The 115,343-nt window shown below is 63.3% G+C and carries 99 protein-coding genes (1 of these 99 running past the window's edge); 64 read left to right on the top strand and 35 right to left on the bottom strand.

Going from position 1 to position 115,343, the window contains the following annotated elements:
- A partial coding sequence (locus tag CSQ95_RS14445) for an integrase core domain-containing protein (protein WP_143449976.1) occupies positions 1 to 181 on the top strand: 181 nt, incomplete at its 5' end.
- 117 nt (positions 182 to 298) lie between these two features.
- On the opposite strand, the gene CSQ95_RS14450 is transcribed toward CSQ95_RS14445, so the two are convergent.
- Both CSQ95_RS14450 and CSQ95_RS14455 read right to left on the bottom strand, forming a co-directional pair.
- The gene (locus CSQ95_RS14450) at positions 299 to 553 is read right to left on the bottom strand and encodes a hypothetical protein (RefSeq protein WP_071650198.1); all 255 of its coding nucleotides are present in this window, start codon (positions 551 to 553) and stop codon (positions 299 to 301) included.
- 353 nt (positions 554 to 906) lie between these two features.
- Complete coding sequence (locus CSQ95_RS14455) at positions 907 to 2,028, bottom strand: cupin domain-containing protein (RefSeq protein WP_099410007.1); 1,122 nt, start codon at positions 2,026 to 2,028, stop codon at positions 907 to 909.
- 93 nt (positions 2,029 to 2,121) lie between these two features.
- On the opposite strand from CSQ95_RS14455, the gene CSQ95_RS14460 reads away from it, so the two are divergent.
- Positions 2,122 to 2,667 (top strand): peptidylprolyl isomerase, encoded by a 546-nt coding sequence (locus CSQ95_RS14460; RefSeq protein WP_070221423.1) that lies wholly within the window; start codon positions 2,122 to 2,124, stop codon positions 2,665 to 2,667.
- A gap of 339 nt (positions 2,668 to 3,006) precedes the next feature.
- Here the strand turns inward: CSQ95_RS14460 and CSQ95_RS14465 are convergent, their stop codons facing one another.
- The 10 genes from CSQ95_RS14465 to cphA (CSQ95_RS14510) all read right to left on the bottom strand — a co-directional run bounded on the left by CSQ95_RS14465 (position 3,007) and on the right by cphA (CSQ95_RS14510) (position 20,534).
- Positions 3,007 to 4,044 carry a hypothetical protein gene (locus tag CSQ95_RS14465; RefSeq protein WP_099410008.1) on the bottom strand — a complete coding sequence of 346 codons (1,038 nt, stop codon included), beginning with the start codon at positions 4,042 to 4,044 and terminating at the stop codon, positions 3,007 to 3,009.
- Complete coding sequence (gene mutS / locus CSQ95_RS14470; protein WP_099410009.1) at positions 4,041 to 6,731, bottom strand: DNA mismatch repair protein MutS; 2,691 nt, start codon at positions 6,729 to 6,731, stop codon at positions 4,041 to 4,043. The genes CSQ95_RS14465 and mutS overlap by 4 nt, the downstream gene beginning before the upstream one ends.
- 246 nt (positions 6,732 to 6,977) lie before the next feature.
- Entirely contained in the window at positions 6,978 to 7,514 is a 537-nt protein-coding gene (locus CSQ95_RS14475) for a hypothetical protein (protein WP_143449977.1), read from the bottom strand.
- A gap of 17 nt (positions 7,515 to 7,531) precedes the next feature.
- Positions 7,532 to 9,772, bottom strand: coding sequence for a serine/threonine-protein kinase (locus CSQ95_RS14480; protein WP_099410011.1), 2,241 nt, complete (start codon positions 9,770 to 9,772; stop codon positions 7,532 to 7,534).
- 200 nt (positions 9,773 to 9,972) lie between these two features.
- A complete protein-coding gene (locus tag CSQ95_RS14485; RefSeq protein WP_099410012.1) occupies positions 9,973 to 11,295 on the bottom strand; it encodes an aspartate aminotransferase family protein in 1,323 nt (440 codons plus the stop codon).
- Between the two features lie 106 nt (positions 11,296 to 11,401).
- A complete protein-coding gene (locus CSQ95_RS14490) occupies positions 11,402 to 12,277 on the bottom strand; it encodes a MurR/RpiR family transcriptional regulator (protein WP_099410013.1) in 876 nt (291 codons plus the stop codon).
- A gap of 44 nt (positions 12,278 to 12,321) precedes the next feature.
- Entirely contained in the window at positions 12,322 to 12,606 is a 285-nt protein-coding gene (locus CSQ95_RS14495; protein ID WP_099410014.1) for a hypothetical protein, read from the bottom strand.
- 176 nt (positions 12,607 to 12,782) lie between these two features.
- The gene (locus CSQ95_RS14500) at positions 12,783 to 15,446 is read right to left on the bottom strand and encodes a TonB-dependent receptor (protein WP_257218053.1); all 2,664 of its coding nucleotides are present in this window, start codon (positions 15,444 to 15,446) and stop codon (positions 12,783 to 12,785) included.
- A 282-nt stretch (positions 15,447 to 15,728) separates the two neighbouring features.
- Positions 15,729 to 18,299: a cyanophycin synthetase gene (cphA, locus tag CSQ95_RS14505; protein ID WP_099410015.1), complete on the bottom strand. Its 2,571-nt coding sequence runs from the start codon at positions 18,297 to 18,299 to the stop codon at positions 15,729 to 15,731.
- Between the two features lie 57 nt (positions 18,300 to 18,356).
- Positions 18,357 to 20,534, bottom strand: a complete 2,178-nt coding sequence (cphA, locus tag CSQ95_RS14510; protein WP_099410016.1) for a cyanophycin synthetase — start codon at positions 20,532 to 20,534, stop codon at positions 18,357 to 18,359.
- Between the two features lie 467 nt (positions 20,535 to 21,001).
- On the opposite strand from cphA (CSQ95_RS14510), the gene CSQ95_RS14515 reads away from it, so the two are divergent.
- The 3 genes from CSQ95_RS14515 to CSQ95_RS14525 all read left to right on the top strand — a co-directional run bounded on the left by CSQ95_RS14515 (position 21,002) and on the right by CSQ95_RS14525 (position 25,196).
- Positions 21,002 to 23,272: an ABC transporter ATP-binding protein gene (locus CSQ95_RS14515; RefSeq protein WP_083286938.1), complete on the top strand. Its 2,271-nt coding sequence runs from the start codon at positions 21,002 to 21,004 to the stop codon at positions 23,270 to 23,272.
- A gap of 2 nt (positions 23,273 to 23,274) precedes the next feature.
- A complete protein-coding gene (locus tag CSQ95_RS14520; RefSeq protein ID WP_099410017.1) occupies positions 23,275 to 23,745 on the top strand; it encodes a DUF1854 domain-containing protein in 471 nt (156 codons plus the stop codon).
- Positions 23,746 to 24,209: 464 nt separating this feature from the next.
- Positions 24,210 to 25,196, top strand: a complete 987-nt coding sequence (locus CSQ95_RS14525) for a hypothetical protein (protein ID WP_099410018.1) — start codon at positions 24,210 to 24,212, stop codon at positions 25,194 to 25,196.
- A gap of 78 nt (positions 25,197 to 25,274) precedes the next feature.
- Here CSQ95_RS14525 and CSQ95_RS14530 read toward each other — a convergent pair whose 3' ends face one another.
- Complete coding sequence (locus CSQ95_RS14530; RefSeq protein WP_070221052.1) at positions 25,275 to 26,789, bottom strand: AMP nucleosidase; 1,515 nt, start codon at positions 26,787 to 26,789, stop codon at positions 25,275 to 25,277.
- 113 nt (positions 26,790 to 26,902) lie between these two features.
- Between CSQ95_RS14530 and CSQ95_RS14535 the strand changes: the two genes are divergently transcribed.
- From CSQ95_RS14535 to CSQ95_RS14550, 4 genes are read left to right on the top strand one after another with little or no spacing between them, the layout of a single operon-like run.
- Positions 26,903 to 27,502 (top strand): TetR/AcrR family transcriptional regulator, encoded by a 600-nt coding sequence (locus CSQ95_RS14535; RefSeq protein WP_070291842.1) that lies wholly within the window; start codon positions 26,903 to 26,905, stop codon positions 27,500 to 27,502.
- Positions 27,503 to 27,519: 17 nt separating this feature from the next.
- A complete protein-coding gene (map, locus tag CSQ95_RS14540; protein ID WP_070291841.1) occupies positions 27,520 to 28,323 on the top strand; it encodes a type I methionyl aminopeptidase in 804 nt (267 codons plus the stop codon).
- Positions 28,324 to 28,325: 2 nt separating this feature from the next.
- Positions 28,326 to 28,730, top strand: coding sequence for a hypothetical protein (locus CSQ95_RS14545; RefSeq protein WP_099410019.1), 405 nt, complete (start codon positions 28,326 to 28,328; stop codon positions 28,728 to 28,730).
- Positions 28,731 to 28,786: 56 nt separating this feature from the next.
- Positions 28,787 to 29,434 carry an FABP family protein gene (locus CSQ95_RS14550; RefSeq protein ID WP_099410020.1) on the top strand — a complete coding sequence of 216 codons (648 nt, stop codon included), beginning with the start codon at positions 28,787 to 28,789 and terminating at the stop codon, positions 29,432 to 29,434.
- On the opposite strand, the gene CSQ95_RS14555 is transcribed toward CSQ95_RS14550, so the two are convergent.
- Together CSQ95_RS14555 and CSQ95_RS14560 are read right to left on the bottom strand one after the other, a co-directional pair.
- Entirely contained in the window at positions 29,431 to 31,893 is a 2,463-nt protein-coding gene (locus CSQ95_RS14555; RefSeq protein WP_099410021.1) for a tetratricopeptide repeat protein, read from the bottom strand. The genes CSQ95_RS14550 and CSQ95_RS14555 overlap by 4 nt on opposite strands.
- A gap of 81 nt (positions 31,894 to 31,974) precedes the next feature.
- Positions 31,975 to 32,754 carry a helix-turn-helix transcriptional regulator gene (locus tag CSQ95_RS14560; RefSeq protein ID WP_099410022.1) on the bottom strand — a complete coding sequence of 260 codons (780 nt, stop codon included), beginning with the start codon at positions 32,752 to 32,754 and terminating at the stop codon, positions 31,975 to 31,977.
- Between the two features lie 101 nt (positions 32,755 to 32,855).
- On the opposite strand from CSQ95_RS14560, the gene CSQ95_RS14565 reads away from it, so the two are divergent.
- Positions 32,856 to 33,746 carry a DMT family transporter gene (locus CSQ95_RS14565; protein ID WP_099410023.1) on the top strand — a complete coding sequence of 297 codons (891 nt, stop codon included), beginning with the start codon at positions 32,856 to 32,858 and terminating at the stop codon, positions 33,744 to 33,746.
- Positions 33,747 to 33,784: 38 nt separating this feature from the next.
- Complete coding sequence (locus CSQ95_RS14570; protein ID WP_099410024.1) at positions 33,785 to 34,372, top strand: O-methyltransferase; 588 nt, start codon at positions 33,785 to 33,787, stop codon at positions 34,370 to 34,372.
- On the opposite strand, the gene CSQ95_RS14575 is transcribed toward CSQ95_RS14570, so the two are convergent.
- Positions 34,373 to 34,882: a GAF domain-containing protein gene (locus tag CSQ95_RS14575; RefSeq protein ID WP_099410114.1), complete on the bottom strand. Its 510-nt coding sequence runs from the start codon at positions 34,880 to 34,882 to the stop codon at positions 34,373 to 34,375.
- A 67-nt stretch (positions 34,883 to 34,949) separates the two neighbouring features.
- Positions 34,950 to 35,840 (bottom strand): LysR family transcriptional regulator, encoded by an 891-nt coding sequence (locus CSQ95_RS14580; protein WP_257218054.1) that lies wholly within the window; start codon positions 35,838 to 35,840, stop codon positions 34,950 to 34,952.
- A gap of 89 nt (positions 35,841 to 35,929) precedes the next feature.
- Here CSQ95_RS14580 and CSQ95_RS14585 point away from each other — a divergent pair, with 89 nt between their 5' ends.
- The 13 genes from CSQ95_RS14585 to CSQ95_RS14645 all read left to right on the top strand — a co-directional run bounded on the left by CSQ95_RS14585 (position 35,930) and on the right by CSQ95_RS14645 (position 52,312).
- Positions 35,930 to 36,916: an aldo/keto reductase gene (locus CSQ95_RS14585; protein WP_099410025.1), complete on the top strand. Its 987-nt coding sequence runs from the start codon at positions 35,930 to 35,932 to the stop codon at positions 36,914 to 36,916.
- A gap of 141 nt (positions 36,917 to 37,057) precedes the next feature.
- Positions 37,058 to 37,882 (top strand): protein-glutamate O-methyltransferase CheR, encoded by an 825-nt coding sequence (locus tag CSQ95_RS14590; protein ID WP_200899269.1) that lies wholly within the window; start codon positions 37,058 to 37,060, stop codon positions 37,880 to 37,882.
- A gap of 1 nt (position 37,883) precedes the next feature.
- Positions 37,884 to 38,492 (top strand): chemotaxis protein CheB, encoded by a 609-nt coding sequence (locus tag CSQ95_RS14595; protein WP_070312853.1) that lies wholly within the window; start codon positions 37,884 to 37,886, stop codon positions 38,490 to 38,492.
- A 106-nt stretch (positions 38,493 to 38,598) separates the two neighbouring features.
- Positions 38,599 to 39,723: a hybrid sensor histidine kinase/response regulator gene (locus CSQ95_RS14600; protein ID WP_099410116.1), complete on the top strand. Its 1,125-nt coding sequence runs from the start codon at positions 38,599 to 38,601 to the stop codon at positions 39,721 to 39,723.
- A complete protein-coding gene (locus CSQ95_RS14605; protein WP_099410026.1) occupies positions 39,720 to 43,118 on the top strand; it encodes a response regulator in 3,399 nt (1,132 codons plus the stop codon). The genes CSQ95_RS14600 and CSQ95_RS14605 overlap by 4 nt, the downstream gene beginning before the upstream one ends.
- 48 nt (positions 43,119 to 43,166) lie before the next feature.
- Complete coding sequence (locus tag CSQ95_RS14610; RefSeq protein WP_099410027.1) at positions 43,167 to 43,565, top strand: MAPEG family protein; 399 nt, start codon at positions 43,167 to 43,169, stop codon at positions 43,563 to 43,565.
- A 106-nt stretch (positions 43,566 to 43,671) separates the two neighbouring features.
- On the top strand, positions 43,672 to 45,363 hold the full coding sequence (locus tag CSQ95_RS14615) for an ATP-dependent DNA helicase RecQ (protein WP_099410028.1): 1,692 nt from the start codon (positions 43,672 to 43,674) through the stop codon (positions 45,361 to 45,363).
- A gap of 87 nt (positions 45,364 to 45,450) precedes the next feature.
- Positions 45,451 to 46,491 (top strand): ligase-associated DNA damage response exonuclease, encoded by a 1,041-nt coding sequence (locus tag CSQ95_RS14620; protein WP_099410029.1) that lies wholly within the window; start codon positions 45,451 to 45,453, stop codon positions 46,489 to 46,491.
- A complete protein-coding gene (locus CSQ95_RS14625; RefSeq protein ID WP_099410030.1) occupies positions 46,484 to 48,124 on the top strand; it encodes an ATP-dependent DNA ligase in 1,641 nt (546 codons plus the stop codon). The genes CSQ95_RS14620 and CSQ95_RS14625 overlap by 8 nt, the downstream gene beginning before the upstream one ends.
- Before the next feature lie 7 nt (positions 48,125 to 48,131).
- Positions 48,132 to 50,591 (top strand): ligase-associated DNA damage response DEXH box helicase, encoded by a 2,460-nt coding sequence (locus tag CSQ95_RS14630; RefSeq protein WP_099410031.1) that lies wholly within the window; start codon positions 48,132 to 48,134, stop codon positions 50,589 to 50,591.
- A complete protein-coding gene (gene pdeM, locus CSQ95_RS14635; RefSeq protein WP_099410032.1) occupies positions 50,588 to 51,277 on the top strand; it encodes a ligase-associated DNA damage response endonuclease PdeM in 690 nt (229 codons plus the stop codon). The genes CSQ95_RS14630 and pdeM overlap by 4 nt, the downstream gene beginning before the upstream one ends.
- Before the next feature lie 193 nt (positions 51,278 to 51,470).
- Positions 51,471 to 51,851, top strand: coding sequence for a KGG domain-containing protein (locus CSQ95_RS14640; protein ID WP_099410033.1), 381 nt, complete (start codon positions 51,471 to 51,473; stop codon positions 51,849 to 51,851).
- A gap of 194 nt (positions 51,852 to 52,045) precedes the next feature.
- Positions 52,046 to 52,312, top strand: coding sequence for a hypothetical protein (locus CSQ95_RS14645; RefSeq protein WP_070300427.1), 267 nt, complete (start codon positions 52,046 to 52,048; stop codon positions 52,310 to 52,312).
- Between the two features lie 9 nt (positions 52,313 to 52,321).
- On the opposite strand, the gene CSQ95_RS14650 is transcribed toward CSQ95_RS14645, so the two are convergent.
- Both CSQ95_RS14650 and CSQ95_RS14655 read right to left on the bottom strand, forming a co-directional pair.
- Positions 52,322 to 52,930 (bottom strand): DUF2239 family protein, encoded by a 609-nt coding sequence (locus CSQ95_RS14650; protein ID WP_070221097.1) that lies wholly within the window; start codon positions 52,928 to 52,930, stop codon positions 52,322 to 52,324.
- Positions 52,931 to 53,014: 84 nt separating this feature from the next.
- Positions 53,015 to 53,512: a pyridoxamine 5'-phosphate oxidase family protein gene (locus CSQ95_RS14655; RefSeq protein WP_099410035.1), complete on the bottom strand. Its 498-nt coding sequence runs from the start codon at positions 53,510 to 53,512 to the stop codon at positions 53,015 to 53,017.
- 263 nt (positions 53,513 to 53,775) lie between these two features.
- On the opposite strand from CSQ95_RS14655, the gene CSQ95_RS14660 reads away from it, so the two are divergent.
- Genes CSQ95_RS14660 through CSQ95_RS14680 form a run of 5 tightly spaced genes read left to right on the top strand, consistent with a single transcriptional unit; the run spans position 53,776 to position 58,246 of the window.
- Positions 53,776 to 54,429, top strand: coding sequence for a PepSY-associated TM helix domain-containing protein (locus CSQ95_RS14660; protein WP_099410036.1), 654 nt, complete (start codon positions 53,776 to 53,778; stop codon positions 54,427 to 54,429).
- A gap of 31 nt (positions 54,430 to 54,460) precedes the next feature.
- On the top strand, positions 54,461 to 54,976 hold the full coding sequence (locus tag CSQ95_RS14665; RefSeq protein ID WP_070221103.1) for a DUF2271 domain-containing protein: 516 nt from the start codon (positions 54,461 to 54,463) through the stop codon (positions 54,974 to 54,976).
- Between the two features lie 12 nt (positions 54,977 to 54,988).
- The gene (locus tag CSQ95_RS14670; protein ID WP_099410037.1) at positions 54,989 to 55,813 is read left to right on the top strand and encodes a DUF4198 domain-containing protein; all 825 of its coding nucleotides are present in this window, start codon (positions 54,989 to 54,991) and stop codon (positions 55,811 to 55,813) included.
- A 26-nt stretch (positions 55,814 to 55,839) separates the two neighbouring features.
- Positions 55,840 to 56,868 carry an FAD:protein FMN transferase gene (locus CSQ95_RS14675; RefSeq protein WP_099410038.1) on the top strand — a complete coding sequence of 343 codons (1,029 nt, stop codon included), beginning with the start codon at positions 55,840 to 55,842 and terminating at the stop codon, positions 56,866 to 56,868.
- A 13-nt stretch (positions 56,869 to 56,881) separates the two neighbouring features.
- Positions 56,882 to 58,246, top strand: a complete 1,365-nt coding sequence (locus CSQ95_RS14680) for a sulfite reductase subunit alpha (protein ID WP_099410039.1) — start codon at positions 56,882 to 56,884, stop codon at positions 58,244 to 58,246.
- 15 nt (positions 58,247 to 58,261) lie between these two features.
- Here CSQ95_RS14680 and CSQ95_RS14685 read toward each other — a convergent pair whose 3' ends face one another.
- From CSQ95_RS14685 to CSQ95_RS14710, 6 genes are all read right to left on the bottom strand, one after another.
- Positions 58,262 to 59,491 carry a DUF2325 domain-containing protein gene (locus tag CSQ95_RS14685; protein ID WP_099410040.1) on the bottom strand — a complete coding sequence of 410 codons (1,230 nt, stop codon included), beginning with the start codon at positions 59,489 to 59,491 and terminating at the stop codon, positions 58,262 to 58,264.
- Between the two features lie 48 nt (positions 59,492 to 59,539).
- Positions 59,540 to 59,866, bottom strand: a complete 327-nt coding sequence (locus CSQ95_RS14690; protein ID WP_099410041.1) for a hypothetical protein — start codon at positions 59,864 to 59,866, stop codon at positions 59,540 to 59,542.
- An 85-nt stretch (positions 59,867 to 59,951) separates the two neighbouring features.
- Positions 59,952 to 60,149 carry a hemin uptake protein HemP gene (gene hemP, locus CSQ95_RS14695; RefSeq protein ID WP_034750559.1) on the bottom strand — a complete coding sequence of 66 codons (198 nt, stop codon included), beginning with the start codon at positions 60,147 to 60,149 and terminating at the stop codon, positions 59,952 to 59,954.
- 251 nt (positions 60,150 to 60,400) lie between these two features.
- Complete coding sequence (locus CSQ95_RS14700) at positions 60,401 to 61,207, bottom strand: Crp/Fnr family transcriptional regulator (protein WP_070221155.1); 807 nt, start codon at positions 61,205 to 61,207, stop codon at positions 60,401 to 60,403.
- 337 nt (positions 61,208 to 61,544) lie between these two features.
- Entirely contained in the window at positions 61,545 to 62,189 is a 645-nt protein-coding gene (locus tag CSQ95_RS14705) for a response regulator transcription factor (RefSeq protein WP_070221113.1), read from the bottom strand.
- A 154-nt stretch (positions 62,190 to 62,343) separates the two neighbouring features.
- Positions 62,344 to 62,811: a universal stress protein gene (locus CSQ95_RS14710; RefSeq protein ID WP_099410042.1), complete on the bottom strand. Its 468-nt coding sequence runs from the start codon at positions 62,809 to 62,811 to the stop codon at positions 62,344 to 62,346.
- Positions 62,812 to 63,277: 466 nt separating this feature from the next.
- Between CSQ95_RS14710 and CSQ95_RS14715 the strand changes: the two genes are divergently transcribed.
- Together CSQ95_RS14715 and CSQ95_RS14720 are read left to right on the top strand one after the other, a co-directional pair.
- A complete protein-coding gene (locus CSQ95_RS14715) occupies positions 63,278 to 64,132 on the top strand; it encodes a protein phosphatase CheZ (protein WP_070291820.1) in 855 nt (284 codons plus the stop codon).
- Positions 64,132 to 66,030 (top strand): chemotaxis protein CheA, encoded by a 1,899-nt coding sequence (locus tag CSQ95_RS14720; protein WP_099410043.1) that lies wholly within the window; start codon positions 64,132 to 64,134, stop codon positions 66,028 to 66,030. Before CSQ95_RS14715 ends, CSQ95_RS14720 begins: the two co-directional genes overlap by 1 nt.
- Positions 66,031 to 66,094: 64 nt before the next feature.
- On the opposite strand, the gene CSQ95_RS14725 is transcribed toward CSQ95_RS14720, so the two are convergent.
- Positions 66,095 to 67,231 carry a S41 family peptidase gene (locus tag CSQ95_RS14725; protein WP_099410044.1) on the bottom strand — a complete coding sequence of 379 codons (1,137 nt, stop codon included), beginning with the start codon at positions 67,229 to 67,231 and terminating at the stop codon, positions 66,095 to 66,097.
- Positions 67,232 to 67,543: 312 nt separating this feature from the next.
- Between CSQ95_RS14725 and leuC the strand changes: the two genes are divergently transcribed.
- From leuC to CSQ95_RS14805, 16 genes are all read left to right on the top strand, one after another.
- On the top strand, positions 67,544 to 68,947 hold the full coding sequence (leuC, locus tag CSQ95_RS14730; RefSeq protein WP_070221120.1) for a 3-isopropylmalate dehydratase large subunit: 1,404 nt from the start codon (positions 67,544 to 67,546) through the stop codon (positions 68,945 to 68,947).
- A 68-nt stretch (positions 68,948 to 69,015) separates the two neighbouring features.
- A complete protein-coding gene (locus tag CSQ95_RS14735) occupies positions 69,016 to 69,138 on the top strand; it encodes a lipoprotein (protein ID WP_010400408.1) in 123 nt (40 codons plus the stop codon).
- A gap of 51 nt (positions 69,139 to 69,189) precedes the next feature.
- Positions 69,190 to 69,837, top strand: coding sequence for a 3-isopropylmalate dehydratase small subunit (gene leuD / locus CSQ95_RS14740; protein ID WP_099410045.1), 648 nt, complete (start codon positions 69,190 to 69,192; stop codon positions 69,835 to 69,837).
- A gap of 11 nt (positions 69,838 to 69,848) precedes the next feature.
- Positions 69,849 to 70,919, top strand: a complete 1,071-nt coding sequence (gene leuB, locus CSQ95_RS14745; protein ID WP_099410046.1) for a 3-isopropylmalate dehydrogenase — start codon at positions 69,849 to 69,851, stop codon at positions 70,917 to 70,919.
- 45 nt (positions 70,920 to 70,964) lie between these two features.
- A complete protein-coding gene (gene asd, locus CSQ95_RS14750; protein WP_071650193.1) occupies positions 70,965 to 72,092 on the top strand; it encodes an aspartate-semialdehyde dehydrogenase in 1,128 nt (375 codons plus the stop codon).
- 255 nt (positions 72,093 to 72,347) lie between these two features.
- Positions 72,348 to 74,816, top strand: coding sequence for a FimV/HubP family polar landmark protein (locus CSQ95_RS14755; RefSeq protein WP_306532476.1), 2,469 nt, complete (start codon positions 72,348 to 72,350; stop codon positions 74,814 to 74,816).
- A 250-nt stretch (positions 74,817 to 75,066) separates the two neighbouring features.
- Positions 75,067 to 75,897, top strand: a complete 831-nt coding sequence (truA, locus tag CSQ95_RS14760) for a tRNA pseudouridine(38-40) synthase TruA (protein WP_180279059.1) — start codon at positions 75,067 to 75,069, stop codon at positions 75,895 to 75,897.
- 22 nt (positions 75,898 to 75,919) lie between these two features.
- Positions 75,920 to 76,603: a phosphoribosylanthranilate isomerase gene (locus tag CSQ95_RS14765; protein ID WP_099410049.1), complete on the top strand. Its 684-nt coding sequence runs from the start codon at positions 75,920 to 75,922 to the stop codon at positions 76,601 to 76,603.
- Complete coding sequence (gene trpB, locus CSQ95_RS14770) at positions 76,596 to 77,846, top strand: tryptophan synthase subunit beta (RefSeq protein WP_099410050.1); 1,251 nt, start codon at positions 76,596 to 76,598, stop codon at positions 77,844 to 77,846. Before CSQ95_RS14765 ends, trpB begins: the two co-directional genes overlap by 8 nt.
- 85 nt (positions 77,847 to 77,931) lie before the next feature.
- Positions 77,932 to 78,729, top strand: a complete 798-nt coding sequence (gene trpA / locus CSQ95_RS14775) for a tryptophan synthase subunit alpha (RefSeq protein ID WP_099410051.1) — start codon at positions 77,932 to 77,934, stop codon at positions 78,727 to 78,729.
- Positions 78,730 to 78,926: 197 nt separating this feature from the next.
- Positions 78,927 to 79,799 carry an acetyl-CoA carboxylase, carboxyltransferase subunit beta gene (gene accD, locus CSQ95_RS14780; RefSeq protein WP_010400390.1) on the top strand — a complete coding sequence of 291 codons (873 nt, stop codon included), beginning with the start codon at positions 78,927 to 78,929 and terminating at the stop codon, positions 79,797 to 79,799.
- 108 nt (positions 79,800 to 79,907) lie between these two features.
- The gene (folC, locus tag CSQ95_RS14785; protein ID WP_099410052.1) at positions 79,908 to 81,206 is read left to right on the top strand and encodes a bifunctional tetrahydrofolate synthase/dihydrofolate synthase; all 1,299 of its coding nucleotides are present in this window, start codon (positions 79,908 to 79,910) and stop codon (positions 81,204 to 81,206) included.
- Positions 81,207 to 81,230: 24 nt separating this feature from the next.
- Positions 81,231 to 82,211: an SPOR domain-containing protein gene (locus tag CSQ95_RS14790; protein WP_099410053.1), complete on the top strand. Its 981-nt coding sequence runs from the start codon at positions 81,231 to 81,233 to the stop codon at positions 82,209 to 82,211.
- Positions 82,212 to 82,231: 20 nt separating this feature from the next.
- A complete protein-coding gene (locus tag CSQ95_RS14795; RefSeq protein ID WP_070221159.1) occupies positions 82,232 to 82,720 on the top strand; it encodes a CvpA family protein in 489 nt (162 codons plus the stop codon).
- A 38-nt stretch (positions 82,721 to 82,758) separates the two neighbouring features.
- Positions 82,759 to 84,282, top strand: a complete 1,524-nt coding sequence (gene purF, locus CSQ95_RS14800; RefSeq protein ID WP_034750508.1) for an amidophosphoribosyltransferase — start codon at positions 82,759 to 82,761, stop codon at positions 84,280 to 84,282.
- A gap of 43 nt (positions 84,283 to 84,325) precedes the next feature.
- Positions 84,326 to 85,567, top strand: a complete 1,242-nt coding sequence (locus CSQ95_RS14805) for a cystathionine gamma-synthase family protein (RefSeq protein ID WP_099410054.1) — start codon at positions 84,326 to 84,328, stop codon at positions 85,565 to 85,567.
- A gap of 203 nt (positions 85,568 to 85,770) precedes the next feature.
- Here CSQ95_RS14805 and lexA read toward each other — a convergent pair whose 3' ends face one another.
- Positions 85,771 to 86,406 carry a transcriptional repressor LexA gene (lexA, locus tag CSQ95_RS14810; protein WP_034750502.1) on the bottom strand — a complete coding sequence of 212 codons (636 nt, stop codon included), beginning with the start codon at positions 86,404 to 86,406 and terminating at the stop codon, positions 85,771 to 85,773.
- Positions 86,407 to 86,438: 32 nt separating this feature from the next.
- Here lexA and CSQ95_RS29140 point away from each other — a divergent pair, with 32 nt between their 5' ends.
- From CSQ95_RS29140 to CSQ95_RS14845, 8 genes are all read left to right on the top strand, one after another.
- Complete coding sequence (locus CSQ95_RS29140) at positions 86,439 to 86,639, top strand: hypothetical protein (RefSeq protein ID WP_143449978.1); 201 nt, start codon at positions 86,439 to 86,441, stop codon at positions 86,637 to 86,639.
- Between the two features lie 42 nt (positions 86,640 to 86,681).
- On the top strand, positions 86,682 to 87,071 hold the full coding sequence (gene rpsF, locus CSQ95_RS14815; protein ID WP_034750499.1) for a 30S ribosomal protein S6: 390 nt from the start codon (positions 86,682 to 86,684) through the stop codon (positions 87,069 to 87,071).
- Between the two features lie 20 nt (positions 87,072 to 87,091).
- The gene (gene priB, locus CSQ95_RS14820) at positions 87,092 to 87,391 is read left to right on the top strand and encodes a primosomal replication protein N (RefSeq protein WP_099410055.1); all 300 of its coding nucleotides are present in this window, start codon (positions 87,092 to 87,094) and stop codon (positions 87,389 to 87,391) included.
- 25 nt (positions 87,392 to 87,416) lie between these two features.
- The gene (gene rpsR, locus CSQ95_RS14825) at positions 87,417 to 87,707 is read left to right on the top strand and encodes a 30S ribosomal protein S18 (RefSeq protein WP_010400024.1); all 291 of its coding nucleotides are present in this window, start codon (positions 87,417 to 87,419) and stop codon (positions 87,705 to 87,707) included.
- Between the two features lie 27 nt (positions 87,708 to 87,734).
- Complete coding sequence (gene rplI, locus CSQ95_RS14830; protein WP_034783456.1) at positions 87,735 to 88,190, top strand: 50S ribosomal protein L9; 456 nt, start codon at positions 87,735 to 87,737, stop codon at positions 88,188 to 88,190.
- A 135-nt stretch (positions 88,191 to 88,325) separates the two neighbouring features.
- The gene (locus CSQ95_RS14835) at positions 88,326 to 89,711 is read left to right on the top strand and encodes a replicative DNA helicase (RefSeq protein WP_034750488.1); all 1,386 of its coding nucleotides are present in this window, start codon (positions 88,326 to 88,328) and stop codon (positions 89,709 to 89,711) included.
- Positions 89,712 to 89,804: 93 nt separating this feature from the next.
- Entirely contained in the window at positions 89,805 to 90,431 is a 627-nt protein-coding gene (locus CSQ95_RS14840) for a DUF47 domain-containing protein (protein ID WP_010400015.1), read from the top strand.
- A 39-nt stretch (positions 90,432 to 90,470) separates the two neighbouring features.
- Positions 90,471 to 91,484 carry an inorganic phosphate transporter gene (locus tag CSQ95_RS14845; protein WP_099410056.1) on the top strand — a complete coding sequence of 338 codons (1,014 nt, stop codon included), beginning with the start codon at positions 90,471 to 90,473 and terminating at the stop codon, positions 91,482 to 91,484.
- Positions 91,485 to 91,541: 57 nt separating this feature from the next.
- Here CSQ95_RS14845 and CSQ95_RS14850 read toward each other — a convergent pair whose 3' ends face one another.
- Positions 91,542 to 92,438 carry an MBL fold metallo-hydrolase gene (locus CSQ95_RS14850; protein WP_099410057.1) on the bottom strand — a complete coding sequence of 299 codons (897 nt, stop codon included), beginning with the start codon at positions 92,436 to 92,438 and terminating at the stop codon, positions 91,542 to 91,544.
- Positions 92,439 to 92,636: 198 nt separating this feature from the next.
- Here CSQ95_RS14850 and CSQ95_RS14855 point away from each other — a divergent pair, with 198 nt between their 5' ends.
- From CSQ95_RS14855 to CSQ95_RS14890, 8 genes are all read left to right on the top strand, one after another.
- Positions 92,637 to 94,259, top strand: coding sequence for an HD family phosphohydrolase (locus CSQ95_RS14855; RefSeq protein ID WP_099410117.1), 1,623 nt, complete (start codon positions 92,637 to 92,639; stop codon positions 94,257 to 94,259).
- Positions 94,256 to 96,511 carry a CHASE2 domain-containing protein gene (locus CSQ95_RS14860; protein WP_099410058.1) on the top strand — a complete coding sequence of 752 codons (2,256 nt, stop codon included), beginning with the start codon at positions 94,256 to 94,258 and terminating at the stop codon, positions 96,509 to 96,511. Before CSQ95_RS14855 ends, CSQ95_RS14860 begins: the two co-directional genes overlap by 4 nt.
- Positions 96,512 to 96,720: 209 nt before the next feature.
- Positions 96,721 to 98,331: a ShlB/FhaC/HecB family hemolysin secretion/activation protein gene (locus tag CSQ95_RS14865; RefSeq protein ID WP_099410059.1), complete on the top strand. Its 1,611-nt coding sequence runs from the start codon at positions 96,721 to 96,723 to the stop codon at positions 98,329 to 98,331.
- Positions 98,332 to 98,347: 16 nt separating this feature from the next.
- The gene (locus tag CSQ95_RS14870) at positions 98,348 to 103,447 is read left to right on the top strand and encodes an S-layer family protein (protein WP_099410118.1); all 5,100 of its coding nucleotides are present in this window, start codon (positions 98,348 to 98,350) and stop codon (positions 103,445 to 103,447) included.
- 7 nt (positions 103,448 to 103,454) lie between these two features.
- Positions 103,455 to 104,174, top strand: a complete 720-nt coding sequence (locus tag CSQ95_RS14875; protein WP_257218055.1) for a FecR domain-containing protein — start codon at positions 103,455 to 103,457, stop codon at positions 104,172 to 104,174.
- Positions 104,175 to 104,277: 103 nt separating this feature from the next.
- Entirely contained in the window at positions 104,278 to 106,719 is a 2,442-nt protein-coding gene (locus CSQ95_RS14880; RefSeq protein ID WP_099410060.1) for a heavy metal translocating P-type ATPase, read from the top strand.
- Position 106,720: 1 nt separating this feature from the next.
- A complete protein-coding gene (gene cueR / locus CSQ95_RS14885; protein WP_070311137.1) occupies positions 106,721 to 107,140 on the top strand; it encodes a Cu(I)-responsive transcriptional regulator in 420 nt (139 codons plus the stop codon).
- Between the two features lie 21 nt (positions 107,141 to 107,161).
- Entirely contained in the window at positions 107,162 to 107,890 is a 729-nt protein-coding gene (locus CSQ95_RS14890) for a glutathione S-transferase (RefSeq protein WP_180279060.1), read from the top strand.
- Positions 107,891 to 107,937: 47 nt separating this feature from the next.
- Here the strand turns inward: CSQ95_RS14890 and CSQ95_RS14895 are convergent, their stop codons facing one another.
- The 3 genes from CSQ95_RS14895 to yidD form a co-directional block, all read right to left on the bottom strand.
- Complete coding sequence (locus tag CSQ95_RS14895) at positions 107,938 to 108,138, bottom strand: heavy-metal-associated domain-containing protein (protein WP_099410062.1); 201 nt, start codon at positions 108,136 to 108,138, stop codon at positions 107,938 to 107,940.
- An 82-nt stretch (positions 108,139 to 108,220) separates the two neighbouring features.
- Complete coding sequence (locus CSQ95_RS14900) at positions 108,221 to 109,162, bottom strand: bestrophin family protein (RefSeq protein WP_070311131.1); 942 nt, start codon at positions 109,160 to 109,162, stop codon at positions 108,221 to 108,223.
- Between the two features lie 255 nt (positions 109,163 to 109,417).
- Positions 109,418 to 110,098, bottom strand: a complete 681-nt coding sequence (gene yidD / locus CSQ95_RS14905) for a membrane protein insertion efficiency factor YidD (RefSeq protein ID WP_099410063.1) — start codon at positions 110,096 to 110,098, stop codon at positions 109,418 to 109,420.
- 51 nt (positions 110,099 to 110,149) lie between these two features.
- Between yidD and CSQ95_RS14910 the strand changes: the two genes are divergently transcribed.
- Positions 110,150 to 111,517: an NAD-dependent succinate-semialdehyde dehydrogenase gene (locus CSQ95_RS14910; RefSeq protein ID WP_099410064.1), complete on the top strand. Its 1,368-nt coding sequence runs from the start codon at positions 110,150 to 110,152 to the stop codon at positions 111,515 to 111,517.
- 23 nt (positions 111,518 to 111,540) lie between these two features.
- On the opposite strand, the gene CSQ95_RS14915 is transcribed toward CSQ95_RS14910, so the two are convergent.
- From CSQ95_RS14915 to CSQ95_RS14930, 4 genes are all read right to left on the bottom strand, one after another.
- Positions 111,541 to 112,215, bottom strand: a complete 675-nt coding sequence (locus tag CSQ95_RS14915; protein WP_099410065.1) for a site-2 protease family protein — start codon at positions 112,213 to 112,215, stop codon at positions 111,541 to 111,543.
- A gap of 139 nt (positions 112,216 to 112,354) precedes the next feature.
- Positions 112,355 to 114,166 carry a PhoH family protein gene (locus CSQ95_RS14920; protein ID WP_099410066.1) on the bottom strand — a complete coding sequence of 604 codons (1,812 nt, stop codon included), beginning with the start codon at positions 114,164 to 114,166 and terminating at the stop codon, positions 112,355 to 112,357.
- A gap of 289 nt (positions 114,167 to 114,455) precedes the next feature.
- The gene (locus CSQ95_RS14925) at positions 114,456 to 114,926 is read right to left on the bottom strand and encodes a peroxiredoxin (protein WP_034750445.1); all 471 of its coding nucleotides are present in this window, start codon (positions 114,924 to 114,926) and stop codon (positions 114,456 to 114,458) included.
- A 75-nt stretch (positions 114,927 to 115,001) separates the two neighbouring features.
- Positions 115,002 to 115,343, bottom strand: partial view of a polysaccharide deacetylase family protein gene (locus tag CSQ95_RS14930; RefSeq protein ID WP_099410067.1) — the end only. 618 nt of this gene lie beyond the right edge of the window; 342 of the gene's 960 nt are visible here — the last part of the coding sequence; the start codon falls outside the window, past its right edge; the stop codon is at positions 115,002 to 115,004.

The following is a 115,343-nucleotide window of genomic DNA, read 5'->3' on the forward strand; positions in this document are numbered from 1 at the left end:
GCTGGCCGAACGTATCAACGGCATTCTGAAAGGCGAGTTCTTGCTGAATCGACCTGCAGACCTGAAACAGGCGAGCAAAATGGTGGCGCAATCGGTGCGGATATACAACCAGGAACGACCACATACGACCTTGAAGTACAAAACGCCCGATGCGGTGCATCGGGCGTTTGTGCAGCAATAAATACTGTCAACCTATTTTAGGACTGGACACCTGCATCCGGCGTTTTATCCTGCGGATAAAACGCCGGACGCAAAAAAGCCGGCCCGAAGGCCGGCTTTCTCTAGTGCTGGGTGCTAATTACTTAGCAGCCGATGCAGCAGCCGAAGCGGCAGCAGCAGCGTCCGAAGCGGCCGAAGCAGCGCTCGAAGCAGCAGCAGCAGCGTCGGTAGCGGCCGAAGCAGCAGCGTCAGCAGCAGCAGCTGGAGCAGCTTCAACTGCTGGTGCTGGTGCTGGGGTTTCAACTACTGGTGCTGGTGCAGGAGCTTCTTCTTTTTTGCTGCAAGCAGCCAGAGCAACAACCATCAGGGAGGCGATCAGCAGGGATTTTTTCATTTGTTTTCCTTAATTATTTCAAAAAATAAATCAATATTGTTGCGATGAATAATTACCGGTAATTATCGCTCGTTAGGTCGTCTTCGAAGGCTTTTCGTACCAGGTGGTGCCTGCCAGACAACGGAAACTTCCTAACCGAATATTATAGCGATTTTTGGTGCGTCGCAATAGGAGCAAGAGGCAAATTCGCAACTATTTTGTGATATCGCAATATTTGCCGAAGCAAATTGCAAGCAAGTGTAAGCGATTTGCGAAAGCGCGACAAAACGATATAAAAATAATATGTTTCATTGCGCTGGCGCAGAAGCTGTTATTTTACCTACTGTAATACCACTTTGCTACGACACGCTCATTCAAGCCAGTTCGATCCAGCCATCCTGATACCAGGTATACAAAGCATCCATCACGTCATCGGACGCCTGGGCCACGGCGGCGCCATCGAGGGCGCGTTCGTTGGCCAAGGTTTCCAGGGCCGTTTTGTCGGCCTTGCCAATGGCAAACGATTCGCCATTGATGAAGACATTCTTGCCACGATACAGCATCAGCGTCTTGCGCGACAACACGACACCCTTTTTCTGTGCGGCGTCCGCGAAGCGGCCCACCGTCAGCGGCTTGGACAGCGGCGTGAAAAACACGTTGTGCTTCGGTTCCGACAGGTGTTCGCCCAGGAAAATGGTCACGTCTTCTTCCGTGAAGCGCACCTTGTTCATTTCTTCCGCGATGGTGCTGAGCATTTCACGGGGGATTTCCGCCGGCTTGCCCGACGCTTTCAGGTCGGGATCGCTGTAAATGCCCGGCAAGTCGATCGAATCGGCCATGAATTGCAGGAACGCTTCGCCCAGTTCCTGGAACGTGGGCGAGCGGAAACCGATCGAATACGTCTGGCAGTCGCCGATGGCCACGCCGTCGTGCGCGTAGTGGGGCGGCAGATACAGCATGTCGCCCGGTTCCAGCGTGAATTCTTCGTCGGGCGTGAAGTTGCTGAGGATTTTCAGCGGCAAGCCGTCGATGAGGCTCAGGTCCTTCTGCGCGCCGATGCGCCAGTGGCGCTTGCCCTGGCCTTGCAGCAGGAACACGTCGTAGGAATCGAAATGCGGGCCCACGCCGCCGCCATCGGTGGCGAAGCTGACCATCAGGTCGTCCAGGCGCGCGTCGGGCAGGAAGCGGAACTGGCGCAGCAGGGCATCTGCCTTGGCGCTGTGCAAGTTGGCGCCCTGCACCAGCAAGGTCCATTCCTTCTGTTTCAGCGAGGGCAGGCTGGTCAGCGGACCTTGCTGCATGTTCCAGTGTCCATCCGCATGGCTGACCAGACGCGATTCGACGTGGTCAAGGGCAGCCAGCTCGGTCAGGGCCTTGACATCGAACAGCGCCTTGAAGCCAGGCACGGCTTGACGGATCAACAAGGGTTTTTTATGCCAGTAGTCGCGCAGGAATTGCGCCGGCGTGATATCGCCGAGGAGAGTTAATTTTTTCATGCGCCCATTATAACAACCGGAAATGCAGGAATGCGCCTGCCGTTGGCGGCGTGAAGGTATAATTTGCCAGCTTATACAATGAAAGGAAGCATAATGAAGATTGCCAAAAATACGGTCGTGACTGTCAACTACAAACTGTCAGACGCGCAAGACAATCTGATCGAAGACGGCCGTCAGCCGATGGTCTACCTGCACGGTGATTATGAAAACACCCTGCCGAAGATCGAAGAAGAGCTCGACGGCAAGGAAGTTGGCTATTCCAACACGATCCAGATCGAACCGGATGATGCTTTCGGTGAATACGATCCCGCCCTGGTCAAGGTCGAGCCACGCAATCGCCTGCCTGAGCCGCTGGAAGTGGGCATGCAGTTCGAAGGCATGCCGGAAAGCGATTCGCCGGACGAAGAAGCGATGATCTTCACCGTGACCGATATCGCCGACGACAAAGTCGTGCTGGACGGCAACCATCCACTGGCCGGCATCGCGCTGCGCTTCTCGCTGACCGTCGCTGACGTGCGCGAAGCCACCGAAGAAGAAATCGCCCATGGCCACGTGCATGGCGCACACGGCCACGACCATGGCGATGAAGATGATGAAGGCGAAGAGGGCGATCACTTTCGCACCCACCCGATCCACTGAGGACTCCTGACCAAACCTACTGCGCGCAGCGGGGCACGGCCGGCGATGCTCACCGTACTTTAAGTACGGTTGCGCTTCTCGGCCACGCCGCGCAGCTGCTCGCGACGGTTTTGTCAGGCATCGTAACGCTGGTGGGTAACACCCGACCAAACCTGCTGCGCGGCGCGCTTTGCGGCGGGCGATGCTCACCGTACTAGAGTACGGTTGCGCTTCTCGGCCACAAATCACTGCCGCTCGCTACGGTTTTGTCAGGCGTCGTGACGTTTGTTGGTCGTAACGCCTGTTGTTTGTTAGATAAAGGCTGGCTGCGTGCCGGCCTTTATCTATTGCGGCGCACGTTTATCGGCGCACAGTCGACGCCCTGGCGCGCGCTTGCGCCGATGGGCGGGTGGCACGTTGACGTACCTCAAAGAATGGCGTCTTGCCGGGCCGTACGGCGATGGCGGACCAGTCGTTGTCGATGCTGACGTGGCCCAGGTTGCCTTTCCAGCTGATTTTTGGCGCGTCCGTCCTGGTCGCAGCCTTTTTGTTTTTGCCTTCCTTGCCGTCCGCTTCGGCTTCGCGCTGCGTATCGATCAATAACACCTTGCCGCTGAACTTCTTCGCCAGGGTGCGCACCTGCTTGCGCGGTCCGGCAAAACCATCCTGTTTAGAACTAAAGCTGGGCAGCAGCGAATTGTCGTCTTCATCGAGCACGCCCATGTCGCCATCGGAAAACAGCACGATGCCGTCGAGTTTCTTGCGTTGTGCCATGGCGAACAGGCGCTGCAGCCAGGAACGGTTGGCGACCAGCCGGTCTTCGAATTCGCTGTTGCGGCCGGCTTCTGGCAGGAAATGGTTGTTATTCGCGGGCAGGTTGATGGTGGCAAACAGCACGCCGCCGTACTCCCAGTGGGCATTTTCCGCATAGCTGCGGAATTTCGCCGTCGATGACAATCGCGACAGGGTCAGCTTGCGCTGGCCCAGGCTCTGGTCGTCGGCGAAATACACGTCGCGCAGGCGGTTCAGGCGCTCGATGGCGTTGATGCGGCCGCGCGAATTGCGGCAGTTGGCCCAGTCGCTGGCCGACAGCGAGACGATCAGCGGCGGACCGCTGGCGTCCAGCAAGTCCTTGCGTTGGCTGTACAGCTTGTCGCTGCACGATTCGCTGGCGGCCTTGATGCCGGTGGCCACGACGAAGGACGCGTTGAAAGCGCTGGTGTCCGCGATGGCTTTTTTCAGGGGGCCATCGTCGGGCCCCGCGTTGAAGGAATGGCCCAGCACGGCAAACTCGAAGCCGGCCTGGTCGCCCGGGCCGGCCAGCGCCGCTTGCCATGGCAGGCTGACGGCCAGCAAGCCGGCGGCCAGCAGGCGGATCGTGCCGCGCCGGATCGTCATGCGGCGGCCAGCCGTTTCAACTGATACAGCTGCTCCAGCGCATCGCGCGGCGTGAGCGCGTCGGGATCGAGGTCGGCGATGGCGTCGAGCAGGGCTTGCTGTGCCGCGTTCAGCGCCGCCAGCGGCGCCGTTGCCTCTTCTTCTTCCTGCGCATACGGATCGGCGGCCGGGGCGGCGAACAGGTCGCGCTGCGGCGTGGCGTCGAGCGCCTGCGCTTCCAGGCGCGCCAGGTGCTTGCGCGCCGCCTTGATCACGGGCTGCGGCACGCCGGCCAGCTGCGCCACCTGCAAGCCGTAGCTTTGCGAGGCGGGACCGGCTTGCACGGCGTGCAGGAAGACGATGCTGTCCTTGTGCTCGACGGCGGACAGATGCACGTTGGCTGCGCTCGGATGGCTGTCCGGCAATTGCGTCAGCTCAAAGTAATGCGTGGCGAACAGAGTGAAACTGCGGCTGCTGTCGATCAGATGGCGCGCGATGGCCCAGGCCAGGGCCAGGCCGTCGAAGGTCGAAGTACCGCGGCCCACTTCATCCATCAGCACCAGCGAATGCTCGGTGGCGCCGTTCAAAATCGCTGCCGATTCCGTCATTTCCACCATGAAGGTCGAGCGTCCGCCGGCCAGGTCGTCGGTGGCGCCGATACGCGTGAAGATGCGGTCGATGGGGCCGATGGTGGCGGACGCTGCCGGCACGTAGCTGCCCACGTAGGCCAGCAGGGTGATCAATGCCACCTGGCGCATGAAGGTCGATTTACCGCCCATGTTCGGGCCGGTAATCAGCAGCAGGCGGCGTTCGTTGACGAGGCGGCAATCGTTGGCGATGAAGCGTTCGATCTGCTTTTCCACCACGGGGTGGCGGCCTTCGACGATGTTGATGCACGGCTCGTCGACCAGTTGCGGCGCGGCCCAGTTGTGCTGCTGCGCATGTTCCGTCAGCGCGTTCAGGGTGTCGAGCTGGGCCAGGCCCTGCGAAATCGTCTGCAAGGTGCCGATGTGCGGCGCCAGGTCGGCCAGCAGCAGGTCGTACAGCAGCTTTTCGCGCACGAGGGCCTTGTCTTGCGCCGACAGGGCCTTGTCTTCGAACACTTTGAGTTCCGGCGTGATGTAGCGCTCGGCGTTTTTCAGGGTCTGGCGGCGGCGGTAGTCGTCCGGCACCTTGTCCGTCTGGCCGTGCGTGACTTCGATATAGAAGCCGTGCACCTTGTTGTATTCGACGCGCAGGTTGGCGATGCCCGTGCGGGCCCGTTCGCGCGTTTCCAGGTCGAGCAGGAACTGGCCCGCGTTTTCCGACAGCGCGCGCAGTTCATCGAGTTCCGCATCGAAGCCGGTGGCGAACACGCCGCCGTCGCGCACCATGGCGGCAGGTTCCTGCGCCACGGCGCGCACCAGCAAGTCCAGACAGGCGGCCGGCGTGGCCAGGGCTCCGTGGATGGCGGCCAGCAAACCACTTTCGCCGCCTTGGCCAGGACCATAACAACGGACCACGTCGCCGCGCAGGGCCGGCAGTTGCAGCAGGCCGTCGCGCAGGGCGGCCAGGTCGCGCGGACGCGCCGACAGCAGGGCGATGCGTGTGGTGATGCGTTCGATATCGGGTACTTGCGCCAGCGTGGCGGCGAGCGGACCGGCCGCTTCGCTTTGCGCCAGCGCGGCAATCGCTTCATGGCGCGCGCGCGCCACGTTCTGGTCGCGCCGCGCATGGTGCAGCCAGTGGCGCAGCATGCGCGAACCCATGGCCGTGCGGCAATGATCCAGCAGAGAGAACAAGGTCGGCGATTCCTGCCCGCGGATGGTTTCCGTCAATTCCAGGTTGCGGCGCGTGGCCGCGTCCAGGCCGATGAATTCGCTTTCCGTTTCCGTCGTCAAGGAGCGCACGTGCTGCAAGCCCCGCCCTTGCGTCGATTGCGCATAGCGCAGCAGCGCGCCGGCCGCGCCGAACGCGGCGCCGAGGCCATCGGCGCCAAAGCCCGTCAGGGTCGCCACGCCCAATTGATCGAGCAGCGCCTTGTGGCCGCCCACCACGTCGAAATGCCAGTCCGGCACGCGGTTGATGTGGGTGCCCGCATAGTCGTCGAACAGGTTGCCGTTGTCGCCGCTGAGAATTTCAGCGGGCACGATGCGTTCCAATTCCTGCTGCAGGCGCGCCGCCACGGTGGCGCTGTCGCCGGAAAACTCCATCAGTTTCAAGGCGCCGCTGGCCAGCGACAGCCAGGCCAGACCCGTCGTCACTGTCTTGCGCTGCGTGATGCTGCACATGGCCAGCAGCGGGCGTTCGGCCTTTTCGGGCAGCAAGTCCGCATCCGTCAGGGTGCCGGGCGTGACCACGCGCATGACCTTGCGTTCGACGGGCCCCTTGCTGGTGGCCGGATCGCCGATCTGTTCGCAAATGGCCACCGACTCGCCCAGCTTGACCAGCTTGGCCAGATAGCCGTCGAGCGAGTGAAACGGCACGCCGCACATCTTGATGGGGTTGCCGCTGGCCACGCCGCGCGCCGTCAGGGTGATGCCCAGCAGGCGTGAGGCTTTCTCCGCATCCTCGAAGAACAGCTCGTAGAAATCGCCCATGCGGTAGAAGACCAACATCGTCGGGTGGTTTTCCTTGATGCCTAAATATTGTTGCATCATGGGCGTGAGCTTTTCAGCCGAATTCTTCTTTGCCGCGGCGGCGTTGATTTCTTTTGGGACGGTGGTCATGTGTTCTTTGTCGTTGGTCCGGCGGCAGGAAAACGCATGCCTGCCGGGCTGTGTGTGGTGCTGTTGTGCGTGCCAGGCCGCGCCAGTGGAGCGGAGCTTGGGTTCAAGGCCGTCATTTTACCGCTTTCGGCGGGCGGGGCGGGGTATTGCGTGCGGATGTGAAAAAGCCGCGCTCGTGGAGGCGCGGCTTGTATATCCGGTAGCACTTACTGTTGTTCGAAAAGTGTCCGTCGGTGGCTGTACGGATTACGTATCGGTGTGGCCACCGATCGATGCTTCCGGATCAAAACTGAAGACGCGCAGTTCCGGGAGGTCTTGCTCGCCTCGCATGATGCGTACGGTCAGTACGAACGAGAGTTCCCAGCGACCCTTGCTCTGACCCACGTCAAGGTTGTGTTTCCATTCCTGGCGGATGCGGCGCAGATCGGGCACGGCAGGGTCTGGCGGCAGCAAATGGGAATCGAAATCGAGGGGCAGCTGATAGGTGGCGCCAGCGGCTTGCAGGAATGGCGACGGCAGCGAATAGCGGGTGGGGACGTCGGGGCCGATCTGGGTGAGCTGAGGTACGCTGATCAGGCAGCAATCGACGATTTGGAAGGAAGTGAAACCACTGTCTTTGCTGCCACAGCAATTGACTTCCAGGTAGACGTGCTGGCCCTGCTGGAAGTGTACGCCACCCATGTAGGGACCGTGGCGCGGGTCGGCGCTGCCGTCGCAGGACGTAAATGCATAGTCGAGTTGGTTTGTGATCTGGTCTGCATCAAAGTGGACCGATAACTTCATCCAGGGTTTTTCATACGTCATGTTTTCCGGTTTCTTTCCATATTAATAAGTAATTTCTGATAGCGAGCATCTCGCCGTAGTGTCAACAGATCGGGAGCAGATTCGATCAGGTTGAGAGGGTAGCCGCGTTCTATGGCCTGCTGCAACGCCGCCATCGCTTCATTGCGCTTGCCTATCAGTTCATAGGTCAGTGCGGCCCTAAAATGGATGTCTGGCAATGTGGGAGCAAGCTGGACAGCTTGTGTTACGTGCTTCAGCGCATCGTCTTGCGAGCCCGCATAGGCTGAATATAGTGCCAGCCGCGAATTGATTTTTGGGTCGTCTGGCGAGCGGCGTAGCATCACTTGAATCAGCGTAATTGCGCGCCGGTAAGAGTCTCGTGATAACTCAATCTGTCCGGGCACCCACCGCTGGGCATCCGCCAAGTTCGCCCATAGCAGGTAGTTGCCGGGACTGCCTTTAGTTTCTGAGACGGCATTTTTAAATGCCTGCACTGCTCCCAGATAGTCGCCTCGATTAAACAGGGCATTGCCAAGGTTGGTATACAGTTCCCAGTCGGGATGCACCTGCAATCCTTGCTGCAGAACCTGCAGGGCTTCGTCATTGCGATTCAGACGGTCAAGTGTGCCGCTGAGTTGGGCATAGGAATTGGCCACATGCGGGTCCATCTGTATGGCTGTCCGAAAGAGCTTTTCAGCCTCCGTGTAATTGCCAAGGTTATAGTGCAGCTTGCCCAGGATGGAAATGAAAGGGCGATCACGGGGATACAGCGCGATGGCCTTGCCAAGTATTTCCTGAGCCAGGTCAAATTTTTGTGCATGGATGAGTAGGCGCGCCTTACCATACATGCCCAGCAGATTGTTTGGTTCAAGGTTCAAGGCTGCCGTGATTTCCTGCATCGCTTGCGGGCGTTTGCCTTGATATTCCAGAACCCAGGCCTGTGCCACATGAGCAAGCGCCAGCTGATCGTCGGCTACCAATGCCTGTTTTGCCGCGATGTCCGCGCGTTGCAGCCAGGTTTCATCGCGGCCACCACCAATATAGCGCAACGTGAAAGCCAGTGACAGGCCGGCATTTGCAGCAGCATGCTCTGGATTGTGTTTAAGGATGGCACTGAAATGCTCAATGGCCAATGTCTTACTGCTATCCTGATCAAGCATGCGCAACGCTTCCATCCCCGCTGCCATACTGGCCATTTCCGAATACGGCGCGGGCGCTTTTTCGCCCGTGACGAACGACTTGACGGCAGGAATGATATTGGGCAGCTGCCATCCCGCCACTACCGCCAGCAGCGCCACGCCCGCGCCCCATTTAAGCGTGCGCTTGCGGGGCAGGGGCAGGCGGATAGAGACGCTGGTGGGCGGTTCTTCCTTCGCGGGCGTTTCGTCAGCAAGGGGCGTGGCTGATGTAGCCGGCTCGCCGCGCTGCCCGCCTATCGCCTCGCGCACATCGCGCATGGTGCGTGGCCGTTCGGCCGGATCGTGCGCCGTCATCGCGCGCACGAGGGCGTTGATGGCGGGCGGGACGGAGTCCGGCAGGTCGGGCCACGGCTCCGTCGCCTGCATGTGGGCGGCGGCCAGGGCCAGGCCGTTCAGGTGGGCGAAGTGGCGCTGGCCGGCCAGCATTTCGTACAGCATGGCGCCCAAGGCATACACGTCGCCGCGCGTGTCGGGCAGGCGGCCCATCAGGCGCTCGGGCGCCATGTAGGCGATCGTGCCCTGCAGGTCGCACAGAGTGGTCGTTTGCGTGGCTTGCGGGTCGATGTGGCGCGCCAGGCCGAAGTCGAGGATGCGCACCTTGCCGTTTTCTTCCAGCATCAGGTTCGATGGTTTCAGGTCGCCATGGACCAAGTCCATCGCATGCGCCTCGTCCATGGCGTCGGCGATTTGGTAGGCGATGTCGAGCGCCGACTGCAGGTCAGCCTTGCCGCTGTGCATGAACTGCCCCAGGGTCTGGCCTTCGACCAGTTCCATGACGATGGACTGGCTCGTGCCCTGGCCCTCGATGGCGAAAATGCGTACGAAGGCTGCGTGCCTGAGCGAGGCGGCCAGGCGCGCTTCATTGATGAGTTTTTCGGGATGCAGCACATCGGCTTGCGGTTTCAGCTGCTTCAGCGCCACGCTACGGCACAGCTTGGCATCCCACGCTTCGAATACATGGCCGAAACCGCCTTCGCCCAGCAAGCGGCGCACTTCGTAGTGCCCGCTGATCGTGTCGTCTTGCGACGGGGTCTGACGCAGGGAGTCGAGCAGTTCCATATACCTTGGCTTCAGAGTGCATCAAGGTGCGCAGCAGGCATCGGGAAGGGAATTGCGATGGCTGTGTGCGCAAAATGATTGATTTTGAGTAACTTCCTGATTTAAAACGATTGTTTCGAATAAGTCAATTAGTATTGACAAGGAGTGAATAAAAGCTGCTGGCAGTCGCCTTTGCGCGCTTCCGCTGCAGGCAGGCGCGGCTACGCTACGCAGGCATCAATGGCCATGCCCAGCTTGTCGACGATTTCCTCGACGTGGCTGGCGTCGATGATGTAGGGCGGCGCCAGCAGGATGTGGTCGCCGTGCAGGCCGTCGATGGTGCCGCCCATGGGGTAGCACATCAGTCCGTTTTGCATGGCTTGCGCCTTGATGCGCGCGTGCAGGCGGCAGGCCGGGTCGAACGGCTGCTTGCCGGCGCGGTCCTGCACCAGTTCCAGCCCCAGGAACAGGCCGCGGCCGCGGATGTCGCCCACGTGCGGGTGCTCGTCGAAACGCTGGCGCAGCCGCTCCTGCAGCAAGCCGCCCATGGCGCGCACGTTGGCCAATAAATCGCGCTCCTCGATCTGTTGCTGCACGGCCAGCGCGGCGGCGCACGCGGTGGCATGGCCGATATACGTGTGGCCGTGCTGGAAGAAGCCCGTGCCGGCGCGGATGGTCTCGCGAATATCCTGGGACACCATCACGGCGCCGATGGGCTGGTAGCCGGCGCCCAGGCCCTTGGCGATGCAGATCAGGTCGGCCGTGATGGCTTCCTGCTCGCAGGCGAACAGGCTGCCCGTGCGCCCCATGCCGCACATGACTTCGTCGAGGATCAGCAGGATGCCGTGTCGCTGGCAGATGGCGCGCATGCGCGCAAAATAGCCGGCCACGGCGGGCAGGGCGCCGGCCGTGGCGCCGACGACGGGTTCGGCGATGAAGGCCATGACGTTCTCCGCGCCCAGTGCGGCGATATTGTCTTCCAGCTCCTGGCTCAGGCGCGCCACGTAGTCGCCATCCGTTTCATGCGCCTGCTGGTCGCGCCAGGCATAGCAGGGTGATACGTGGGTCACGCCAATCAGCAGCGGTTCGAACTGCTGGCGCCGCCAGGCGTTGCCGCCCGTGGCCAGCGCGCCCAGGGTGTTGCCGTGATAGCTCTGGCGGCGCGCGATGACGTGGCGGCGCTGCGGCTGGCCCCGCTCGACGAAATACTGGCGCGCCATTTTCAGCGCGCTTTCCACCGCTTCCGAGCCGCCCGAGACAAAATACACGCTGTCGATGCCGGCAGGCGCCCGCGCGACGAGGAAATCGGCCAGCTGCTCCATCGGTGCGCTGGTGAAAAACGCGCTGTGCGCGTACGCCATCGTGGCAATCTGCCGCTGCACGGCGGCGGTCACGGCCGCATCCGAATGGCCGAGGCAGGAGACGGCCGCGCCGCCGCAGGCGTCCAGGTAGCGCTTGCCGTCGGCATCGATCAGGTAGGGACCGTCGCCGCCCGTGGCGACAGGGTAGGTGGCGGTCAGGCTGCGGTGGAAGACATGGCTCATGGCATCGCTTTCTTATCGGCAAAGGGGGGGAATGGCCGATTATAGGAGGCGTTGCGCCGCATTGCAACGATTGATGTATTTTGTTTTAATTTACATCATTCGATGTTTAGGCATAGGCGCCCAGCGCCCGCAGCTGGCTTTCCGCCGCGCCGATGGCCGTGACGGCATCCGGTCCCGCGCGCGCCACCAGCAATTCCACCAGGCTTTCCACGGCCGCGATGCCGGCCACGATGGAAGGGAAGAACGAGGGGCTGTCGACGGCGATGACGATGCTGGCGTCGGCCTGCAGGGCCAGCGGCGACATGGCGCTGTCGCTGATGGCGATGAGTTGGCAGCCCGCCTGGCGCGCCGTCTGCGCCACCAGCAGCGCTTCGCTCGAATACGGCGCGAAGCTGACGATGACGACGGCTTCGCCCGCCTGCAGGGCGCGCAAGTCCATTTCCAGCGTGCCGCCCTGGCCGCTCAGCAGCTGCACGCTGGGGCGCAGCAGCCGGTACAGGTAGTGCAGGGTGTAGGCGATCGGATGGGCGGCGCGAAAGCCGGCCACGTGCACGCGGGGCGCCGCCTGCAGCAGGCTGGCGGCCGCGTCCAGGGCGGCGTGGTTGGCGCTTTCCGTGGCGGCCAGGTTGCGCTGCTGCGCCGTGAACACTTCCGTGACCAGGTCGCGCTCTTTCCCCTCTTTGCCGGCCAGCGCGCCCGCCTTTGCCGCATAGCCGGCCTGGCCCGCGCGCAGGCGTTCGACGAAGATGGCTTTCAGTTCGGGCCAGCCGGCAAAGCCCAGCTGCTGCGCCAGGCGCACGAGGGCGGCCGACTGCACCTGCGCGCGCGCGGCGATGCTGCGCATCGATGAGACGGCCACTTCGTCCGGATGGTCGGCCAGGTAGCGGGCACCGGCCTGGAATTGCGGGCTCAGTTCCGCATGGCGCGCCTTGATCAGGTCCATCAGTGCCGCATAGGAGTCGGGGGGTGTCGCTGCCTGCATCGCCGTGCCTCATGTAGTAGGTTGCGGCGATGGTACAGGATTCGTCAGCGCGCCGGTAGCGGCGCGCCTTGCACCCGGGCGGCCGTGCGCGGACGCAGGCGTGCAAACAGGTGCGGCCCGGCCGGCTGGCGACGCAGTCCCGTCGTCAGCACGCGCAAGGCGGTGGGCAGCGGCACGTCGTGGCAATGCAAAAACAGGGCGGCGGCGCCCGTGCCGGCCATTTCCTGCAAGTCCAGCGCATGTTCGACCAGCGCCGCCGTGCGCATGTCGAGCCGTACCGGGATGTCGGGTTGAAATAACTGTATATCGACGTGCCGTGCATCGCGCATGCTGTCCCCCGCCGGGTTCGCTGGTCAAGCTGCCAGCATAAAAGCGCCCGGGCGCCACCACTTTGCGCCAGATCAATTCCTATGGCGGATAGATTCCACAAAGCAAAAAAAACGCCAACCGTTGCCGGCTGGCGCTGAAAACCCTCGCAAGGAAGAAAGGGGGGGGGGGATATGAGTTAGTAGCTCCAGCGGACGGACAAGCCGACGACCTTGTCATAGCGCCGCACATCGCGCACATAGTCGGGCGTGTCGTGGTAGTCGCGGTAGGTCGAGTCGAGCAGGTTGTTCGCGTCCAGCGTCACCGTGGTGTTCGGATTGAGCTTGTACGAGACCGATGCGTCCAGGGTCTTGGTCGGGGCCACGGTCAGGTGGATGCCCTTGCCGCGGTAGTTGTAGTCGTCGACATATTTGTCGCGCCAGCTGTAGGCCAGGCGCGCCGACCACGGTCCCTGTTCGTACAGGCCGACGATATTGGCCGACCACTTCGACATGCCCGTGAACGGGTGCACGCTGCCATTCAACTCTTCCAGTTCGCCCGTCATGTAGGTGGCGTTCGCCTGCAGACCCAGGCCGCTCATCCAGCCGGGCAGCTTGTCGTAGAACTGCTGGTAAGCCATTTCCAGACCTTGCAGATGGCCCTTCGAGGTGTTGCGCGGACGCGTGATGTCGTACTCGATGCCGCCGTACGTTTCCTTGGCCGAGCCGGAGAGGATGTAGTTCTTGAAGTTGTGGCGGAACACGGTGGCCGTGACGGAACCCGTTTGGGCGAAATACCATTCCAGCGCTGCATCGAGGTTCTTGCCTTCCACGGGTTTGAGGTCGGGATTGCCGCCGCTGCCAGTCGGGCGCACCATTTCCAGGCTCTGGCCCAGGCTCACGCCGGGGTTGAAGTCGGCGAAGTTCGGGCGCTGCACGGCTTTGCCGGCGGTCAGGCGGGCGACCAGGTCCTGGCGCAGCAGGGCTTTCAGGGTCAGGCTGGGCAGCACGTCCGTATCCGACGTCTTCACGCGCACGGGCGTGACGATGCCGTTTTGCGAGGAATTGCCTTGCAAGTCCTGCTTGGTCTGCACCACGCGCACGCCCAGCGTGCCATCGACCGGTACCTGCGCCAGGTCAAAGCCGATGCGCGCCTTGCCGTAGACGGCATTGGTTTTTTCCACATCCTTGTAGTGGGTCATCGGATCGTCCGGGCTGCGTTCGCTGCTGCCCGTAAACAGCTGGCGCAGCGCGGCCGTGTTGTTGAGCATGAAGTCGCGGCAGGGCGTGAGCCAGCTTTGCAGGCCGAAGTTACCCGTGTTCTCGTGCGAGGCGCAAGCCAGGCCGGGAATCGCGTCCGCAGTCATAATCGACGTCAACCCGCCCTGGCCATTTTTTTCGCGGATCGATTCGGCCTTGCGCTTGGCCAGGCGCACGCCGCCCGAAAATTCGCGGAAAAAGCCCGTGCTGTCCATGTCGTAGGTAAGGTCGCCGCGCCAGTCGGTCGAGCTGCCTTCGTCGTGGCTGTGGTTATCGTAGAAGCCGAGCAGCGTGTAGTTCTTCGGGTCCAGCATGTTGTAGCCGGGGTAGCTGATCTGCGCGCCGCCGTTGACGTTCGTGCTGCCGATCACGCTGGTCGGGTGGGCGAGGAAGTCGAGGATGGGAAATTCGCGCTCGAAGTTGCTCACCGTGCGCGCCAGTTCCGTCGTGGCGCGCAGCTGCGGCGTGATGTCCCAGCGCGCGCCGATGGCGCCTTGCGAACCGATCGAGCGGTCGCGCCGCGCCTGGGTCGAACCCAGGGTAAACGGCGACCACGGGCCGTCGATCTTGCCTACCGTGGCCGCCTGGCTGGTACCGGGGATCAGGGTGATGTCCGGGTTCTGGCCCCAGGGCAGAGAACCGACGAAGAACTGGCTGTCGAACGCATGCTTGATCAGGGTCGACATGCCTTCCGCATACACTTCCACCTGCGAGTTCGGGCGCCACTGGAAAGCGGCGTTGGCCGCGTAGCGCTTGCGGTCGCCCACGGTCGGGATCATGCCGACGGAATCGGGGCCCGTGATATTGCCCGCTTCGGGGCGCTTGACGGGTTCGGCGTTCCAGATCGTCTCGTCATAGTATCTGCCGCGCTGGTAGGACAGGCCGAGCAGGGCGCCGAATTCGCCGTACGGGGTCTTCCAGCGGTTCGAGACCATGCCGCTGACGTTCGGGTCCGTCGAGCCGGCCTTGTCGCGGTGTTCGGCGCGCACATTGCCCGATGCCGTAAAGCCCTTGAAGTCGAACGGGCGGTTGGTGCGCACGTCGATCACGCCGGCCGTGCCGCCTTCGACCATGTCGGCGCCCTGCGATTTGTACACGTCCACGCGCTGCAGCATGGCCGTCGGAATGTCGGCCAGGTACAGGCTGCGGCCCACCGAGGTGAACATCTCGCGGCCGTTGAGCAGGGTCACCACGCCGGGCAAGCCGCGGATGATCACGGTGCCCGCCTCGCCGCTTTCGCGGCGGATCTGCACGCCCGTCACGCGGCCGAGGATTTCGGCCACGTTCTTGTCGGGGAATTTGCCGATTTCATCGGCGACGATGGAGTCGACCACCTGGTCGTTGTTTTTCTTGATCGTCTGCGCGCTCTGTGCCGCCCTGCGCACGCCCGTAACGGCGACGACGGCGATGCCGCTGTCGGCTGCCACCGCCGGTGCTGTTTCTGCTACTTCTGCCGCTGGTGTTTCTGCGGCGGGCGCCTGTTGCGCCCAGACGGACGCGCTGCTCAGCAGGCCGGCGCCGGCCAGCGCGGCCACCGTGGCCTTCAAGGTCAGACGTGTGTTGTGCCGGGACGTGCGGGTGCCCGTTGCCATCGATTGCTTCATCTTGTCTCCACCTGTATTTTAGTTATGTTGAGAACGCTGCGGCAGTCGCCGCCAGAGCTGGAACCTGCTCAAGAAACATGGTAGGTGGGAATGACTTTGCCCCACAAATGACTTCTTTTGCGAAGTCAATATCAATTCCGGTATCCCTGCTGCATTCATGCGCCCTGGCGGCGCACCCAGGCATCGCTGTTCGCTGCCGATGAAATGCGCGCCGGTGCGCCGGCCGCGCAGGGGCGAAAAAAAAGGCGGCCCGCAGGCCGCCCTTGTGCGCAGTTGGCGCGCTTACGCTTCGGCGACGCGCATGGCGATGTGCGCCAGCGCTTCTTCCACCTGGTCGATCAGGATCAGGCACAGATCGCCTTCGTTCAAACGCGCCAGGGCCTTGTCGATGGCGACGAATTCGCCGTTGATTTCATCGATATGGCTGGTGCGCTTGGCGCCGTCCAGGCCCTGGCGCAGCAATGCCACCACTTCGCCGTCGGCGCGGCCGCGCTGGCACTGGTCCTGGTACAGCAGCACGTCGTCGAAGGCGGCGCCGAGGATTTCCGTCTGCTGACGGATGTCTTCGTCGCGACGGTCGCCTGCGCCGCTGATGACCACCGAGCGGCGCTTGGCCGGCATGCTTTCGACGGCCTGCACCAGCGCCAGGATGGCGTCCGGATTGTGGCCGTAGTCGGCGATCAGGGTGGCGCCACGATAGTCGAACACGTTGAAGCGGCCCGGCGCGTTGTCGGCTTCATTGGCAAAGGTTTTCAGGCCCAGCGCGATGGTTTTCCAGTCCAGGCCCACGGCCCAGGCGGCGGCTAGCGACGCCATGACGTTGTCTACCTGGAAGCCGATGGCGCCGTTGCGCGTGATGGGCACCTGCGACAGGGCGATTTCGTGGCGTTCCTTGCCTTGCGCCGCGACCAGCTTGCCGTCTTCCACGTACACGACGCGGTTGCCCTGCGCGCGGTGCGTGGCCATCACGGGATGCGTCTTGTCGGCGGCGAAGAAGGTCACCGTGCCGCTGCAATTCTTGGCCATGCGGGCCACGGCCGGGTCGGTGGCGTTCAGCACGGCCACGCCGCTGTCGGCCACGTTCTGCACGATCACGCGCTTCAATACCGCCAGGTCTTCCACGGTGGTGATGTAGTTCAGGCCCAGGTGGTCGCCCGCGCCGATGTTGGTCACTACAGCGACCTGGCAGCGGTCGAAGGCCAGGCCTTCGCGCAGCATGCCGCCGCGCGCCGTCTCGAACACGGCCGCGTCCACGTCCGGGTGCAGCAGCACGTTGCGCGCGCTGCGCGGGCCGCTGCAGTCGCCGCTGTCGATCTGGCGTCCTTCGATGTACACGCCATCCGTGTTCGTCATGCCGGTGCGCAGGCCGGAGGTGGTCAGCAGGTGGGCGATCAGGCGCACGGTGGTGGTCTTGCCGTTGGTGCCGGTGACGGCGACGACGGGAATGCGGCCATCGTCGCCTTCGGCGAACATGGCGGCGATGATGGCTTCGCCGACGGGACGCGGCTTGCCGAACGACGGCGCCAGGTGCATGCGCAAACCCGGTGCTGCGTTGACTTCGACAATGCCGGCGTTCTGCTCTTCCAGCGGTTTCAGAATGCTGTCGGAAACGACGTCCACACCGCAGATATCGAGGCCCACCATGTGCGCGGCCGCGACGGCGCGCGCCGCCACTTCCGGATGCACGTCGACGGTGACGTCGGTGGCCGAGCCGCCCGTCGACAGGTTGGCGTTATTGCGCAAGATCACGCGCTGGCCCACGGGCGGCACGGAGTCGGCCACGTAGCCCTGCTTGGCCAGGCTGGCCAGGGCGATGTCGTCGAAGCGGATTTTCGTCAGCGAGGTGGCGTGGCCGCTGCCGCGGCGCGGGTCCAGGTTGACCTGATCGACCAGTTCGCGCACCGTGTGCTGGCCGTCGCCCACGACTTGCGGCGGGTCGCGGCGGGCCGCTGCCACCATCTTGTTGCCGATGACGAGCAAGCGGAAATCGTGGCCCGGCAGATAGCGTTCGACGAGGATGTCGTCGCGGAATTCCTGCGCCGCGAGGAAGCCGGCCGTCAGTTGCTCGCGCGTGGTGACATTGACGGTAACGCCTTTGCCCTGGTTGCCATCCTTCGGTTTCACGACGACGGGCAGGCCGATCTCGCAGGCGGCGGCCCAGGCGTCGTCCGCGTCGACGGCGACACGGCCTTGCGGCACGGGCACGCCGGCCGAATCGAGCAATTTCTTCGTCAGTTCCTTGTCCTGCGCGATGGCTTCGGCGATGGCGCTGGTGCCGTCCATTTCGGCGGCCTGGATCTTGCGCTGCTTGCTGCCCCAGCCGAACGTCACCAGGCTGCCTTCGGTCAGGCGGCGGAACGGGATGTTGCGGGCCACGGCGGCGTTGACGATGGCGCCCGTCGAAGGACCCAGGCGCACGTCTTCATCGAGTTCCTGCAGCTGGTGCAGGGCGCCGGCCAGGTCGAACGGCGCGTCGTCGAGCGCGGCGCGGCACAGCTGCTGCGCCAGTTCCAGGGCCAGGCGGCCGACGGCTTCTTCCGAGTATTCGACGACGACCTGGAAGATGCCCGTTTCCAGGGTCGGCGTGGTGCGGCTGAAGGTGACGGGACAGCCGGCTTGCGCCTGCAGGCCCAGCGCCGCCAGTTCCAGCACCTGCGCCATCGGCGCGGCGTTGTAATTGCCCAGCGGTTGCAGCGGGCTCAGTTGCGGAAAGAGTGCGCGCAGGCGGGCTTCGAAGCCGGGCAGCTGGGCGATGTCGAGTTCCTGCGTGGTGCAGGAAACAATGGCTTCCACGGCGGTGTCGTGGCTCCAGAGGTTAGGGCCCCGCAAGGCCCGTACGCGAGATACTTCCATAATTAAACCGTAATCCTGTTGTGTTCTTGTGGGCCCGGCCGTAGCCGGGCTTGAGTCTTAATTCCCGATGCAGCCGGGGGCCGCGTCGAAGGTGCGCAGGCCCGCGCAAATCAGGTCGACGGGCAGGTTCAGGGCCCAGGCGGCGGCCGCGACGGCCAGTACGCTGTCGACATTGCCGGCCGTGGCCGGTTTCAGCAGGTCCAGGCACAGCAGGACCGTTTCGATGCCGCCTTCGGCCAGCACGATGTGGTTGCCGCGCACGAATACGGCGCGCTGGCCGGCGGCCAGTTGCGCCGCGATGGCGGGCAAGCTGCCATCCTGCGCATACAGGGTCACCGTGCCGTCGCACAGTTCGGCCAGTTCCAGCACGTGCGCGTTGGCGGCGTTGAGCACGGCCACGCCCGTCGGCACGACCACGTCGACTTGGCTGCGCACGGCCTTGTACAGGCCCGCTTCGTCCAGCACGTCGAAATCCTTGACGCTATCGAGGCTGCCCATGTCCGTGACGACGCCGATCTGGCACTTGTCGTAGGCCAGGCCTTCGGCCAGGATCATGCGCGGATTGCTCTCGAACAGGGCCGTCTGCACGGTGCGGTTGAGCAGCAGGCGCTGGCCCGCGTCCCAGTTCACGCAATCGCTGCTGACGACGCGGCGCTGGTCCAGATACATGCCTTCGCTGCAGACGGCGCCCGTGTGCAGGCCCGACAGATTGAGCAGTTTGCACAGCATGCGCACGATCAGGCTGGTGCCGCGCGTGCCCGTCACGCCAATCAGCGGAATGCGGCCCGTTTCCTCGGCCGCGAACAGGTGGTCGACGATGGCCGCGCCGACAGGGCGGGGCTGGCCCACGCCTGGCTTGATGTGCGCCAGCAGGCCGGGACTGGCATTGACTTCGATGATGGCGCCGCGCTGCTCTTCCAGCGGACGCGTGATGTCGGTGGTGACCAGGTCGATGCCGGCGATATCGAGGCCGACCACGCGCGCGGCCAGCAGGGCTGCATGTACGACGGACGGGTGCACGTCGTCCGTGACGTCGATGGCCACGTTGCCGTTCGGCTGGATCAGCACTTTCTGGCCGGCCTGCGGCACGGACAGGGCGGTCATGCCCTGGCGCTGCAGTTCGAGGATGATCTCGCCCGATTCATGCGGCTTGACGGTGCCCAGCGGGAAATCCTCGCCTTCGCCGCGGCGCGGATCGATATTGATCTGCGTATTGACCAGTTCCAGCACGCTGGAAGTGCCATCGCCGTCGACCCACAAGGATTCGCCCTTGGCGGCCGCGATCAGCTTGTTGCCGACGACGAGCAGACGGTGTTCGTCGCCCGTGATGAAGCTTTCCACCAGCACGGCCGAGCTGTCGCCCTTGCGCGCGGCCAGTTCATAGGCGGCCTTGACGTCCGCTTCCGTCATCAGGTTCAGCGACACGCCGCGGCCATGGTTGCCGTCATACGGCTTGACGACGACGGGCACGCCGATGTCCTGCGCTTCTTCCCAGGCCGCTTCGGCGCTGCGCACCAGGCTGCCTTCGGGCACGCGCACGCCGCACGATTTGAGCAGGAATTTGGTCAGATCCTTGTCGCTGGCGATGCCTTCGGCAATCGCGCTGGTGCGGTCCGTTTCGGCCGTCCAGATGCGGCGCTGCGCGGCGCCGTGGCCCAGCTGCACCAGGTTGCCGTCGTTCAGGCGCAAGGAAGGGATGCGGCGCTCGGTGGCGGCATCGACGATGCTCGCCGTGCTCGGGCCCAGGCAGCGCGAGTCGACCATGTCGCGCAGCGGCGCCAGGGCCGCTTCCAGGTCGTAGGCTTCATCATTGATGGCGGCCATCAGCAGTTCGCGCGCGGTCGCCAGGGCGGCGCGGCCCACGTGCTCTTCGCGCGTGCGGAAGGCCATCTTGTAGACGCCGCGCTGGCTGGTCGAGCGCGTCTGGCCGAAGCCCGTGCGCATGCCGGCCAGGTTTTGCAGTTCCAGCACCACGTGTTCGAGGATGTGGGCCGACCATGTGCCTTCGCGCAGGCGCTCGAAAAAGCCGCCCCGTTCGCCCACGCCGCAGCGGTGCTCGATCATGCCGGGCAGCCATGCCACCAGGCGCTCGTACAGGCCGGGCAGGGTGTTCGATGGGTAATCTTCCAGTTCGCCGATGTCGACCCAGGCTTCAATCACCGGGCGGTAAGTCCAGATGTTGGGGCCGCGCAAGTGGGTGACGCGGACGAATTCGATGTTCTTCTTCTTGATCATGTAAGTGGTTTCTTGATAACAAGCCAGGCGTCTGGGCGCCAGATACTTTATGTTGGCTTTACAGAGTCTTTTCAGGCTCGTGCTTGGTTCTTTATCCCGGGTATGCGCAGTGTGCCACTTTTAGCGGCCTCTTGTCGCGTTTGCTTCTCGTATTCTGCTGGTGTTGTCATTCTAATTGTTACTAATTGTTGCCATACTTGTTATAAAGTTACCGACTCCGGGCTAAGCTGGAGCATTTGCGCAACAGCGGGCTGTTGTATACTTGCCCCTGTACGATGGCCGCGCATTTTTTTGCTCCGTTTTGCCATCATTCATTACCTGCAGGCATCCATTCGATACAATACAGGAAATTGCCACTGGTGCATCTACCTCGCCATCGCGCAATACACAAACATTGATCGGGCGTCTGCCCCATCCCCCAAATCCCGCCCTGAAGGGCTTGGCCTCGAGCCGGAGTATGCTTTACGATGACAACTGAACTGAGTGTTCCTGCAACAACTATTCCCCTTACCTCGCTGCCGGAACACTGGCTGGCGGAAGTGGAAAGCAAGCTTTCTCCAGGGGAGAACGTTTTAAGTAGCGTTGAGGTTGACCTCGATGCGCGATTACGTTTCACAAAAGGCATAATTGTTGTCACAGAGAAGCGTTTACTGGCCCGTTCCCCGGGCGATACCACCTGGAAAAGTTGGTCTTTCCGCCATGGACTGCGCCTGACGCACCATGACCACGCCGGCGTCGGCCACCTGGAATTGTTCGACGACCACGGCCGCCTGGCGTCGTGGCGTTTTACCCTGGGCCAGAATCTGCATGCGATCCGCGTGCTGGAACAGTTCGTTGAGCGCCTCGACAGCCACCTGACGGGCCAGCCCGTGCTGGAAGCGGAGCAGGAAGTGTGTCCAAGCTGCAAGGCGCCTCTGGAGCCGGAGCAGGAAGAATGTCCGATCTGCGCCAAGGTGCTGCATACGCCGCCATCGACCTGGACCCTGTTCCGCCTGTGGCGCTTCGCGCACCCTTACCGTGGCCAGCTGGCCCTGGGCTTCATGCTGATGCTGCTGAGCACCGCCGCGCACATGATTCCGCCCTACCTGACGGCGCCGCTGATGGACAATGTGCTGATTCCGTATCAGAACGGCAAGCATATCGATCCGTGGCTGGTGGTGTACTACATGAGCGGCTTGCTCGGTTCGGCCCTGCTGGCCTGGCTGCTGGGCTGGGGCAAGACCTATGTGCTGGCCCTGGTGTCCGAACGCATGGGCGCCGACTTGCGCTCGGCCACGTATGAACACCTGATGAAGCTGTCGCTGGAATTTTTCGGCGGCAAGCGCACGGGCGACCTGATGGCGCGCATCGGCAGCGGCAGCGACCGCATCTGCGTCTTCCTCTCGCTGCACTTGCTCGATTTCGCTTCCGACGTGCTGATGATCATCATGACGGGCGTGATCTTGTGGTCGATGAATCCGTGGCTGGCCATCATGACCCTGGCGCCGCTGCCGTTCATCGCGTGGATGATCCACCTGGTGCGCGACCGCTTGCGCACGGGCTTTGAAAAGATCGACCGCGTGTGGAGCGAAGTGACCAACGTGCTGGCCGATACCATCCCTGGCATCCGCGTGGTGAAGGCGTTTGCGCAGGAAAAACGCGAAGCGGCCCGCTTCCGCGACGCCAATGCGCACAACCTGGCCGTCAACGACAAACTCAATAAAGTCTGGTCGCTGTTCTCGCCCACTGTTTCCTTCCTGACGGAGATGGGCTTGCTGGTCATCTGGTGCTTCGGCATCTGGCAACTGTCGCGCGGCGAAATTACCGTCGGCGTGCTGACCGCCTTCATCGCCTACAGCACGCGTTTCTATGGCCGCCTCGATTCGATGAGTCGCATCGTCTCCGTGACGCAGAAATCGGCGTCCGCCGCCAAGCGCATCTTCGACATCCTCGACCACGTGTCGAGCGTGCCGGAACCGGCGCAACCGGTCAAACTGGAGAAGATCGAAGGCCGCATCGACCTGCGCGAAGTCGGTTTCCGTTATGGCAACCGCGCCGTCAACCGCGGCATCACCCTGAACATCAAGGCGGGTGAGATGATCGGCCTGGTGGGCCACAGCGGTTCGGGCAAGAGCACGCTGGTCAACCTGATCTGCCGTTTCTACGACGTGTCGGAAGGGGCGATCTTGCTCGACGGCGTCGACATCCGTTCGTTCGCCGTGTCCGATTACCGCCGCAATATCGGCCTGGTGCTGCAGGAACCGTTCCTGTTCTTCGGCACCATCGCGGAAAATATCGCCTACGGCAAGCCGCATGCGACGCGCCAGGAAATCATCGCCGCCGCGCGCGCCGCGCATGCGCACGAATTCATCCTGCGCCTGCCGCAAGGCTACGATTCGATGGTGGGCGAGCGTGGCCAGGGCTTGTCCGGCGGCGAACGCCAGCGCATCTCGATCGCCCGCGCCCTGCTGATCGACCCGCGCATCCTGATCATGGATGAAGCGACATCGTCGGTCGATTCGGAAACGGAAAAAGAGATCCAGAAGGCGCTCGACAATCTGGTGCAGGGCCGCACGACGATCGCCATCGCGCACAGGCTGTCGACCCTGCACCGGGCCGACCGTCTGGTGGTGCTGGACCGTGGCCAGGTCGTCGAAGTGGGCAGTCACGATGAACTGATGGCGAAAGAGGGCGCCTATTTCCGCCTCTACGAAGCACAGGCGCGCAACAACGAACTCGCCCTGGATGACAAGGAATAAGCATGGCCAGCACAACTTTTACATTACACCGCGACCCCTTCGGCAAGCTGGTGATGACGGACGCGGACGGCCAGGTCTTTGAAGGCGTGGCGCCCGTGCGCGCCTTCCCTATCCAGTCGCCGGACGAAGGCATTTCTCTGGTGCTGGGCAACGGCAAGGAAGTGGCGTGGATCGACCGCCTCGACGCCTTGCCGGAGCCGGCGCGCAGCCTGCTGCGGGAGGAGCTGGAAGGACGCGAATTCATGCCCGAGATCGCGAGGGTGAAAAGCGTCTCCAGCTTCGCCACGCCATGCACCTGGCATGTCGACACGGACCGGGGCGAGACGCAATTCGTGCTGAAAGGCGAAGAAGACATCCGCCGCATCGGCGCCGCGTCGCTCTTGATCGCCGACAACCACGGCATCCACTTTTTGATACGCGACATGTTTAATATTGACAAGACGACGCGCAAGATACTCGACCGCTTCCTGTAACACCGGCATGGAGCGTCTGCGAAAAAGCATCAATCGGTATATGGCGATTGGTGCTTTTTCTTCTTCAGGCTATTGCAGTGCATGATTTGTTCGTGCTATTCAAGGCGTGCATACTGTAAAACGACAAACTTCTTGATGCGCTAAAATTCCTTTATTCTACTTTCTCGAAATAATGGGGCCGGGGCTGCTTGTGCAGAACTCGGCTTTTTATTTTTTGAGTTGTCTAGTGCGGAAATTGGTCGTTCATTGAAATTTCATTAAATAGGATGTTTGAGGAAGGGAAAGAGTTTATTTTCATGATACATTTCTATTTTTGAATTAGATGTTAATTCATTAAAATTTCGTGCGACTTATCCTGTCAGGCGATGTAGTGCAAGCCGCTCTTGTTGCTATCGGAGACTGTGTGGCTATGAAGATTGCGGCTGCGACCTGAATTCATGAATTTTTCACATTGAGGAAATTGAATGAAGAAATATGCTTTGTTATCTTGCCTGTTAATTGCCGGCAGTGCGCATGCGGCGTGGGTGCCACGGGTAACGGCCGTGACGTACATCGTCACTGTCCATTATGCAGGTGGCAGTGTCGCCTATTCAGAGAAGCGGATAGACCAAGGGCCGGTAACCAGGTTTGCGGATCAGATTATCAATGGTCCCTATAGCTTGGAAAAAACGCTGAATACTTTTCTGAAGCAGCAGGCGACCAATAATGGTGTGCAGTTCTACTCCGGGAAAGTGACAGGCAGCTTGCTGTTTACGCTGGCACCTGCGGCAGATGGTACTGTTGGTATTACAGTGCAAGCACCACGCTATCAAACTCTGATGGGATATTCAGGCAAGAAATATGGCATCAGTTTTCGCTGCACTAATAGTGCAGCCATCGATAATTTCACCATCAATGCACAGATGGGATCTCCGCAAGGCTCGGGCCAGATATTGCCAGGCATGGGAGTTTCAGGAAATCCTTCGTCGTCGACCGATTGCGACTCCAATCTCGGATGGATATTGCCAGTGATCGGAGACTATATTGTAAATCTTGGTAGCTCCAAGATCGATGATGCCATCGTCGCTGGCTTGAATCAGACCATCGCCGGTGTCGCGACCCCATTTTTCAAGCGCGATCAGAATTATCTGACGGCACTCAATAATCTGATACCGCGAGATAAATCGGTATCCCTGCCCGGCGGAGGAAGTTTTCCTATCGGCCAATACGTTCAGGATAATCTGGCTTATTTGCTGGCGAATAGTAAAATCACCATGCAGATAGACAAGGGCGTCATCTTGTCTGATTTGACTGATGAGACCAAGTGGTCCGCTACCGCCAATATCGTGAAGTTGACGCTGACTTCGCCAGCCATTTCATTTTCTGTCGATTTGCAGGAACAAGACGATTTGCAGTGGATTTGGGACAAGAAGTGCGGGGGAAGATATGGAACCGACTGTAACATTCCGTGACCGTAACTGAGTCAAGCTGCTCCCGGATCGCGCCATGCCTAGTCATGATGCGAACCGGATGAGGGGTGGTGCTGACAGTTACTGAAACGCCACCTCCGCAAAACTGCGCAATTTTCGGCTGTGCAGCCGGTCCACGCCCTGGCGGCGCAGCAGTTCCACGGCGCGGATGCCGATGCGCAGGTGCTGGTCGACCCGTTCACGGTAAAAATGATTGGCCATACCGGGCAGCTTGATTTCGCCGTGCAGCGGTTTGTCGCTCACGCACAGCAATGTGCCGTACGGCACGCGGAAGCGGAAACCGTTGGCGGCGATCGTCGCGCTTTCCATGTCCAGCGCGATGGCACGGCTCTGGCTGAAGCGGCGCTCCGGCGTGCGCTGCGGCAACAGTTCCCAGTTGCGGTTGTCGGTGCTGGCCACGGTCCCCGTGCGCATGATGTGTTTCAGGTCGTGTCCCGTGAGCTGGGTGATTTCCGCCACGGCCGTTTGCAGCGCCTGCTGGATTTCCGCCAGCGGCGGGATCGGCACCCACAGCGGCAAGTCTTCGTCGAGCACGTGGTCTTCGCGCACATACGCGTGCGCCAGCACGTAATCGCCCAGGCTTTGCGTGGTGCGCAGGCCCGCGCAATGACCGAGCATCAGCCAGGCGTGCGGGCGCAGCACGGCGATATGGTCGGTGATGGTCTTCGCGTTGGCCGGTCCCACGCCGATATTGACCATGGTGATGCCGCTGCCGTCCGCGCGCAGCAGGTGATACGCGGGCATCTGCGGCAGGCGCGGCGGGGCGGCGCCCAGCGCATCCTCGCTCTCGACCGTCTGGCCCACACGGCGCGTGACCACGTTGCCCGGTTCGACGAAGGCGACGTAGCCATCGTCGTCCGATGGCGCGGCCGCATCGGGCGCGCGGTCCATCATGGCGTGGCCCAGGCGGATAAATTCGTCGATGTAGAACTGGTAATTGGTAAACAGGACGAAGTTCTGGAAATGCTGCGGCGAGGTGCCGCTGTAGTGGCGCAGGCGCTGCAGCGAGTAGTCGACGCGCGGTCCCGTAAACAGCGACAGGGGCTGCGCTTCGCCGTGCGCCGGTTCGTGCGTGCCGTTGGCGATGCCGTCGTCCATGGCCGACAGGTCGGGCAGGTCGAACAGGTCGCGCATGGCCAGGCGGCGGCCCGCATCCATATTGCCTTCGATATGGTCATGCTCGGCGAACGAGAAATGCACGGGGATGGGCTGGGCGCTCACGCCCACTTCCAGGTGCACTTTCTGGCCGCTGTTATGGTTTTTCAGCAGCAGGGTGAACTGGTCCAGGTAGTAATCGCCGAACAGGTCGGGGCGCGTCAGCGTGGTTTCAAACACGCCGGGGCCGGCGACAAAACCGTAGGCCAGCGGCGAGTCGGCGCGCGCCACGGTGTCGGTCTGGATGCGCACGAAGGGGTAGCAGGCGCGCACCCGCTCGTGCATGTCTTCGCCGGCGACAAAGCGCTGCAGCGCGTCGCGCAAGTGTTCGATGCTGCTGCGGTAAATGGCTTGCACCTGTTCCAACGCCAGGCGTGGATCGTCGAAGCGGGAGGAGGCGATGAAGGGGGGCGTAAGCAAGCGGATTCTCCTTGTAGCGGTTCGTGCATACCATTGTAAGGCAGCAAGGCAACTCATGTTGGCGCATGTCGGGGGCGCTTGACGGATTCAAATAGAATCTGTATTCTATTTGAATGGTCAGACTAGCCAAATTCAACGAAAACAACTTCATCGACAGCGCGATCGCCGTCGCCGCGCAGTGCGGCGTGGGCGCCGTGTCGATGGCTGCCATCGCCGTCAAGGCCGGCGCGCCCATCGGCTCCGTGTATCACCGCTTCGATTCGCGCAACGCCATCCTGGCGCGCGCCTGGCTGCGCGTGAAAAGCGACTTCCGCGAGGAAGTAGCCAGCCGCTGGCTCGGCGGCGACACCTGGGCCGGCGTGCACGGCTTGCTGGACTGGTGCCGGCGCAAGCCCGTGTACGCGCGCTTCCTGCTGCAATGCGCGGACAGCCCCGATTTCAGCAGTGGCCTCAGCGAGCAATTGCTGGCCGCCGTCGAAGAGGAACAGGCGGCGCTCGATGCCTGCTTCGTGCGCTGCGCCGAAGCCATGCCGGCCACCACGGAGCTTGACCTCGATCACATGCTGCTCAAATTCGTGCTGATCGATGCCCCAGTGGCCGTCGTCAAGCCTTACCTGACCCAGGAGCGGCCGATACCGGCCAGCGTCGACGCCATGCTGCGCGCCTCGCACGACGCCGTGCGCGGCTGGGCGACCCAAACCATCACACACTGACAAAGAAAAGAATCCCCATGCGCTATTCCACCCAGCTAGAACACGGCAAGAAAATCCCGCTGCACGACGAAGAAGGTTTTATCGGCATGCGCGCGGCCGGCCGCATCGCCGCCGACACGCTCGACTACATCGCGCCTTTCGTCAAACCGGGCGTGTCGACGGCCAAACTCGACGCCCTGTGCGAGGAATTCATGCGCGCCGCCGGCGCCATCCCCGGCACCATCGACTACCACGGCTACAAGCACGCCAGCTGCATCTCCGTCAATCACGTCGTCACGCACGGCATCCCGTCGGACACCAAGATCCTGAAGGCGGGTGACATCCTGAACATCGACGTGACGCCGAAATTCAACGGCTGGTTCGGCGACACCAGCCGCACCTTCAAGGTGGGCGCCGTGTCCATCCTGGCCAACCGCCTCGTCAACACGGCGTATGACGCCATGATGGCAGGCATCCACACCGTGCGTCCGGGCGCGACCTTGGGCGACGTGGGCGCCGCCATCGAGGCGGTGGCCAAGGCGCAGGGCTTTTCCTCCGTGCGCGACTTCTGCGGCCATGGCGTGGGCCAGGTCTTTCACGACACGCCGCAAGTGCTGCACTATGGCCGCGCAGGCACGGGCATCGTGCTCGAACCGGGCATGATCTTTACGATCGAGCCGATGCTCAACGTGGGCAGCTACCAGGTCAAGGTCTTGCCCGACAAATGGACGACGGTGACGAAAGACCGTTCGCTGTCGGCGCAGTTCGAGCATTCGCTGGCCGTGACGGAAACGGGCTTTGAAATCTTTACCCTGACCGGTTCGACCGAGCCGCTGGTCTGAGCATGGATGCGGCCAGTACCAGCCTGACGCAGCGCCTGCTGAACAAATACCGGCACGCTCCCGAAGATGCGCTGCAGCAGGTGGCGCTGGCCGTCCTGCAGCAGGAAGGCATCCGCGACGACAGCGTGCTGCGTTCTGAACGCATCGCGGCCCTGGCGCCGCCCGTCGCCCAAGTGCTGACCCTGGCCGAGTGGCTGGCCTACGTGGACTGGGAAGGCTTCGACAGTGCGCTGTACGCGAATATCGACGCGGTGGCGGCGTTCGTCGCCGGCGAATTGGGCCTGCCCGAGGCGGCCGCCAATCTGCTGCAAACGCGCGATGCGGCCGTGTTCGAAACGCAGCGCCCCGCGCTGGCCGCTGCAGCCTTGCTGTTCGTCGAACGCCACATCGCGCTCTTTCCCAGATAGCGGCCTGCGTCTTACAATGGCGGCAAGCACTGTTGCCCCATTTTGAAGACTTCCGCATGAGCGATTTTCCCGAAGATATCTACACCGAGCCGTCCGCCGACGTGCACACCTTGAACAACCTGGGGCCCCTGACCGGCATGGCCGGCATCTGGACGGGCACGCGCGGCCTGGACGTCAAGCCGAAAGCGGACGGTCCGCGCAAGCAGGCCTTCGTCGAGCGCATCGAACTGCAGCCGGTTGACCCCGTCACCAACGGCCCGCAGCTGTTCTACGGCTTGCGTTACTACATCCACATCACCAAGCCGGATCAAGTGAAAACCTATCATGAGCAGGTGGGCTACTGGCTGTGGGAGCCGGCCACGGGCGCCGTGATCCAGACCCTGGCCATTCCGCGCGGCCAGATCGCCATGGCGTCCGGCACGACGACGGCGGACGCCACCAGTTTCGAACTGGTGGCCAAGCGCGATTCGACGGCCTACGGCATCTGCTCGAACCCTTTCCTCGAACACGCATTCACCACCGTCGAATACCGGATCAAGGTCGATATCCACGCCGACGGCACCTGGGGCTACGATGAAGACACGGTCATGCTGATCCGCGGCAAGGACGAACCGTTCCACCACACGGACCGCAACCTGCTGACGAAAATCGGTGAGCCCACGCCGAACCCGATGGCCTTGCAGGCGCTGGCGGCGGCCGCTTAAGGCTGTCCCTGGGCGACGGCCTTGATCGCGCGTTCCTCGCCCATGGCGGCCGCGATTTTCCAGCGCTGCATGGCGCTGGCGCGGTCCGGGCGTTTCAAGCCCGCGCCTTCCCAGTCCATCAGTCCCAGGTTGTAGATGTCGCCCGCGCTGCCCTTGTCGGCGGCCAGGGTGAACCATTTGCGCGCTTCCTTGTGATTGACGGGAATCTGGTAGCCGCGCACGTGGTACAGGCCCAATAAGTGCATGGCTTGCGCATTGCCCTTGTTGGCCGCCTGTTTCAGCAGGTCGAGCCCGCGCGCCATGTTGCGCGGCTCTTGCCAGCCCTCGGCCAGCATCACGCCCTTCGCCGTCAGCGCATAGCTGTCGTTCTTCAGCAGGCCCTTGCCGACCAGGGGCTTGGCGGCCAGCTGGCGCGCTTCGCGCTGCTGCGCCGTCGGCGCCGTGACGGGGCCGGGCTTGCCTTCGCCCATCAGCAGCATCCAGCCATACAGACCATACGCGCCCGCGTCGCCCTTGCCGACCAGGCTTTCCAGCATGGCCAGCGCCTGTGTCTTGTCGCCATTTTCGTACAGCTTGACGGCCCTGGCGCTGCTTGCGTCCGGCGGCACGGCGGCCGGTGCATGGGGCGCGACGGGTGCCGAGGCCATGGCCGCCTGCTGCGGCGGCGCAGCGGGGCGCACGCGCACGGGCAAGCCATAGCTGGCGGCCAGCACGGCCACGCTGGCGGGCGCGAGGATCAGCACTTGCGCCAGCTGGTTGCGGCGTCCCTTGCCGGCGATGCCCATGGCGCGTTCGGCCTGCTGCTGGCCGCCCAGCGCTTCGCTCAGCACGCTTTTCACCTTGCGGTTGAACAGCCAGTAGCCGGCGCCCGTGACGAGCAAGCCGGCAACGGCGGCGGCCCCGCGGCCGGCGAAGAACCAGGCGGCGATGGCGGCGGCCAGCGCGGCCAGCGCGCTTTTCCACCAGAATTGCTTGGCCAGCCGCGTGTAGACCTGGCGCAAGGCACCGAGCACGCAGGTGCGCACGTTCTGCGCATAGTCGGCGGAAACGATATCGACATGGGCGTGGTCCGCGTCGCCGCTGAGGACAGACTCGATCACGTCCGCATTCAGTTCCGAGGCGGCCACGTCGCGCAGCGGCGTCAATAGCCCCTGCACGTGGGCCGAGAACAGGCCGTCGTCGGCGCTGCCGGCCAGCGCATCGCTGAGCGCCTTGAGGTCGCCGCGCAGCAGTTTTTCCACGATGTCGTCCAGCGTCAGCCAGCGCAAGTCCGTACCGTACGCCACCAGGTGGTGTTTTTCTGCATTGCACGATGCGTCCAGGCGCACGATACGCAGCTTGGCCGCATACAGGGCGTCGACTTCCTGCGGCTGGTCTTCATTGTAAATGCTCACTTTTGCCAGGGCCAGGCTGCTGGCAATGGCCGCCAGTGAGTGCACGCTCTCCTTGTCGCGGATGCGGCGCGCGTCATCGGGCGCCTGCTTGGGCAGGCTGACGCTGTAGCCGGGCGTCACGTGCACGTCGATCCAGGCCGCCGTGCCCACCTTGCCGGAGCCGTCGCACGGGTTGCAGCGCAAGTCGCCCGCGCCGCTGCAGGTGCGGCACGTGACCTTGCCGCTGGCGCGGCAAGTGCCGCAATTGATGTTGCCGGAACCGTGGCAGGTGTTGCACGTGACCTTGCCGTAGCTGCAATGGTAGCAATTGCGATGCTCGGTGCGGTATTGCGTGCGCGTTTCGCTGTGGTAGCTCGTGTGCGAGCTGCCGTTGCTGTAGGTGGTAGTGGGTACTTGCACCGTGATGTAATCGGTGACTTGCTCGGCCACGGTGCCGCTGCCGCTGCAATACGAGCACGACACCTTGCCGCTGCCGTAGCAGCCGTAACCGTCGCAGCTGACGGTGCGCCCGCCGTGGCAGTTCCAGCACGTTTCCGTCGTCGCGCCGTGGCAGGTGTGGCAGCCGATGCGGCCTTTGCCCGAACAGGGGATGCACGTATCGAGGTGCCAGTACTTGACGGCATGCGGCAGGTAGGCGCCCGCTTCGATAGCGTTGTAGGCCTGGTCCGCCTGGCGCAGGGCAGCGTCGAGCTTGCCCGCCGCGCGGCGCAGCCGTTCCTTTTCCTGCGCGTGAGCGAGCGCTCCCACCTCGTGGGAGCCACAGTGGCAGTCATTGCCCGAAGGAGAAAAATAGCCATTGATGACGCGCTGTTCGAAGCGCGCTTCGAGCGCGTAATTGGCTTGCAGGGAAAAATCCTGCAGCACGTCTTCCTCGCCCAGCGGCGTGATGTCCTGCGGCTCGAAACGCGTCTTGTCCTGCACCAGGGTGCGCAGCTTGCCCAATACGGTGGGGATGTCTTCCTTGCCGAGCGTGAGGGGCGCTGACGCCGCCACGGCCGTCTCTGTCACCTGCGGCGCATCCTCGCTGCCTGGGGTTTCATGGGCCGTGTCGGTGCTGGGGTTCATGCGCGTCCTTTTGCTCTCTGGAAAGATGTTTGAATTTTAGCATCCTCATATGACAAAGCATGACAAAGCGGAGCCGCTTTTTCAGCGCAGGCCGCGGCGGAACTGGTCCGGCGTGCCGCCGCTCTGGCGGCGGAACATGGCGATGAAGGCGGAGGCCGTGCTGTAGCCCAGTTCCAGCGCGATCGCCTGCACGGTTTCTCCCTGTTCCAGCAGGGGCAGGGCCGCCAGGAAGCGCTGGCGCTGGCGCCATTCGCCGAATGGCATGCCCAGCTCGCGCTGGCAGCGGCGCGCCAGGGTGCGCTCCGTGACGTGCAATTGCGCGGCCCACTCGGACAGTGAGCGGTTACTTCCCGGCTCCGCCTGCAGGGCGGCCAAGAGCGCCGCAATGACGGGCTCGTCACTGCCGGGCAGGTAGTTGCGGCTGCACGGCGCCAGCTGCAGCTGGTCGACCAGCACCTGCGCCAGGCGCTGGTCGGCTGCGGTGGCGGGCGTGGTGACGTTTCTGTCGGCGAAGTCGCCGAGGATGGCTTTGAGCAGGGGACTCAATACCAGCGCGCACGGCTGGGCCGGCAGCTGCGCGCACAGGCTGGCATCGATGTAGGCCGAGTGAAACACGACGTCCTGGCGGATATAGCCGTCGTGCAAGGTTTCCGGCGGTATCCACACGGCGTACTGGGGCGGCGACAGATAGCGCTGGCCCGCCACCATGATTTCCATCACGCCCGTGGAACAATACGTGAGCTGGCCCCACGGATGGCTCTGGTAATCGAACTGCTGGTGCGCGTGATAATCGTCGAGGCGAAAGTACACGGGGTAGGGCAGGGTGTCGGAAACGGCGGGGAAATGCTGGTTGCTGGCCATGGTGTCTTTGTCCTGTTCTTCGCATCGAATGTCCGATATGCATTATATCCATGGAATCAGACCATGCGAAAATGGCGGTATTGAAATCTGGAGTCCGCCGCATGCAAGCCAAGCATTATCTGTTTCCCGTGATCGCCGTGCTGATCTGGGCCATCAATACCATCGTGAGCAAGCTGGCTGTCGGCGTGATCGATCCGGCCGCCATCTCGTTCTTCCGCTGGCTGCTGGCCGGCGTGCTGCTGGCGCTCGTGTTTGCCCGTCCCGTGTGGAAGCAGCGGGCCGTGGTGACACCGTATCTGGGCAAACTGTTTGTGCTGGGCATGTTGGGCATGGTCATGTACCAGTGCCTTGCCTACATCGCCGCGCAAACGACGACGGCCACCAACATGGGTATCCTCGCGTCGATGATGCCGCTGCTGGCCGTGGGCCTGTCTGTGCTGGTGTTGAAAGAGGCGCCTACCGTGGGCGGCGTGTTCGGCGGCATCGTGTCCTTGCTGGGACTTGGCTACCTGCTCAGCCATGGCGACCCGGCCGCCCTGCTCGCCCATGGCGCGGCCTTGGGCGACGCCCTGATGCTGCTGGCCTGCCTGTCGTATGCGGGCTACGGCGTGCTGCTCAAGCGCTGGAAGATTCCCCTGAATAACTGGCATTCGCTGCTGATCCAGGTCTGGTGCGCCGTGCCCGTGCTGTTCGTGTATTACCTGAGCCAGTCGGCGCCGCCCGTCACCAGCGCCGGCTTGCCGCTGGTGCTGTTTGCCGGCATTCCCGCATCGATCATCGCGCCGTTTTTGTGGATGCATGGCCTGGCCAAGCTGGGCCCCAGCCGCGCCACCACCTTGATGAACTTGCTGCCCGTGTTCACGGTGATCATCGCCATGCTGTTTCTCGGTGAAACCTTGCACAGCTACGATGTGATCGGCGGCGGCGTGACCCTGCTGGGCGTGGTGATGGTGCAAACGCTGAAACGTTCCCTGCGCCGCGCCAGCGCCTAGTTTTTTTGCTATGCTGGTGTTTTTCACAAGGAGCCATCATGCCGGACATTGATACCCTGTTGAGCGAACTCGAAGCCTTCGGCAGCAGCAACGATGCGGCGCACACGGAACGCGCCAGCCGCATGCTCAACATCACGCGCGATACGGGCGAATTGCTGGCCGTGCTCGTGCACGCGCGCGGCGCGCGCCGGGTGCTGGAAATCGGCACCTCGAACGGTTACTCGACCCTGTGGCTGGCGCGCGCGGCGCAGGCGCTGGGTGGCAGCGTGGTGACGGTGGAAAAGGCGCAGGACAAGTTCGACATGGCGCACGACAACTTTGTGCGCGCGCAATTGCAGGGCGTGATCGGTCAGCTGCTGGCGGACGCGGGCGACGTGCTGCGCGATGCGGCGGACGGCGCCTACGATTTCATCTTCCTCGATTCCGCGCGCCAGCAATACGAACAGTGGTGGCCGCAGCTGGACCGCGTGCTGGCGGCCGGCGGCGTGCTGGTGGTCGACAACGCCAGTTCGCACTACGCGGACATGGCGCAGTTCCTTGACGCCATCCGCGCCGACAGCCGCTACACGGCGTGCCTGGCGACTGTCGGCAAGGGCGAATTCATCGCCGTCAAGTCCGGCAACTGATTATTCAGCGACGATAGCCGCTTCCAGCACGCGCACCAGCGATTCGACGCCTTGCGCGTCGACGTCATCGAAACGGCCGGTCAAAGGACTGTCGAGGTCGAACACGCCGACGATCTGGCCGTGCGCAAACACGGGCACGACCAGTTCCGAACGGGAATTGACGTCGCAGGCGATGTGGCCGGGAAAAGCGTGCACGTCCTGCACGACGATGGACTTGCCTTCGACCACGGTGGTGCCGCATACGCCGCGGCCCTTCTTGATGCGGATGCAGGCCGGCTTGCCCTGGAACGGTCCCAGCACCAGTTCCTCCCCCTTGAGGAAATAAAAGCCGGCCCAGTTCAGGCCCGGCATCGTGTGGAAGACCAGCGAACTGAAGTTGGCCGTATTGGCGATGAAGTCGGTTTCGCCCGACAGCAAGCCTTGCAGCTGCGAACGCAGGTCCGCATACATGGCTTGCTTGGCGGCGGGGGTATCGGTGGCGTAGGCGGCGTCGTTGAGGGTAAACGTCATGGTCGTGGTGGGGCGCAAAATGGGGAAGGCGCTATGGTAGCGCGTCTGGCGCATCCGCGCGCAGCCTTCACTTTGTCAGATGTTGTTGCGCCAGCCGGCGCAGCAGGGGCAGGGCCGCATGGCCGTGCTCTTTCCGCCAGGCCAGGCCGATGCCGGCCGCCAGTTCCTCGCCCTCCAGCAATGGCCGGTAGGCCACGCCAGCGAGGCGCAGCGCGCGGAACGAGTCGGCCAGCAGCGCCATGCCCTTGCCGGCCGCCACGTCGCCGAGCAGCACATGGTGGTCGGGCGCTTCGCGCAGGAAGGCGGGCGCGAAGCCATGGCGGCGAAACACTTGCTGGCAATGGTCGAAGAAGGCGGGCTGGCGCGCCCGTTCGAACCAGTAGACGGATTCCTGCGCGATATCAGACAGGCCCAGCTTGCGCTTCTTCGCCAGCCGGTGCCCGGCGGGCAGGGCCAGCATCATGGGCTGGCGCGCCAGCGGCTGCACGGCCAGTTCGAACGTGGCGCTGGGTAAAGCGAGCAGCGCCGCGTCGAGCTGGCCCTTGCGCACGCTAGCCACCAGGCGCGGCGACGGCGCCGCCGTCAGTTCCAGCCGGACATTGCCCATTTGCGCCTCCAGCGCCGCCAGCAGCGGACGGAACAGGCCGGCCGCGACGGAACTGGTCAGACCCAGGCGCAGGCGCGCCGGGACGGCATCGCGCTGCAGCGACGTTTGCGCCACCTCCAGCAAATCGAGGATGTGCAGTGCCTGCGGCAGCAGGGTGCGGCCCGCCTGCGTCAAGGCCACGCCCTGCGTGTCGCGCTCGAACAGGCGCGCGCCCAGTTTTTCTTCCAGTGTCTTGATGGCGCGCGACAAGGGCGGCTGGGTCATGTGCAATTGCTCGGCCGCCTGGCGAAAGTTCAGGCAGCGGGCAACGGCGCAAAACAGGGTCAGGGCGTGGGTGTCGAGGGCTCTCATACCAGAAAGGTATCACGAAATCGCGCATTCCCCCGCCAGCCGGCACGGCCTAGACTGGCTGCATCGAGTCAACACATGAGGAGAGCAGCATGCAACAACGACGGATCGGTAATAGCGGCTTGAACAGTTCGGCACTGGGCCTGGGCTGCATGGGCATGTCGGAATTTTACGGTGCCACGGACGAGGCGCAATCGATGGCCACCCTGGAAGCGGCCCTGGCGGCGGGCGTGACCCTGTTCGACACGGCCGACGCCTACGGTTTCGGCCACAACGAGCAATTGCTGGGACGTTTCCTGGCGCGCCACCCAGGCCAGGCGCTGGTCGCCACGAAGTGCGGCCTGGCGCGCGAGCCGGGCAGTTATGCGCGCCGCGTCGACAATTCCCCCGCCTACATCCGCCAGGCGTGCGAGGCGTCGCTGGCGCGCCTGGGCGTGGAGAGCATCGACCTGTTTTACCTGCACCGTCTGAACCTCGACACGCCGTTGGCAGAGTCGATGGGAGCGCTGGCGCAATTGCTGCAAGAAGGAAAAATTCGCGCCGTGGGCTTGTGCGAAGTGAGCGCCGCCACTTTGCGGCGCGCGGCGGCGCTCTGCCCCGTGGCGGCCGTGCAGAGCGAATACTCGCTGTGGACGCGCGAGCCGGAGCAGGGCGTGCTGGCCGCCTGCCGCGACGTGGGCGCCAGTTTCTTTGCCTACAGCCCGCTGGGGCGCGGTTTCCTGACGGGCGCCATCGCCGATGCGGCCAGTCTCGACGCGGGAGATTTCCGCCACTTCAATCCCCGTTTTGCCGCCGACAACCTGGCGCATAACCAGGCCATCGTCGCGCAGGTCAGGGACATCGCGCGCGCCAAAGGCTGCACGCCGGCCCAGCTGGCGCTGGCCTGGCTGCTGGCGCAAGGCGACGACATCATTCCCATCCCCGGCACCAAGCGCATCGCCTACCTGCACGACAACCTGGGCGCGCTGGCCGTGCGGCTGGACGGGGCGGAGCTGGCGGCGATGAACGCGGCCTTTCCCCTGGGCATGGCGGCGGGCGCGCGCTATACGGAGGAGGGCATGAAGGGCGTGGATGCCTGAAAAAAAGTGTCCCTAGCGTACGCCAGCGTACCTAACTGACGCTTTTCCTGCGGGATAATCGGCGACGATCTGCTAGCATTTGGCAGTGACTGCACGGTGCGCGTTGCACCGTGTTCAACGGTCAGGTATCCGATGAGGTGGATGTTGTTAGATGACGATATTTTCGATATAGAACTGAAATTATTGCTGGAGGGAATATTGCTGCGCTATCAGCACGATTTCCGCGATTATTCCGTGGCTTCCCTGCGCCGGCGCATGCGTCAGGCCATGGAGCGCTTCGGCTGCGCCAGCCTGTCGCAATTGCAGGACCGCATCTTGCACGAGCCGGCCATGTTCGCGCAGATGCTGCAATTTTTTACGGTGCAGGTGAGCGAGATGTTCCGCGATCCCGCGTATTTCCGCGCCTTGCGCGAAAAAGTCGTGCCCATCCTGCACACCTATCCTTCGATCAAGATTTGGGTAGCCGGCTGCAGCAGCGGCGAAGAGGTGTGGTCGCTGGCCATCTTGCTGGAAGAGGAAGGCTTGCTCGAGCGCAGCATGATTTATGCGACCGACATCAATGTGGAAGCGCTGGCCGCCGCGGAAGCGGGCATCTATCCGGTCGAGCGCATCGCCCAGTTCAGCGAGAATTATCAGCTGGCGGGCGGCAAGCGCTCGCTGTCCGACTATTACACGGCCGCCTACAAGGGCGCCATCTTTGACCGGCGCTTGCGGCGCCAGTTCGTTTTCGCCGACCACAGCCTGGCGACGGACAGCGTGTTTTCGGAGGTGCACATGGTTTCCTGCCGTAACGTGATGATTTATTTCAATAAAGATTTGCAGGACCGCAGCCTGGGCCTGTTCCACGAAGCGCTGGTGAACCGGGGCTTCCTGGGTCTGGGCATGAAGGAAAGCCTGCATTTCAGCCGCCATGCGGACAGCTTTAACGAGCTGAGCCCGGCCGAACGCATCTTCCAGCGTGCCTGACATGCTGCCGAGCTCCGACGTCGCGCCACCGCCGGCCGGCCTGCGCCTGATCGCCATCGGCGCTTCGGCCGGCGGCGTGGAAGCGCTGGGCATCGTGCTGCGTGCCTTGCCCGCCACCTGCCGCGCGGCCGTGGTGGTGGTGCTGCACCTGGCGCCGGGTCGCTCGAGCCAGTTGCCGCAGCTGTACGCGGAACGTTGCCAGCTGCCCTTGCGCGAAGCGCAGGACAAGGAACCGCTGCAGCCCGGCGTCGTGTATTTCGCGCCGCCCGACTACCACCTGCAAGTCGAATCCGATGGCTGTTTTTCCCTATCGCAGGAAGCGCCCGTGTATTTTTCGCGCCCATCGATCGATGTCTTGCTGGAAACGGCTGCGTATGCCTACCGGCGCGCCATGCTGGCCATCATCCTGACGGGCGCCTCGGCCGACGGCGCGGCAGGCCTGGCGCGGGTGCGGCAGCTGGGCGGCAGCGCCTGGGTGCAAGACCCGCAGCGGGCCAGTTGTGGCATCATGCCGGCCGCCGCGCTCAAGCTGGCCGGCGCCGACCGCGTGCTCGATTTGCCGCAAATGGCTGCCAGCCTGGCATTGCTCGGCGATGGCGAACACAAGTGAATGGGAATAGTGTAGTGCGTGTAATATATGTGAGAATTGAAACAATGTTTATGTCCATATCGAAACACGATGGCGTCTTGCCGTTGCGATGCCTGAAGATGATTCCGTGACCGCCCCTATTCATATCCTCGTCGTTGACGACATCGCGCAAAACCTGGTCGCCGCCGAAGCCGTGCTGGCGCGGCCCGGCATTGTCATCCTGAAGGCCAGCTCGGGCGCGCAAGCGCTGGAACTGCTGTTGACGCATGAAGTGGCGCTGGCCCTGATCGACGTGCAAATGCCGCAGATGGATGGTTTCGAGCTGGCCGAGCTGATACGCGGCAGCGAGCGCACCCGCAGCATCCCCCTGATTTTCCTCACGGCCGCGTCGCGCGAGCCGAGCTACAGTTTCCGCGGCTACGAGGCGGGCGCCGTCGACTTTCTCTACAAGCCCATCGACGTGAAAGCCTTGCAAAGCAAGGTGGCGGTGCTGGTGCAGCTCTACCAGCAGAAACGCGAATTGTCGGCCCAGCTCGACGAACTCAAGCATGCGCTGCACCTGAATGAACTGTTCACGGCCGTGCTGGGGCACGACTTGCGCACGCCCTTGTCGGTGGTGATGAACGGCGCCATGCTGTTGCCGATGATGAGCGACCACCCGAAGGTGATCGTCACGGCGCAGCGCATCGAAAGCAGCGCCAAGCGCATGGCGCGCATGGTCGACCAGTTGCTGGACCTGGCGCGCATCCGTTCCGGCACGATGGAGTTGCGCGGCAGCATGCACGACTACCTGGCGCTGGCACGCGCCATCGTCGAGGAATGCGAGACGGCCGGTCAGGCGCCGCTGGTCGAGGTTAGCAGCGTGGGCGAGCTGCACGGGCAATGCGACGCGGGCCTGCTGTCGCAAGTCATCTCGAATCTGTTAAACAATGCCATCACGCATGGCGAGCCGGGCGCGCCCGTGCAACTGGCCTTCGACGGACGGGACGCCGGCAGTATTGAATTGCGCATCGCCAATCGTGGCGTCATTCCCGCCACCTTGCTGCCGACCCTGTTCGAACCGTTCCAGCAGGCGGGCGAAAAGCGCCGGACGGGGCAGGGCCTGGGACTGGGCCTGTACACGGCAAACATGTTCGTTAAGGCCCACGGCGGCACGCTCGAGCTCAGTTCGACGGCCGCGCAGGGCACGCTGGCGACCGTGCGCATTCCGCGCCAGTGCCAGGTGTGCGTGCAAGCGGGACGGGCGACATGAGCGCGCCAGCCTGGCCGCGCGGCGGCGGCAGCATGGGGGAACTGGTGCGCCAGCGCGACTGGTCCGCCACCAGCTTGGGCGCCGTCGATGGCTGGCCCGCCCATCTGCGCACCAGTGTCGACATCGTGCTCAATTCGCCCATGGCGATGGTGCTGATGTGGGGCCCGCAGCACGTCATGATTTACAACGACGACTACATCCAGATCGCAGGCGAGCGCCATCCGGCGGCGCTTGGCGGCACGGTGCCGGGCATCTGGCCGGAAATCTGGGACTGGAACGCGCGCATCCTCGAAGCGGGACTGCGCGGCGAGACGCAGGTGCACCGCGAATGCTGTTTGCCGTTGTTGCGCGGCGGACAGCGCACGGACGTCTGTTTCGACCTGTTCTACACGCCCGTGCATGGCGCCGACGGCCAGGTGGACGGCGTGCTGTGCACGGCGCTGGAATTGACGGCGCGCATGGAGGAGGGGCGCCAGCTGAGGCTGGCCACAGCCGAGCTGGGCGAACTCAACACCACCTTGCAGGCCGAGAGCCAGGCCGTGCGCGCGGCCAACCGCCGCCTGGGCGAGGAGCGGGCGCTGCTGCGCGCCCTGTTCCAGCAGGCGCCGAGTTTCATGGCCCTGCTGCGCGGGCCGCAGCACGTGTTCGAATTGGCGAACGAGCATTATCTGCGTCTGGTCGGGCACCGCGATGTGCTGGGCAAGACAGTCGAAGCGGCCTTGCCTGAAGTCAAGGAACAAGGTTTCATCGAGCTGCTCGACCAGGTCTACCGCACGGGCGAACCTTACGAGGGGCGCCAGGTGAAGGTGGACTTGCAGGCGGCGGACGGGCAGACGGGCCAGCGCCAGATCGATTTCGTGTACCAGCCCATCAAGGATGAAGAGGGCGTGGTGACGGGCATCCTCGTCGAAGGCATCGACGTGACCGAACGCATGGAAGGCGAGGAGCGGCTGCGCCTGGCCCAGCAGGCCGGCGGCATCGGCACCTTCGAATGGTTCCCCGAGACGGGCGCGATGGTGGTGTCGCGCACGTTCCGCCGCCTGTGGGGCATTGCCGACGAGGTGGAAGTGACGGAACGCCTGCTGGTGAGCCTGGTTGATGCGCGCGACCAGCAAAAGGTCGGACCGAGCAAGCTTGACGTCGCGCCCAATCCCCTCGAATACGTCGAGTACCGCATCCGCCGCCCCGCCGATGGCGCGCTGCGCTGGATCGCTCGCCAGGGCGAGGTGGTGGCCGGCCGCATGCCGGGCCAGCGCCGCTACGTGGGCGTGTCGTTCGACGTGACGGAGCGGCGCCAGATCGAGGACGAACTCAACGCCAGCCAGGAGCGTATGGCGGCCATTTTCGGCCAGGCCTCGGTGGGCTTGTCCGAGCTGGGCCTCGATGGCAGTTTCCAGAGGGTCAACGGTGCCCTGTGCTGCATGCTGGGGCGTTCCGCCGAGGAACTGCTGAGCCTGAACATGAACGACATCATGCATCCGGCGGACGTGCCCGGCAACAACGTGCTGTTCCAGCGTCTGGTGGAAACGGGCGAGTCGTTTTCGCTGGAAAAGCGCTACCTGAAGCCCGACGGCACGCAAGTGTGGGTGTCGAGCAATGTCAGCCGCCTCGTCGATGAGCAGGGTCATACGCGTTCACTGATCGCCGTCAAGACGGACATCACGGACCGGCGCCGCGTGGAAAAAGCGCTGCATGAATTGAACGAAACGCTCGAGCACCGGGTCGAACAGGAAGTCGGTGAGCGCACCAAGGCCGAAGACGCGTTGCGCCAGGCGCAAAAGATGGAAGCCGTGGGCCAGTTGACGGGCGGCATCGCGCACGATTTCAATAATGTGCTGCAAATTATTTCCGGCAATTTGCACTTGCTGCAGCATCTGGCGGGCACGGATGGCCTCATGCGCCAGCGCCTGGACACGGCGATTGCCGCCGTCGAGCGGGGCGCCAAATTGTCGTCGCACCTGCTGGCCTTTGCGCGGCGTCAACCGTTGAAACCCGTGGTGGCCGACCTGGCCCGCGTGGTGCGCAACATGGATGCGCTGCTGCGGCGCGCGCTGGGCGAAGCGATCGACATCGTGCTGGTGGGCGGCGGCGGGCTGTGGAATACCCTGGTCGACCGCAGCCAGATCGAGAACGTCATCCTCAACCTGGCCATCAATGCGCGCGACGCCATGGATGGCGTGGGCAAGCTGACGATCGAACTGGGCAACGTCGTGCTCGACGAACAGTATGTGCACAATCTGGTCGACGTGCCGGCGGGCCAGTACGTGATGCTGTCGGTGACGGACACGGGCCGCGGCATGAGCGGCGCCGTGCTGCAGCGCGCGTTCGAGCCGTTCTTCACCACCAAGCCGGAAGGCGCGGGCACGGGCCTGGGCCTGTCGATGGCGTATGGCTTCGTCACGCAAAGCCGCGGCCATATCCGCATTTACAGTGAACCTGGCGTGGGCACGGGAGTCAAAATCTATTTGCCCCGTTCCCTGATGGCCGAAGCGGACGAGGAACTGGAATTGAGCGGCGTCGTCACGGGCGGCACGGAAACCGTGCTGGTAGTGGAAGACGACGTGGGCGTGCGCACCACCGTGGTCGATATGCTGGGCGCGCTGGGCTACAAGGTGCTCAAGGCCGAGGATGGCGAAAGCGCGCTGGCCGTGCTGCATAGCGGCGCGCAGATCGACTTGCTGTTTACGGACGTCATCATGCCCGGTCCCGTCAGCAGCACGGAGATGGCGCGCCAGGCGCGCGAGTTGCAGCCCGATATCGCCGTCTTGTTTACGTCGGGCTACGCGCAGGATGTCATTGTGCATGAGGGGCGTCTCGACGCGGGAGTGGAATTGCTCAGCAAGCCGTACCGGCGCGAAGAGCTGGCACGCAAGCTGCGTCATGTACTGGCCAACCGCCAGCAGCAAATGCGTGCGCGCCAGTTTGAACGGTCCGGCGCGCCGGTGGCCGGCATCCTGCCGACCGGCAGCGCGGCGGCCAGCTTGCTGGGAAGTGACACGCCGGGACTGGACTTGACGGGCCATGCTCCGGAACCGCAGGGGGACATGCCGACATCGATGAAAATACTTGTGGTGGAAGACAACCTCGATTCGCAGCTGATGGTGTGCGAACTGGTGGGCATGCTGGGCCATACGGTCAGCGGCGTGTCCGATGGCGAGGCGGCGTGGAAATTGCTCAACGAGCAAGACTTCGATATCCTGTTTACGGATGTCAGCCTGCCCGGCATGTCCGGCATCGCGCTGGCACGCATGGTGCTGCGCGATAAACCGGCCATGCGCATCATCTTTTCCACGGGCTATGGCAAGGAATCGATGGATGAGCTGGGTTTTTCCGCCAGTGTCTTGCGCAAGCCCTATGATTTGATGGAGTTGCAAGCGGCACTCGACCAACCTTGACGGGCACGCGCCGCTTCGGCCCGCCCGTCTCACACCTAGAGGTAAGGCATGACCCCTGAACTGACGATGCTGGCCGGTACCCTGGTGCTGGCGCTGGTGCAAATCCTGCTGCCCGCGCTGTTCCGCACGCGCGAAACAGGCACGGCCTATAACGTGAGCGCGCGCGACGGCGACGGGCCGCCCGTGGGCAAGATCACGGGCCGTTTGCAGCGTGCCCAGGCGAACCTGTTCGAAACCCTGCCTCTGTTTGCCGCCGCCGTGCTGATCGCCCACGTGACGGCGCAGGAAAGCGCGCTGACCCTGTACGGCGCCGCCCTGTATCTGGCCGCGCGCGTACTGTATCTGCCCCTGTACGCGTTCGGCGTGCCCGTCGTGCGTACGCTCGTGTGGTGCGTGTCGATTGCCGGGCTGCTGATGCTGTTCTGGGCCATCCTGTTCGCTTCCTGAATTCCTACGCTGGCTGTAGCAGCCGTCCTATGGTCGTACGCCAGACCCGGCCGTAAAGTGGCGGCAAGCTGGCGACTGGCGCCGGCATGTGAGGGACCGGACCACGATGGCGACTACCATTTCTGCAGTGAACGAAGCGGGCAGCGCCCGCCAGCGCAAGATCCAGCGTCTGCTGCGCGCCGTATTTGGCGTGGCGCGGCTGCGCGCGGGCCAGCAGGACGTCATCGACAGCGTGCTGGCCGGACGCGACACCCTGGCCATCATGCCCACGGGCAGCGGCAAGTCGCTGTGCTACCAGCTGCCCGCCGCTCTGTTGCCGGGTGCCACCGTGGTGGTGTCCCCGCTGATTTCTCTGATGAAGGACCAGCTGGAAAAGCTGCACGAACTGGGCATCACGGCCGTGCAGCTCAACAGCAGCCTGTCGTGCGCCGAGGAAGACGACGCCATCGGCCGCATCGCCCAGGGCGGCAGACTCATCATCTTTTGTACGCCGGAACGCCTCACCAATACCGCCTTCCTGTCGCTGCTGGCCGGCACGCCGCCCAGCCTGGTCGTCATCGATGAAGCCCATTGCATTTCCCAGTGGGGCCACGACTTCCGTCCCGCCTACCTGGACATCGCGGCCGCCCTGCGCGCGCTGGGCCGCCCGCCCGTGCTGGCGTTGACGGCCACGGCCACCGGGGAAGTAATGGACGATATCGATACGCAACTCGAAGCGCGCAAGCTGAACGTCATCAATACCGGCATCTACCGCGCCAATTTGCGCTACCGAGTGATCCAGGTCACGAATGCGGGAGAAAAACAGGACGAAGTCCTGCGCCTGCTGCGCGAAACGCCGGGCGTGGGCATCGTGTACGCGGCCACCGTCAAGGCCGTCGAAGACCTGGCGGCGCGGCTGGAAGCGTTGGGCGAGAGCGTCACCTGCTACCACGGCAAGCTGGCGGCGCGCGAGCGCAAGCACCACCAGGACTTGTTCATGGGCGGCGAGCGCCGCATCATGGTGGCCACCAACGCGTTTGGCATGGGCATCGACAAGCCCGACACGCGCTTCGTCATCCACTTGCAGGTGCCGGCCAACCTGGAAGCGTATTACCAGGAATCGGGCCGCGCAGGGCGCGACGGCTTGCCCGCCGACTGCACCTTGCTGTACTTCCAGGAAGACAAGCGGGTCCAGCAATTTTTTCTGGCGAAGCACTATCCCACGGCCGAGGAACTGGCCGCCATCGTGGCGGCAGCGCAAGAATTGCCGGCCACGTTTGCTTTCGCTGCGCTGGCGTCCAGCCTGCCCGATTTTTCCGACGGCCACCTGAAGGTATGCCTGAAACTGTTGAAAGACGGCAAGCTGCTGCGCCAGGACCGCAAGCTGGGCTACAGCCTGAAAGCGCCTTCGGCCAGCTCGCCCTCGTATGCGCAGCTGGCGCAGATCTACGTCGACAAGCAGGAGCGCGACAAACAGGCGCTCGAACAAATGGTGGCCTATGCGCAAAGCGGCTTGTGCCGCTGGAAACTGCTGCTCGATTACTTTGTCGATGCCGGCGATTTCGAGCGCTGCTGCACCTGCGACAATTGCCTGTCGCCGCCCGCGCTGGCCGCGCCCATTTCCCTCGACGAGTTGCCCCCGGTCCCGTCCCAAGCGCCATCGCCGCCGCCTGCGCCCCAGATCGCCGTCGGCAGCCGCGTGCGCGTGCCCCGCTACCAGATCGGTACCGTGCTGTCGGTGGCGGGCGACCAGGTCACGATTGCCTTTCCGGAAAACACCACGCGCACCTTCATGGCCGAGTTTGTCGCACCGGCGTGAACCCAGTGTGCGCTGTCTGACAGATGATCTGGCGCAAGAGCGCTAGAATCAGCCCATTCCAACGCGTGTCAACGCAGGGAGCAGGGCATGGCAGACATGGTAGTGGTGCGCAAGGAAGGCTTGTACTGTGTGCCGGGTCAGTTCTACATCGACCCGTGGCGCCCCGTCGAGCGCGCCATCATCACGCATGCGCACGCCGACCATGCGCGGGTCGGACACCGGCATTACCTGTGCGCCGCTCCCGGTGAGCAAGTGCTGCGCGCGCGTCTGGGCCCCGTGTCCGTCCAGGCACTCGCGTATGGCGAGACCATCGAACACCACGGCGTGCAGGTGTCGCTGCAGCCGGCCGGCCACGTGCTCGGTTCGGCACAGGTGCGCATGGAATATGGCGGCGAAGTGTGGGTGGCGTCGGGCGACTACAAGCTGCAGCCCGACCCCACCTGCCTGCCGTTCGAACCCGTGCGCTGCGACACCTTCATCACGGAATCGACTTTCGGCCTGCCCATCTACCGCTGGCAGGCGCCGCAGGAAATCTACGACGACATCAACCAGTGGTGGCGCAGGAATGCGGCCGAAGGGCGCACCAGCGTGCTGTTCTGCTATGCCTTCGGCAAGGCGCAGCGCATCCTGGCGGGCCTCGATGCCAGCATCGGCCCCATCATCTGCCATGGCGCGGCGCAAGCCCTGACGCAGGTCTACCGCGAGTCGGGCGTGGCCTTGCCCGCCACCGTGATGGTGGGCGAGGTGGCGGACAAGGCTGCATTGAAAACGGCGCTGGTGATCGCGCCCCCATCGGCGGCCGGCTCGCCGTGGATGAAGCGCTTCGGCGACTACAGCGATGCGTTTGCCAGCGGCTGGATGCTGCTGCGCGGCGCGCGCCGGCGGCGCGGCGTGGACAGGGGTTTCGTGCTGTCCGACCATGCCGACTGGCCCGGCCTGATGCAAGCGATCACGGCCACGCAGGCCGAACGCATCATCGTCACGCATGGCTCGATTCCCGTCATGGTGCGCTGGCTGCAGCAGAACGGCTGGCAGGCGGGCGGCTTCGAGACGGAATACGGCGATGACGAGGCCGATGACGGTGCGCCGGCTGCGTCCTCGGCGGCGGAGGACGTCAGCCATGCGTGACTTTGCCCGGCTGTACGCGGAACTCGACGAGACGACCTCCACCAGCCGCAAGCTGGCGGCGCTGCAAGCCTATTTTCGCGGCGCTTCGCCCGAGAACGCGGCCTGGGCTGTGTATTTCCTGGCCGGCGGCAAGCCGCGCCAGGCCGTGCCCACCAGATTGCTGCGCGAATACGCGACCGAACGGGCGGGCCTCGATGCCTGGCTGTTCGACGAGGCCTATCACGCCGTGGGTGACCTGGCCGAAACCATCGCCCTGATCCTGCCCGCACCCGCCAAACGCAGCGACGTCGGCCTGGCCGAGTGGGTCGAGCAGCGCATCGCACCGTTGCGCGGCGCGGCGCCCGACGCCATCCGCGACGCCCTGCTGGGGTACTGGGACGAGCTGGAAACGCGCGAACGTTTTCTGTTGATCAAGCTGATCGGCGGCGGCTTTCGCGTGGGCGTCTCAAAACTGCTGGTGACGCGCGCGCTGGCATCGATCGCCGCCGTCGACAGCAAGCTGATCGCCCAGCGCCTGATGGGCTGGACCGATGGCAAGGTCAACCCCACGGGCGCGGGATTCTTGAAGCTGATCGCCGCGCAGTCGGACGGCGAACATGCGCTGCGCGGCGGCCAGCCGTATCCGTTTTTCCTCGCGCATCCCTTGCAGGCGGGGCCGGAAAGCCTGGGCGACATCGGCGGCTGGCTGGCCGAGTGGAAATACGACGGCATGCGCGCCCAGCTGCTGCGCCGCGATGGCGTGAACTGGCTGTGGTCGCGCGGCGAGGAATTGATCACGGAGCGCTTTCCGGAACTGGCGCAGCTGGCCTTGCCCGAGGGTACCGTGCTCGATGGCGAAATCCTCATCTGGCAGCCGGGCGACGTGCCGGCGCCATTTGCCGATTTGCAGCAACGGATGGGCCGTAAAACGGTCTCGCCCAAGTTGCTGGCCGAGCTGCCCGCCGTGCTGGTGGCTTACGATGTGCTGGAACTCGATGGCGTGGACGTGCGCCAGCTGCCCCAGCTGGAACGGCGCGCGCTGCTGGAAAGCGTGGTGGCCGGCGTGCACTCTCCCGCGTTGCGCCTGTCGCCGCGTGTTGACGCGGCTAGCTGGGAGGCATTGGCCGCCATCCGCGAGGAATCGCGCGCGCGCGGCGTGGAAGGCCTGATGCTCAAGGCCGTGTCGGCCGCATATGGCGTGGGCCGCACGAAAGACGTGGGCACGTGGTGGAAATGGAAGATCGATCCGTATGCCATCGACGCCGTGCTGATCTACGCCCAGGCGGGCCATGGCCGCCGCGCGTCGCTGTACACGGACTATACGTTCGCCGTGTGGGATGACGTGGAGGAGGGCGGGCAGGGGGAGCGTAAGCTGGTGCCGTTCGCCAAGGCGTATTCGGGCTTGACGGATGCCGAGATCGGGCAGGTCGACGCGGCCATCCGCAAGACGACGATAGAAAAATTCGGCCCCGTGCGCAGCGTGCAGCCGACGATGGTGTTCGAGATCGGCTTCGAGGGCATCGCCGCGTCCAGCCGCCACAAGGCGGGCATCGCCGTGCGCTTCCCCCGCATCCTGCGCCGCCGCGAAGACAAGACAGTCGCCGACGCCGACACCCTGGCCACCCTGAAGGCCATGCTGGCGGGCGCCGCATGAGCAGGCAATGAGCACGCTGGCGCAGCGCATCGATGCGTGGTTCACGGGGCGCGGCTGGACGATCTTTCCTTTCCAGCGCGCCGTCTGGCGCACCGCCGCACAGGGGCAATCGGGCTTGCTGCATGCGAGTACGGGGTCCGGCAAGACGTATGCCGTGTGGTTCGGCGCCTTGCTGCGCGCCGAGCGCCTGGCGCGCAAGGGCAGGAAGCAGGGCTTGCGCGTGCTGTGGATCACGCCCATGCGGGCGCTGGCGGCCGACACCGTGCGTGCGCTGCAGGCGTCCGGCGAAACGCTGGCGCCCGGCTGGCGCATCGAGGCGCGCACGGGCGATACGAGCGCCGCGCAGCGGGCGCGGCAGGCGAAAGCGTGGCCCGAGGTGCTCGTCACGACGCCGGAAAGCCTGTCCCTGATGCTGAGCCAGGCGGACGCGCAGGAACGCTTCAGCCTGCTGGAAACGGTGATCGTCGACGAGTGGCATGAATTGATGGGCAGCAAGCGCGGCGTGCAGGTGCAGCTGGCGCTGGCCCGGCTGCGCCGCTGGCAGGACAAGCTGATGACGTGGGGCTTGTCGGCCACCCTGGGCAATCTGCGGCAGGCGCAGGACGTCTTGCTGGGCGAGGAAAACGCCGGCGTGCTGGTCGAAGGTAAAGTCAGGAAGCGCATCCTTGTCGACAGTCTGATTCCCGTCAATCCCACGCGCTTTCCCTGGGGCGGGCATTTGGGCATCCAGATGCTGCAGCCGCTGATCGCCGAGATCGAGGGCAGCGCCACCACCCTGGTGTTCACCAACACGCGTTCGCAGGCCGAGCTGTGGTACCAGCACCTGCTCGACGCGCGCCCCGACTGGGCGGGCCTGATCGCCCTGCACCACGGTTCGCTGGACCGCGAAGTGCGCGAGTGGGTCGAGCAGCACCTGAAGACGGGCGAGCTGAAAGCCGTCGTGTGCACGTCCAGCCTGGACCTGGGCGTCGATTTCCTGCCCGTCGAACGGGTGCTGCAGGTGGGCAGCGCGAAGGGCATCGCGCGCCTGGTACAGCGGGCGGGGCGCAGCGGCCACGCGCCGGGGCGCATTTCGCGCGTCACCCTGGTGCCCACCAACAGCCTGGAATTGCTGGAAGCGGCCGCCGCCCGCGCTGCCCTGGCGCTGGGCGACCTGGAAGCGCGGCCCGTGCCGGACAAGCCGCTCGACGTGCTGGTGCAGCACCTGGTGACGATCGCGCTGGGCGGCGGTTTCGACTCGCCGGCCCTGTACCGCGAAGTGCGCGCGGCCTGGTCGTACCGCCACCTGACGCCGGACGAGTGGCAATGGGCGCTCGACTTCGTCGCGCGCGGCGGGCAAAGCCTCACCGTGTACCCGGAATACCGCAGAGTGCTGCCCGACGATGCAGGCATCTACCGCGTGCCGGACGTGGCGCTGGCGCGGCGCCACCGCATGAGCATCGGCACCATCGTCTCGGAAGCGGCGATCCAGGTCAAATTCCTCGGCGGGGCGCGCATCGGCAGCATCGAGGAATCGTTCATCGCGCGCCTGAAGCAGGGCGACCATTTTCTGTTTGGCGGGCGTATCCTGGAATTCGTGCGCGTGCATGAGATGACGGCCTACGTGCGGCGCGCCACGGGCAGCCGCGGTGCCGTGCCGCGCTGGCAGGGCGGCAAGATGCCGCTGTCGTCGGAGCTGGCGCATGCCGTGCTGGACCAGCTGCAGCTGGCGCAGGAAGGGAAAGCCAGCGGGCCGGAAATGCGCGCGCTGGCGCCCCTGCTGGCCATCCAGCAGAAATGGTCCAGCCTGCCCACGCGCGCCAGCCTGCTGCTGGAAACTTTGTCCAGCCGCGAAGGCCATCACCTGTTCGTGTATCCGTTCGCGGGCCGCTCCGTGCACTTGGGCCTGGCGTCCCTGCTGGCCTATCGCATCGCGCGCGTGCAGCCGGCCACCTTGTCGATCGCCGTCAACGATTACGGCTTTGAATTGCTGGGCGCGGACGATATCGATTTTGCGCCGCTGCTGACGGCCGCCAGCGGCGCCGATATTGCCCTGTTCAGCACGGACAACTTGCTCGAAGACGTGCTGGCCAGCCTGAACGCGACGGAACTGTCGCAGCGGCGCTTCCGCGAAATCGCCCGCATCGCCGGCCTCGTGTTCCAGGGCTATCCGGGCCAGCCGAAAAGCGCGCGCCAGCTGCAGGCGTCGTCTTCGCTGTTTTTCGAGGTGTTCCGCAAGCACGACGCGGCCAATTTGCTGCTCACGCAGGCGCAGCGCGAAGTGCTGGAGCAGGAACTGGAACTGACGCGCCTGCGCGCCACCTTGCGCGAACTGCATGGACGCAGCCTCAGTCTGCAAGCGCTGGAGCGCGCCTCGCCATTTGCCTTCGGCCTGATGGTCGAGCGCTTCCGCGAACAGCTGACGACGGAAAAACTGTCGGACCGGGTGGCGCGGCTGGTGCTGGCGCTGGAAAAGGCAGCCGCATGAAGGGACAGGAGCGGGCGCACTGCGCGGTGGAGCTGGCCGGCGAGCTGGTCTGGCTGCTGGCGGACAAGGCCGTGTACTGGCCGGCGCGCAGGATATTGATCGTTGCCGACATCCATTTCGGCAAGGCGGCGGCGTTTCGCGCGCTGGGCGTGCCTGTGCCGCGCGGCACTACCACGCAAAACCTGCTGGCACTCGACGCCTTGCTGGCCAGCTACGCCTGCGAGGAAATCGTCTTCCTCGGCGATTTTTTGCACGCGCGCGCCGCCCATGCGGCCGCCACCGTGGCGGCCATGCTGGCCTGGCGCATGCGTCATCGCGACGTGCGCCTGACGGTGGTGCGCGGCAACCACGACGCGCATGCGGGCGATCCGGCCGCCGCGCTGGGCATCCGCATGGTGGACGAGCCGCACCAGGTGGGCAAGCTGTCGTTCTGCCATCACCCTGACACCGTCGCGCCCGGCTATGTGCTGGCGGGCCATGTGCATCCCGTGTTTCACTTGCGCGCCAAAGGGAGCGGAGCGCACGGCGGCGGCTTGCGCCTGCCGTGTTTCCTGCTGGGCCAGCAGCGCGCCATCCTGCCCTCGTTTGGCGCCTTCACGGGCGGCCATGCGGTGCGGCCAGGCGCAGCTGAGCGCGTGTACGTGACGGCCGACGCGGCGATTTTTCCGCTGCCCGCCAACTGCTGAGTGTCAGATACTTTTGGTGGAAAACTGAAAGTAACTGTGCCACCGTAGGCGGGACTCATCCTACATGCGCTCTTGCCATCCTCCTATTTCTTGTGCCCCATGTGCGCACTAAGATGACGGTTCCCTTGCCATGCGAGGGGGAAGAATTGCATGGTTTGCACTGTTTCCGATTCCATCGATCAAGGAGATCATCATGGCCACATCGAGCGACAATAAACAGCAAGGTAGTAAAACCAGTAGCAGTAGCAGCGGCGGCAGCGGCGGCAGCAAGCAAAGCGATACCAGCAAGCGGGGTTTCGCTTCCATGGACCCCGCCCAGCAGCGCGAAATCGCCAGCGAAGGCGGACGTGCCGCGCATGAAAAAGGCACGGCCCATGAATTCACGTCGGAAGAGGCCCGCCGCGCAGGCAGCCAAAGCCACAAGAACGATGCCAACCGGCAAAGCGCCTCCAGCTCCAGCGGTTCGCGCGATAACGCCAGCATGAACCAGGAGGGCAACCGTGACAGTGGCAACAAGCAAAGCGGCGGTTCCGGGTCCGGGTCCGGTTCCAGCTCCGGGTCGCGCAACAAGTAGCGCCAGCTGAGTAGCAAGTTGCAAGTGGTCCTGGCCAGCGGGAAGCAGGCACGCCGCAGGTCAGGGCCACGCTTATTTGGCTGCCGCAAAATTTTGATGCAACGCAGCAGGCATGGACTATGATGAAATAGCTGCGCCGGCCACGGCCTATGCGCAGTCAACGCAGTCAAATCGCATTCACGATCAGGGAGAAGATGATGGGCAACTCCACCACGCCGCAAGCCGGCAATAGCCAGGGCGGCACGCCGTCCGTGGCAGGCAACAAGCAAAGTACGGCCGATTCTGCCGAGAACTTTGTGCTGGTCGATAGCGAGCAAGGGCTCGATATCGGCGACGATCTGTTTTCCATCGGCGAGGTGCGGCGCGCCGACCGCCTGCCCCATCACCAGTCCGGCTCCGCCGGGCAGAGCCGGCAGAGCGCCGACGATGCGCCCGACACCACGGGCAGTACGGGCGTCTGATCTGGCCGCCTAACTTTCTTCACTCTCAAGCCACCCGCGCCGGGCCAGCTGCAAGACGTGTTCGCGCACGTCCGCTGGCCATTCCTGTACGCATGCGAGAAACGCTGCTTGCTTGCCGGCGAACAGGGCGCGGCTCGCTTCCTCGAAGCCTGGCGCATCGCCGGCCAGCGCATTCATGACTTTATAGGCCGCTTCGCGTGCCTGGCGCTGCTCATCGTGCAGCTTGTTGCCGCGCTGCGCGTGTTCCACCAGTTTGCGCAAGGCGACGGAGGCGCCGCCCGGCTGCGTTGCCAGCCATTCCCAGTGACGGGGCAGCAAAGTGATTTCGCGCGCCACGACGCCCAGCTTCGGGCGGCCTGCCGTGCGTGCGGGGGCGGGAGCGTCGTCCTGCGGCGCCGGCGTTGCTGCGCGAGGCAGGCGCTGCAGCACCTCGGCCAGGCTGCCATGCAGGTTCAGGTCGACCTGGCTGCCGCTGGCGTCGTCGAAAATCAGGATCTGCGCATCGGGATCGCGCGTCACCAGTTCCTTCAGTGTTTGCGCAAGCGCATGTAAAGGGCCGGCGGCGACTTTTCGCTTGCCGGCGAAGGCGGTGAGCTGAGGTGGTGCGGGGGTATGCATGTCTTGCCTCCATGGGGAATGCAGGCAATTTTACCCGGGTTAAATTGAAAGTCAATATTGCCCGGGTAAAATAGGGTGAGCCTGCTACAGATCGACCCGGCCGTGTTCGCCCATGTCTTTCGGCGGCTCGCCCGTGATGGCGGCCCTGGCCATTTCATAGAATTGCATCATCTTGCTGGCGCTGCTATCCCAATACTCGGCCGACTGGATCGTCACCTTGATCAGCGACAGCTTCGGATCGTCGAGCCCGCCCGGGAACCAGGCTTTCACGAGCGGATTCCACAATTCCTCCGCCTTGGCACGGTCCTTCAGCAACTGCGCGTGGCCGCAGACGGATACATACAGGCTGTCGCCCGTGTCGACGAAGCTGACATTGACTTGCGGATTGTTCAGCAAGTCGCGCGTGTAGCTGGCCTCGTCGGAAACAAAGAACCAGATCTGCCCCTCGTTATCGACCTGCTGCTGCGTCAGCGGCCGGCTGGTGAGGGTGCGCATGTCGTCGCTGGTGGTCAGCATGCCGAATTTGACATCCTTGATCTTGGCCGCGATGCTGGCCAGTTGTTCGCTGGAATACGATTGCATGGGTGCTCCCTTGTTGGTTGTCCTGAACAACAAGCATAGGTGCTTGCTGCAAGCGGCTCTGTACGGCAGCTTACGTAGTAGGCCAGCTTTGTTTCAAAGCTGTTACAAAACGCTGGCCCGGCGGGGCGCCCCATGTATTGACTTAATAAATGATAATCATTATCATTTGTTTGAAAATATAAGCATGCACTTTGATTGAAGGATGGGAATGAAGCACACTGACTTGTCGCGCCAGCTGGCCCGCCCCTTGCCGGGAGCGGAGCATGCATAGTGCGGGCGCCGCAGACAAGGCCAGGAACAACGCCAGCCGCGCCGTCTGGCTGAAGAACTTGCATCAATGGCATTGGATCAGCTCGGCGCTTTGCCTGCTGGGCATGTTTCTGTTCGCCATTACCGGCATCACCCTGAACCACGCCGGCCAGATCGAAGCCAAGCCGGCGATCACGCGCCAGCAGGCGCAGTTGCCGGCGCCCCTCCTCACGGAACTGGCCGCGTATGCCGCCAAGCACGATGGCACCAATGCGCCGATGCCGGCCGCCGCCGAAGCCTGGCTCAGGCAGCAATGGTCGCTCAATGCGGGCGGGCGTCCCGCCGAATGGTCGGTCGACGAAGTGTATCTGCCGCTGCCCAAGGCGGGCGGCGACGCCTGGGTGCGCATCGGCCTCGAAGACGGGGCCGCTGAATATGAATTGACGGACCGGGGCTGGGTGTCCTGGCTCAACGATGTCCACAAGGGCCGCAACACGGGCGTGGCGTGGAGCTGGTTCATCGACATCTTTGCCGGCGCCTGCATCGTGTTTTGCCTGACGGGGTTATTGATTTTGAAGTTCCACGCGGCCAACCGGCCATTTACCTGGCCGATGGTGGGCCTCGGTATCCTGATACCTTGCGCGATCGCCTTGCTGTTTATCCACTGATGTTTTTATTTTTCCTTTTTACAGGCACACCATGAAATTACGCTACTCCCTGGCGCTTGGCCTTCCCCTGATCGGTACGTCGGCGATGGCTGCCGACCTGTCCCTCAAGATTGAACTGCCGCAACTGAACGTGGCGGAATACCACCGTCCTTACGTGGCGGCGTGGCTGGAAACGGCGGACCAGAAGGTCGTTGGCAACCTGGCCGTGCTGTATGACGTGAAAAAGAAGGACAAGGCCGGTGAAAAATGGCTGAAGGACATGCGCCAATGGTGGCGCAAGAGCGGCCGCGACCTGGCCATGCCCGTTGACGGCGTCAGCGGCGCCACGCGCGCCCCCGGCGAACATACTCTGACTTTCCCCGGTGCCAAGGCCTTGCTCGACAAGCTGCCGGCCGGCGAATACCAGGTGGTCGTGGAAGCGGCACGCGAAGCGGGCGGACGCGAACTGGTGCGCGTGCCGTTCCAGTGGCCGCTGAAATCGGCCCAGTCCGTTCCTGGCAAGGGCAAGGAAGAACTCGGCAATGTCGTCGTCCAACTCAAACCTTAAGGCGCCTCTACCATGTTGAAGCAACTGAATAAACCGCTGATCGCCCTGGCGCTGGCCGGCCTGGCCATGAATGCCCACGCCCACCGGGGCTGGATGGTGCCATCGAGCACGATGGTGGAAAGCAAGGACGCCTGGGTGACGGTGGACGCTGCCGTCTCCGACGGCCTGTTCGAGATCGACCACCAGCCGCTGCGCCTGGATGCGCTGCAAGTCATCGGTCCGGATGGCGCGAAGGTCACGCCGGCGAACACGGTCACGGGCCGTTTGCGCAGCGTCTTCGACGTAAAAATGGAAAAGCCGGGCACGTATAAAGCGGCCATCGTGTCGCAAAACGTGATGGGCAGCTACAAGCTCAATGGCGAGCAGAAGCGTTTCCGCGGCAATGAAGAGACGTTCAAGAAGGAAGTGCCGGCCGACGCGCAAGAGCTGAAAATCACGCGCACGGCAGCGCGCCTGGAAACTTTCTTCAGCAATGGCGAAACCAGCACGGAAGTGTTCAAGCCGACGGGCGTGGGCCTGGAATTCGTGCCGGTGACCCATCCGAACGACTTGCGCGCAGGCGAAAAAGCCACGTGGCGCTTCCTGGTCGACGGCAAGCCGGCCGCGAACCAGGCCTTCAGCCTGGTGCCAGGCGGCGTGCGCTACCGTGGCGTGCTGGGGGAAATCCGCCAGAGCACCGATGCCAAGGGCGAGATCACGTTCACCGTGCCGGCCGCCGGCATGTATTACCTGAGCAGCACCTGGCCAGCGGCTGCCCCGGCCGTGGCCGGCCAGCCGCCAGCCATGCCGGAGCGCCGCATGACGTACGCGGCCACCGTGGAAGTGCTGCCGCAGTAAGCGGCGGCATCGTCACGAGCTCGCCGATGCGCCGGGTCCTGCTGCCGCAGCATATTTCCGATCAGGCCGCGCCGCCCGGCGCCGCGATCCGGGACTTGCGCGGCTTGAGCATGGGCACCAGCTGGTCGGTGCGCCTGCTCGAATCCGCCATGCCGGGACGCGCCGGCAGCGCCGACCTGCAGCAGGGCTTGCAGCAGCAGCTGGACCTGGTCGTGGCGCAAATGAGTCACTGGAGCGATGAGTCCGACCTGGGCCGCTTCAACCGGGCCGAACCCGGCAGCTGGCACAGCCTGCCCGCCGCCTTTTGCGAGGTGCTGGGCTTTGCCATGCACGTGTCGCAGGCGTCCGGTGGCGCATACGACCCGTGTGCGGGCGCCCTCGTCAACCTGTGGGGCTTCGGCCCCCGCCATCGCTACGACGAGCCCGGTTTTCTGCCGCCGAACAAAGAGACGGTGGCCTTGCTGCTGTCGCAACGCCAGCGCCGCCGCCTGGAGCTGGACTTGCCGGCCCGCCGCGCGCGTCAGCCCGGCGGCTTGCAGCTCGATTTATCGGCCATCGCCAAGGGGTATGGCGTGGACCGCCTGGCGCGCTATCTGGACAGCCAGGGCATCGGCCATTACCTGGTCGAAGTGGGCGGCGAGCTGCGCGGCGCCGGCAGCAAGCCCGACGGCCAGCCATGGTGGGTGATGCTGGAACAGGTCGATGGCGCCGACGCGGATCTAGATCCGCCGGAAATGCTGCTGGCGCTGCACGGCTTGTCCGTGGCGACGTCGGGCGACTACCGGCGTTTCTTCCAGGATGGCACGGCGCGTTTCTCGCACACCATCGATCCGCGCAGCGGCATGCCGATAGCCAATCAACTCGCTTCCGTCACCGTCGTGCATGAACAATGCATGGCGGCCGACGCCTGGTCGACGGCCCTGACCGTGCTCGGTGTCGAGGCCGGCATGGCGCTGGCCGAAGAGCAGGGCCTGGCCGCGCGCTTCCTGCAGCGCGACGGCCCTGGCTTTCACGAAACGCTGAGCAGCCACATGCTGGCCATGCTCGACGAATGAAGATTTATTTCCCATGATTTTTACGCACGATACGACGCGGCTGGCCTTGCTGGCCGCCCTGTCCCTCAGCTACGCGGGCGTGTGCCTGGCGCCTTGGCTGCGCGCGCGCGCCAGGCGCCGCGCGTCCGCCGCCGCCAAGGCGGCGCTGGCAAACAGTCCCGCCTGGCTGGTGACGTATGCAAGCCAGACGGGCAATGCCGAGGAACTGGCCACGCAAACGGCGCAGAGCCTGCAACTGGCCGGCATCCCCGTGCGCCTGTGCACGCTTGCCGAAGTCACGGCCGTTGATCTGCAACAAGCCGAACGGACTCTGTTTTTGGTCAGCACCTATGGCGAAGGCGATGCGCCCGACAATGCGGCCGCCTTCATGGGCCGCCTGATGACGGGCGGGCTGGCGCTGCCGCAATTGCATTACGCCGTGCTTGCCCTGGGCGACCGCAGCTATGGCCAGTTTTGCGGTTTCGGCCGCGCGCTCGATGCCTGGCTGGCGGCGCAGGGCGCCTCGCGCCTGTTCGAGCGCATCGAAGTCGACCGCAGCGCCAGCGTCAGCATCGAGCAGTGGTTCCAGCATCTGAGCCACCTGGCCGGCACCAGCGACGCGCCCGACTGGAGCGCCCCCGCCTTCGGCGACTGGCGCCTGACGCACAGGCAGCTGCTCAACCCGGGCAGCGCGGGCGGCGCCATCTATCACGTGGAACTGGCGCCCGTGGCCGGCAGCTTGCCTGACTGGCAGTCGGGCGACCTGGTGCAGGTGACGGCGCCCGCCGACCCCTCGCAGCCGCGCGAATATTCGATCGCTTCGATTCCGCGCGATGGCGGCGTGCACTTGCTGGTGCGCCAGCATGCGCATCCCGACGGCAGCCTGGGCCTGGCCTCGGGCTGGCTCACGGCGCAGGCCAAGGTCGGCGACGTGGTGCAGCTGCGCTTGCGCCAGCATAAGCGCTTCCGGTTGGAAGACAATGCTCAGCGGCCATTGATTTTGATCGGCAACGGCAGCGGCATCGCCGGCTTGCGCGGCCACCTGAAAAGCCGCGTGCTGGCAGGGCAGCGGCGCAATTGGCTGATCTTTGGCGAACGCAACGCGGCCCATGATTTTCATTATCGCGAGGAAGTTGAACACTGGCATGCCAGCGGCGACTTGCCGCGCCTGGACCTGGCGTTTTCGCGCGACCAGGCGGAGCGCACCTACGTGCAGGACCGCTTGCGCGGCAATGCCGATGAAGTCAAGCTGTGGCTGGAGCAGGGCGCGGCCATCTATATTTGCGGCAGCCTGGCCGGCATGGCGGGCGGCGTCGACCAGGCCCTGCAGGAGATACTGGGCCGGCCCGCGCTCGACGCGCTGGCGGCCGAAGGGCGCTACCGGCGCGACGTGTATTAATGCAGCAGCGACTGCTTATGGCTGGACCACAGCCAGCGGCGCCGTGTCCATGTCGCCGCTCACTTCCTGCAAGCCGCGCGCCAGGCTGGAGATGCTGGGGTTGTCGATGAAGACGCAGCGCTTGCCCGTGCGCTTGCAATAATCCTTCACGCGCCAGTAGGCGCTGTGGCTGATGCAGCCCGTCTGGCAAATCACCAGGTCGGCCGCCGCCAGGCTCGAGTCGAGCAGGTTGGCATTGTCTTCCAGGCCGCCGTCGTGGTGGGCGAACTGCGCGCCGACCCGCTCGATCAGGGCGCGGTAGGTGGCGACATTGCCGCTGCGTCCGCCCACGCACAAGACGCTTTGATCGACGAGGCGGATCGGCATTTTCAGCTTGCCGCCGGTCGGCACTTCCAGCTTGGGTGCCGGTGGCGGCACGGCGGCGGCTGGGCGCGGCTGGGCCTGTTTCAATTCCGCGATTTGCTGGCGCAATTCCTTTTCGCGCTCATCCATTTGCGCCAGGCGTTCGACCAGGCGCGTGCGCGATTCCAGTGCCGGGATGGCCGCCTGCAATTGCGCCAGGTCCGCGCGCAAGCCGTCGATCACGCTATCCTTGCCGATGGACTCGGCCCGAGTGCGCAGCAGCACGGCTTCCTGGCGTTCCAGTTCGCCCGTTTTTTCCGTCAGTGCGGCCTGGCTGCGCTGTTGCAGCTTGGCCAGTTCGTGGGTCAGGCGCGCGTTTTCTTCCTGCAAGGCTGTAAATTTGCCCATGTCGGCGCGCACGCAGGCGCCGGCCTGGTGCTGGATCATGTGCAAGTCGCGGCACATCTGCTCTTCCAGCTCGGCGTCGCAGCGCGGGTGCGTCAGGCCGGCCCAGAAGGCGCCCGACACGTCGCCGTTGGCGACGGCCGTGCGCCACAGTTGCGCTACCTGTTCCGTGGTCTTGGCGCCGCGAAAGCGCAGGATCACGGGAGCGTAGCGGCGTTCGAGTTCCTTTTGCAGTGCTTCGGACAGGCGGTTGCGCGCGCCGCATTCCGTGACGGCGCCCACGTGCACTTCGTAGTCGTCGGCCAGCACGCGCCCGCCCGTCATCTTGCCCACCAGCTTGCGCAGATAGCCCAAGGGCAAGCCCACGCCGACCAGCGGGCAATGGCAGGTATGCGACAGTTCCCACAGCCGGCGGCGGCGCGAAGCGAGCGCGGCCGTTTCCGTGTCGGCGTGGGCGCAATTGCTGATGACGGGCAGGGACTGGTCTTTGTCACACATGGCGATATCCTGTTGGGCGGTGGGGCAGCGGTGGAAGAGAAATAGAAATTAGTGCGGCAGCGGCGAGGCAGGACGCCTGGCGCTCAGCCTGCGCGCCAGGCGCTCGAGCAAGGTGGTCTTCGGCGGCGCGGGGCGGTGCAGCGCCACCAGAGTGGCCCATTGCTGCGACAGTTGCTGACAAGTCGCTTGCAGCACGGGGCCGAGGCCGGGCGAGCCGGCCAGCGCTTGCAGGTGGCGTTCGATGACTGCGGCCAGTTTCTCGCAGGGACTGTCCGCATGGTAGTGCGACATCAGGTGCAGCACGGCCGACAGCAGCAATTCAGGCTGCTGGCCTTGCGGGGAAGGAAACATCGGGGAAGGTCGTTCGTTCGCCATCAAACACTCCTGTGCGGTGGTTTGGCTGGCTGCGCGCACGGGGCGCGACTGGCTGGCGAGCGTGGTGACTGGCTGCCGTGCTGCTTCAGGCAGTCAGGATCAGCTTGTTCAATTGGGTGACGCGCAGGCGATAGATCTTGCCGCTGTGCTCAATCTCCACTTCGCGGCCCTGCTGCAGCAGCGCTTCGCTGGTGATGCGGCGCGCCGGCTGGGCCATGCTGACGGGAGGACGGACGTGGGCGGTAGCGGCATCCTGGATCAAGGCTGGTTTTGAGCTTTGCATGTTGGGCTTTCTTTATCTCAGTTGAGAATGATTCGTATTTGCATTATTGTTGAATGTGGCCCGAAAAGCAAGGCTTATTTATGCGCAATCCGTGCTTTTTTGCGATGGGATGGCAGCGTGGAGCATGGCGCTGCGCGAAGGCGGCCATTGGCGCGGCATGGAAGGGGAGCGGCAGCAAAAAAGACCCGGCAAGGCGGTGCGCGCCTTGGTCGGGTCAAGCCTGTGCCAAGCTGGAAGAAATCGGGATGGCGTTAAATCGTGGCCAGCAATTGCGCCGAGGCGGCCGCGGCGGCGGTGGTGTCGGCTTTGAGCTTGGCGGCAGCCAGCTGCTTGGCGCGCGAGCGCGACGGCGGCAAGCGGCGCAGGGTTTTCAGGGCGTCCGGATCCTTGATGCCGATGGTGCGCTGGTCAACCGAGATCAGGCCGATTTCATTGAAGGCGGACAAAGTGCGGCTCACCGTTTCCAGGGTCAGGCCCAAGTAGCTGCCGATTTCGTGGCGCGTCATGCGCAGGTTGAACAGCTTGCTCGAATAGCCCATCTGCGCGAAGCGGTCGGCCAGCGAGACGAGGAAGCGGGCCACGCGGGCTTCGGCGCTCAAGGCGCCCAGCATGCCGATCATCGCCTGTTCGCGCACCAGTTCGCGGCTCATCACGCCGTACATGACGTTTTCCAGTTCCAGGTGAACACGTCCCAGCGCCGTCAGCTTCTTGAACGGCAACAAGATCAGGTCGCAGTCGGACAGGGCCACCGCTTCCGAGGAGTAGTGGCGCGAGTGGATGCCGTCGACGCCCAGCATGTCGCCCTTCATGGGAAAGCTCAGTACCTGTTCATTGCCGAATTCGTCGATGAGCACGGTTTTCAGGAAGCCCGAATTGACAATGTACAAGGTGTCGAACGGTTGGCCGATGGTATGCACGCGCTGGCCCGTCTTGAATTGCACGTGCTGGAACAGCAGTTCGTCGGCGGCGATGGTGCAGGCGCTGGAGATATGCAGCAGATCGCACACCTCCTTCAGGTTCGACCATAGCCGCCCCTGGCGCTGGCGCCCTGCTTCCATCGGGGAAGAGGGAGCCAGCGATGGGGTGGCGGCGCGGGTTTCGGGCGTTTGCGTGGACAGCATGTTCATCTCCTGGTGACAGGTAGTTCAGAGTTGAATGACAGGGTGCGCAGGACGGCGGGCAGGGAAGGGGCGGCGCGCGTCCAGGCTGATAAAGCTCAATTCGCTGACGACTTGCTGTGTGATGAAATAACTTCCCAGCAACTTGATTACTGGTTTCAGTATGCCAACAACCATATACAATTAATATCAGCAGTGGCTGAATATGGCAGTAGGAGCTGTGGTAGGAGATGTAGGATTGTTCCTACGGTCGACGCGCCGCCGCGCGCCGCCGGGCTTACGTCTTGAAGGGGGAGAGCAGGCGGTGCGCTACGGCATACTGCACCATTTCGGACAGCGAACTCATGCCCATTTTTTGCATGATGCGCGTCTTGTGCGTACTCACCGTCTTCACGCTCAGGTGCAGGTTGTTGGCGATTTCCGTGATCGACTTGCCCGCCACCAGCAGGGAAAAGACTTCGAACTCGCGGTCCGATAACTGTTTGTGCAACAGGCTTTCATTCGGCATCATGATGTTGAGCACGAGCTGCTCGGCCACCTCGGCGCTGATGTAGGGGCGCCCCGACGCCACCTTGTGAATGGCGCCCACGAGCTGGGTGCCCGCGCTTTCCTTGGTCAGATAGCCTTGCGCGCCGGCGCGGATGGCGCGCACCGCATATTGTTCTTCCTCGTGCATGGTGAGGATCAGGATGGCCAGCTTGGGCGCCTCGCTGCGGATTTGCCGGATCAGGTCGACGCCGCTGCGGCCCGGCATCGACAGGTCGAGCAGCAACAGGTCGAAGCCGCCCTGGCGCACCTGATTGAGTACTTCAAAGCCGTCGATGGCTTCGCCCACGATATCGATATCCGGCGCGCCGTCAAGGATGCGCTTCAAGCCTTCTCGCATGATGGTGTGGTCGTCGGCAATCACAATACGTATCATAGGCGGGCAATCTGGATGCGTGAAATCTGCTCTGTCCGTCACCGGACAATCAAATGTTGAGAAACGAGAAATGTTGTCATTTTAACTGAAGCGGCCGCATTGTGCCTTTTTCTGCATATGCCGGCAACGGCGGCCCCAGTGGTCATGTGACCTCTTATTCGGACGGGGGTTCCTTGATCAGCCTATGCACGAGCACGGGCAATTTCGAGTGCGACAGCACTTTATTGGTCACGCTGCCCAACAGCAATTGCCCCCAGCCGCTGCGGCCATGCGAACCCATGAAAATCAGATCGCAATGCTGCAATTGCGCCACTTCCACGATCTTCAGGGCCGGGCTGTCGGAAAAGACCGTCAGGCCTGTCGCTTCCAGGCCGCGCTTGGCGGCCGCGTCGAGGATGGGCTGCCAGTGGTCGGCGCCGGCCTTGCGCATGGCGATGCGGTACTCCTCCTCGCTGGGATAGCTTGGCGGAATGATTTCGATGTACACCGGGTACTGGTACTCGGGCGCCACGTACAAGGCAAGGATGTCGGCGTGCATCTGTTCGGCAAAGGCAACGCCGGCGCAGGCCGTCAGGTTGGAGACGGTGGAGCCATCCGTGGCGATCAGAATTTTCTTATACATGGCAGGTCCTTTGGCGGTGACTGAGCGCGCGCAACGCCTCTTATTGTAGACGCGGCGGCAGCATTGTATTCATGCAAAGACTTGATAATTATCAATACAACTGCACCTTCAGTATAGACAACATTGGCAGAAAGATCGTGTTTAGCAGCAACGATGTGCATGTGGCGCTGTTGCGCAGACGCCCGGAAGCAGGATTTCTTCTGCTGTGCGTGGTCTTGCACCCACGCCAATGGTAGTATTTCAAAATACAACAGCTGGAACACATATTTCCTTGTGGAAAAGCTCTTGTGGACCAGCTTTGCACCAGGAAGCGCGTTTTGAGATTTACCAACAGGGCGGCGCCCTGCTACACTCGCACCATCGCAGCGGTATTGCCTCAAATCATCTTAATCGAGAAATTGTGGGTATCAGTCTGTAAAACGCACAGTTCAGGCGGAATTTTGACAAATTATGGAGAAGCAGGGATATGACCAACGCCGCTGATGATTTCGACGCATTATTCGATGAAGTATCTGCGCAAAGTGCGGCCGCGGCTCAGCCCGCGCCTGCCGCCGCGCCCGCTCCCGCCGTGATTGCGGAGGACGATTTCGACGCGCTATTCGACTCGGTGTCGGCCAACGCCGCCGTGCCGGCAGCCGCCGAGCCGGTGGCCGCCGAGGCGGAAGCGCTGCCTGTGGCCAGCGCCGAGGCGTCTGGCGACGCGGCCGATCCCGTCGACCAGTCCGACAAGCCGATGTTCGAGCGTCTGGGCGGCATCGTGCGCCTGCTGCACGATTCGCTGCGCGAACTGGGCTACGACAAGGCGCTGACGGAAGCGTCGTCGCAGATCGTCGACGCCCAGGACCGCCTGGAATACGTCGCCACCCTGACCGAACAGGCCGCCAACAAGGTCCTGAACACGCTCGACGAAGGCATGCCGGCGCAGGATGTACTGTCGAAGAAAGCCAAGGACATGGACGGCCGCTGGACGGCGCTGTTCGACGGCAAGCTGAGCCTGGAAGAATTCAAGGCCCTGGCCGGCGACTCGCGCCAGTTCGCGCAAGCCGTTGCCGAAGCGACGGAAGCGGAAAAAGCGCGCTTGCTGGAAATCATGATGGCGCAGGACTTCCAGGACATCACGGGCCAGCTGATCAAAAAAGTGGTCAACATCACCAAGACCGTGGAAAACGAACTGGCCCAGCTGTTGCGCGACAACGCGCCGGCCGAGGTGCGCGAGAAACTGGCGCAAAAGCCGGTGCCGCTGATGCAGGGCCCGTCCGTGCCGTCGGTGGCGCTGGACCAGGATAATGTAGACGACCTTCTTGCGGATTTGGGATTCTAATGGACGATATGCTCAAGGATTTCGTCGTTGAGGCGATGGATCTTGCGGTTAATGTTGAAGAGCACTTGTTGCGCCTCGAGCGCGATCCTGACAACAAGGAAACACTGAATGCGGTGTTTCGTTCCTTCCACACGATCAAGGGCGGTGCCGGCTTCATGGGCTTGCCCGCGCTGGTGGCGGCCTGCCACCTGACGGAAAACCTGTTCGACGCCTTGCGCACGGGCGCCGCGCCCGTCACCCCCATCGCCATCGAGGCAGCGCTGCAGGCGTCCGGTTTCGTCGCCGACCAGCTGACGGAACTGGCCAATGGTGCCGCGCCGGAAAGCTTGCCGGCCATGCCGGAAGAGCTGGAACACATCCTGACGAACGCCATCGAAGGCAAGGGCATGGATGCGCCTGCGCCTGCCGCCGCCGTGGTGGCGGAAGTGGCCGCGCCCGTTGCCGAGGTTGCGGAAGTGCCTGCCGCCACGCCTGCCGCCGCCGTCTCCACCGCCGGCGCCGATGGCCTGGACTGGGAAGGCATGTATAACGCCGTCGTGCCCGAGGGCAGCCGGGTCGCCGCCGCGCCGGTGTCCGCCGTCGCCGCTGCCCCTGCCGTCGTGGCCGCCGCTGCACCCGCCGCTGCTGCTGCCGCTGCCGCCAAGCCGGCCGCCAAGGCCTGGGATGGCGCCGAACGACGCGAAGAGCGTCCGGAAGTGCGCCATGCCGCGCCCGTCAAGGAAGACAGCATCCGCGTCGACGCCGTCAAGCTCGACGCGCTGCTGGAAGTGGCGGGCGAATCCGTGCAGGCCGCCAACCAGGCTGCCGTGCTGCTCGAACGCTTGCTGCAATTCAAATTCGAAGGCCAGGCCGCCACCTTGATGGCGACCCTGGCGGAAACCCTGGAGCGCGCCTCGCGCTACTCGACGGAACTGCAGCGGGCCACCCTGGCCACGCGCATGCAGCCTGTCGGCCGCCTGTTCCAGAAATTCCCGCGCCTGGTGCGCGAGCTGGCGAAAGACCTGGGCAAGGATGTCGAGCTGACCATCGAAGGCGCGGAAACGGAAGTCGACCGCGTCGTCGTGGACAGCCTGTACGATCCGCTCGTGCACATGCTGCGCAACTCGCTCGACCATGGCGTCGAATCGCCGGAAGCGCGCCTGGCCGCCGGCAAGCCCGCCAAATCGTATATTTCGCTGAAAGCCTGGCAAGAGGCCAACAGCGTCATGATCGTGCTGCAGGATGACGGCAAGGGCATGGACCCGGTCTTCCTACGCAGCAAGGCCCAGCAAAAGGGCTTGATCAGCGAAAACGCGCAATTGAGCAACGACGAATGCTTCCAGCTGGTGTTCCTGCCAGGCTTCTCGACCAAGGAAGTGGCGTCCAGCGTCTCCGGCCGTGGCGTGGGCATGGACGTGGTGAAAACGGCCGTGGAGAAAAACCGCGGCGCCATCCACATCGAGTCGACGCTGGGCAAGGGCACGAAGTTCGCCATCCGCCTGCCGATCGAACTGTCGATCGTGCCGACCATGCTCGTGTCGACCTCGGGCGCCGCGCTGGCGCTGCCGATGGCGGTGGTGCAGCGCGTCGTCGAATTGCCGGAAACCTTCATGGAAGTGGGCGGCGCGCCGGTGCTGAAAGACCAGGGCCGTCCATTGCCCGTGCGGTCGCTGGCAGGTGCCCTGGGCTATGAATCGTGCAGCGAACGCGTCGGCATCGTCGTCGCCGCGCCGCAGCCGTACATTCTTGCAGTGGAAGCCGTCGACGGTACGGCCGACCTGGTCATCAAGCCGATGACGGCCATCACCGTGGAAGGCATCACCGGTACGGCCCGCTCGGCCGAAGGCGAGCTGGTGCTGGTAGTCGGCTTGTCGTTCCTGATGGACGGCTGCCGGGGAAGCGTTCGTCTAGCTGCCTGAGTCTTGCTTCAATCGTTAGAAAGCCCGCTAGGCATAGCGGGCTTTTTTTATGGCGCCAGCGGTGTCAGATGTTGTTAGGGCGTAAGGTGCCGCCTTCCAGCCAGCGCTGCACGCGCACGATTTCCTGGGCGCGCTCCGCCTCGTCCTTCGGCGGCGGCAGGTAGATGTCGGGCATGATGCCGCCGAGATCGACCTGCAGATCTGGCAAGCGGGCCGAGCGCGAGGTGGCGTAGGCCAGCTGGCGCCGTCCCGAGGGCAGGGGGTGCATGCGCAGATTCGAATAATCGAGCGCGCCTCCGCTGTTGCGTCCGATCAGCTTGACGCGAAAGCTTTGCCGCGCTTCCAGCAGAAACTGTTCGCAGGAACTGCCGCAATCGCGGTCGACCAGCACCGCCACCCTGGACGGCTGTACTGCCTGGCCAGACACACTCGCATAGCTGACAGGCCCGTTGGTGCTTTGCGCCACGAACTGGCCGGGCTGCACGCTGCGCATGCGGGTGACGGCCAGTGCCATATATTTCGTGCAGGTGGCGTCGCCGGGAGCGTACAGCGCGCAGATGTTTTCCTGGCTGGCGATATTGGCCGGCGTGGACAGCCATTCACCACCGATATTGACGCTCTCGCCTGAAGCTAGCCATGGCAGCAAGGGCGCATATGTGCTGTCGCTGCCGCCGTTGTTGCGCCGCACATCGATAATCCAGTTTCGACGGGTGGCCAGTTCGTCGCGCTTGCTTTCCAGTAAATCATTGATGAGCCCGGCGTACCCGGGGAAAAAACTCGGTAAGGTCAGCAGCGCCGTGTGCGGCGACAGCAGCTGCAGCGATGGCGCTCTGTCATCGATGGTGGCCGTTGGCGCGGCGGTTGAGGATGGCGCTGCAGCTGGTGTCTCATGTTTCAGCGTACCGGTCGGCATGATCTGCAGGTGGCCTTTGCGCCACTGGCTCAGGTAACCGGACAGTGCCGTATTGCAGGCAGCCTCATCGTTCACCTTGGCCGCCGCGGTGCTGGCGCTGGCCAATGCCTGATCGAAATACGCTTGACCTTTTTGTGCCAGATGCTGGCGCGCGCCAGTATCGTTTTCCAGCAAAAAGGCGGGAAGGACGCGCAAGTCCTGCAGGCAGGTCTCGCTCGGCGTGGCCGCTTGCGTATGGCTGACTGTCAAAGTAGCCAGGAGCGTGGCGGCAAAAGAACACAGTCTCATCAATACAGTCTTTCCTGAAATTGTTATCGAAATACAATACACGAAAGATTAAAGAAAAAGTATCGATTTCTGGCCGCGCCGTGGCTCGTTCGGCGGCCTACCCGCAGATTGGGCCGTCATGTCGCCGATATGCCGATATCGGCAATTTCCAGCTCGTATCCAACAAGGTTGCCAAACTTTGTATCGCCAATCCCACTCTTTTGCCTGTTTCGGTTCTGTGTCGTCCGATATATGGCATAATCCTTGTGGATCACCGTATGACCTGGTATCACTTGATCACTTACTACAGGCTGTGGCAACGCTGCATAAATCATGATGAAGACGCTTTACGACAAACTCTGGGAATCCCACGTTGTTCGGGCCGAAGATGATGGCACGACAATTTTGTACATCGACCGGCACTTGCTGCACGAAGTCACCAGCCCGCAAGCCTTCGATGGCCTCAGCGTGGCGGGCCGCCAGCCGTGGCGCATTTCCGCCAACCTGGCCGTGGCCGACCATAACGTGCCCACCACCAGCCGGGTCGACGGCATTGCCGATCCCGTCTCGCGCCTGCAGGTGGAAACCTTGGACAAGAACGCCAAGCACTACGGCTTGACCTACTTCAACATGAACGACAAGCGCCAGGGTATCGTGCATGTGATCGGCCCTGAACAGGGCGCGACCCTGCCCGGCATGACGGTGGTCTGCGGCGATTCGCACACGTCCACGCACGGCGCGTTCGGCGCGCTGGCGCACGGGATCGGCACGTCCGAAGTGGAACATGTGCTGGCCACGCAGACCTTGTTGCAAAAGAAATCCAAGTCCATGCTGGTGCAGGTCGACGGCGCTCTGCCGGCCGGCGTGACGGCGAAAGATATCGTGCTGGCCATCATCGGCAAGATCGGCACGGCCGGCGGCACCGGTTACTGTATCGAGTTCGGCGGTTCGGCCATCCGCGCGCTGTCGATGGAAGGCCGCATGACGGTGTGCAACATGGCCATCGAGGCTGGCGCGCGCGCCGGCATCATCGGCGTCGACGACACCACCATCAATTACGTCAAGGGCCGTCCGTTTTCGCCGGCCGGTCCGCACTGGGAACGCGCCGTGGCCTACTGGCGCACGCTGCATTCTGACCCGGGCGCCCGTTTCGACCTCGTCGTCACGCTCAACGCGCAAGAGATCGAACCGCAAGTGACGTGGGGCACCTCGCCCGAGATGGTGGTCGGCATCGATGGCCGCGTACCGGATCCGGACAATGAGAAAGACAGTGTCAAGCGCGACGCCATCGAAAAGGCGCTCGTCTACATGGCGCTGAAGCCGAACACGCCGATCTCGGACATCCGTATTGACAAGGTCTTCATCGGTTCCTGCACCAATTCGCGCATCGAAGATTTGCGCGCGGCGGCCGCCGTGGTACGCGGCAAGTACCGCGCCTCGAACGTCACCCTGGCGCTGGTCGTGCCCGGTTCCGGCCTGGTGAAAGACCAGGCCGAGCGCGAAGGACTCGACCGCATCTTCAAGGATGCCGGCTTCGAATGGCGCGAGCCGGGCTGTTCCATGTGCCTGGCCATGAATGCGGACCGTCTGGAACCGGGCGAACGCTGCGCCTCGACCTCGAACCGCAACTTCGAAGGCCGGCAAGGGCAGGGCGGTCGTACCCACCTGGTGTCGCCCGCGATGGCGGCGGCGGCGGGCATCGCCGGCCACTTTGTCGACGTGCGGGGATTGCGATGACGGCAGGGGCTGGCGCCGCTGGTTTACACTAGCGTTCCCGGTCCCTTATCTACTATCAAAAAATCATCATGAAAAAACTCTTCGCCCTCCTCATCGCCACCGTCATCTTGTCCGGCTGCAACACCGTCTCGGGCATCGGCCGCGATGTGCAGAAAGTCGGCCAGGTCGTCACTGGCGCCGGCGGAAAATAAACCGTGACGTGGCGGCGCCCCGCGCCGCGCGTCTTACCGAGTAGAAACAGCATGGATAAATTTACGATTTACGAAGGCCTGGTAGCCCCGCTGGACCGCGCCAACGTCGACACCGACGCGATTATTCCGAAGCAATTTCTGAAATCGATCCACCGCAGCGGCTTCGGCCCCAACCTGTTCGACGAATGGCGCTACCTCGACCATGGCGAACCGGGCCAGGACAACAGCCGCCGCCCGCTGAACCCCGAGTTCGTGCTCAACGAGCCGCGCTATCAGGGCGCCTCGATCTTACTCACGCGCAAGAACTTCGGCTGCGGCTCTTCGCGCGAACATGCGCCGTGGGCGCTCGATCAATATGGCTTCCGCGCCATCATCGCGCCCTCGTTTGCCGACATCTTCTTCAATAACTGCTACAAGAACGGCTTGCTGCCCATCGTGCTGTCGGAAAGCCAGGTCGAGCACCTGTTCAATGAAGTCAAGGCCTTCCCCGGCTACAAGCTGGTGGTGGACCTGGAACAGCAGTGCGTGCGCACCAGCAATGGTTCCGTCTCCTATCCATTCGAGATCGATGCCTTCCGCAAATATTGCCTGATGAATGGACTCGACGATATCGGCCTGACCCTGCGCCATGCCGACGATATCCGCGCCTTCGAAGAGCGTCACTTGAATAGCCAACCGTGGCTCGCCAACGTCATTTAATCGATAAAAATATGAAAATTGCAATTTTACCCGGCGACGGCATCGGTCCTGAAATCGTCGCGCAAGCCGTTAAGGTCTTGAATGTGCTGGGCGAATCGTTCGAGCTGGAAACGGCGCCCGTGGGCGGCGCCGGCTACGCGGCCCATGGCCACCCGCTGCCGGAAGGCACGCTGGCCCTGGCGAAAGCGGCCGATGCCGTGCTGTTCGGCGCCGTGGGCGACTACAAATACGACAACCTCGAGCGCCAGTTCCGCCCGGAGCAGGCGATCCTGGGCTTGCGCAAGAACCTGGGCCTGTTCGCCAACCTGCGTCCGGCCATCTTGTACCCGGAACTGGCGGGCGCCTCGACCCTGAAACCGGAAGTGGTCTCCGGCCTGGATATCCTGATCATCCGCGAATTGACGGGCGACATCTATTTCGGCCAGCCCCGCGGCGTGCGCGAGTGCCCGGACGGTCCGTTCAAGGGCCAGCGCGAAGGCTTCGACACCATGCGCTATGCGGAAGGCGAAATCCGCCGCATCGCCCACGTGGCTTTCCAGGCCGCGCAAAAGCGCGACAAGCGCCTCACCAGCGTGGACAAGGCGAACGTGCTGGAAACCTTCCAGTTCTGGAAAGACATCGTCACCGATGTGCACAAGGAATACCCGGACGTGGCGCTCGACCATATGTACGTCGATAACGCGGCCATGCAGCTGGTGCGGGCGCCGAAGAAATTCGACGTCATGGTGACTGGCAACATGTTCGGCGATATCTTGTCGGACGCGGCCGCCATGCTGACGGGCTCAATCGGCATGCTGCCGTCCGCTTCGCTGGACGCCAACAACAAGGGCTTGTACGAGCCGTCGCACGGTTCGGCGCCCGATATCGCGGGCAAGGGCATCGCCAATCCGCTGGCGACGATCCTGTCGGCCGCCATGATGCTGCGCTATTCGCTGAACCGCGAAGAGCAGGCAAACCGCATCGAGGGCGCCGTCAAGCAGGTGCTGGCGCAGGGGCTGCGCACGGCCGACATCCACGAAGCGGGCACGACGTTGGTCGGTACCGAGGCCATGGGCGATGCCGTAGTGCGTGCATTAGGATAAAATATTTCAATGACGGCAGTCGCCGTCTCATCTTGAGGAATGGTAATGAAATTAGTTGGCTTGGTAGGTTGGCGCGGTATGGTCGGTTCGGTCCTGATGCAGCGCATGCAGGAAGAGGGCGATTTCGCCCACATCGAACCGGTGTTTTTCACGACGTCGAACACGGGCGGCGCCGCGCCGGCCATGGCGAAGAATGAAACCATCCTCAAGGATGCCAACAACATCGCCGAACTGTCCAAGTGCGACATCATCATTTCCTGCCAGGGCGGCGACTACACGAGCGCCGTCTTCCCGCAGCTGCGCGCAGCGGGCTGGAATGGCTACTGGATCGATGCGGCCTCGACCTTGCGCATGGAAAAAGACGCCGTCATCGTGCTCGACCCCGTCAACCTGCACGTCATCAAGGATGCGCTGGGCAAGGGCGTCAAGAATTACATCGGCGGCAATTGCACCGTGTCGTGCATGATGATGGGCCTGGGCGGCCTGTTCCAGCACGACCTGATCGACTGGATGACGTCGATGACGTACCAGGCGGCATCGGGCGGCGGCGCGCAGCACATGCGCGAACTGCTGACGCAATTTGGCACCATCAACAGCTCCGTCAAGGCGCTGCTGGAAAACCCGGCGTCCGCCATCCTGGAAATCGACCGCCAGGTGCTGGCCACCCAGCACGGCTATTCCCCGGATGAAATCAAGCAGTTCGGCGCGCCGCTGGCCGGCAACCTGATCCCGTGGATCGACAAGGACCTGGGCAACGGCCAGTCGAAGGAAGAATGGAAGGCGGGCGCGGAAACGAACAAGATCCTGGGCCGCGGCATCGATTTCGGCACCAAGGAAATTCCCGTCGACGGCCTGTGCGTGCGCATCGGCGCCATGCGCTGCCATTCGCAGGCGCTGACCATCAAGCTGAAGAAAGACGTGCCGCTCGATGAAATCAACGACATCATCGCCAGCAACAATCAATGGGTGAAATTCGTGCCGAACACGCGCGAAGCGTCCGTGCGCGATCTGTCGCCGGCAGCCGTCACGGGCAGCCTGACGATTCCCGTCGGCCGCGTGCGCAAGATGAGCATGGGCGGCGAATACCTGTCCGCATTCACCGTGGGCGACCAGTTGCTGTGGGGCGCGGCCGAGCCGCTGCGCCGCATGCTGCGTATTCTGCTGGATGCGTAACAGCAATAAATCAGCAATTAATTGCTGATGCGGATCAAGCCGGGGCTGTTTTCCCGGCTTTTTTTTCGTCCTGAGCCCGTCAAGGCTCAACCATGCGGAGCTTGCATAGCTCTGGGCATGATGATATGTTGATACCTCTGGAAAAGTAACTGTTTTCCCATGTCAACTAAGATGCCGCCAACTATGCCTGTACACACTCGTCCCCGGGTCGCCTCCCTTGCCATTAAAACACTCAGCAGCGCTGTCGCCTGTGCGGTGTTATTGTCACCGGCGGCATCCGCAGCCGAGCTGGGCAAGATCACGGTGCTGTCCGCCGCCGGCCAGCCGCTGCGCGCCGAGGTCGAATTATCGGCCATCAAGCCAGGCGAGGCAGCAAGCCTGCTGGCCAAGCTGGCGCCGCCGGAGGCCTATCGCCAGGCCAACGTGGAATTCAATCCCGCATTGAACGCCTTGACGTTTGCCGTGGAAAACCGCAATGGCAAGCCCTTCATCCGCATCAGCTCGGCGCAACCGGTGGCCGAGCCCATGGTGGATCTCTTGCTGGAACTGAGCGGCAAGAGCGGTCGCCAGGTGCGCGAATATGCGTTCGTGCTCGACACGCCGGAAGCGCGCCAGACGCGCGGCGCGCAAGTGACGGCGCCGGCCGAACCGGGCAAAGGCAAGGCGGCGGCCGATGCTGCGCCAGCTGCGGCGAAAAAACCGGCCGGGGAATACAAGGTCAAGACGGGCGACACCCTGAGCCGCATCGCCAGCGAACTGAAGCCTTCGGGCGTGTCGCTCGACATGATGCTCGTCGCCCTGTACCGCGCCAATCCCGACGCCTTCAAGGGTGAGAACATGAACCGCATGCAGGCCGGGCGCATCCTGGCCGTGCCGGGCGCGGACGCCGTGCGCGCCACCGGTGCGGCTGAAGCGAAGGGCATCGTGACGGCGCACGCCATCGATTTCGAGGCCTACCGCAACAAGCTGGCAGGTCAGGTGTCGCAAAGCAAGCCGGCCAAGGCCGCGCAAGCGACGCAAAGCACGGCCGGCAAGATCGGTGCGACCAAGGTGCAGGAAAAGCCGACGGCCGTGAGCGAGTCGCAAGACAAGCTGAAACTGTCGAAGGCGGAGCCGGCGGCCAAGTCGGCCGGCAAGAGCGCCGTCGCCAGCGAGGAAGACAAGATCGCCAAGGCGAAACAGGTCGATGAAGCCGCTGCCCGCGTCAAGGAGCTGGAAAAGAACGTCAGCGACCTGGAAAAGTTGATGGCGGTCAAGAGCAAGGCCATGGCCGACAAGAGCGCCCCCGCACCCGCCAAACCGGCCGAGGCCGCTGCCAGCGCACCCGCCAGCGCGCCGGCCGAGGCGCAGCCGCCCGCACCTCAGCCTGCCGCACCGAAGGTCAAACCGGTGCCGCTGGTGAAAAAACCATCGCCGCTGGAGCCGACGATTACCGACAAGATCAATGACCACCTGGGCGCCATCGGCATCGGCATCGCCGCGCTGCTGGCGGCCGTGGCGGCGCTGGTGGTCGCGCGCCGCCGCAAGGACGCGCCGCCCGCGCCGGAGAGCGTGGCTCCCGTGTTCGAGCCGGAGCCGCCCGCCGCGCCTCCGGCCGGCCTGGCGCCGGAAGACCAGCAGTCCGAAGCGAGCAATCACCTGTTCGGTACGGGCGCGGCCGCTGCCGGCGTGGCTGCCGCCGCGGGCGCGAGCATGCTCGATGCGAATGAAACGGACCCCGTCGCCGAAGCGGACGTGTATATCGCCTACGGCCGCGATGGCCAGGCGGAAGATATCCTCAAGGAAGCCTTGCGCATCCATCCCGAGCGCCATGCGGCCCGTCTGAAGTTGCTGGAAATCTATTCGGCCCGCAACGACGTGCGCGCGTTTGAAGACCAGGCTAGCGAGCTCTACAGCCTGACGCGGGGCCAGGGCGAAGAGTGGCAGCAGGCGGCCGCGCTGGGACTGGCGCTCGATCCCACCAATCCCCTGTATGGCGATACGGAAGACGACGCCGTGGTCAGCCTGAGCAAGGCAGCCGGGGACGACGTGCATGGCCAGAGCATGGACTTGCCCGACGAGCCGCCCGCGCCGCTGGCCGACCTGGCGCCGGCCGAGCCGGTCTCCTCCGTGACCGCCCGCGATGCGCGCGACCCCCTCGATTTTGACCTCGACAGCCTCGATTTCGAACCCGTCTCCACGAGCGAGCCGATCGTCATGCCGGGGCCGGACAGCAAGCCGGTCCCTGCCGCGCACGATGCGCAGTATGACGCCAGCATGGATTTCGGCCTGGACCTGGAGCCGCCTGCCGGCCCCGTCAATGGCGTGGGCGCCGGTTTGACGCCATTGCCTGATCCGTTGAAGGATGTCGACCTGGCCCACTTCGACCTCGACGAACCCGTGGCGCCGGCTGCCGCGCCCGTCGCGGCGGCCGAGCCTTCCCTCGACAGCCTGTTCGACGATGCGCAAGCGCCGGCGAGTTTGCCGGAAGCGATACCGCCCGCACAGGAATTCGACCTGTCCGGCATCGACCTGGACCTCAACGATGGCAAGACGGCCAGCGTGGGCGTCGACGACCCGTTGTCGGCCATCCACATGGAAATGGATACCAAGCTGGACCTGGCGATCGCATACCAGGAAATCGGCGACAAGGAAGGCGCGCGCGAGCTGATCGATGAGGTCATCAAGGGCGGCAGCGAAGAGCAGGTCGCCAAGGCGAATACAATGAAGGCACTTCTGAGCTAAGCACCTGATACGACGTCCATGGCTGCGTTGCACGGTCTCGCGGTACTATTCGTACTGTCTTCGACTATGCGCCTGGCCCTGAACGCCGTCTCGTTCGCTTTCCAGCACCAGATACGACGTCCATGGCTGCGTTGCACGGTCTCGCCGTACTATTCGTACTGTCTTCGACCATGCGCCTGGCCCTGAACGCCGTCTCAGGCGCTGGTGTCGTCGGGAGGCGGGGCCGCCTTTGCGCCGGTATAATGCTTCGATGCAAAATATTACGACAGCAACGCCATTGAAGCGTATCGTCCTCGGCCTGCAGTACGACGGCACGGCCTGGCATGGATACCAGAAACAGGAAGACGGGCAAACGGTGCAGGACCAGCTGGAAAACGCGCTGGAACAGTTTGCCCGCGTGCGCCTGGCCACCACGTGCGCCGGCCGCACGGATACGGGCGTGCATGCGCTCGAGCAAGTCGTGCATTTCGATACGGAACTGAACCGCGACGTGCACTCGTGGGTACGCGGCGTCAACGCCTTCCTGCCGAAATCGATCGCCGTGCGCTGGGCCAAGGAACTTGACGGCGATCCGACGGTCAATGACTACTTCCACGCCCGTTTCAGCGCCCGCGCGCGCACCTATCATTATGTGTTGTACAACAACGCCACCCGTTCGCCGCTGGTGGAAGGGCGCGCCGGTTTCTTTTTCCGTCCGCTGGACGTGGAACTGATGCGACAAGCCGTGCAGCCGCTCTTGGGCTGGCACGATTTCACGGCGTTTCGCGCCGCGCAATGCCAGGCCAAGTCGCCCGTCAAGCTGATGCACGACATCCGCATCGAGCGGCGCGGCGATTGCGTGATTTTTACGATTACGGCCAATGCCTTCCTGCACCACATGGTGCGCAACCTGGTCGGTTCGCTCGTCTACATCGGCACGGGACGAGAAAAGCCCGACTGGCTCGCGCATTTGCTGGAAAGTAAGGATCGCCACGCGGCGGCGCCCACCTTCATGCCGGACGGCCTGTACCTGGCGCAGATCGATTACGATCCGAAATGGGAGTTGCCGCAAGACAGCAGCAGCGCCTTGCCCTGGTTTTGATCTGCATCAATAAAGGATTAACATGCCACGCACACGCATCAAGATCTGCGGTCTGACCCGCGTCGAAGACATTCACGCGGTCGTGGCGGCGGGTGCCGACGCCATCGGCTTCGTGTTTTATCCGAAAAGCCCCCGTTACGTGACGCCCGGGCAGGCAGCGGGCCTGATCGCGGCCATGCCGCCCTACGTGACGACGGTGGGCCTGTTCGTCAATGCCACGGTGGAAGAAGTGCGGGCCACCAGGGTCGTGGCGCCTTTATCTCTGCTGCAATTTCATGGCGACGAGACGCCTGAGCACAGCGCGGCGCTCGCCGGTGCCGTGAATACGCCGTTTACGCAAGTGTTCCGCGTCAAACCCGACACCCGCTTTGAAGATTTGCTAGAATACGAACAGCGCTATCGCGCCGCCAGCCCCTTGTTCTCGAGCCTCTTGCTCGATACCTATGTGGATGCCTACGGCGGTGCAGGAAAGGTATTCGATTGGTCCCTCATTCCAGAAGAACTCGCGCCTCGGGTCGTTTTAAGTGGTGGCTTGAGCGTACAAAACGCGACTGACGCAGTGGTGCGCGTGCGCCCTTACGCCGTCGACATCAGCAGTGGTGTCGAAGCGTCCAAGGGCATCAAGGACGCATCCCGAGTCCGCGCGTTCATCGCCGCGGTGCAGGATGCCGATGCCATCATTGCCAGAGGAAACCACCATGAATGACCATACCACAGCGCCCGGCGCAGCCGCCGCATTGTTCCACGCCACCGATTACCCGTTTCCCGACCTGCGCGGCCATTTCGGCCCCTACGGCGGCGCCTTCGTGGCCGAAACGCTCACGCACGCGCTGGCCGAGCTGAAGGACGCCTATGCGCGCTACAGCGCCGATCCGGAATTCCTCGAAGAATTCCGCTACGAGCTGAAACACTTCGTCGGCCGTCCCTCGCCCATCTACCACGCCAAGCGCTGGTCCGAGATGGCGGGCGGCGCGCAAATCTACTTCAAGCGCGAAGACTTGAACCACACGGGCGCGCACAAGATCAATAACGTGATCGGCCAGGCTCTGCTGGCAAAGCGCATGGGCAAGCCGCGCATCATCGCCGAGACGGGCGCCGGCCAGCATGGCGTGGCCACGGCCACCATCTGCGCCCGCTTCGGCCTCGAATGTGTGGTCTACATGGGCAGCGAAGACGTCAAGCGCCAGGCGCAGAACGTGTACCGCATGAAATTGCTGGGCGCGACCGTCGTGCCCGTCGAATCGGGTTCGAAGACACTCAAGGATGCGCTGAACGAAGCCATGCGCGATTGGGTCACCAACATTGAAAACACCTTTTATATCATCGGCACCGTGGCCGGCCCCCATCCTTACCCGATGATGGTGCGCGACTTCCAGTCCGTGATCGGCGAGGAATGTCTGGTGCAGATGCCGGAAATGACGGGCCGCCAGCCCGACTACGTGCTGGCCTGCATCGGCGGCGGCTCGAATGCCATGGGCATCTTTTACCCGTATATCGACCAGAAGGATGTAAAACTGATCGGCGTGGAAGCGGCCGGCGAAGGGCTGAACACGGGCAAGCATTCGGCCTCGCTGACGGCCGGCTTCCCGGGCGTGCTGCACGGCAACCGCACCTATCTGCTGCAGGATGAAAACGGCCAGATCATTGAGACGCATTCCGTCTCGGCCGGCCTCGACTATCCGGGCGTGGGTCCGGAACATGCGTGGCTGAAAGATTCCGGCCGCGCGCAATACGTGTCGATCACGGATGACGAGGCGCTGCAGGCCTTCCACGACTGCTGCCATATCGAAGGTATCATCCCGGCCCTGGAATCGTCGCACGCGCTGGCCTACGCGGCCAAGCTGGCGGCTACCTTGCCGAAAGACCAGATCGTGCTGGCCAACCTGTCGGGCCGTGGCGACAAGGACATGCATACCGTGGCGGAGCGCATGGGGCTCAATTTCAGTTAAGTAACTGACAACCCCAGTAACGCGTAGGTCGGATTAGCGCGCAAGCGCGTAATCCGACATCCTCCACCGATAAAGAAAGCTCACCATGTCCCGTATCGCCACCACCTTCGCCCAATTAAAATCCAACAACAAGACCGGCCTGGTCACCTTCATCACCGCCGGCGACCCCGGCCCTGACGCCACCGTGCCGCTGATGCACGCGCTCGTCGAGGGCGGCGCCGACATCCTGGAGCTGGGCGTGCCGTTTTCCGACCCCATGGCCGAAGGCCCCGTCATCCAGCGCGCCTGCGAACGAGCCTTGAAATTCAATGTCGGCATCCACGACGTGTTCGGCTACGTGCGCCAGTTCCGTGAAACGAACCAGACGACGCCCGTGGTGCTGATGGGGTACGCCAATCCCATCGAGCGCATCGGCAGCGCCGCGTTTATTGATGCAGCGCAAGCGGCCGGCGCCGATGGTGCCATCGTCGTCGACTATCCGCCGGAAGAGTGCGAGGAGTTCGGCGCCGCCATGCGCGCAGCGGGCCTCGACCTGATTTTCCTGCTGGCGCCCACTTCGACCGAAGAGCGCATCGCGCAAGTGGCCAAGGTTGGCGGCGGTTTCAGCTATTACGTGTCGCTCAAGGGCGTCACGGGCGCCGGCAACATTGATACGGAACAGGTGGCGGAACGCCTCGCGGCCATCCGCCAGCATGTAAAATTACCCATCGGCGTGGGCTTCGGCATCCGCGATGGCGCCACGGCCAAGGCCGTGGCCAAGGTGGCCGATGCCGTCGTGATCGGCAGCCGCATCATCCAGGAAATTGAAAATGCCCCGGCAGGGGGCGCCGTCGACGCCGTGCGCAGCTTTACGGCAGGCATCCGCGCCGCACTGGACGCCTGAGCAAGCTTGCCGTTTACGCAAGATGCGTTGGCGGCAAAGTTCGACAGCCCGGCGATAAACGGCTACACTTCGGCCACTGATTTGCCTGTTATTGTGCAATAGATAAAATTTTTGGTGGCGCCCCGCGGGGCGTCGCCGTTGACCGTCTGCCGGGGGCGTCCACCGACGCTACCCCTACAAGGGCCCAAGGAGAAAATATGAGTTGGTTGGAAAAACTGCTGCCACCGCGCATCCAGCGTTCTGATGCCGCCGCGCGCAAGACCATGCCGGAAGGCCTGTGGGTCAAGTGCCCGTCGTGCGAAGCCGTGCTGTACCGTACGGACCTGGAATCGAATTTGCACGTGTGCCCGAAATGCGACCATCACATGCGCATCCGCGCGCGTGAACGCCTCGACAGCCTGCTTGACGCGGGCGGCCGCTATGAAATTGGCCAGGAAATCCTGCCCGTCGATACCCTGAAGTTCAAAGACAGCAAGAAATACCCGGACCGCCTGAAGTCCGCCATGGAAGCGACGGGCGAGACGGATGCGATGGTCGTCATGGGCGGCGCCATCATGAGCCTGCCAGTAGTCGTGGCGTGCTTCGAATTCGAATTCATGGGCGGCTCCATGGGTTCCGTCGTGGGCGAGCGCTTCGTGCGCGGCGCGCAGATCGCGCTGGAGCAGAAAGTGCCGTTCATTTGCATCACCGCCACCGGTGGCGCGCGCATGCAGGAAGGCTTGCTGTCGCTGATGCAGATGGCGAAAACCACGGCGATGCTGACCAAGTTGTCGGAAAAGAAATTGCCATTCATCAGCGTGCTGACCGACCCGACCATGGGCGGCGTGTCCGCCTCGTTCGCCTTCATGGGCGACGTGGTCATTGCCGAACCGAAAGCGCTGATCGGCTTTGCCGGCCCGCGCGTGATTGAAAACACCGTGCGCGAAAAACTGCCGGAAGGCTTCCAGCGCGCCGAGTTCCTCGTCACCAAGGGCGCCGTCGACATGATCGTCGACCGCCGCAAGATGCGCGAAGAAATCGCCCGTCTGCTGGCCTTGTTGCAAAACCAGGCTGTTGAAGTGCTGGCTTAATTTACCGCTGGCGTCGGGTTACGGCCTTTGGCCTAACCCGACCTACATCGTCCTGCCTCGTTATATCTCTTCTGCGCCTTGCGCATCGCATCCTTCAAGAAGTCTCCCATGCAAAACCTCCCTACGTCATTGCCGGACTGGCTCGCCATGCTGGAAACCCGCCATTCGGAAACCCAGATCAACATGGGCCTGGACCGCGTGCAAGCCGTCAAGGCGCGCATGCAGCTCGCTTTTACTTGCCCCGTGATCATGGTGGCGGGCACGAATGGCAAGGGCTCCACCTGCGCCATGCTGGAATCCGTGCTGTTGCGTGCCGGCTACAAAGTGGGCTTGTACATCAAGCCGCATTTCCTCGATTTTAACGAGCGCGCGCGCGTGCTGGGCGAGATGGCCAGCGACGAGCAGCTCGTCGCCAGCTTCCAGACCGTCGAGGCCGTGCGCGGCGATACGCCGCTCACCTATTTCGAATTCACCACCTTGGCGATTTTGCATCTGCTGTCGCAAGCCAACCTGGACGTGGCCATCCTGGAAGTGGGCCTGGGCGGGCGCCTGGATGCCGTCAACGTGATCGACGCGGACGTGGCCATCGTCACCAGCGTCGATATCGACCACACGGATTATCTGGGCGACACGCGCGAAGCGATCGGCTTTGAAAAGGCGGGCATCTTCCGTCCGGGCAAGGCGGCCATCTGCAGCGACCCGTTGCCGCCGCAATCGTTGATCGACCATGCCGAGGCCATCGGCGCCGACCTGTGGCTGATGGGCCGCGATTTCAACTATTCGGGCGACAAGCAGCAGTGGAACTACGGCGGGCGCGAGCAGCGCCGCAATTCGCTGGCCTACCCGAGCTTGCGCGGCGCCAACCAGATCCTCAATGCGACGGCCGTGCTGGCCGCGCTGGAAGTGCTGAAGCTGAAACTGCCCGTGGGCGCGCAGGAAGTGCGCACGGGCCTCGTGACGGTGGAGCTGCCGGGCCGCTTCCAGGTCTTGCCTGGCCGCCCCAGCGTGATCCTCGACGTGGCGCACAACCCGCACGCGGCGTCGGCGCTGAACCAGAACCTTGGCAATATGGGTTTCCACCCGTACACCTATGCCGTATTCGGTTCCATGCACGACAAGGATATCGATGGCGTCCTCGCCGCGATGAGTGAACACGTCGACCACTGGTGCCTGACGGGCCTGCCTTCGCCGCGCGCGGCCACGGCTTCCGAGCTGGCCGCCAAGGTGCAGATCATGCTCGAAGATAAGCCCGACAGCAGCGAACATACTGTGTCTATTTTCGATGATCCGGCACAAGCTTTTGCAAATGCAATGAGCCGGGCCGGTGAGAATGATAGAATTGTGGTCTTTGGTTCTTTCCTCACCGTTGCAGGCGTGATGAAGGCCCGAAAATCCTCACTTCACTGAAACGCACTCGACTGAAAATCACGCATGGGCTTGTTCTCGAAACTGTTTAAAAACAAGCAAGAATCCTCTGGCGAAGACAGCGGCTTTTATGTCCCTGGCGAAGCACAGTCGCCGACCCGCAAGCGCGCCGCCAACACCTCCGGTGGTGGCGGATCGCGCCGTGGCGGCAAGGAAGCGCCGGACCCGGTCTTGCCTGAAAAAAAGCGCGCACGCCGCCGCTTGGTCGGGGCCGTCGCTTTGGCGCTGGGCGTCGCCGTCGGCTTGCCGATGCTGCTCGATTCGGAGCCGAAAGCACCGTTCAACGATATCGCCATCGACATTCCGTCGAAGGAAAAGGCTGCGCCTGCACCTGCGCCTGTGCCGGCCGTTCCGGTCCAGGCCGCATCGAATGGCCTGGACCAGTCCGAGGAAATCGTCGACGCGCCGCTGCCGCCTGCGGCCAAGCCTGCGCCCACACCGGCACCCGTGCTGGCCGCCGTGCAGCCTGCAACGGTCAAGCCGGCCTATGTGGAACCGAAACCTGAGCCCAAGCCTGAGCCCAAGCCGGTCAAGGTGGAACCGAAGCCGGAAGCGAAGCACGAACCCAAGCCTGAGCCGAAACACGAGCCCAAGCCTGAACCGAAGCATGAAGTAAAGCCCGAAGCCAAGCCTGAGGCCAAGCCTGCCAAGCCGGCGCAATCGGCCGACGATGCCGCGCGCGCGCTGGCGATCCTGGAAGGCAAGCCGCAAGACAAGCCGCAAGAAAAAGCGCAAGACAAGGCCCACGACGCCGGCAGCGGCAAGTTCGTGGTGCAGGTGGCGGCGCTGGCGACGCAGGACAAGGTCGATGAATTGCAGGACAAGCTGCGCGAAGCGGGCATCAAGTCGTACACGCAGAAAGTCTCCAGTCCGGCGGGCGAGCGCATCCGCGTGCGCGTGGGACCGTTCGGCAGCCGCGAAGACGCGGAAAAGACGCGCGCCAAGTTGCAAAAGCTGGGCCTGGGCGGCTCGCTGGTGCCGGCGTGATGTTGCAAGGCTGAATGCGCGTGACGATCTTCGATTACCTGGTGCTGTTCGTGCTGGTGACTTCCGTGCTGATCAGCATGATGCGCGGCCTGGTCAAGGAAATACTGTCCCTGGTCAGCTGGATCGTGGCGTTCGTCATTGCCAACGCCTATGGCGCCACCCTGGCGAAATTTCTGCCGGAAGCCGTGCCAGGCGAAGCGATCCGTTTATTGCTGGCTTTCGTGGTGCTGTTCATCGGCGTGCGCATTTTGATGGGATTGCTGTCCATGACGGTTGACGCGCTCGTCAAGGTGACAGGCCTGAGTCTGGCCGACCGCACCCTGGGCAGCCTGTTCGGCGTGGCGCGGGGCCTTGTGATCGTGCTGACCGCCGTCATCTTGTGTGGCATGACTTCCATACCGCAGCAGCCATTCTGGAAAAACGCGCTGCTCAGTCCGCTCGCGGAACAGGGCGCGCGCGCGATCAAGCCTTATCTGCCTGCCGCTTACGCGCAGCATGTGAAATTTTGAATTTTTTTAAAATCAGTAGCACAGTTTAGGAGCACACCATGTGTGGCATCGTCGGCGTCGTTTCCCATCAACCTGTCAATCAATTGCTCTATGATGCATTGTTGCTCCTGCAACATCGCGGTCAGGACGCGGCAGGGATTGCGACCAATCACAGCAGTATGTTTTCCATGCACAAGGCCAACGGCCTCGTGCGAGACGTCTTCCGCACGCGCAACATGCGTTCGCTGCAAGGCACGACGGGCATCGGCCATTGCCGCTACCCGACGGCCGGTTCGTCGAGCGAAGAGGAAGCACAGCCGTTCTATGTGAATGCGCCGTTCGGCATCACCCTGGCGCACAATGGCAACCTGACCAACTGGGAACAGTTGAAGCTGGAAATGTTCAAGAACGACCGCCGCCACATCAATACCGATTCCGATTCGGAAGTGCTGCTCAACGTGCTGGCGCATGAAATCCAGGAAGCGACGACGGGCCTGAACCTGGACCCGGAAGCCATCTTCAAGGCCGTGACCGTGCTGAACCGTCGCGTCAAGGGCGGCTATGCCGCCGTCGCGCAAATCGCCGGCGTCGGCTTGCTGGCCTTCCGCGACCCGCACGGCATCCGCCCGCTGTGCCTGGGCATCAATGAAACGGAGCAGGGTCCCGAATACCTGATCGCTTCCGAATCCGTGGCCCTGGAAGGCATGGGCTTCCGCTTCGTGCGCGACATCGGTCCCGGCGAAGCCGTCTTTATCGATGCCGACAAGAAATTGCACAGCGCCCAGTGCGCCGACAATGCCAGCCTGAACCCGTGCGTGTTCGAATTCGTCTACCTGGCCCGTCCCGACTCCGTCATCGACGGCGCCTCCGTGTACGCCACGCGCCTGAAAATGGGCGAATACCTGGCCGAGAAGATCCGCGCCGAATTGCCAGGCGTGCATATCGACGTGGTCATGCCGATTCCCGATTCCTCGCGTCCGGCCGCCATCCAGCTGGCCATGGCGCTGAACATCGAATACCGCGAAGGCTTCATCAAGAACCGCTACATCGGCCGTACCTTCATCATGCCGGGCCAGGCGGCGCGCAAGAAATCCGTGCGCCAGAAGCTCAACGCGATCCCGTCCGAATTCAAGGATAAAGTGGTCTTGCTCGTCGACGATTCCATCGTGCGCGGCACCACCAGCCGTGAAATCGTGCAGATGGCGCGTGAAGCGGGCGCGACGAAAGTCATCTTCGCCTCGGCCGCGCCGCCGGTCATCTATCCGAACGTGTACGGCATCGACATGCCGACACGCGACGAACTGATCGCCTATGGCCGCACGACGGAAGAAGTGTGCCGCGAAATCACGGCCGACTACCTGGTCTACCAGGATATCGGCGCGCTCAAGCAGGCGATCGCCGACGTCAACCCGGCCCTGACCAACTTCGAGGCCTCGTGCTTCGACGGCGTCTACGTGACGGGCGACGTGTCGCAGGAATACCTGGACCGCCTGGAATATGCGCGCCACCATCCGAAGGCGGCAGCGCCCGAAGATACGCCGCGTTCCCAGCTGAACCTGAACCTGGCAACGACAGAAGCGTAATTATCTTGCCCGGCTAGCGCCGGGCTTTTTTTGCTCCGCGATCATGAACGATAAAAAAAACTACGGCTTTACCACCACCATCCTGCATAACGACCGCCGCAAGGGCATCGAGCATGGTTCGCTGCACAAGCCCGTGCACACTTCCGTCGCGTTTGGTTATGCCGATGCGCGCCAGCTCGCTTCCGTATTCCAGGGCAAGGAACCCGGTTTCCGCTATGGCCGCCAGGGCAACCCGACCGTGTCCGCGCTGGAAGACAAGGTCAACAAGATGGAAGACGGCGTGGCGACCTTGTGCTTCGCCACCGGCATGGGCGCCATCGGCGCCGTGGTGCAGTCGCTGCTGCGCGCGGGCGACCATGTCGTCTCGTCGGCCTTTTTGTTTGGCAATACCAACAGCCTGTGGCAAACGGTGACGGGGCAGGGCATCGCCGTATCCTTCGTCGACGCCACCGAGGTGGCCAACGTGGCGGCCGCCATCACGCCTGCCACGCGCATCGTGTTCGTGGAAACCATCGCCAATCCGCGCACGCAGATCGCCGACCTGAAAAAAATCGGTGACCTGTGCCGCGAAAAGGGCATCTTGTACATCGTCGACAACACGATGACGACGCCGTATTTGTTCCGCCCGAAAGCCGTGGGCGCGGGCCTCGTGGTCAATGCCTTGACGAAATCCATCGGCGGTCACGGCAATGCGCTGGGCGGCAGCTTGACGGACACGGGCGTGTTCGACTGGACGCAGTATCCGAATATTTTCGAGAATTACAAGAAGGCGGCGCCCGCGCAGTGGGGCATCGCGCAAATCCGCGCCAAGGCCTTGCGCGACTTCGGCGCGTCCCTGGGGCCGGAAGCGGCGCACCATATCGCCGTCGGCGCGGAAACCATGGCCTTGCGCATGGACCGCACCTGCTCGAACGCTTTGGCGCTGGCCGCCATGCTCGCCGCCGACCCGCGCGTGGCGGCCGTGCATTACCCGGGCCTGGCGTCGCACCCGCAGCACGCCTTGGCGAGCGACCTGTTCCGCAGCTACGGTTCCTTGTTCAGCTTTGAGCTGAAGGATGGCATCGATTGCTTCGATTTCCTCAATCGCTTGAACCTGGCTATTCCCGCGAGCAACCTCGGCGACACGCGCACCCTGGTCATTCCCGTCGCCCACACGATCTTCTACGAGATGGGCGCCGAACGGCGCGCCAGCATGGGCATCGCCGAATCGCTGATCCGCGTCTCCGTCGGTATCGAGGATGAGGTGGATCTGCGAGAGGATTTCCGCCAGGCACTCGATGTATAAGTCGCCGGACAAATGAAAGGGCCGCAACAGTCATGCTGTTGCGGCCCTTTGTTTTTCGCCGTTCAATGGTAATGTCTTCGTGCCTTCAGAAACCGTAGCGAGCAAGTCCAATATCGGGTTGAGTAGCGGAGCTGTACATTGGTACAGCGAGCAACGGATGCCCGAGAGTGGGCTGCTCAGTAGGTTTATGAGGGCGCGCTCAATCAGTGCCAGCTGCGCATCAAGCCGACTGCTAAGCCTTCCAGGGCGAATTCATCTTCCGGCGACACGGTGATGACCTTGAAGTCTGGGTTTTCCGGCAGCAATTCGATGACGGAACCCGTCTTCTTGTAGCGCTTGACGGTGACTTCGTCGCCGATGCGGGCCACGACGATCTGGCCATTCTTGGCGCTGTCGACCTTTTTGACGGCCAGTAAATCGCCATCCATGATGCCGGCGTCGCGCATGGACCAGCCGCGCACCTTCAGCAGGAAGTCGGGCTTGGCCGAGAACAGGGCCGGGTCCACGTTGTAGCTCGCTTCCAGGTTTTCCTGGGCCAGGATGGGCGAGCCGGCGGCCACCCTGCCGATCAGGGGCAGCGACATCAGCAGCGCCGCCGGCACTTTCGATGGCGGCGCTTCAGCTGCCGCGCCGATCAGGCGGATGCCGCGTGAGGTGCCGGGCGAAATCTCGATCGCGCCCTTGCGGGCCAGGGCCTGCAAATGCTCCTCCGCCGCATTGGCCGATTTGAAACCCAGTTCATTGGCAATTTCGGCACGGGTGGGAGGGAAGCCCGTGTTTTCAATCGCGTCCTTGATCAGGTTCAGGATTTGTTCTTGTCGTGCTGTCAGCTTGATCATGAGCGGTGGGTGCATACTAAAATGCTGTCTATATGAACAGTCTGTATTTTTGTACAGTATCGCCCACTATGCAAGGGGATTTCCGTGTTTTCGGCGAATTTCGCAAGAAATACTTGTTCCCGGTCGAAAAGCACGGTGGCGCGCGGGCTTTTCGGGCGCTGGCGCAAGCAATGATTGAAACGTTTGCAAAAGGCGGTTATAATCTTCGGCTGACCTTCCCACACCCGTCTTGACGCCGGGGTGGGCGATTATCAATCCGACCTGAAGGAGTTTGCATGCGTCATTATGAAATAGTCTTTATCGTCCATCCGGACCAAAGCGAGCAAGTGCCCGCGATGATCGAACGCTACAAAGCCAGCGTAACCACCCGCGGCGGTTCGGTTCACCGCGTGGAAGATTGGGGCCGCCGTCAAATGGCTTACTCGATCCAAAAGCTGCCTAAAGCACACTACATCTGCCTGAACATCGAATGCGACAACGAGACCCTGGTCGAGTTGGAAACAGCATTCAAATTCAATGATGCCGTGTTGCGTCACCTGACCGTTAAAATGAAGAAAGCTGAAACAGCTCCTTCGCCGATGATGAAATCGGTACAACGCGAAGACGCGGCCAAAAGCCACCGCACCGAAGCACCAGCAGCCGCTCCAGCCGCAGCAGCAGCTTAATTTTTGACCAGGATCGTGCGCTGAACCAGCTACAAGTCACCGCCATCATTGCCGAGCGCGAAATATTGCGCTATACCCCGGCAGGGCTACCGATTGTGAATGCAGTATTGCAACACAGTTCGCAGCAGATGGAAGCAGGGATTGCCCGTTTGACCGAGTTTGATGTTGCCGCGCTAGCCGCTGGCGAAATTTCAGGCCGGTTCAATCAGGCAAGCTTGGGCGGGGTGTATCAGTTCACGGGTTTCCTGGCCAGGAAGAGCCGCAACAGCAAGAGTTTGGTGTTTCACATCATTGATTTTAGTGCAGTCAATTCTGACTAGCGCATTTTAGATACAGGAGCCTGACATGGCATTCGGTAAAAAGTTCGACAAAAATAAGCTCAAGCTTAAAGAAAAACGCAAACAGCAAAACCCTTTGTTCAAACGTAAGAAGTTCTGCCGCTTCACGGCAGCTCACGTTGAGCAAGTCGACTACAAAGACGTCGACACGCTGAAAGACTTCGTCCAGGAAAACGGCAAGATCATGCCAGCACGCCTGACCGGTACCAAAGCGCACTACCAGCGCCAAGTCGACACCGCAATCAAGCGCGCTCGCTTCCTCGCGCTGCTGCCATACACCGATCTGCACCACGCTTAATCGGTCAGATATTCCTGGAGAAGAACTATGCAAATCATTCTGTTAGAAAAAGTTGTAAACGTCGGTAACCTCGGCGAAGTCGTCAAAGTCAAAGACGGTTACGCACGTAACTTCCTGATCCCGCAACGCCTGGCACGTCGTGCTACGGCAACCGCTGTGGCTGAATTCGAAGTCAAGCGCGCCGAACTGGAAAAAGCTGCTGCCGCCAAACTGGCCGCATCGCAAGCCCAGGGCGAAAAACTGAGCGGCCTGACCGTTCAAGTTGCTCAAAAAGCTGGCGTCGATGGCCGTCTGTTCGGTTCCGTCACCAACTTCGACATCGCTGAAGCGCTGACCAAGCAAGGTTTTGCTGTTGAAAAAGCACAAATCCGCATGCCTACCGGCCCGCTGAAGATCGTTGGCGAGCACAACGTTTCGGTTGCTCTGCACACCGACGTGGTCGTGGAAGTTGTTATCGCTGTCGTTCCAGACGCGAACGCGTAATCGTCTGCGGGCCTGGCCCGCAAGCGCTGCCGCACTATGAAAAGCCGGGTTCGCCCGGCTTTTTTGTGGCCTTTTTTTCGCTCATTTTCAGCCCTTTATTTTTGCCGGCACGCCGAAGCGGGTATAATTCGCGCCATGAACGCCCCCTCTGATCCGCAACTGGATTCCCTCCGTATTCCGCCGCATTCGATCGAAGCAGAACAATCCGTTATCGGTGGTCTGCTGCGCGACAATGCCGCCTATGACCGCATCGCCGACTTCATGCATGCGGAGGATTTCTATCGCTATGACCATCGCATCATCTTCGAGCAAATCGTCAAGATGGTTAACGCTTCCAAGCCAGCCGATGTCATTACTGTTTTTGAAACCCTGACCCAGCTCGGCAAGGCCGATGACGTGGGCGGACTCGCTTACCTGAACGCCATGGCGCAAAACACGCCATCGGCCGCGAACATCCGGCGCTATGCCGAGATCGTGCGCGACCGCGGCGTGCTGCGCAAACTTATCACCGTCGCCGACGATATCTCCGGCACGGCCTTCAGCCCGCAAGGCAAGGAAGTCAAGCAGATGCTTGACGAGGCCGAGTCGAAGATTTTCGCCATCGCCGAAGAAGGCGCGCGCGGCGCCCAGGGCTGGACCGCCATCCAGCCACTGCTGACGCAGGTGGTCGAGCGCATCGACGAACTGTACAGCCGCGACAACCAGAGTGAAATCACGGGCGTGCCCACCGGTTTCATCGACCTCGACCGCATGACCTCGGGTCTGCAGCCGGGCGACCTGGTGATCGTGGCGGGCCGTCCGTCGATGGGCAAGACGGCGTTTTCCGTCAACATCGGCGAAAACGTGGCCATCGACAGCGGCTTGCCCGTGGCCGTGTTCTCGATGGAGATGGGCGGCGCCCAGCTGGCCATGCGTATGCTCGGCTCCGTCGGACAGCTGGACCAGCACCGCCTGCGCACGGGCCGCCTGAACGACGAAGACTGGCCGCGCCTGACGAATGCAATCCAGAAGATGAACGACGCGCAGTTGTACATCGATGAAACGCCGGCGCTCAATTCCATCGAATTGCGCGCCCGCTCGCGCCGTTTGTCGCGCCAGTGCGGCAAGCTGGGCCTGATCATCGTCGATTACTTGCAACTGATGTCGGCCAATACGCCGGGCGACAACCGCGCCACGGAGATTTCCGAGATTTCACGGGGCTTGAAAGGCCTGGCGAAAGAACTCGGTTGCCCCGTGATCGCGCTGTCCCAGTTGAACCGCTCGCTGGAACAACGCCCGAACAAGCGTCCCGTGATGTCCGACTTGCGCGAATCGGGCGCTATTGAGCAGGATGCCGACGTGATCCTGTTCATTTACCGCGACGAGGTGTATAACCCCGACTCGCCAGACAAGGGGACGGCCGAAATCATCATCGGCAAACAACGTAACGGTCCAATCGGCAGCATCCGCCTCACCTTCATGGGGCAGTACACCAAATTTGGCAATTACAGTGGTGGCCTGGCGCTTTACCAAGGCGACTAAGACTCAGCAGCACTGATATTCCATTGGCCGCCCCCTCATACGGGGCGGCTTTCTGTAGTAAATAACACGACTCAATGCTTAACGGAGAATGACATGTTTGGACGCTTGATGCCCACTGAGGGCAAGTTTTTTGAATTGTTTAACCAGCACGCGGAATTGTGCGTCAAGGGCGCGAAAGAGATGCTCGGCCTGATGACCAATTTCGACGACCTGGAAAACCGCGTGCATGCGATCGAAAGCATCGAGAAACAGGCGGACAAAGTCACCTACGCCACCGTGGAAATGCTGCACAAGACCTTCATCACGCCGATCGACCGCGATGACATCCATCAGCTGATTACGCGCCAGGACGATATCCTCGACCTGCTGGAAGACGCGGCGCAGACCGTCTCGCTGTACGACTTGAAAGCCGTCACGCCGGAAGCCAAGCGCCTGGCCGAACTGGTGCTGGCCTGTACCGAAAAAGTGCGCGATGCCGTCGCCATGCTGCACAATATGGACAACTCGCGCAAGATCGTCGCCATCTGCGAAGAGATCGACCGCCTGGAATCGGACGCCGACCACGTGATGCGCGCCGCCATGTCCAAGCTGTTCCGCGACGAGCCGGACGTGCGCAACCTGATCAAGCTGAAAGCGATCTACGAAATTCTGGAAACCGTGACCGACCGTTGCGAAGATGTGTCCAATATTATCGAAGGCATCATCGTCGAAAACGCGTAAGCGTTGGGCCTGTCCTGAACCAGAATCAGAAAAGAAACTATAATGACCATACAAATCAGCATCTACGTGCTAGGCCTGTTGATCGTCCTCGCGCTGCTGTTTGACTTCATGAACGGCTTCCACGATGCCGCCAACGCGATTGCCACGGTGGTCTCGACGGGCGTATTGAAACCGCAGACCGCGGTTGCCATGGCCGCCACGTTCAACTTCGTCGCCATCTTCGTGTTCCACCAGCTGACCGTGGCCGCCACGGTGGGCAAGGGCACCATCGACCCGGCCGTGATCGACCAGTACGTGATCTTCGGCGCGCTGATGGGCGCCATCTTCTGGAATTTGTTTACCTGGTACTACGGCATTCCCTCGTCGTCCTCGCACGCCCTGATCGGCGGCCTGGTGGGCGCGGCCGTCGCCAAGTCCGGCACGGGCGCGCTGGTCGCGGCCGGCCTGTGGAAAACCGTGGCCTTCATCGTCATCGCCCCCGTGCTGGGCTTCGTGTTCGGCTCCATCATGATGCTGATCGTGTCGTGGATCTTCGTGCGTTCGACGCCGCGCAAGGTCGACAAGTGGTTCCGCCGTTTGCAACTGGCATCGGCCGCGGCCTACAGCCTGGGCCACGGCGGCAACGATGCGCAAAAAACCATCGGCATCATCTGGATGCTGCTGATTGCCGCCGGCTATTCCAGCGCGGCCGATGCCATGCCGCCGATGTGGGTCATCATCTCGTGCTACACGGCCATCAGCTTCGGCACCCTGTTCGGCGGCTGGCGCATCGTCAAGACCATGGGCCAGAAGATCACCAAGTTGAAACCCGTCGGCGGCTTCTGCGCCGAAACGGGCGGCGCCATCACCCTGTTCGTCTCGACGGCGCTGGGTATTCCCGTGTCGACCACGCACACGATCACGGGCGCCATCGTCGGCGTCGGCTCGGCGCAAAAAATGTCGGCCGTGCGCTGGGGCGTGGCGGGCAATATCGTCTGGGCCTGGATCTTCACGATTCCCGCTTCCGCGTTCGTGGCGGCAGTGGCCTGGTGGATTGGCCACCACATCATGTAAGGCGGCCTTGGGCCAACTGGGCGCATGTATAAAAAAGGAACCGTAAGGTTCCTTTTTTTATGCGCCGGCCAGTTCCACCGTCAGCCCCTCGCTGGCGAGGAACACCTGCAGGCCGGCCAGGCGGCTCGCATAGCGGCCCATCACGTCGGCAAACACGGCTTCGAGCTGCTCGTCGCTGCGGGTCGGTTCGTGGTGGGTGCAGTACAGGTGCCGCGCGCCGCAGCGCAGGGCCAGGTCGAAGGCGGCGTCGAAGGTGCCGTGGCCCCAGCCCTGCTTGCCCGGGTATTCCTCGCGCGTGTACGAGCAATCCATGATCAGCGCATCGACGCCGGCGACCAGTGCATCAATGCCGGCCTGGCGCTGCGCATTGCGCGCCGCGCAGGCCGCATGCTCGGCGTGGCCGGGCGGATACAGGTTGTAGAACGGTTCATGGTCGCCGCTGAAAAACAGCGAGGCGCCGCCGCAGTCGATGCGGTAGCCGAGGTTGACCACCGGATGGTTCATTTCCGCGCCGCGCACGCGCGCGCCGCCCACGTCGACGGCTTCGCCGGGCGCCAGGGTGCGGTACTCGATGCAGGCCGCCATGGCCGCTTCGCTGACGGGAAAATAACTGCCCTGCAGCTGCACCGCCATCACGTGCTCGATGCCGCGCCCGCTGTTGCCGTCCAGGGCGCCATGCAAGCGCATGCGGTTGCCGGCCACGAACAGGGGCGAGAACATGGGCAAGCCGTGGATGTGGTCCCAGTGGCTGTGCGTGATGAAGACGTGCGCGTCGACGGGCTGGCCCGGCGGCAGTTGCTGCGCCAGCGCGAAGATGCCGCTGCCGGCATCGAGAATGATCAGGCTGTCGTTGTCCGTGCGCACTTCGATGCACGTGGTGTTGCCGCCATAGCGCGCCGTGCGCGGACCGGGGGAGGGGATGGAGCCGCGCACGCCCCTGAACGTGAATTTCATTCAGTACCTTGTTACAGTGTAATTATTGTTGATTCTATTCTAATTAATGAGATTGGCGGCAACATTTATGCGTGTTGCGATACGGAAAGTAATTTCATTTTGTTGTGACTAAGTAATGTACAGTGCGCAGGGTCGCCGTTACACTGGCGCTTGCCGACTTCCCCTTTTTTGCTTGTCCATTACCTGATTGCCACCAATATGCCTCAGCTGCACCCTGAGAAAATCGCCCACAGACTGGAGCAATTGACCGAACTCAGCGTGGCGCTCGGCCACGGCCTGGGCGGTGAGGGGCGCGACATTGGCGCGCTGCTGCAGCGCATCGTGCTGCTGGCGAAAAGCATGAGCGGCGCCGACGGCGCCACCCTGTACCGGCCCGCGCTTGACGGGCGCCAGTTGGCGTTCGATATCAGCGTCAACGACAGCCTGGGCATCGCGCAGGGGGCGGACATGGGTTTGCCGGGCGTATCCCTGTTCGATGGCGCCGGCCAGCCCAACCTGGCATCGGTGGCCGCGTATGCGGCGAACATGCGCCGCAGCGTGAATATCGCCGACGTCTACCGCGACGAGGTCTTCAATTTTTCCGGCATGCGCGAGTTTGACCGCCACCATGGCTACCACACGCAATCGATCCTGACGGTACCCATGAGCGATCACGAGGGCGACTTGATCGGCGTGCTGCAGCTGGTCAATGCCAAGGATGGCGAGACGGGCCAGGTGCGCGCCTTTTCCTCCACCGACCAGCGCTTCATCGAGGCGCTGGCCGCGCAGGCGGGCGTGGCGCTGACGAATCAGCTGCTCATCTCTCAGCTGGAAGAGCTGCTCGAGTCGCTCGTTACCCTGATCAATATCGGCATCGATGAAAAGTCGCCGTACACGGGAAGGCACTGCCAGTTCGTGCCCGAGCTGACGATGTTGCTGGCCGACGCCGCGCATGCGACGCAAACGGGGCCGCTGGCCGATTTCCGGCTCAGCGACAACGAGCGCAAGCAGCTGTGGCTGGCAGGCCTGCTGCACGATTGCGGCAAGATCACCACGCCCGTGCACGTGGTCGACAAGGCCACCAAGCTGGAAACCATTTTCGACCGCATCGCCCTGATCGACACGCGCTACGAAGTGCTGCTGCGCGACGCCGAGATCGAGGCCCTGCGCCTGCAGGCCGCGCAGCCGCAACAGAAGGACGCCATTGCCCGCGCGCTGGAGCAGGAGCAGGCGGCGCTGCGCGAAGAGCGCGATTTCATCCGCACGGTCAACATCGGCGGCGAGAGCATGGCGCAGGCCGACCAGGAAAGGGTGCGGCAGATCGCCCGGCGCCGCTGGCGCGCGGCCGACGGCGAACTGCGCGATTTTCTCGATGCCGACGAGACGGAAAACCTGACCATCCGCGCCGGCACCCTGACGGCGGCCGAGCGGGCCATCGTCAACAACCATATCAGCGTGTCGATCCGCATGCTCGAAGCGCTGCCGTGGCCCAAGCACCTGCAAAAGGTGCCCGAATATGCGGGCGGCCACCATGAGCGCATGGATGGCAAGGGCTATCCGCGCGGGCTGACGAAAGAGCAGATGTCGGTGCCGGCGCGGCTGATGGCGATTGCCGACATTTTCGAGGCGCTGACGGCGCGCGACCGGCCCTACAAAAAGGGCAAGTCGCTGTCCGAATCGCTGCGCATCCTCGGTAACTTCAGCCTGAACGGCCATATCGACCCGGAGCTGTTCGACGTTTTCATCCGCAGCAAGGTCTATCTGACCTTCGCTGAAAAGCACATGCATCCGAGCCAGATCGATGCCGTCGACGAGGCGGCCATTCCGGGCTATACCCCTTGAAGCTGCCGCAGTCCTGGCGCAAGCATGGGGCGCGGTCGCTGCTGGGCGTAGTCCTGACCGTGGCGGCGGCCGTGCTGTGCCTGGCGGGAAATGAGAATATTGCCCGCCTCGATGCCATGCTGGGCGACTGGCGCATGCGCTTTGATGCGCCGCAGCTCGACCGCCGCATCGTCATCGTCGACATCGACGAGCAAAGCCTGGCCCGCGTGGGCCGTTTTCCCTGGAGCCGCGACGTGCAGGCGCGCCTGGTGCGCCAGCTCACCGGCCATTACGGGGTAGCCGCGCTGGGCTTCGATATCTCGTTTCCCGAAGCGGACACCAGTTCCGGCTACGCCGTGCTGCAAGGGCTGGCGCGCGGCGAACTGGCCGGCGTGGCCGGCTTGCCGGCGCAGCTGGAAAAGCTGCGCCCGGCCATGGATTACGACGGCCTGTTTGCCGAGGCCATGCGCGGACAGCCCGTGGTGCTCGGCTACAGCGTCTCGGAGCAGCAAAGGAAGGGCGTGCTGCCCAGGCCCGCCTTTACCGTCGCCGATTTGAACGGGCGCACGGTCACGGCCTACGTGGCGCGCGGCTACGAAGCCAATATCGCCCCCCTGCAGGCGGCCGCGCAGGGCGCCGGCATCTTCACGGCGCTGACCGATGCCGACGGCGTCGTGCGTTCCTCGACCCTGTTGCAGCGCATCGGCGACGGCTATTATCCTTCGCTGTCGCTGGCCACCGTCGCCGTCTACCTGCAGGCGCGCGCCATCGCTCCCCGTTTCACGGGCACGGCCGATACCCTGTCGGCGCGCGAACTGGCCAATGGCGGCCTCGAACACATCATGCTGTTCACGCCGCGCGGCGCGATGGCGATTCCTGTCGGCGAAGCCTTGACGACCACGGTGCAGTACCGCGGCGCGGGCGGCCCCGATGGCGGCGCCTTCCGCTACGTGTCGGCCGCCGACGTGCTGGCCGGCACGGTGCCGCCCGCGCTGCTCAAGGGCGCCATCGTGCTGGTGGGCACCACGGCGCCCGGCTTGAACGATATCCGCGCCACGCCCGTGAATGCCGAATATCCGGGGGTGGAGGTGCACGCCAACCTGATCAAGTCCATGCTCGACGGGCGTTTCAAGGCGCGGCCCGACTACGCGCTGGCGTTGGAACTGGTGCAGATCGTGCTGTTTGGCCTGCTGCTGGCGGGCGCCCTGGCCGTGCTGCCGCCGGCTGGCGTGATGCTGGCTACCGTGGCCGCGCTGGCCGCCGCCATCGGCATCAACCTGTACCTGTACGCCGTGCACGACCTGGTGCTGGGCGGTGCCGTGCTGTTGCTGCTGATCCTTGCGCTATTCATCGCCAACCTGGCGTGGGGTTATTTTTTCGAGGTGCGCAAGGGACGCGCGCTGGTGGCCCGTTTCGGCGAGTACGTGGCGCCCGAGCTGGTGGCCGAGATGGCCGACGATCCGCGCCGCTACACGATGGAGGGCGAGAACCGCGAACTGACGGTACTGTTTGCCGACGTGCGCGGTTTCACGGCCATTTCCGAGCAGCTGGCCCCGGCCGCGCTGCGCGAATACATCAACGCATACCTGACGGCCATGTCGGAAGATATCCGCGACAGCCATGGCGGCACCTTGGACAAATACATCGGCGACGCCGTGATGGCGTTCTGGGGCGCGCCCGTCGCCTTTGGCGATCACGCCAGCCGGGCCGTGGCCAGCGCCCTGCTGATGCAGGCCAGCGCGGCGCGGCTGAACCAGCAATTTTGCGCGCGCGGCTGGCCGGCGCTGCGCATCGGCATCGGCATCAATACGGGGCCCATGCATGTGGGCGACATGGGCTCGCGCATCCGCCGCGCCTATACCGTGATGGGCGACAGCGTCAACCTGGCCGCGCGCCTGGAAGGCGCCAGCAAGCTGTATGGCGTGGGCATCGTGGTGGGCGAGGCCACGCGCGCGGCCGCCCCGGATTTCCTGTACCGCGAGCTCGACCGGATCAGGGTGCTGGGCAAGCAGGAAGCGGTGGCCATCTTCGAGCCGCGCTGCCTGCTGGCCGGCGCCGCAGCGGCCGAACTGGCGCAGCTCGAGCGCTGGCACGCCGTGCTGGCCCGGCTGCGCGCGCGCGACTGGGCGCAGGCAGGTGAGCAGCTGGCCCATTTGCAGGCGGACTTTCCCGGCGATGGCCTGTACCGGCTGTACGCGGCGCGCCTGGAGCAGTACCGTAACGCGCCACCGCCATTGGACTGGGATGGCGTGACAGAATTGCACAGCAAATAGCCCGCCATTCGCCGGAAAAGGCAAGCGATTGCGGCATTTTTCACCATTGCGTGCGCATTGTTTGTTGCATTGCGATAAAAAACAGGGGGAAATGTTAGAAATTTCTGACTGGAAACTAAAAGCCGTCTAAAATTTGTCTTCAATCCATTGCCGGACATGCTGGCGCCTGCGGGCCGCGCGCTTGTCCGGTTACACAAGAAATCCTTCACATGACATATCGTTTGGTGCACCTGCTTGCGGGTTCCGCGCTGCTGTTCGCCGTCGGCGCCGCCGGCGCCGCTGTTTCCATGGATGACGCCGCGCCTGCCACGCAGGGCGACGGCGTGCCGCGCTTCGAGATCCGCCGCTTCGACGTCCAGGGCAATACCCTGCTCACGTCCGCGCAAGTGCAGGCCCTGCTGGCGCCCTACACGGGAGCGCAGCGCGATTTTTCCGACATCGCGCGCGCCGTCGAGGCACTGGAGGGGGCTTACCGCGAGCGCGGTTACAGCGCCGTGCAGGTACAATTGCCCGAGCAGGAACTGGAGCGCGGCGTGGTGCGCCTGAGCGTGCTGCAAACGCCGCTGGGCAAGCTTGCCATCGGCGGCAATACGCATGTGGACGAGGCCAACGTGCGGCGCGCCTTGCCGTCTCTTCGCGAAGGCGAGACGCCGAACTTGCCGGCGCTGTCGCAAAGCCTGAGGCTGGCCAATGAAAACCCGGCGCGCAAGATCGAAGTGCGCCTGCAAGCCGATGAACCGGCGGGCGCCATCGACGCCATCGTCACGGTGGCCGATGAAAAGCCCTGGAAAGCCATGCTCAACGTGGACAATACGGGCAATGCACAAACGGGCAAGACGCACGTGGGTGTGGTGCTGCAGCATGCGAATCTGTTCGGCCTCGATCATGTCGCCAGCCTGCAATACACGAGCAGCCTGGAAAAGCCGGACAAGGTGGGCGTGTATGGCGCCGGCTACCACTTGCCGCTGTATGCGCTGGGCGACTCGATGGATTTTTTTGCCAGCTATTCGAACGTCGATTCGGGCAGCGTCTCGGCCGGCATTTTCGACCTGGCCGTCAGCGGCCAGGGCAGCATGGCCGGCATCCGCTACAACCAGAACTTTGCCCGCAGCGGCGATTTCGAACCCAAGCTCGTGTACGGCATCGACTACAAGGCTTACCGCAACAGCGTACAGCTGTTCGGCATGGAACTGGGCGCCGACGTCACCGTGCATCCGCTCAGCGTCAGCTACATCGGCAACTGGACCTTGCCCACGGGCGAGACCAGCGTGGCGGTCACCTTCGCGCACAATATCCCTGGCGGCAAGCACGGCGCGCAAGCTGATTTCGACCGCGTGCGCGCGCACGCCAAGGCGGCCTACAACACGGTGCGCCTGAGCGCCAGTGCGGCACGCGTGCTGGCCGGCGACTGGCAATGGCGCGCGCTCGCCAACGCGCAGATCACGCCCGACGCGCTGGTGCCGGGCGAGCAGTTCGGCGCCGGCGGCGCCGCGTCCGTGCGCGGCTTTGCCGAGCGCGAGGTATCGAACGATTCGGGCGTCAACCTGAACCTGGAGCTGTACACGCCGAACTGGTGCGGCCAGGCTCTCGCTTACCAGTGCCGCGCGCTGGCGTTCTATGACACGGCCTGGCTGCGCCGCAACCATGCGCTGCCCGGCGAAAGCGCGTCGCAAGGCATCAGCAGCGGCGGCCTCGGCCTGCGTTTGCTGCTGAGCCGCTACGCCAATCTGCAACTCGATTACGCCCATGTCGTCAATGGCGGCGACACGGGACTGCGGGGCGCCAACCGCCTGCATTTCCGCCTCGCCTTGGCCTACTAGCATCAGGATGAACACCATGCACAACCACGTCCAGCACGCCACCGCTTTCATCCTGACGCCCGCCTTTTCATTGCCGCTTGCGCCGCCCCTGCGCCGCACGGCGCTGGCGCTGCTGCTGGCCGGCTGTTTCGGCGCCGTGCAGGCCAACCCCGCCTTGCCGCAGGTGGTCAACGGACAGGCCACGTTCAGCCAGCAGGGCAACATCTTTTCGATCACGAACACGCCCAACACCATCATCAACTGGCAGAGTTTTTCCATCCATGCGGGCGAAATCACGCGCTTCATCCAGCAAAACGGCAATAGCGCCGTACTGAACCGCATTACGGGACAAGACCCCAGCAAGATCCTGGGCGCGCTCGAATCGAACGGCAAGGTCTTCCTGATCAACCCGAACGGCATCGTCTTCGGCCAGGGGGCGAAAGTGGACGTGAACGGGCTGGTGGCCTCCAGCCTGGGCATGACGAATGAGGATTTCCTGGCCGGCAAGCGCCAGTTCACGGCCGGCGGCGTGGCCGGCGGCGTCGGCAATGCGGGCATGATTAACGCGGGCAAGGGCGGGCAAGTGCTGCTGATCGCGCCGAACGTGGAAAACACGGGCATCATCACGGCGCCCAATGGCGAAGTGATCCTGGCGGCCGGGCGCAGCGTGCAGCTGGCCGACCCCGGCAATCCGCAATTGCGCGTACTGGTGTCTGCGCCGGCCGACCAGGCGCTGAACCTGGGCCAGATCATCGCCCAGGGTGGCAGCATCGGCATGGCCGGCGCGCTGGTCAGCCAGCGCGGCGTGCTCAATGCCAACAGCGCCGTCGTCGGCGAGAACGGCAGGATCGTGCTCAAGGCCAGCGGCAAGGCGCTGCTCGAAGCGGGCAGCGTCACCAGCGCCGCGGGCGCGGCCGGCACGGGCGGCCAGATTCAAGTGCTGGGCGAGCAAGTGGGTTTGCTGGGCAATGCAAAGGTCGACGCCCGCGGCGCGACGGGCGGCGGCACGGTCTTGCTGGGCGGTGATTACCAGGGCAAGAACGCGGCCGTGCACAATGCGCGGCAAGTACTCGTCGGCAAGGATGCCAGCGTCAATGCCGATGCGATTGTCAGCGGCAACGGCGGCAAGGTCATCGCCTGGGGCAATGAATCGGCCCAGGTGCACGGCAGCATTTCCGCGCGCGGCGGCGCGCAAGGCGGCGACGGCGGCTTCGTGGAAACGTCCGGCCATTACCTGGCCGTCGACGGCATCCGCGTCAATACCAGCGCGGCGCGCGGCAAGCGCGGCAACTGGCTGCTCGATCCGTATGATATCGACGTGGTGCAGGGACCGGGCGGCAACCTCGCCAATGTCGATCAGTTCAGCGACATGCCGTCGACCGGCAGCACCAGCATCGGCGCCGATACGATCTCCGGCGCCACCAGCGACGTCACCTTGCAAGCCCTGCACCGCATCAATTTCAGCAGTTCGGTGAACATGCTCAATTCCGGCGTCAGCCTGACGGCGCAGGCGGGCGAAACCATCAATGTCTACGCCGCCATCACCACCAACGGCGGCAATGTGACCCTGTCGGCGAATGACCCTGCTAGCACCGGCGGCAACTATGGCCCGGGATCGAACGTCAATCTGAACGCGGCCATTACCAGCAACGGCGGCAACATTTCGCTATCGGGCGCCAGCATCGAGGGCGCCGCCACGGTTCATGTCGGCAACGGCAATCTGAGCTTGCGCGCGAATGACGCGCTGGGCGGCATCAATCTGTCGGGCGGCGCCGGCCAGCTTGCTGGCAGCGGCATCGCCGGCCAGACGGTGACCCTGCAGGCCGACAATATCACCGTTGCCGGCGGCATCGACGTCGGCGGCACGGCGGGCGGCGCAAATGTCATCATCAAACCCCTGAGCAGTGCGCGCAGCATCGACCTGGGCACCAAATCGGGTACGGCCCTCAGTTTGAACGCGGTTGAGCTGGCCGGCATCTCGGCCGCGTCGCTGACCATCGGCGACGGCACGAACACGGGCGGCTTGCGGATATCGGATGCGCTTGCCAGGACCGGCGATCTGCACCTCAATTCCGGTTCAGCCATCACGGCCACGGGCGCCGTGACGGTGGGCGGCAGCTTTGTGCTCGACGGCGGTGCCTGGGTGCAAAATGCGGCGGCCCTGCCAGGATTTAGTGCCAGAAACTTCACCATCGGCAGCGGCGCCAGTTTCCTGCGCGTGGCCGGCGGCGACGGTGCCGCCACACCTTATCTGCTCGCCGATATCTATGGCTTGCAAGGCATCGCCAGCCTCGGTCTGGGCAACAGCTATCGCCTGGCCGGCAATATCGACGCCAGCGGCACGGCGAACTGGAACGATGGCCAGGGCTTTGTGCCGATCGCCGGCAGCGGCAGCGGTTTTTCCGGCGTGTTCGATGGCGGCGGATTTACGCTCAGCAATTTGAAAATCGACCGCAGCCTGGTGCCAGGACCGGCGGCAGGCCTGTTTGGCACCGTGCAGGGCGGCACCTTGCGCAACCTGACCCTGAGCGGCGGCAGCGTCACCGGCAGGGCGAACGTGGGCGCGCTGGCTGGCGAGGTCGTCAGCGGCACTATATCCGGCGTGAACAGCAGCGTCGCCGTCAGCGGCCAGCGCAATGTCGGCGGCCTGGTGGGCAGCAACGGCGGCGCCATCACGCTGTCGGCCAGCAGCGGCGCCGTCACCGGCGTCAATGCCGACAACGGCGGCGCCATCGGCGGCCTGGCGGGATCGAATGCGTCCGGCGCCAGCATCGCGACTTCGTACGCCACCGGCGTGGTGACGGGCGCGCGCGAAATGATCGGCGGCCTGGTCGGCAACAACCAGGGCGCGCTGAGCCAGTCTTATGCCACCGGCAATGTCAGCGGCGCGCGCAGCATCGGCGGCCTGGTGGGCTTGAACGGCGGCAGCATCGACGATGCGTATGCCAGCGGCGCCGTGGGCCGGGCCGGCATTGCCGATTCCATCTTACCCTGGGAAAACATGGGCGGGCTGGTCGGTGAAAGCACGGGCAGCGTCAGCCATGTCTTCAGCAGCGGCGCCGTGAGCGGCGACGGCTACGCGTCCGTGGGCGCGGTGGCCGGCCGCGTGTCCGCCGGTTCCCCGTTCAGCTATGGTTTTTTCAATTATGAAACATCGCTGGTGCAGACCGGTGGCGGCGGCTCCAGCGGCCGCAGCACGGCGCAGATGCGGCAGCAGGGCAGCTTCAGCGACTACAATTTCAGCAGCGTGTGGCGCATTTACGAAGGCTACACGACGCCGATGCTGAAGGCTTTCCTCAAGCCGCTGCAAGTGAACCTCTCGGGCAATGCCACGGGCAAGGTCTACGATGGCCAGCTTGCCGCCTTCCTCGGTTCGATCGCCTATGTGGGATTGATCGACGGCGACACGGGCGTGAATGGCAGCCTCGGCTACGGCAGCAACGCGCGCAACGTGGGCAGCTATGCAGCGACGGGCCTGTGGTCGACCAAGTACGACATCACCATGGGCGGCACGACGACTTTCGCCATCACGCCGCGCACCCTCAACGTGCAATTTAACGGCGTCAACAAGGTCTATGACGGCACGACGGGCGCCGCGCTGGGTTTTGGCGATGACCGGGTTGCCGGTGACCGCCTGGACCTGTCGGCCCTGGCCAGCTTCAGCGACAAGAATGCGGGCGCGGGCAAGACGGTATTCGTGACGAACCTGAGCCTGGGCGGCGCCGATGCGGGTAATTACCTGCTGACCTCGACGGGCGGCACGACGCAGGCGACGATTGCGCAAAAACAATTGTCGACCTGGGTAGGCAGCGGCAGCGGCTTGTGGAGCGATGCGGCCAACTGGGACGGCGGCGTGGTGCCGGAAGGCGCGAACGTACTGGCTGTCGACTTTAGCAACAGCAAGGGCATCGTGACCTACAGCGCGGCGGCCGGCAACACCATCCTGAAAAACCTGACGGCGTCCGCGGGCTTATTGCTGACGGGCGGCAGCCTGACCCTCGGTGACAAGGCGCCGGATAGTTCCCTGCTGGCCAGCCTGGAAGTCAACGGCGGCAGCCTGTTGCTGAACGGCAGCCTGTCGGCGGATCGTTACGTGCAAGGCGGCGGCGTGTTGAGCGGCAATGGCAACTTGCTCGTCGCCAACAGCTTTAATCAGACTGCCGGCGCCATCCGGCTGGCAGGCCAGCTGGCCATCACGCAAGCGGCTGGCGACTTGCGCTTCGCCAGCCTGGCGGCCAACGATGTGCAGCTGAGCGCCTTGAACGGCGCCATCGGCCAGGACGGTGCGGTGCTCGCCAGCAGCCTGACCGCGCAGGCGCGCGACGGCATCGTGCTGAGTAATGCGGGCAATCAGGTCAGCAGTTTTAGCGCCAGCAATAGCGCCGGGGGCGGCATTGCGCTGAATAATACCTCGGCGCCGGGCGCCTTGGCGCTGGGAACGCTGACCACTGGCGCGGGCAATATCGCCATCGACAATACGGGCGGCGTCACGGCTGGCAATATCGATGCGCATGGCGGCAACGTCAGCGTGACGGCGCACAGCCCCGTTACCGTCAACGGCAGGATCGCGGGCAATGACATCGCGCTCAATGCCAGCACGGACGTACTGCTGGGCGATGGCGCGCAACTGGTAGCGGCGCGCGACATCAGCCTGGCGGCGGGACGCGACATCAGTATCAAGGGCAACTCCCGCGTAGCCAGCGGCGGCAATTTTACCGCCAGCGCGGAAGGCAATGTGCTGTTTGCGGACACGGCAAGTTTCACTTTGCCGGCCGCTGCCAGCATGAGCGTGCTGGCGAAAACGGGCAGCATCACGGGCACGCAGGGCGTGCGTATCAATCGCCAGCGCACCAGCGTCGGCTTGCAGGCGCCGAATGGCACGGTAAGCATGGCGGATGCCATCTTCCTGCCCGTCACGACCGTCGAACAGCCCGTGATCGACGCCGCCACGAGCGCGGCCATCAATGACGCCTTGCGCATTATTAAGCAGGCCGACTATTCCAACGTCCCGCTCGCTTCCAAACTGCCGGCCAAGCCTGCTGACAAGGTGCCGGACGACAAGGATGTTGCCGCCTCCGCAGGTAACTCAACAGGACCTACAAAAAATGAACTTGCTAAAAAAATGTACTGCAATTAAGGCCTTCTTGTGGCTGGCCCTGATGTGCGTGGGCGCGCATGCCTGGGCCGGCCAGGTGGCCGGCACCGTCATGCAATTGAGCGGTCCGCTGATGGCGAAAAAGGCCGATGGCAAGGTGAAATTACTGGCCATCAAGTCGGAAGTCGAGCAGGGCGACACCTTGCTGACGGAAAAGGAGACCTATGCCTTGATCAAGCTGATCGACAATAGCGAAATCACCTTGAAACCGAATACCAGTTTCGTGATCGAGCAATTCAGCTACACGGCCGAGCAGCCCGATGGCGACCACGCCGTCTTCAGCCTGCTCAAGGGGGGCTTGCGTTCCGTCACGGGGCTGCTGGGCAAGCGCAACAAGGAGCGCTTCGAGATGAAGACGCCGGCCGCTACCATCGGCATTCGCGGCACGACTTTCATTGCCAGCTATGTGCCGCCAGCGGCATCTGGCGGGCCAGTGTTGCCCAAGGCACCGGCGCCCGTGGTATTGCCGCCCGGCTTGTATGTGCAGGTGCTCGATGGCCTGATTCATGTGACCAATCCTGCCGGGTCGCAAATTTTTTCTGCCGGGCAATTTGGTTTTACGCCCAACTTCAGGCAGCCGCCCGCCCCCTTGCCCGTCAACCCCGGCATCCCGTTCACGCCGCCGCCGGTCTTTTCATCGTCGTCACCGGGCTCGGGCAGCGCGGCAGGCGGCAGCAAGCCTGCCACCGTCGACTGCGTGGTGCGCTAAGTTTTCAAGCAAGCCCGGCACACATGACAAATAGGGCTTGACCTTCCCATCATGGGATAGCAGATCCTGTACATATCAGTTAATCTTTCGTACAGGATCCGTCATGAACCAGAGTGCACTCGCTCCCGCCGCTTCCCCTCCCGCTACTGCGCATGCGCACGCGCAGGCGCTGGCCATCGAAGGCATGAGCTGCGCCTCGTGCGTGGGCCGCGTGGAAAAGGCCCTGGCCGCCGTGCCGGGCGTAACCCAGGCCAGCGTCAACCTGGCCACCGAAGTGGCCAAAATCAGCTCCGACACGCCGATTCCACTGGCCGCCTTGCAAGCCGCCGTGGAAAAGGCCGGCTACACGGTGGCGCAGCGCGAGATCGATCTGAACATCGCCGGCATGACGTGCGCCTCTTGCGTGGGCCGGGTAGAAAAAGCCCTGCTGAAAGTGCCGGGCGTGCTGGCCGCCAGCGTCAACCTGGCCACGGAAAGCGCGCGCATCAAGGTCACGGGCGGCGCGGATGCCGCCACTCTGATCGCCGCCATCGACAAGGCCGGCTATGCCGCCACGGTGCCCGCCGCCAGCCAGACCAGCGCGCCCGCAGTGGCCCCCAACCGCGACGGCATGAAAGTGGCGTTCGCGGCCGTGCTGGCCTTCCCCCTGATGCTGCCCATGCTGCTCGAGTGGGCCGGCATCCACCTGATGCTGCCCGGCTGGATGCAATTCGTGCTGGCCACGCCCGTACAGTTTTACTTTGGCGCGCGTTTCTACAAGGCGGGCTGGAAGGCGGCCCGTGCCGGCAGCGGCAATATGGATTTGCTGGTGGCCCTGGGCACGAGCGCCGCGTATGGCTTGTCCGTCTATCAATGGCTGACGGCGGGCGAGATGCTGCCGCATCTGTATTTCGAGGCCTCGGCCGTCGTCATCAGCCTCGTGCTGCTGGGCAAATGGCTGGAAAGCCGCGCCAAGCGCCAGACGGCTTCGGCCATCCGCGGGCTGCAAGTCTTGCGTCCGGAGTCGGCCCGCGTGCGCCGCGACGGCGTCGAGATCGACTTGCCCGTGGAACAGGTGAAAGTGGGCGACCTGGTGGTGATACGCCCCGGTGAACGGGTGGCCGTCGATGGCGTGGTGGTGGAAGGCGCCAGCCAGATCAACGAATCGCTGATCACCGGGGAAAGCTTGCCGGTCGATAAGCATCCGGGCGACAAGGTGACGGGCGGCGCCATCAATGCCGATGGCTTGTTGCTGGTGCGCACGCAAGCCGTGGGCGGCGAGACGACCTTGTCGCGCATCATCCGCCTGGTCGAAGATGCGCAGGCGGCCAAGGCGCCGATCCAGCACCTGGTCGACAAGGTCAGCGCCATCTTTGTGCCCGTGGTGCTGTTGCTGGCGCTGCTGACCATGCTGGGCTGGTGGTTCGCCACCGGCGAACTGGAGAACGCCATCATCAATGCCGTGGCCGTGCTGGTCATCGCCTGCCCGTGCGCGCTGGGCCTGGCCACGCCGACGGCCATCATGGCCGGCACGGGCGTGGCTGCCCGTTACGGCATCCTGATCAAGGATGCGGAAGCGCTGGAAGTGGCGCACGCCGTCGATACCGTCGTGTTCGACAAGACGGGCACCTTGACTGTCGGCAAGCCCGCCCTGGCGGCTCTGCATGCGCACGGCATCGACGATGCCCGGCTGCTGCAGCTGGCGGCCTGCATCCAGCGTGGCAGCGAGCACAGCCTGGCTACGGCCGTGCTGGATGCGGCCAGCGCGCGCCACATCGAGCCCTTGCCGACCACGGGCCTGTCGGCCTTGCCGGGCCGCGGCCTGGCGGCGCATGTCGACGGCCTGGACCTGAAACTGGGCAGCACGCGGCTGATGCAGGAGTTACAGGTGGACATGGCGCCGCTGGCGGACCGGGCCTTGTCCCTGGAAAACACGGGCAATACGATTTCCTGGCTGGCCTCGGGTACGCAATTGCTGGGCCTGTTCGCCTTCAGCGACCAGGTCAAGCCGAATGCGCAGGCAGCCATTGCCCATCTGCACAGCCTGGGCATCCGCACGGTGATGTTGACCGGGGACAACCAAGGCAGCGCCGACGCCGTCGGCAAGCTGCTGGGCATCGATACGGTGGCGGCGAAAATGCTGCCGGCCGATAAAACCGCTAAAATTGTCGCGCTGAAAGGCGAAGGCGCGAAAGTGGCCATGGTGGGTGACGGCATCAACGATGCGCCCGCGCTGGCCGCTGCTGACGTGGGCATTGCCATGTCGACGGGCACGGACGTGGCCATGCATGCGGCCGGCATCACGCTGATGCGCGGCGATCCGGCCCTGGTGGCGGACGCCATCGATATCTCGCGCCGCACCTACAGCAAGATACGGCAGAATCTGTTCTGGGCCTTCATTTACAACCTGATCGGCATTCCGCTGGCCGCCTTCGGCTTGCTCAACCCCATGGTGGCGGGCGCGGCGATGGCCTTCAGTTCCGTCAGCGTGATCAGCAATGCCCTGTTGCTGCGCCGCTGGAAAGCCCGCAGTCATTCAGGTCGCGCGCATACCAAGGAGTCATAGGATGAATATCGGCCAGGCAGCCAGTGAAACGGGCGTATCGGCAAAAATGATACGCTACTACGAGAGTATTTCATTGTTAAAACCCAGCGCGCGCAGCGACGCCGGTTACCGCATCTACACGCCGAACGACTTGCACGCCTTGCGCTTCATCAAGCGCGGGCGGGGGCTGGGTTTTTCGCTGGAGCAGATCCGCGAGCTGCTGTCGCTGTGGCAAAACGACCAGCGCGCCAGCGCTGACGTGAAAGGCATCGCCCTGGCCCACGTCGCCGAACTCAACAAGCGCATCGCCGAACTGACGGAAATGCGCGACACGCTGGCCCACCTGGCGCAGTCGTGCCATGGCGATGACAAGCCCGATTGCCCCATCCTGCAAAGCCTGGGGCTGGCCAGCGACACGGAAGCGAAGGCTTGCTGCCATTGAGTTAAATCAAAGGAGGTGCGTATGGCGTATGAACTGTATTACTGGCCCACGATACAGGGACGCGGCGAATTCATCCGCCTGGCCCTGGAAGAGGCGGGTGCCGACTACCGCGATATCGCCCGTTTGCCTGAACGCAAGGGGCAAGGCGTTCCCGCCATGCTGGCCTGCCTCGATGGCGGTGCTACGCCACAGGCCGCCTACGCACCGCCCGTGCTGCGCGACGGCGACATGCTGATCGGCCAGACGACGAATATCCTCTTGTATCTGGGCCGCCGCCTGGGCCTGGCACCGCGCGCGGAAAGCGGCCGTTTATGGCTGAACCAGCTGCAACTGACCATGGCCGACTGGCTGACGGAAGTGCACGACACGCACCATCCGCTGTCGATGAATCAATATTATGAGGAGCAGAAACAGGCGGCCATGCTGCGCAGCGCGGATTTCCGCGAAACACGGCTGCCGAAATTCCTCGATTATTTCACCCAGGTCCTGCTGAATAATCGCAGCCGGGGCCAGTATCTGGTGGGCGCAAAGCTCACGTATGGCGACCTGTCGCTGTTCCAGATGCTGGCCGGCTTGCGTTATGCGTTTCCGCAAGCCATGGCGCGCCTGGCGCCCGAATATCCGTTCCTGTCCGAGCTGCACGATACGGTGGCGGCGCGGCCGAACATCGCCCGCTACCTGAAGTCGAAGCGCAGAATTGCGTTCAATGAGGAAGGCATTTTCCGCCACTACCCCGAGCTGGACGGATAAAAAAACAGCCGGCGCAAAGGCCGGCTGTCGTGATGCTGCTGTGGTTGCTACTGCGCGCTGGTGACGGGGTAGCCCGCCTCCACGATGGCGGCGCTGATGGCGTCCAGTTCGGCGGGCGATTCCACCGTGACGCGCTTGCTGGCCAGGTCGATCTGCACCTGTGCCGCAGGATCGATCGCCTGCACCGCTTTCGTGACCGAGCCGACGCAATGGCCGCAGCTCATGTTTTCAACCTGTAACTGATACATGGCAAGCACTCCTTGAATGATTAGGTACGTTCACTGTAATCCTTGCCCCGGTGGGAAGGTCAAGGGGAAGCTGGCGTGCGCATCAATTCAGCAGGAAATCGTCCGCTTGCATGGGCGGCGGCACGTTCTCGTCCTGCACGGATTCACGCAAGCTGATTTCGATGGCGCGGCACATGGCCGACAGCGGCAGGTCGTTGGCGTCTTCGCCGAACGGCTCCTCGATCTCGTCGCCCAAGGCATCGAGGCCAAAGAAAGTGTAGGCAACGATGGCGACGACGAAGGGCGTCATGAAACCGAGCGAGTCGACGAGGCCGAACGGCAGCAGGAAGCAGTACAGATAGGCTGTGCGGTGCAGCAACAGCGAATACGAAAACGGAATCGGCGTGCTGCGGATGCGTTCGCACGAAGCGCCCGCCGCTACCATGGCCGAGACCGTGTTATCGATTTGTGCGGTGAGGATGCTGTCGATGCGGCCTTGCCGGACGCAGTCGGCCAGGTCGTGGCCCATCTGCAGCATCAGGTAGTCCGATGGATTTGATGCCTGGCAAGCCGCTTCCCATTCGGCCGGGCGCAGCAGCGGCTGCAAGTCGGCCGGCCCGCGCGTGTCGCGCAGCTGGTGGCGCAGGGCGTGGCAAAAGGCGATGGTGCGGTAAATCATGCGCACGCGCACATCTTCCAGGCCCAGCCTCGCGTGGGCGGGCGTGTCGCCGCGTATCATCGTCTGGCACTGGCGCGAGAAATTACGGCTGCGCAAGACCAGTTCGCCCCACAGCTTGCGCGCTTCCCAGTAGCGGTCATAGGCGGCCGTATTGCGAAAGCCCAGGAAGATGGCCAGCGGCAAGCCGATCAGCGTAAACGGGATGGTGGTCAAGATCACCTTGTGGTCGAACAAGGTACCGTGGCACCAGGTGACGAGGGTGGCGATCAGGGTATTGACGATGAGCGTGGTGCGGATGCGCGGCAGGACGGACCCGCGCACCACGAGGAACAGCCTTAGCGCCGAAGGACGCTCGCGCACGATCATGCTGCGCTCCTTGCTGGGGGCTGGGCTGGCGGGGAACGGCGGGCCCGGTGATCGGTAAAAGAGGAAAGATGCAGTGGCAATGGCCGGGAACAAAAAGCCCGCGATGTATGCGGGCTGAGCAGGGTGTGCATGGGAAGCAGTGTAGGGGAGACGGTTTAAGTATAGGCCGCCGATCCGTTTCCAGCCAATTCACAGTGATAATGGGTATTATTCATTTCATGAATGAATATTTCATTTGTAATTTATTGTGTGAATTTAGCTATCCGATTCCTGTCGCTGCCTGATCTTCTTGCGGTGTTCTTCCTGCTGCCGTTTCAGTGCGGCACTGGCTGTATAGTCGTTGCGGAACCATGTCGTGTTCTTGCCGCGGCCCGGCCGGGAGCAGTCAGCCAGGCTGGCCACGTCGGCCCAGTCGCAAGCGCAGTCCAGCAGAGGCACGTCGCAGTCGCAAAATCCCGCCTGCGCCTGGCGGCGCGCACTGCGCCGCGTCTGCGGATGCAGCGCCAGGTATCGGCGATGGCGTTCGCCGCAGGCGCGCAGGCGCCGTTGCAGCAGCGCCAGTCCCGCGCGCAAGCCGTGACGCGCGATGACCTTGTAGCCATAGGCGGAGCAGCTGTCGCGCCCCGTCAGCACGCGGTAGGCGCAGCGAAATCCTTTCCAGGGAGATAGATGGCGCTGGTAGACGCGGATCGCCCACAGGGCCAGGTGCTTGCCGCAGGTGTCGAAGGTGAAAATATTGCTTCCTTTGCCGTTTGCCTTGCGGCACTGACTCGAGCATACGACAGGTCTGCAAAAAATAATAGCGGCAAGCCCGCATGCATGGCGGCACGTGACAGAGAGGGAGATCGGCTGGTGCGTACCGTGGCCGCCATGACGCCTGCGGCCATAGTCCACTATGTTCGCGTGCGTACTGTCGCGCGGCGCGTCCGCCAGCATACTGCCCAGCTACGCCACGCAGTCCCGGGGTGCCAAGACCAAGGAAACCAGATGAGCTATCAGACCACGAATCCCTACAGCGAACAGATCGAGCAGACCTTCACGCCGCATAGCGACGCGCAAATGGACAATATACTGGCCCAGGCAGCCACTACTTTCGAGAGCGACTGGCGCCAGCGCAGCTTTGCCGAGCGCAAGGCAGTCGTCAAGAAAGCGGCCATGCTGCTGAAAGAACAAGGCGATGCCTTCGCCAAACTGATCACCGTGGAAATGGGCAAGCTGTTCAAGGAAGCGCAGCAGGAAGTGTCGCTATGCGTGAAAATCCTCGACTACTACGCGGATAATGCTGAGCAATTTCTCGCTCCCAAACAACTAGACGTCAAGCGCGGCGTAGCCAGCGTGGAAATCGCGCCGCTGGGCGTGATCTTCTGCGTCGAGCCATGGAATTTCCCGTATTACCAGCTGGCCAGGGTCGCCGGTCCGAATTTGATGGCGGGCAATACCCTGGTAGTGAAACACGCGTCCAACGTGCCCCAGTGCGCACTGGCCTTTGAAAAACTGTTCCTTGACGCGGGCGCGCCGGCAGGCGCCTACACCAACGCATTCTTGTCCAGCGAGCAAGTGGCCACCGCCATTGCCGACCCGCGCGTGCAGGGCGTGGCGCTGACGGGCAGCGAGCGCGCCGGCGCCTCCGTGGCGGCCACGGCCGGCAAGGCCCTGAAAAAAACCACGATGGAACTGGGCGGCAGCGATGCCTTCATCGTCCTGGATGACGCCGACATGGACCTGGCCGTCAAACTGGCCGTCATCGGCCGCATCCAGAATGCGGGCCAGGTGTGCGACGGCTCGAAACGCTTTATCTTGCTCGACAGCATTGCCGATACCTTTGTCGAGCGCTTCCAGGCCGAACTGGCCAAGCTGCAGCCAGGCGATCCGATGGATGCCGCCACGACCCTGGCGCCGCTGTCGAGCAAATCGGCGCTGGACCTGGCCGTCAAGCAAGTCGGCCAGGCCGTGGAAGGCGGCGCGAAAGTGCTGCTGGGCGGCAAACGCATCGAGCGTGCCGGCTACTTCATGGCGCCGACCATCCTCACCGAAGTGACGCCTGGCAATCCCGTCTACTACCAGGAATTCTTTGCCCCCGTCGCCATGATTTTCCGCGTCAAGGATGACGACGCGGCGATCGCCCTGGCCAACGATTCGCCCTTTGGCCTCGGTGGCACCATCATCACGGCAGACGTCGCGCGCGGCAAGCGCCTGGCCAGCCGCATCGACACTGGCATGGTATTCATCAACTCGCCCGCCGTCACGGCGCCTGAACTGCCATTTGGCGGCGTGAAACATTCGGGTTACGGCCGCGAATTGTCCGATCTGGGTATCATGGAATTCGTCAACCGCAAGCTGGTGCTGGTCGGCTGACCGGGCGACCTTGGGGGCGTTTCTTACGCCCCCAGCGCCTGCCAGCCATAGCAGCCGAACGCCGCTGCCCACGCCAGCAAGATCGCCAGCCCCGGCAGCAACAGCCATTTTGCTGCCGTCTCTTCCCACGTCACATACGGCTTGCCGCCGCGCGCGATGGCCAGCAGCGCCTGGCCCCCATTCAGACCGGCAAACGGCAGCAGATTAAAGGCGCACAGTTTCAGCGAGAACAGGGCGAACACCGGCGCAAAGCCATGCGTACGGGCAAATAGCTCCCCTGCACCCAGCAATTCCTGCGCCCTCGACAACGGCGCCAGCGCGCCAGCGACGATGTGCCCGAAGGCGGCGATAAAGCGCTCCCAGCCCGAGGCTCCCATGATGCCCAGTGACAAGGCCAGCAGCACGGCCACGCCGCTCAATGGCAGCAGCGCCTGCTTCCACAGCGGCTGGAAGTTGTACGCGTCAAGGCAGGGATCGTCGTCATACAAGGTTTCCTCACGCGTATCTTTCAGCACCACATTGCCGGCCAGCGGCAGCAGCTTGAGGTGGACTTTGCCCCAGGTCAGCAGGGTGGGACCGACGCCATAGCTGATGCTGCGCACCGTGATGCCGAACAGCCTGGCGCAGGCCGCCATGACGGAAATGTGGATGAGCATGAAAACGATGAAGCAGAGCAGCAACTGCAGGGCGGGAGGCATGGGGCGGGTTGTCCAGGAAGAAAGGAGCGGTATTAGAACATGCCGCAGGAAAAAGTCGCGCACATGAAAAAAGCCCCGTCTGCATCGCTGCAGCCGGGGCTTTTGCATGACTGGGGCAGCTGACGCCGCCCGCTACAATTTACAGCACTTCGCTGGCGTGGTCGGCCAGGCGCGAACGCTCGCCGCGTGCCAGGGTGACGTGGCCGCTGTGCGTCCAGCCCTTGAAGCGGTCGACCACGTAGGTCAGGCCGCTCGAGCCTTCCGTCAGGTACGGCGTGTCGATCTGGGCGATGTTGCCCAAGCACAGGATCTTCGTGCCGGGACCGGCGCGCGTGACCAGGGTCTTGACCTGTTTTGGCGTCAAGTTTTGCGCTTCATCGATGATGAGGAACTTGTTCACAAACGTGCGGCCGCGCATGAAGTTGAGCGACTTGATCTTGATGCGCGAACGGATCAGGTCTTGCGTTGCCGCGCGGCCCCATTCGCCGCCATCCGAGTCGGACTTGTTCAGCACTTCCAGGTTGTCGTCGAAGGCGCCCATCCATGGCGACATCTTTTCTTCTTCCGTGCCTGGCAGGAAACCGATGTCTTCGCCCACGGGCACCGTCACGCGGGTGACGATGATTTCATTGTAGAGCTTGGTTTCCAGCACTTGCGCCAGGCCGGCGGCCAGGGCCAGCAGGGTCTTGCCGGTACCGGCCTGACCCAGCAGGGTGACGAAATCGCATTCCGGATTCATCAGCAGGTTCAGCGCGAAGTTCTGCTCGCGGTTGCGCGCCGTCACGCCCCACACATTGTTCTTCGTGTGGCTGAAGTCGCGCAGGGTTTGCAGCACGGCCGTCTTGCCGTTGATCTGCTTCACCTGGCCGTAGAACGGCGTTTCGCCGTTTTTCGGTTCCAGGTAGATGAACTGGTTGACCAGCAGCGATGGAATGAACGGGCCCGTCACGCGGTAGAAGGTGGAGCTGTAGCCGTTCTTGCTTTCCTGCCACGACTCCATGTCCTTGCCGTGCTTGTTCCAGAAGTCGTCCGGCAATTGCACGATGCCCGAGTACAGCAAGTCCGTGTCTTCCAGCACATGGTCGTTGAAGTAATCTTCGGCCGGCAAGCCCAGGGCGCGCGCCTTGATGCGCATGTTGATGTCTTTCGACACCAGCACGACGGGGCGGCCTTCCTGTTCCGACTCGAGCGAACGCACGACGGCCAGGATCTGGTTGTCGGCCTTGCCCACTGGCAAGCCTGCCGGCAGGTCGGCGCTTTGCAAACGTGTCTGGAAGAACAGACGGCCCTTGGCGTCCTTGTTGCCCAGCTTGGACAGCAGGATGCCGTGTTCGATGGCGTCGTCATCCGTGTTGCTGATCAGGGCATCGAGCGTGCGCGACACCTGGCGCGCATTGCGGGCCACTTCCGTCATGCCCTTTTTGTGGTTGTCCAGCTCTTCCAGGGTCATCATCGGCAGGTACACATCGTGTTCCTCGAAGCGGAACAGCGACGATGGATCGTGCATCAGCACGTTCGTGTCGAGCACGAACAGCTTGCTGATGCCGCGCTGATCGGCGGCGCGGCTGGCGGACGACTTGAGCTGCACTTCCACAGGCTTGTGCTTGGCCGGATGCGGCTGCTCTGCCTGCTTGACGGGCTTGATCGGCGTGACCTTGCCTTTGGCCGCCGGCTTGGCTTTCGCCGCAGGCGCGGCAACCGCGGCAGGCGCGGCCGCAACCGGTGCGGGCGCAGGCGCCGGCTTGGCGACCATCAGGGCCGCCACTTGTTTGATCTTCGTGGCCGCATTGCGGACCGGTTTGGCAACTTCGGCGATCGCCGCTTCAATGATCGGTGCAGCCACTTTCTTGGCTGCCGGGGTTTTGGTGGCCGGGCGCGCTGCGCCTGCGGTTGGGTAATCTTGGGTGGCCAGGATGGTGGCTGGCTTGCTCGGTAATTTTGGCAGTGGCATCAGGATCTCAATCAAAAAATTTCTGGAATGAATCGCCCATGGGCAGCCAGCTTCTGGCGGCACTTCTCATGGGGTGGATGCGGGGGAACAACAATGCTACAGGACGAATAACTGCCGGGAGGCCGGCAGCATGGCCGGTCATGGACGCCATCGGCGGGCTGCAGGCCCGTCTGGCGGAGTGGATGGAGGCGCTTCGTTGACTCAAAATGGCGATAGGTACCGTGAACTGAACTGCGGTTGAACCAGGCTTGCTGGAAGCCGACAACGCGCATTGGATCAAAATGAACGATCAATTCAGATGCGCTACGAATTCCAGCACTTCTTCCACGTGAGTTGCGACCTTCACGCCTCTCCATTCTTTCACCAATCGGCCCTGGGCGTCAATCACAAACGTACTGCGCTCGACGCCGCGTACGGTCTTGCCGTACATCTGTTTCATCTTCATGACGTTAAACAGCAGGCAAACGGCTTCGTCCGGGTCGGAAATGAGCTCGAACGGCAGTTCCAGCTTCGCTTTGAAGCTTTCGTGCGAGCGCAGGGAATCGCGGCTGATGCCGTAGATTTCCACGCCGGCGGCGACAAATTGCGGATACGCGTCACGGAAGGCGATGTTTTCAGTGGTGCAGCCAGGGGTGTTGTCCTTCGGATAGAAAAACAGTACCGTGGCTTTGGCCGGGCGGCCCAGCAACTGAAAGGTCTTGCCGCTGGTCATGGCGGCACTAAAGTCGGGTATGCTAACGAGGGATTGGCTATCAGCCACAGGTTCTCTCCTGAACGGTGATCATCAGCGCTGTTTTTTAATCTGGCAACGCATCCAGGTGCAACAATACAGCATTCAGGCCGCTTTGCCCTGCACAATCAGGCGTCCCGAACGCCCGGGCAACTCATCCCAGGTGATGGGGCAAATTGGCAAGTCCGCATCTTTTATCTTTTCATAATAATCGCCCATCGCCGCAAACTGGTACCCCTGGGCTTTCCAGCCAGTCAGCAATTGTTCGAAAATGGGGGCGAGTTTCTGTCCTTCAAGTTCCGCATGCAAGGTATACACGTGATCGCGCGGGTTGTCCGCCGTCAGTGACAGGATATGCGCGGCAACATTGCCGGTGGTGATCAGCTTGCCGTCGATTTCGCAGCCCAGCAATTCGTCCAGGGTGGGCAGGGTGGTGGGCAATTGCAC

This window comes from Janthinobacterium sp. BJB304 (assembly GCF_002735765.1).
Taxonomy (GTDB): domain Bacteria; phylum Pseudomonadota; class Gammaproteobacteria; order Burkholderiales; family Burkholderiaceae_D; genus Janthinobacterium.

Coding starts and splice junctions, on each gene's coding strand:
- yidD (WP_099410063.1), bottom strand. CDS start 110,098: ATGCTGGCGGACGCGCCGCGCGACAGTACGCACGCGAACATAGTGGAC.
- CSQ95_RS14590 (WP_200899269.1), top strand. CDS start 37,058: ATGTTGTTAGATGACGATATTTTCGATATAGAACTGAAATTATTGCTG.
- mutS (WP_099410009.1), bottom strand. CDS start 6,731: ATGACCACCGTCCCAAAAGAAATCAACGCCGCCGCGGCAAAGAAGAAT.
- CSQ95_RS14555 (WP_099410021.1), bottom strand. CDS start 31,893: ATGAACCCCAGCACCGACACGGCCCATGAAACCCCAGGCAGCGAGGAT.
- CSQ95_RS14685 (WP_099410040.1), bottom strand. CDS start 59,491: ATGTGTGACAAAGACCAGTCCCTGCCCGTCATCAGCAATTGCGCCCAC.
- CSQ95_RS14500 (WP_257218053.1), bottom strand. CDS start 15,446: ATGAAGCAATCGATGGCAACGGGCACCCGCACGTCCCGGCACAACACA.
- CSQ95_RS14485 (WP_099410012.1), bottom strand. CDS start 11,295: ATGAGCCATGTCTTCCACCGCAGCCTGACCGCCACCTACCCTGTCGCC.
- CSQ95_RS14455 (WP_099410007.1), bottom strand. CDS start 2,028: ATGAAAAAATTAACTCTCCTCGGCGATATCACGCCGGCGCAATTCCTG.
- CSQ95_RS14700 (WP_070221155.1), bottom strand. CDS start 61,207: ATGGAAGCAGGGCGCCAGCGCCAGGGGCGGCTATGGTCGAACCTGAAG.
- accD (WP_010400390.1), top strand. CDS start 78,927: ATGAGTTGGTTGGAAAAACTGCTGCCACCGCGCATCCAGCGTTCTGAT.
- CSQ95_RS14660 (WP_099410036.1), top strand. CDS start 53,776: ATGCATAGTGCGGGCGCCGCAGACAAGGCCAGGAACAACGCCAGCCGC.
- CSQ95_RS14850 (WP_099410057.1), bottom strand. CDS start 92,438: ATGAAATTCACGTTCAGGGGCGTGCGCGGCTCCATCCCCTCCCCCGGT.
- CSQ95_RS14550 (WP_099410020.1), top strand. CDS start 28,787: ATGAGCGATTTTCCCGAAGATATCTACACCGAGCCGTCCGCCGACGTG.
- CSQ95_RS14515 (WP_083286938.1), top strand. CDS start 21,002: ATGACAACTGAACTGAGTGTTCCTGCAACAACTATTCCCCTTACCTCG.
- leuC (WP_070221120.1), top strand. CDS start 67,544: ATGATGAAGACGCTTTACGACAAACTCTGGGAATCCCACGTTGTTCGG.
- CSQ95_RS14655 (WP_099410035.1), bottom strand. CDS start 53,512: ATGCAATCGTATTCCAGCGAACAACTGGCCAGCATCGCGGCCAAGATC.
- CSQ95_RS29140 (WP_143449978.1), top strand. CDS start 86,439: ATGAACAGTCTGTATTTTTGTACAGTATCGCCCACTATGCAAGGGGAT.
- CSQ95_RS14865 (WP_099410059.1), top strand. CDS start 96,721: ATGACATATCGTTTGGTGCACCTGCTTGCGGGTTCCGCGCTGCTGTTC.
- rpsF (WP_034750499.1), top strand. CDS start 86,682: ATGCGTCATTATGAAATAGTCTTTATCGTCCATCCGGACCAAAGCGAG.
- CSQ95_RS14880 (WP_099410060.1), top strand. CDS start 104,278: ATGAACCAGAGTGCACTCGCTCCCGCCGCTTCCCCTCCCGCTACTGCG.
- CSQ95_RS14790 (WP_099410053.1), top strand. CDS start 81,231: ATGGGCTTGTTCTCGAAACTGTTTAAAAACAAGCAAGAATCCTCTGGC.
- CSQ95_RS14855 (WP_099410117.1), top strand. CDS start 92,637: ATGCCTCAGCTGCACCCTGAGAAAATCGCCCACAGACTGGAGCAATTG.
- CSQ95_RS14520 (WP_099410017.1), top strand. CDS start 23,275: ATGGCCAGCACAACTTTTACATTACACCGCGACCCCTTCGGCAAGCTG.
- CSQ95_RS14565 (WP_099410023.1), top strand. CDS start 32,856: ATGCAAGCCAAGCATTATCTGTTTCCCGTGATCGCCGTGCTGATCTGG.
- CSQ95_RS14575 (WP_099410114.1), bottom strand. CDS start 34,882: ATGACGTTTACCCTCAACGACGCCGCCTACGCCACCGATACCCCCGCC.
- CSQ95_RS14465 (WP_099410008.1), bottom strand. CDS start 4,044: ATGACGATCCGGCGCGGCACGATCCGCCTGCTGGCCGCCGGCTTGCTG.
- cphA (WP_099410015.1), bottom strand. CDS start 18,299: ATGGAAGTATCTCGCGTACGGGCCTTGCGGGGCCCTAACCTCTGGAGC.
- CSQ95_RS14910 (WP_099410064.1), top strand. CDS start 110,150: ATGAGCTATCAGACCACGAATCCCTACAGCGAACAGATCGAGCAGACC.
- CSQ95_RS14690 (WP_099410041.1), bottom strand. CDS start 59,866: ATGGCGAACGAACGACCTTCCCCGATGTTTCCTTCCCCGCAAGGCCAG.
- CSQ95_RS14670 (WP_099410037.1), top strand. CDS start 54,989: ATGTTGAAGCAACTGAATAAACCGCTGATCGCCCTGGCGCTGGCCGGC.
- CSQ95_RS14870 (WP_099410118.1), top strand. CDS start 98,348: ATGCACAACCACGTCCAGCACGCCACCGCTTTCATCCTGACGCCCGCC.
- CSQ95_RS14640 (WP_099410033.1), top strand. CDS start 51,471: ATGGCCACATCGAGCGACAATAAACAGCAAGGTAGTAAAACCAGTAGC.
- CSQ95_RS14675 (WP_099410038.1), top strand. CDS start 55,840: ATGCGCCGGGTCCTGCTGCCGCAGCATATTTCCGATCAGGCCGCGCCG.
- trpB (WP_099410050.1), top strand. CDS start 76,596: ATGAATGACCATACCACAGCGCCCGGCGCAGCCGCCGCATTGTTCCAC.
- CSQ95_RS14840 (WP_010400015.1), top strand. CDS start 89,805: ATGTTTGGACGCTTGATGCCCACTGAGGGCAAGTTTTTTGAATTGTTT.
- CSQ95_RS14680 (WP_099410039.1), top strand. CDS start 56,882: ATGATTTTTACGCACGATACGACGCGGCTGGCCTTGCTGGCCGCCCTG.
- CSQ95_RS14665 (WP_070221103.1), top strand. CDS start 54,461: ATGAAATTACGCTACTCCCTGGCGCTTGGCCTTCCCCTGATCGGTACG.
- folC (WP_099410052.1), top strand. CDS start 79,908: ATGCAAAACCTCCCTACGTCATTGCCGGACTGGCTCGCCATGCTGGAA.
- CSQ95_RS14545 (WP_099410019.1), top strand. CDS start 28,326: ATGGATGCGGCCAGTACCAGCCTGACGCAGCGCCTGCTGAACAAATAC.
- CSQ95_RS14605 (WP_099410026.1), top strand. CDS start 39,720: ATGAGCGCGCCAGCCTGGCCGCGCGGCGGCGGCAGCATGGGGGAACTG.
- CSQ95_RS14645 (WP_070300427.1), top strand. CDS start 52,046: ATGATGGGCAACTCCACCACGCCGCAAGCCGGCAATAGCCAGGGCGGC.
- CSQ95_RS14460 (WP_070221423.1), top strand. CDS start 2,122: ATGAAGATTGCCAAAAATACGGTCGTGACTGTCAACTACAAACTGTCA.
- CSQ95_RS14475 (WP_143449977.1), bottom strand. CDS start 7,514: ATGAAGTTATCGGTCCACTTTGATGCAGACCAGATCACAAACCAACTC.
- CSQ95_RS14615 (WP_099410028.1), top strand. CDS start 43,672: ATGGCGACTACCATTTCTGCAGTGAACGAAGCGGGCAGCGCCCGCCAG.
- CSQ95_RS14710 (WP_099410042.1), bottom strand. CDS start 62,811: ATGTATAAGAAAATTCTGATCGCCACGGATGGCTCCACCGTCTCCAAC.
- CSQ95_RS14715 (WP_070291820.1), top strand. CDS start 63,278: ATGACCAACGCCGCTGATGATTTCGACGCATTATTCGATGAAGTATCT.
- CSQ95_RS14720 (WP_099410043.1), top strand. CDS start 64,132: ATGGACGATATGCTCAAGGATTTCGTCGTTGAGGCGATGGATCTTGCG.
- CSQ95_RS14570 (WP_099410024.1), top strand. CDS start 33,785: ATGCCGGACATTGATACCCTGTTGAGCGAACTCGAAGCCTTCGGCAGC.
- CSQ95_RS14895 (WP_099410062.1), bottom strand. CDS start 108,138: ATGTATCAGTTACAGGTTGAAAACATGAGCTGCGGCCATTGCGTCGGC.
- CSQ95_RS14735 (WP_010400408.1), top strand. CDS start 69,016: ATGAAAAAACTCTTCGCCCTCCTCATCGCCACCGTCATCTTGTCCGGC.
- CSQ95_RS14915 (WP_099410065.1), bottom strand. CDS start 112,215: ATGCCTCCCGCCCTGCAGTTGCTGCTCTGCTTCATCGTTTTCATGCTC.
- rpsR (WP_010400024.1), top strand. CDS start 87,417: ATGGCATTCGGTAAAAAGTTCGACAAAAATAAGCTCAAGCTTAAAGAA.
- CSQ95_RS14495 (WP_099410014.1), bottom strand. CDS start 12,606: ATGCGCGATGCACGGCACGTCGATATACAGTTATTTCAACCCGACATC.
- CSQ95_RS14535 (WP_070291842.1), top strand. CDS start 26,903: ATGGTCAGACTAGCCAAATTCAACGAAAACAACTTCATCGACAGCGCG.
- purF (WP_034750508.1), top strand. CDS start 82,759: ATGTGTGGCATCGTCGGCGTCGTTTCCCATCAACCTGTCAATCAATTG.
- hemP (WP_034750559.1), bottom strand. CDS start 60,149: ATGCAAAGCTCAAAACCAGCCTTGATCCAGGATGCCGCTACCGCCCAC.
- cueR (WP_070311137.1), top strand. CDS start 106,721: ATGAATATCGGCCAGGCAGCCAGTGAAACGGGCGTATCGGCAAAAATG.
- CSQ95_RS14725 (WP_099410044.1), bottom strand. CDS start 67,231: ATGAGACTGTGTTCTTTTGCCGCCACGCTCCTGGCTACTTTGACAGTC.
- CSQ95_RS14490 (WP_099410013.1), bottom strand. CDS start 12,277: ATGCAGGCAGCGACACCCCCCGACTCCTATGCGGCACTGATGGACCTG.
- CSQ95_RS14705 (WP_070221113.1), bottom strand. CDS start 62,189: ATGATACGTATTGTGATTGCCGACGACCACACCATCATGCGAGAAGGC.
- CSQ95_RS14765 (WP_099410049.1), top strand. CDS start 75,920: ATGCCACGCACACGCATCAAGATCTGCGGTCTGACCCGCGTCGAAGAC.
- CSQ95_RS14610 (WP_099410027.1), top strand. CDS start 43,167: ATGACCCCTGAACTGACGATGCTGGCCGGTACCCTGGTGCTGGCGCTG.
- rplI (WP_034783456.1), top strand. CDS start 87,735: ATGCAAATCATTCTGTTAGAAAAAGTTGTAAACGTCGGTAACCTCGGC.
- leuD (WP_099410045.1), top strand. CDS start 69,190: ATGGATAAATTTACGATTTACGAAGGCCTGGTAGCCCCGCTGGACCGC.
- leuB (WP_099410046.1), top strand. CDS start 69,849: ATGAAAATTGCAATTTTACCCGGCGACGGCATCGGTCCTGAAATCGTC.
- CSQ95_RS14620 (WP_099410029.1), top strand. CDS start 45,451: ATGGCAGACATGGTAGTGGTGCGCAAGGAAGGCTTGTACTGTGTGCCG.
- lexA (WP_034750502.1), bottom strand. CDS start 86,406: ATGATCAAGCTGACAGCACGACAAGAACAAATCCTGAACCTGATCAAG.
- CSQ95_RS14650 (WP_070221097.1), bottom strand. CDS start 52,930: ATGCATACCCCCGCACCACCTCAGCTCACCGCCTTCGCCGGCAAGCGA.
- pdeM (WP_099410032.1), top strand. CDS start 50,588: ATGAAGGGACAGGAGCGGGCGCACTGCGCGGTGGAGCTGGCCGGCGAG.
- CSQ95_RS14585 (WP_099410025.1), top strand. CDS start 35,930: ATGCAACAACGACGGATCGGTAATAGCGGCTTGAACAGTTCGGCACTG.
- CSQ95_RS14450 (WP_071650198.1), bottom strand. CDS start 553: ATGAAAAAATCCCTGCTGATCGCCTCCCTGATGGTTGTTGCTCTGGCT.
- truA (WP_180279059.1), top strand. CDS start 75,067: ATGCAAAATATTACGACAGCAACGCCATTGAAGCGTATCGTCCTCGGC.
- CSQ95_RS14625 (WP_099410030.1), top strand. CDS start 46,484: ATGCGTGACTTTGCCCGGCTGTACGCGGAACTCGACGAGACGACCTCC.
- CSQ95_RS14525 (WP_099410018.1), top strand. CDS start 24,210: ATGAAGAAATATGCTTTGTTATCTTGCCTGTTAATTGCCGGCAGTGCG.
- CSQ95_RS14595 (WP_070312853.1), top strand. CDS start 37,884: ATGCTGCCGAGCTCCGACGTCGCGCCACCGCCGGCCGGCCTGCGCCTG.
- CSQ95_RS14890 (WP_180279060.1), top strand. CDS start 107,162: ATGGCGTATGAACTGTATTACTGGCCCACGATACAGGGACGCGGCGAA.
- CSQ95_RS14920 (WP_099410066.1), bottom strand. CDS start 114,166: ATGCCACTGCCAAAATTACCGAGCAAGCCAGCCACCATCCTGGCCACC.
- CSQ95_RS14580 (WP_257218054.1), bottom strand. CDS start 35,840: ATGAGAGCCCTCGACACCCACGCCCTGACCCTGTTTTGCGCCGTTGCC.
- CSQ95_RS14900 (WP_070311131.1), bottom strand. CDS start 109,162: ATGATCGTGCGCGAGCGTCCTTCGGCGCTAAGGCTGTTCCTCGTGGTG.
- trpA (WP_099410051.1), top strand. CDS start 77,932: ATGTCCCGTATCGCCACCACCTTCGCCCAATTAAAATCCAACAACAAG.
- map (WP_070291841.1), top strand. CDS start 27,520: ATGCGCTATTCCACCCAGCTAGAACACGGCAAGAAAATCCCGCTGCAC.
- CSQ95_RS14560 (WP_099410022.1), bottom strand. CDS start 32,754: ATGGCCAGCAACCAGCATTTCCCCGCCGTTTCCGACACCCTGCCCTAC.
- asd (WP_071650193.1), top strand. CDS start 70,965: ATGAAATTAGTTGGCTTGGTAGGTTGGCGCGGTATGGTCGGTTCGGTC.
- CSQ95_RS14805 (WP_099410054.1), top strand. CDS start 84,326: ATGAACGATAAAAAAAACTACGGCTTTACCACCACCATCCTGCATAAC.
- CSQ95_RS14480 (WP_099410011.1), bottom strand. CDS start 9,772: ATGGAACTGCTCGACTCCCTGCGTCAGACCCCGTCGCAAGACGACACG.
- CSQ95_RS14630 (WP_099410031.1), top strand. CDS start 48,132: ATGAGCACGCTGGCGCAGCGCATCGATGCGTGGTTCACGGGGCGCGGC.
- cphA (WP_099410016.1), bottom strand. CDS start 20,534: ATGATCAAGAAGAAGAACATCGAATTCGTCCGCGTCACCCACTTGCGC.
- CSQ95_RS14835 (WP_034750488.1), top strand. CDS start 88,326: ATGAACGCCCCCTCTGATCCGCAACTGGATTCCCTCCGTATTCCGCCG.